The sequence below is a fragment of the Pseudomonas sp. LM13 genome, from assembly GCF_041381355.1.
Classification (GTDB): domain Bacteria; phylum Pseudomonadota; class Gammaproteobacteria; order Pseudomonadales; family Pseudomonadaceae; genus Stutzerimonas; species Stutzerimonas frequens.
The window spans coordinates 1-88,014 of the sequence record NZ_JACBXH010000017.1; the positions used below are offsets into that span (position 1 = coordinate 1).

80 protein-coding genes and 2 pseudogenes are annotated in these 88,014 nt (G+C 64.2%); 35 read left to right on the top strand and 47 right to left on the bottom strand.

Features of this window, described 5'->3' with window-relative positions; all coding sequences use genetic code 11:
• From HZR81_RS12345 to HZR81_RS12430, 18 genes are all read left to right on the top strand, one after another.
• Nucleotides 1-439, top strand: a 439-nt coding sequence (locus tag HZR81_RS12345) for a transposase (protein ID WP_500128244.1), incomplete at its 5' end; no start/stop codon positions are given.
• A 946-nt stretch (nucleotides 440-1,385) separates the two neighbouring features.
• Entirely contained in the window at nucleotides 1,386-2,159 is a 774-nt protein-coding gene (locus tag HZR81_RS12350; RefSeq protein WP_102841378.1) for a hypothetical protein, read from the top strand.
• Nucleotides 2,160-2,232: 73 nt separating this feature from the next.
• The gene (locus HZR81_RS12355; RefSeq protein ID WP_102841379.1) at nucleotides 2,233-3,411 is read left to right on the top strand and encodes a DegT/DnrJ/EryC1/StrS family aminotransferase; all 1,179 of its coding nucleotides are present in this window, start codon (nucleotides 2,233-2,235) and stop codon (nucleotides 3,409-3,411) included.
• A gap of 22 nt (nucleotides 3,412-3,433) precedes the next feature.
• A complete protein-coding gene (locus HZR81_RS12360; protein WP_500128246.1) occupies nucleotides 3,434-4,996 on the top strand; it encodes a lipopolysaccharide biosynthesis protein in 1,563 nt (520 codons plus the stop codon).
• Complete coding sequence (locus HZR81_RS12365; protein ID WP_500128247.1) at nucleotides 4,965-5,897, top strand: glycosyltransferase family 2 protein; 933 nt, start codon at nucleotides 4,965-4,967, stop codon at nucleotides 5,895-5,897. Before HZR81_RS12360 ends, HZR81_RS12365 begins: the two co-directional genes overlap by 32 nt.
• A gap of 50 nt (nucleotides 5,898-5,947) precedes the next feature.
• On the top strand, nucleotides 5,948-8,161 hold the full coding sequence (locus tag HZR81_RS12370; RefSeq protein ID WP_500128248.1) for a polysaccharide biosynthesis tyrosine autokinase: 2,214 nt from the start codon (nucleotides 5,948-5,950) through the stop codon (nucleotides 8,159-8,161).
• Nucleotides 8,162-8,182: 21 nt separating this feature from the next.
• Complete coding sequence (locus tag HZR81_RS12375; protein WP_102841382.1) at nucleotides 8,183-8,929, top strand: WbqC family protein; 747 nt, start codon at nucleotides 8,183-8,185, stop codon at nucleotides 8,927-8,929.
• Nucleotides 8,930-8,980: 51 nt separating this feature from the next.
• Nucleotides 8,981-9,490, top strand: a complete 510-nt coding sequence (rfaH, locus tag HZR81_RS12380; protein ID WP_063543562.1) for a transcription/translation regulatory transformer protein RfaH — start codon at nucleotides 8,981-8,983, stop codon at nucleotides 9,488-9,490.
• A gap of 60 nt (nucleotides 9,491-9,550) precedes the next feature.
• Nucleotides 9,551-10,861 carry a glycosyltransferase family 4 protein gene (locus HZR81_RS12385; protein ID WP_500128249.1) on the top strand — a complete coding sequence of 437 codons (1,311 nt, stop codon included), beginning with the start codon at nucleotides 9,551-9,553 and terminating at the stop codon, nucleotides 10,859-10,861.
• Complete coding sequence (locus HZR81_RS12390) at nucleotides 10,755-12,053, top strand: hypothetical protein (RefSeq protein ID WP_500128250.1); 1,299 nt, start codon at nucleotides 10,755-10,757, stop codon at nucleotides 12,051-12,053. The genes HZR81_RS12385 and HZR81_RS12390 overlap by 107 nt, the downstream gene beginning before the upstream one ends.
• A gap of 25 nt (nucleotides 12,054-12,078) precedes the next feature.
• Nucleotides 12,079-13,401: a hypothetical protein gene (locus HZR81_RS12395; RefSeq protein ID WP_500128251.1), complete on the top strand. Its 1,323-nt coding sequence runs from the start codon at nucleotides 12,079-12,081 to the stop codon at nucleotides 13,399-13,401.
• Between the two features lie 137 nt (nucleotides 13,402-13,538).
• Nucleotides 13,539-14,651 (top strand): glycosyltransferase family 4 protein, encoded by a 1,113-nt coding sequence (locus HZR81_RS12400; RefSeq protein ID WP_500128252.1) that lies wholly within the window; start codon nucleotides 13,539-13,541, stop codon nucleotides 14,649-14,651.
• A gap of 45 nt (nucleotides 14,652-14,696) precedes the next feature.
• Complete coding sequence (locus HZR81_RS12405; protein ID WP_500128253.1) at nucleotides 14,697-15,731, top strand: acyltransferase; 1,035 nt, start codon at nucleotides 14,697-14,699, stop codon at nucleotides 15,729-15,731.
• A 65-nt stretch (nucleotides 15,732-15,796) separates the two neighbouring features.
• On the top strand, nucleotides 15,797-17,002 hold the full coding sequence (locus tag HZR81_RS12410; protein ID WP_500128254.1) for a glycosyltransferase family 4 protein: 1,206 nt from the start codon (nucleotides 15,797-15,799) through the stop codon (nucleotides 17,000-17,002).
• 37 nt (nucleotides 17,003-17,039) lie between these two features.
• A complete protein-coding gene (locus tag HZR81_RS12415; protein ID WP_500128255.1) occupies nucleotides 17,040-17,381 on the top strand; it encodes a hypothetical protein in 342 nt (113 codons plus the stop codon).
• A gap of 37 nt (nucleotides 17,382-17,418) precedes the next feature.
• On the top strand, nucleotides 17,419-17,628 hold the full coding sequence (locus HZR81_RS12420) for a hypothetical protein (RefSeq protein ID WP_063543578.1): 210 nt from the start codon (nucleotides 17,419-17,421) through the stop codon (nucleotides 17,626-17,628).
• A 12-nt stretch (nucleotides 17,629-17,640) separates the two neighbouring features.
• Nucleotides 17,641-18,708 carry a glycosyltransferase gene (locus HZR81_RS12425; RefSeq protein ID WP_500128256.1) on the top strand — a complete coding sequence of 356 codons (1,068 nt, stop codon included), beginning with the start codon at nucleotides 17,641-17,643 and terminating at the stop codon, nucleotides 18,706-18,708.
• A 20-nt stretch (nucleotides 18,709-18,728) separates the two neighbouring features.
• Complete coding sequence (locus tag HZR81_RS12430; protein WP_500128257.1) at nucleotides 18,729-19,826, top strand: acyltransferase family protein; 1,098 nt, start codon at nucleotides 18,729-18,731, stop codon at nucleotides 19,824-19,826.
• Here the strand turns inward: HZR81_RS12430 and HZR81_RS12435 are convergent.
• The 14 genes and pseudogenes from HZR81_RS12435 to HZR81_RS12500 form a co-directional block, all read right to left on the bottom strand.
• Entirely contained in the window at nucleotides 19,804-20,838 is a 1,035-nt protein-coding gene (locus tag HZR81_RS12435) for a tetratricopeptide repeat protein (protein ID WP_500128258.1), read from the bottom strand. The genes HZR81_RS12430 and HZR81_RS12435 overlap by 23 nt on opposite strands.
• A 1-nt stretch (nucleotide 20,839) precedes the next feature.
• A complete protein-coding gene (locus HZR81_RS12440) occupies nucleotides 20,840-21,811 on the bottom strand; it encodes a type II secretion system F family protein (protein WP_063543586.1) in 972 nt (323 codons plus the stop codon).
• A 14-nt stretch (nucleotides 21,812-21,825) separates the two neighbouring features.
• Nucleotides 21,826-22,812 carry a type II secretion system F family protein gene (locus HZR81_RS12445; RefSeq protein WP_063543588.1) on the bottom strand — a complete coding sequence of 329 codons (987 nt, stop codon included), beginning with the start codon at nucleotides 22,810-22,812 and terminating at the stop codon, nucleotides 21,826-21,828.
• Complete coding sequence (locus HZR81_RS12450) at nucleotides 22,809-24,242, bottom strand: TadA family conjugal transfer-associated ATPase (protein WP_063543691.1); 1,434 nt, start codon at nucleotides 24,240-24,242, stop codon at nucleotides 22,809-22,811. The genes HZR81_RS12445 and HZR81_RS12450 overlap by 4 nt, the downstream gene beginning before the upstream one ends.
• A 2-nt stretch (nucleotides 24,243-24,244) precedes the next feature.
• On the bottom strand, nucleotides 24,245-25,462 hold the full coding sequence (locus tag HZR81_RS12455; RefSeq protein ID WP_500128259.1) for an AAA family ATPase: 1,218 nt from the start codon (nucleotides 25,460-25,462) through the stop codon (nucleotides 24,245-24,247).
• The gene (locus tag HZR81_RS12460; protein WP_063543591.1) at nucleotides 25,456-25,956 is read right to left on the bottom strand and encodes a TadE/TadG family type IV pilus assembly protein; all 501 of its coding nucleotides are present in this window, start codon (nucleotides 25,954-25,956) and stop codon (nucleotides 25,456-25,458) included. The genes HZR81_RS12455 and HZR81_RS12460 overlap by 7 nt, the downstream gene beginning before the upstream one ends.
• On the bottom strand, nucleotides 25,956-26,426 hold the full coding sequence (locus tag HZR81_RS12465; protein WP_500128260.1) for a TadE/TadG family type IV pilus assembly protein: 471 nt from the start codon (nucleotides 26,424-26,426) through the stop codon (nucleotides 25,956-25,958). The genes HZR81_RS12460 and HZR81_RS12465 overlap by 1 nt, the downstream gene beginning before the upstream one ends.
• Nucleotides 26,427-26,435: 9 nt before the next feature.
• Nucleotides 26,436-27,764: a TadE/TadG family type IV pilus assembly protein gene (locus HZR81_RS12470; RefSeq protein WP_500128261.1), complete on the bottom strand. Its 1,329-nt coding sequence runs from the start codon at nucleotides 27,762-27,764 to the stop codon at nucleotides 26,436-26,438.
• Nucleotides 27,765-27,774: 10 nt separating this feature from the next.
• The gene (locus HZR81_RS12475) at nucleotides 27,775-28,044 is read right to left on the bottom strand and encodes a hypothetical protein (RefSeq protein WP_500128262.1); all 270 of its coding nucleotides are present in this window, start codon (nucleotides 28,042-28,044) and stop codon (nucleotides 27,775-27,777) included.
• Between the two features lie 14 nt (nucleotides 28,045-28,058).
• A complete protein-coding gene (locus tag HZR81_RS12480) occupies nucleotides 28,059-29,561 on the bottom strand; it encodes a type II and III secretion system protein family protein (protein ID WP_156246076.1) in 1,503 nt (500 codons plus the stop codon).
• Nucleotides 29,562-29,617: 56 nt separating this feature from the next.
• Entirely contained in the window at nucleotides 29,618-30,409 is a 792-nt protein-coding gene (gene cpaB / locus HZR81_RS12485) for a Flp pilus assembly protein CpaB (RefSeq protein WP_110777445.1), read from the bottom strand.
• A gap of 12 nt (nucleotides 30,410-30,421) precedes the next feature.
• A complete protein-coding gene (locus tag HZR81_RS12490) occupies nucleotides 30,422-31,744 on the bottom strand; it encodes a DUF8689 domain-containing protein (RefSeq protein WP_063543603.1) in 1,323 nt (440 codons plus the stop codon).
• 14 nt (nucleotides 31,745-31,758) lie between these two features.
• Complete coding sequence (locus HZR81_RS12495) at nucleotides 31,759-32,274, bottom strand: A24 family peptidase (RefSeq protein ID WP_500128263.1); 516 nt, start codon at nucleotides 32,272-32,274, stop codon at nucleotides 31,759-31,761.
• Nucleotides 32,275-32,287: 13 nt separating this feature from the next.
• Nucleotides 32,288-32,481: pseudogene (locus HZR81_RS12500) on the bottom strand (Flp family type IVb pilin).
• 338 nt (nucleotides 32,482-32,819) lie between these two features.
• Between HZR81_RS12500 and HZR81_RS12505 the strand changes: the two are divergent.
• Nucleotides 32,820-33,695, top strand: a complete 876-nt coding sequence (locus HZR81_RS12505; protein WP_500128264.1) for a helix-turn-helix domain-containing protein — start codon at nucleotides 32,820-32,822, stop codon at nucleotides 33,693-33,695.
• Between the two features lie 148 nt (nucleotides 33,696-33,843).
• A complete protein-coding gene (rimO, locus tag HZR81_RS12510; RefSeq protein WP_125869536.1) occupies nucleotides 33,844-35,166 on the top strand; it encodes a 30S ribosomal protein S12 methylthiotransferase RimO in 1,323 nt (440 codons plus the stop codon).
• A gap of 115 nt (nucleotides 35,167-35,281) precedes the next feature.
• Here the strand turns inward: rimO and betA are convergent, their stop codons facing one another.
• The 3 genes from betA to HZR81_RS12525 all read right to left on the bottom strand — a co-directional run bounded on the left by betA (nucleotide 35,282) and on the right by HZR81_RS12525 (nucleotide 40,602).
• Entirely contained in the window at nucleotides 35,282-36,955 is a 1,674-nt protein-coding gene (gene betA, locus HZR81_RS12515; RefSeq protein ID WP_500128265.1) for a choline dehydrogenase, read from the bottom strand.
• 14 nt (nucleotides 36,956-36,969) lie between these two features.
• Complete coding sequence (gene betB / locus HZR81_RS12520) at nucleotides 36,970-38,442, bottom strand: betaine-aldehyde dehydrogenase (protein ID WP_500128266.1); 1,473 nt, start codon at nucleotides 38,440-38,442, stop codon at nucleotides 36,970-36,972.
• A gap of 93 nt (nucleotides 38,443-38,535) precedes the next feature.
• The gene (locus HZR81_RS12525) at nucleotides 38,536-40,602 is read right to left on the bottom strand and encodes a choline transporter (protein WP_500128267.1); all 2,067 of its coding nucleotides are present in this window, start codon (nucleotides 40,600-40,602) and stop codon (nucleotides 38,536-38,538) included.
• 434 nt (nucleotides 40,603-41,036) lie between these two features.
• On the opposite strand from HZR81_RS12525, the gene trpB reads away from it, so the two are divergent.
• Complete coding sequence (trpB, locus tag HZR81_RS12530; RefSeq protein WP_500128268.1) at nucleotides 41,037-42,245, top strand: tryptophan synthase subunit beta; 1,209 nt, start codon at nucleotides 41,037-41,039, stop codon at nucleotides 42,243-42,245.
• A 109-nt stretch (nucleotides 42,246-42,354) separates the two neighbouring features.
• Entirely contained in the window at nucleotides 42,355-43,062 is a 708-nt protein-coding gene (gene tsaA, locus HZR81_RS12535) for a tRNA (N6-threonylcarbamoyladenosine(37)-N6)-methyltransferase TrmO (RefSeq protein ID WP_500128269.1), read from the top strand.
• Nucleotides 43,063-43,081: 19 nt separating this feature from the next.
• On the opposite strand, the gene HZR81_RS12540 is transcribed toward tsaA, so the two are convergent.
• From HZR81_RS12540 to HZR81_RS12575, 8 genes are all read right to left on the bottom strand, one after another.
• Nucleotides 43,082-45,619 (bottom strand): penicillin acylase family protein, encoded by a 2,538-nt coding sequence (locus HZR81_RS12540; protein ID WP_500128270.1) that lies wholly within the window; start codon nucleotides 45,617-45,619, stop codon nucleotides 43,082-43,084.
• Nucleotides 45,620-45,695: 76 nt separating this feature from the next.
• Nucleotides 45,696-46,157 (bottom strand): DUF2489 domain-containing protein, encoded by a 462-nt coding sequence (locus tag HZR81_RS12545; RefSeq protein WP_125869542.1) that lies wholly within the window; start codon nucleotides 46,155-46,157, stop codon nucleotides 45,696-45,698.
• A gap of 7 nt (nucleotides 46,158-46,164) precedes the next feature.
• Entirely contained in the window at nucleotides 46,165-46,353 is a 189-nt protein-coding gene (locus HZR81_RS12550; protein WP_125940385.1) for an SEC-C metal-binding domain-containing protein, read from the bottom strand.
• A 7-nt stretch (nucleotides 46,354-46,360) separates the two neighbouring features.
• Entirely contained in the window at nucleotides 46,361-46,858 is a 498-nt protein-coding gene (locus HZR81_RS12555) for an LEA/WHy family protein (RefSeq protein WP_174214568.1), read from the bottom strand.
• 147 nt (nucleotides 46,859-47,005) lie between these two features.
• Nucleotides 47,006-47,743 carry an S-methyl-5'-thioinosine phosphorylase gene (locus HZR81_RS12560; protein ID WP_500128271.1) on the bottom strand — a complete coding sequence of 246 codons (738 nt, stop codon included), beginning with the start codon at nucleotides 47,741-47,743 and terminating at the stop codon, nucleotides 47,006-47,008.
• A 25-nt stretch (nucleotides 47,744-47,768) separates the two neighbouring features.
• Nucleotides 47,769-48,767, bottom strand: coding sequence for a beta-N-acetylhexosaminidase (gene nagZ / locus HZR81_RS12565; RefSeq protein WP_125869545.1), 999 nt, complete (start codon nucleotides 48,765-48,767; stop codon nucleotides 47,769-47,771).
• A gap of 14 nt (nucleotides 48,768-48,781) precedes the next feature.
• Nucleotides 48,782-49,306: a L,D-transpeptidase family protein gene (locus tag HZR81_RS12570; protein ID WP_500128272.1), complete on the bottom strand. Its 525-nt coding sequence runs from the start codon at nucleotides 49,304-49,306 to the stop codon at nucleotides 48,782-48,784.
• Between the two features lie 39 nt (nucleotides 49,307-49,345).
• The gene (locus HZR81_RS12575; protein ID WP_063543634.1) at nucleotides 49,346-50,053 is read right to left on the bottom strand and encodes a TetR/AcrR family transcriptional regulator; all 708 of its coding nucleotides are present in this window, start codon (nucleotides 50,051-50,053) and stop codon (nucleotides 49,346-49,348) included.
• Between the two features lie 200 nt (nucleotides 50,054-50,253).
• Between HZR81_RS12575 and lexA the strand changes: the two genes are divergently transcribed.
• Both lexA and sulA read left to right on the top strand, forming a co-directional pair.
• On the top strand, nucleotides 50,254-50,862 hold the full coding sequence (gene lexA / locus HZR81_RS12580; RefSeq protein WP_063543635.1) for a transcriptional repressor LexA: 609 nt from the start codon (nucleotides 50,254-50,256) through the stop codon (nucleotides 50,860-50,862).
• 10 nt (nucleotides 50,863-50,872) lie between these two features.
• Complete coding sequence (gene sulA, locus HZR81_RS12585; RefSeq protein ID WP_063543637.1) at nucleotides 50,873-51,352, top strand: SOS-induced cell division inhibitor SulA; 480 nt, start codon at nucleotides 50,873-50,875, stop codon at nucleotides 51,350-51,352.
• Nucleotides 51,353-51,421: 69 nt separating this feature from the next.
• Here sulA and HZR81_RS12590 read toward each other — a convergent pair whose 3' ends face one another.
• Nucleotides 51,422-51,658: a hypothetical protein gene (locus tag HZR81_RS12590; RefSeq protein ID WP_063543639.1), complete on the bottom strand. Its 237-nt coding sequence runs from the start codon at nucleotides 51,656-51,658 to the stop codon at nucleotides 51,422-51,424.
• A 207-nt stretch (nucleotides 51,659-51,865) separates the two neighbouring features.
• On the opposite strand from HZR81_RS12590, the gene HZR81_RS12595 reads away from it, so the two are divergent.
• The gene (locus HZR81_RS12595) at nucleotides 51,866-52,705 is read left to right on the top strand and encodes a DMT family transporter (RefSeq protein ID WP_063543642.1); all 840 of its coding nucleotides are present in this window, start codon (nucleotides 51,866-51,868) and stop codon (nucleotides 52,703-52,705) included.
• A gap of 15 nt (nucleotides 52,706-52,720) precedes the next feature.
• On the opposite strand, the gene HZR81_RS12600 is transcribed toward HZR81_RS12595, so the two are convergent.
• From HZR81_RS12600 to fadB, 5 genes are all read right to left on the bottom strand, one after another.
• On the bottom strand, nucleotides 52,721-53,239 hold the full coding sequence (locus HZR81_RS12600; RefSeq protein WP_063543644.1) for a DUF6586 family protein: 519 nt from the start codon (nucleotides 53,237-53,239) through the stop codon (nucleotides 52,721-52,723).
• Between the two features lie 135 nt (nucleotides 53,240-53,374).
• Nucleotides 53,375-55,978, bottom strand: a complete 2,604-nt coding sequence (gene topA, locus HZR81_RS12605; protein WP_500128273.1) for a type I DNA topoisomerase — start codon at nucleotides 55,976-55,978, stop codon at nucleotides 53,375-53,377.
• A 285-nt stretch (nucleotides 55,979-56,263) separates the two neighbouring features.
• Entirely contained in the window at nucleotides 56,264-56,497 is a 234-nt protein-coding gene (locus tag HZR81_RS12610; protein ID WP_152481131.1) for a DUF1653 domain-containing protein, read from the bottom strand.
• 132 nt (nucleotides 56,498-56,629) lie between these two features.
• A complete protein-coding gene (gene fadA, locus HZR81_RS12615) occupies nucleotides 56,630-57,805 on the bottom strand; it encodes an acetyl-CoA C-acyltransferase FadA (RefSeq protein ID WP_063543649.1) in 1,176 nt (391 codons plus the stop codon).
• Nucleotides 57,806-57,823: 18 nt separating this feature from the next.
• The gene (fadB, locus tag HZR81_RS12620; RefSeq protein WP_500128275.1) at nucleotides 57,824-59,971 is read right to left on the bottom strand and encodes a fatty acid oxidation complex subunit alpha FadB; all 2,148 of its coding nucleotides are present in this window, start codon (nucleotides 59,969-59,971) and stop codon (nucleotides 57,824-57,826) included.
• 434 nt (nucleotides 59,972-60,405) lie between these two features.
• Here fadB and HZR81_RS12625 point away from each other — a divergent pair, with 434 nt between their 5' ends.
• Nucleotides 60,406-62,439: a S9 family peptidase gene (locus HZR81_RS12625; protein ID WP_500128276.1), complete on the top strand. Its 2,034-nt coding sequence runs from the start codon at nucleotides 60,406-60,408 to the stop codon at nucleotides 62,437-62,439.
• Nucleotides 62,440-62,707: 268 nt separating this feature from the next.
• Complete coding sequence (locus HZR81_RS12630; protein WP_013982476.1) at nucleotides 62,708-63,067, top strand: YgaP-like transmembrane domain; 360 nt, start codon at nucleotides 62,708-62,710, stop codon at nucleotides 63,065-63,067.
• 169 nt (nucleotides 63,068-63,236) lie between these two features.
• Here the strand turns inward: HZR81_RS12630 and acs are convergent, their stop codons facing one another.
• Entirely contained in the window at nucleotides 63,237-65,192 is a 1,956-nt protein-coding gene (gene acs, locus HZR81_RS12635; protein WP_500128277.1) for an acetate--CoA ligase, read from the bottom strand.
• A 250-nt stretch (nucleotides 65,193-65,442) separates the two neighbouring features.
• On the opposite strand from acs, the gene HZR81_RS12640 reads away from it, so the two are divergent.
• Both HZR81_RS12640 and HZR81_RS12645 read left to right on the top strand, forming a co-directional pair.
• The gene (locus HZR81_RS12640) at nucleotides 65,443-66,474 is read left to right on the top strand and encodes a DUF2254 domain-containing protein (RefSeq protein ID WP_500128278.1); all 1,032 of its coding nucleotides are present in this window, start codon (nucleotides 65,443-65,445) and stop codon (nucleotides 66,472-66,474) included.
• Nucleotides 66,426-66,767, top strand: coding sequence for a hypothetical protein (locus HZR81_RS12645; protein ID WP_500128279.1), 342 nt, complete (start codon nucleotides 66,426-66,428; stop codon nucleotides 66,765-66,767). The genes HZR81_RS12640 and HZR81_RS12645 overlap by 49 nt, the downstream gene beginning before the upstream one ends.
• Before the next feature lie 72 nt (nucleotides 66,768-66,839).
• Here HZR81_RS12645 and HZR81_RS12650 read toward each other — a convergent pair whose 3' ends face one another.
• From HZR81_RS12650 to HZR81_RS12680, 7 genes are all read right to left on the bottom strand, one after another.
• A complete protein-coding gene (locus HZR81_RS12650; RefSeq protein WP_500128280.1) occupies nucleotides 66,840-67,829 on the bottom strand; it encodes a TRAP transporter substrate-binding protein in 990 nt (329 codons plus the stop codon).
• Nucleotides 67,830-67,883: 54 nt separating this feature from the next.
• The gene (locus tag HZR81_RS12655) at nucleotides 67,884-68,711 is read right to left on the bottom strand and encodes an HpcH/HpaI aldolase/citrate lyase family protein (protein ID WP_234302506.1); all 828 of its coding nucleotides are present in this window, start codon (nucleotides 68,709-68,711) and stop codon (nucleotides 67,884-67,886) included.
• A gap of 20 nt (nucleotides 68,712-68,731) precedes the next feature.
• Nucleotides 68,732-69,937, bottom strand: a complete 1,206-nt coding sequence (locus HZR81_RS12660; protein ID WP_500128281.1) for a CaiB/BaiF CoA transferase family protein — start codon at nucleotides 69,935-69,937, stop codon at nucleotides 68,732-68,734.
• 198 nt (nucleotides 69,938-70,135) lie between these two features.
• Nucleotides 70,136-71,488: an MmgE/PrpD family protein gene (locus HZR81_RS12665; RefSeq protein WP_500128282.1), complete on the bottom strand. Its 1,353-nt coding sequence runs from the start codon at nucleotides 71,486-71,488 to the stop codon at nucleotides 70,136-70,138.
• On the bottom strand, nucleotides 71,485-71,889 hold the full coding sequence (locus HZR81_RS12670; protein ID WP_500128283.1) for a VOC family protein: 405 nt from the start codon (nucleotides 71,887-71,889) through the stop codon (nucleotides 71,485-71,487). The genes HZR81_RS12665 and HZR81_RS12670 overlap by 4 nt, the downstream gene beginning before the upstream one ends.
• A 115-nt stretch (nucleotides 71,890-72,004) precedes the next feature.
• Nucleotides 72,005-73,186, bottom strand: coding sequence for an acyl-CoA dehydrogenase family protein (locus HZR81_RS12675; protein ID WP_500128284.1), 1,182 nt, complete (start codon nucleotides 73,184-73,186; stop codon nucleotides 72,005-72,007).
• A 205-nt stretch (nucleotides 73,187-73,391) separates the two neighbouring features.
• Nucleotides 73,392-74,213: an HTD2 family dehydratase gene (locus tag HZR81_RS12680; protein ID WP_230724843.1), complete on the bottom strand. Its 822-nt coding sequence runs from the start codon at nucleotides 74,211-74,213 to the stop codon at nucleotides 73,392-73,394.
• Nucleotides 74,214-74,336: 123 nt separating this feature from the next.
• On the opposite strand from HZR81_RS12680, the gene HZR81_RS12685 reads away from it, so the two are divergent.
• The 3 genes from HZR81_RS12685 to HZR81_RS12695 all read left to right on the top strand — a co-directional run bounded on the left by HZR81_RS12685 (nucleotide 74,337) and on the right by HZR81_RS12695 (nucleotide 78,097).
• The gene (locus tag HZR81_RS12685; RefSeq protein WP_500128285.1) at nucleotides 74,337-75,230 is read left to right on the top strand and encodes a LysR family transcriptional regulator; all 894 of its coding nucleotides are present in this window, start codon (nucleotides 74,337-74,339) and stop codon (nucleotides 75,228-75,230) included.
• A 72-nt stretch (nucleotides 75,231-75,302) separates the two neighbouring features.
• Nucleotides 75,303-76,628, top strand: coding sequence for a DUF2254 domain-containing protein (locus HZR81_RS12690; RefSeq protein ID WP_500128286.1), 1,326 nt, complete (start codon nucleotides 75,303-75,305; stop codon nucleotides 76,626-76,628).
• A gap of 161 nt (nucleotides 76,629-76,789) precedes the next feature.
• A complete protein-coding gene (locus HZR81_RS12695) occupies nucleotides 76,790-78,097 on the top strand; it encodes an MFS transporter (protein ID WP_125886418.1) in 1,308 nt (435 codons plus the stop codon).
• 4 nt (nucleotides 78,098-78,101) lie between these two features.
• Here the strand turns inward: HZR81_RS12695 and arfB are convergent, their stop codons facing one another.
• Nucleotides 78,102-78,515 carry an alternative ribosome rescue aminoacyl-tRNA hydrolase ArfB gene (arfB, locus tag HZR81_RS12700; protein WP_500128287.1) on the bottom strand — a complete coding sequence of 138 codons (414 nt, stop codon included), beginning with the start codon at nucleotides 78,513-78,515 and terminating at the stop codon, nucleotides 78,102-78,104.
• Between the two features lie 135 nt (nucleotides 78,516-78,650).
• Here arfB and HZR81_RS12705 point away from each other — a divergent pair, with 135 nt between their 5' ends.
• Nucleotides 78,651-79,694: a metal-dependent hydrolase gene (locus HZR81_RS12705; protein WP_500128288.1), complete on the top strand. Its 1,044-nt coding sequence runs from the start codon at nucleotides 78,651-78,653 to the stop codon at nucleotides 79,692-79,694.
• Nucleotides 79,695-79,719: 25 nt separating this feature from the next.
• Here HZR81_RS12705 and HZR81_RS12710 read toward each other — a convergent pair whose 3' ends face one another.
• The 7 genes and pseudogenes from HZR81_RS12710 to HZR81_RS12740 all read right to left on the bottom strand — a co-directional run bounded on the left by HZR81_RS12710 (nucleotide 79,720) and on the right by HZR81_RS12740 (nucleotide 86,154).
• Nucleotides 79,720-80,592, bottom strand: a complete 873-nt coding sequence (locus HZR81_RS12710; RefSeq protein ID WP_500128295.1) for a methyl-accepting chemotaxis protein — start codon at nucleotides 80,590-80,592, stop codon at nucleotides 79,720-79,722.
• Nucleotides 80,578-81,672 (bottom strand): annotated as a pseudogene (locus HZR81_RS12715) (HAMP domain-containing protein); the annotation flags it as partial. The gene HZR81_RS12710 and the pseudogene HZR81_RS12715, both read right to left, overlap by 15 nt.
• A gap of 158 nt (nucleotides 81,673-81,830) precedes the next feature.
• The gene (locus HZR81_RS12720; RefSeq protein WP_500128289.1) at nucleotides 81,831-83,609 is read right to left on the bottom strand and encodes an ABC transporter ATP-binding protein; all 1,779 of its coding nucleotides are present in this window, start codon (nucleotides 83,607-83,609) and stop codon (nucleotides 81,831-81,833) included.
• On the bottom strand, nucleotides 83,602-84,231 hold the full coding sequence (locus HZR81_RS12725; RefSeq protein WP_500128290.1) for a DsbA family protein: 630 nt from the start codon (nucleotides 84,229-84,231) through the stop codon (nucleotides 83,602-83,604). Before HZR81_RS12725 ends, HZR81_RS12720 begins: the two co-directional genes overlap by 8 nt.
• 46 nt (nucleotides 84,232-84,277) lie before the next feature.
• Nucleotides 84,278-85,213, bottom strand: a complete 936-nt coding sequence (gene trhO, locus HZR81_RS12730) for an oxygen-dependent tRNA uridine(34) hydroxylase TrhO (RefSeq protein WP_500128291.1) — start codon at nucleotides 85,211-85,213, stop codon at nucleotides 84,278-84,280.
• A 126-nt stretch (nucleotides 85,214-85,339) separates the two neighbouring features.
• Nucleotides 85,340-85,636, bottom strand: a complete 297-nt coding sequence (locus HZR81_RS12735) for a BolA family protein (RefSeq protein WP_013982451.1) — start codon at nucleotides 85,634-85,636, stop codon at nucleotides 85,340-85,342.
• A gap of 11 nt (nucleotides 85,637-85,647) precedes the next feature.
• Nucleotides 85,648-86,154 (bottom strand): DUF2059 domain-containing protein, encoded by a 507-nt coding sequence (locus tag HZR81_RS12740; protein ID WP_500128292.1) that lies wholly within the window; start codon nucleotides 86,152-86,154, stop codon nucleotides 85,648-85,650.
• A gap of 147 nt (nucleotides 86,155-86,301) precedes the next feature.
• On the opposite strand from HZR81_RS12740, the gene HZR81_RS12745 reads away from it, so the two are divergent.
• Together HZR81_RS12745 and HZR81_RS12750 are read left to right on the top strand one after the other, a co-directional pair.
• Nucleotides 86,302-87,696: a class II fumarate hydratase gene (locus HZR81_RS12745; protein ID WP_500128293.1), complete on the top strand. Its 1,395-nt coding sequence runs from the start codon at nucleotides 86,302-86,304 to the stop codon at nucleotides 87,694-87,696.
• Nucleotides 87,697-87,819: 123 nt separating this feature from the next.
• Nucleotides 87,820-88,014: hypothetical protein (locus HZR81_RS12750; RefSeq protein WP_500128294.1), on the top strand; the 195-nt coding region annotated here is incomplete at its 3' end.

Genomic DNA, 88,014 nt, shown 5'->3' on the forward strand with positions numbered 1-88,014 from the left:
AGATGGCGAGTCGGGCCTGGTGCACAGCGTAGTGGGCACGGCGGCCAACGTGGCGGATGTCACGCAGGTCGACAAGCTGCTGCATGGCGATGAAAACGTGGTCTGCGCCGATGCCGGTTACACCGGCGTCGAGAAGCGCCCTGAGCATGAAGGACGTGAGGTCATCTGGCAGGTGGCGTCACGTCGCAGCACCTACAAGAAACTGGATAAGCGCAGCGTGCTGTACAAAGCCAAGCGCAAAATCGAGAAGGCCAAGGCCCAGGTGCGCGCCAAGGTCGAGCACCCGTTCAGGGTAATCAAGCGCCAGTTTGGCTACGTGAAGACGCGCTTCCGTGGTTTAGCCAAGAACACCGCGCAATTGGTGACGCTGTTCGCCCTGTCGAATCTGTGGATGGCGCGCCGACATTTACTGACGAATGCAGGAGAGGTGCGCCTGTAATGCGAAAAATGGCCGCCCGAGTGAGATCTCGGTGGCGAGAAACGCATGAAATACCCGCCGAATTGATTGATTTTTGATCATCTGGCGAATTAAAAATCGCATTCGCGAAATGGCTGCGAAAATGCCGGGCTACTTCAGACCATCCATAGGGGCAGCACCGTACCGGAAAGGTCAGGTGTTGCACTCAGTTTTTGCCGCCGCCGATTTAATTCTTCTCCCTCAAATATCACGCCCAGTAATAAATCGAGACTCTATAAGCGCGAAAGCGCGCAGTCAGTAATCCTGCCTGTCGACTTATTCAGGCAAGGGATAATTAGCGGCGGATTTATAGCCACGCATGATGGCACCGGAAGCCAGCGAACTAAACCGCCTCTGCTGGTAAATCAATTAGTTAGCTACGCTGCCATGAAGCGCCGTCCATCCAGACCATTTTTTTGGCTCCCTAACTTGACTTCGATCACATTATGGCGGATATCTATTCGCGACAGGGAGTAACACGCCGCACAGCAGTTAAAGACCAACCGGACAGGTCAACTTTTGCGACAAAAGATTTAAACCCCCTGCCTGTTTAGTAGCGCTTCTATTCTTTAGAAGTGCGAGGGTTTTTCTGGCCTTTCGAATTTGTTGTAGTCACTGGAAAGTGTTCCGGTGCGCGGTAGCTTTGCCCGATAGCGCCGAGTACCGCCCCATCCAGGTTGCGGCCAGCCCTGCCACAGGCAATCGACAAATAATTAAATCGCTGAACGCGACTATTGATGTCGATGGCGGTAGCTTTGTCTTTCGATTATTTGAAAGTGATTTAAATCAAATCTGTTGTTCGTAAGTACGTCGTTCCGCTACAGCATCTTTGCAGTAACTGCCCAATACTCGAACCGGTGCCGCATCTGCATTTCACCAGCCTTCCCAGCACCGCCTCACCTAGCCAAATCGCGCAGGGAGAACGACCGTGTCATCCATTCTCTATAACTTTGAAGATCAGGATCAGGCTCACATTGTTTCGCAGATAAACCAGAACGGATTTGCCTGTCTGCACAACTTTCTGGACAAGTTCCAATTGCATCAACTGCGCGAGCAGGTGTATGAGCAGGCCCGCCGTCATCATGGTGAATACTTCGCTCACCACGATAGCGAGCCTGTCGCGGACTCGCTGGTCGCAGAACTGGGCAACGCGCCGGAGTTCCAGAAGTTGCTCGCCGATACCTACCGCGCCGGTGCCGGTCAGGCCGCCTATAGCGATCGCATCTACATGGTGATGCGCTGCGTGCAGGGACGGACCGGGCGCAAGGAGTCGAACTGCTTTCACTTCGATGCCTCGCTGGTGACCGCACTGTTGCCCGTAGAGATTCCGCAGGACGGCGAGGAACGTGGCGATCTGCTGCTGTTTCCCAATCTCCGGACGATCCGCCGGTTGACGCTGTTCAACGTGGTGGAGAAAGCGCTACTGCAGAACCGCTTGAGTCGCCGGCTCATCACCCGGGCGATCACCATCGGCCTGCTCAAGCCCCAGCGCCTGCAACTGGTGCCGGGCAATCTGTATCTGTTCTGGGGCTACCGATCCCTGCACGCCAATGAACCCTGCGATCCGGCGAAGCTGCGTGCGACCGCCATCTTCCACTACGGCGATCCGCATGCAGGGAGCCTGCTGACCCGCATGATCCTCAAGCGAACCCAGCGCCGGGCTGCACGCGCCAGCGTGATCGGTGAACACCAGGCCGCCTGAGCCAGCCCATCCGTCCGCTTGCCCTCCTCCGCCTGCGGTCCCGGCAAGCGAACCACTCGATAAGGAAATCACCATGATCAACGTGACCAAGTCCTACCTGGGCAGCAAGAACAAGTTCAAGGCGTATGTGGACAGGATCTACAACACCGGCTGGCTCACCAACCACGGGCCGTTGGTGACAGCGCTCGAGCAGCGGCTCAAGGACTACCTCGGCGTCCGGAACATCATCCTGACCAACAATGGCACCATCGCCCTGCAGATCGCCTACCGCGCGCTCGCCATCACCGGCAGCGCAATCACAACGCCGTTCAGCTTCGTCGCCACCACCAGCTCGCTGCAATGGGAAGGTATACGGCCGATCTTCGCCGATATCGATCCGGCGACCTGGAACCTCGACCCGGCGCAGATCGAACGGCATATCGAGGCCGATACATCGGCCATCGTCGCTACCCATGTATTCGGCAACCCCTGCGATGTAGAACGCATCGAGCAGATCGCACGCAGACACGGCCTCAAGGTGATCTACGATGGTGCCCATGCCTTCGGCGTCCGGCACCAGGGTCGCTCGGTTTACGAATGGGGCGACATCAGCACCCTGAGTTTCCACGCGACCAAGCTGTTCCACACCATCGAGGGTGGCGCGATCGTCACCAACGATGACGACCTGGCCGAGCGCATCCGCCTGCTCTGCAACTTCGGCATCGTCGATACCGACCAGATCGACGGTATCGGCATCAATGCCAAGCTGAACGAATTTTCCGCGGCGATGGGCATGTGCGTACTCGACGATATCGAGCTGATTCTCGAGTGCCGCGCGGAGATCGGCCATCGCTACGAGCGACGCCTCGGCGGCCACTTCGACCTGCAGAGGGCGCAGGCCGACTCCCAATGCAACTACAGCTACTTTCCCGTTGCGCTGGCCAACGAAGGCCAACTGCTGAGCTGCCGGACTCAGTTGAACGAAAACGGCATCAATCCGCGTCGCTACTTCTATCCCTCGCTGGACACGCTCGAGCACTTGCAGCCCCAGGAGCCGCAGCCGAACTCCCGCTCGCTGAGTCGTCGGGTGCTGTGCCTGCCGATCTATCCCGGCCTGCCGCGCAAGGTGCAGGACAAGGTCATACAGACGCTGATCCAGGAGTCGATCCATAGCACGGAGTCGAGCCGGACGCTGTTCCAGCCATTCGTGGATGCCTTCGGGATGCTCGGCATCGAACGCATGCCTGCGCCCGATTACAAGCACATCTCCTGAGTGATGAGGGCGACCACGACTCATGTCAGATCCCAAGCGGCTATCGGTTATCCGCAACACCGGCCTGAATTACCTCGGCCAGGCTTACGCCCTGCTGATCGGCATCCTGATCCTGCCGTTCTACCTGGGCCACCTGGGCGCGGAGGCGTACGGGCTGATCGGCTTCTTCGCCGTGCTGCAGGCCTGGCTGCAGCTGCTCGATGCGGGGATGTCGCCGGCACTGGTGCGGCAGGTGGCGCACTATCGCGGCCAGGGTGATCTGCCCGCGGGTCCCGGGCCGGCCGGGCGCCTGCTGCGCTCGTTCGAGCTGATGCTGCTACCGATTGCAGTGGCGACCTGCGTGGCGATCTATCTGAGCAGCGGCTGGATCGCCGATACCTGGTTGCAAGCACGCGAACTCAGCACCGGGACCATCGGAAACTGCATAAGCCTGATGGGCCTGATGGTCGGCTTGCGTCTGTATGCAACGCTGTACAAGAGCGGCCTGCAAGGGGTCGAGCTGCATGGCTGGCTGAATGCGGCGAACATGCTGATCGCCACGCTGCGCTACTTCGGCGGGCTGGTTCTGGTTGCCTTCGTCTCGCAGGATCCGCTGGACTTCTTCTTGTTTCAGGCTGCCGTTGCGCTGGTGGAGACGCTCGCCTTCGCCAGCAAGGCCTACGTTCAGCTGACCGCTCCGCGGCTGCTGACGGGCATCGATTGGCAGGTCGTCCGGCCGGTGCTGCCGTTCGCCGGCGGCATGTTCTTCACCTCGCTGCTCTGGATCGCTCTGACCCAGCTGGACAAAGTGCTGCTGTCCAAGGTGCTGCTGCTCAAGGAGTACGGCTATTTCTCGCTGGTGGCGCTGATCACCACCGGCATCATGACGCTGACCAACCCGCTGGTGCAGACCCTGCTGCCGCGCATGACCATGCTCGTGGCCGAGGGACGGATCGCCGACATGGAGCGGCTCTACCTGAATGCCAGTCGCTTCGTCTGCAGCGTGCTGTTTCCGCTGGCCGCGGTGATCGCCTGGCACGGGCAGGCGCTGATATTCGCCTGGACCGGCGACCAGGCTGCGGCCCAGTGGAGCGAGCGCATGCTGTTCTGGTATGTGCCGGGCAGCGCGCTGATGGCGGTGGGCGCGTTCCAGTTCTACCTGCAGTACGCCTATGGCCAGCTACGGCTGCACATCTGGTACAGCGTCATTTCGACAGCCATCAGCATGCCGATCGTGGTCTACGCAGCCCTGATGCACGGCGCCTATGGCGCGGCGCTGGCGTGGTTCTTTTTGCGGCTGGCGACCTTCCTGATCTGGCCGCCGGTTGTGCATCGACGCTTCGCACCCAGGCTGCACGGCATCTGGATCGGCGAAATGCTGCGCATCAGCGCCATGACCGCACTCGGTCTGGCCCTGGGCGAGCCCCTGTTCGCAGCGCTCGTCAGCGACAACCGCTTCGACATTCTGCTGGCACTGGCCACAAGCGGGGCAGTCTGCCTGTTGCTGGTCCTCGTCAGCTCGAAGTCCTTGCTACTCAAGCTTCATCTACTCATCACCAAGCGAGCATCCAAAAATGGAATTGAAGAGCGAGCAAGCCTTGATTGAACGCTGGGGCGGCCGGACCGAGCCGCTGCTGAGCATCGTCTGCCTGGCGTACAACCACGCATCCTTTATCAGGAAGACGCTGGAAAGCTTCCTCCAGCAGGAAACGGACTTCCCTTTCGAGGTGATCGTCCATGACGACGCCTCGACCGACACCACGGCCGCGATCATTGCCGACTACGTGGCGCGCTATCCGGCCATCATCAAGCCGATCTACCAGACCCAGAACCAGTTCAGTCTGGGCGTGCCGTTCAGTACCCGTCTGTTCGCTCGCGCAGCCGGCAAGTACATCGCTTACTGCGAAGGCGACGACTACTGGACCGACCCGAGCAAGCTGCAGCAGCAGGTGGATTTTCTCGAACAGCACCGCGACTACGTCATCACCTTCCACGATGCGTTCATGTTCAACAGCAAGGGCATCATCCAGAGCCCGCAGCTCACCGGAAAGCTGCGCCGGGACGCCAGTGCCCTCGAGTTGATGCGGGGCCGCCCGCTCTCGACGTTGACGGTGTGTTTTCGCAACCTGATTCAGGAACTGCCGCCGGAGCTGCTCGGCGTGGAGGTGCTGGATATCTGCTGGTGGTCGCTGCTCGGCGCCTACGGCAAGGGCAAGTTCATGGACGGCATCAGCCCAGCTGCCTATCGCGTGCACGAAGGCGGAATCTTCTCCATGCGGCCAAGCAAGCAGCGCATCCAGATGGCCATGCACGCGCACTATTCCCTGGCGCGCTACTACAACCGCATCGGCAATCGCGAGCTGTACGAGTACTTCCTGATCCAGGTGTTCGGTGAGTGTCTCGCGCTGGTCTCGCCGTTCAGCAAGCTCCAGGCGCTCTCGACCATCGCACAGAACATCAGCCTCAATCTGCTGCGCCGATTGAGCCCCCGCCTGGCCAGAAGCTGATACCCAGCCCCGCAACTCTCGAAACAACGCACCATGAGGAAGGACTCCCAATGACTGCCTTGACCCGATCTTCGCTGGAATATGATGCCGACAACCGCATCGACCTGGCCGGCATCATGCGCACCGCCTACGACCACAAGGCGCTGATCATCGCCATCACCGGGCTGTTCACCGCCTTGGGTATCGTCTACGCCCTCATCGCCACGCCGATCTACCAGGCCACCGCGATGATCCAGATCGAGCCGAAGAAGGCCGCCATCACCGGCGTACCGGAGGTCGTGCCGCGCCCCGACTCGGTTTCCCAGGCGGTCACCGAGATCTCGTTGCTCAAATCCCGCGCCGTGCTGGGCAGAGCGGTCGAGGAACTGAAGCTGTACATCGTCGCCAGGCCCCGCCATTTCCCGCTGATTGGCGCCTTCATGGCGCGCCGGCATGACCCGGCAACCGATGGTGCACTGGCCGCACCGCTGTTCGGTCTGACCGGCTATGCCTGGGGTGGCGAGAAGCTCGATGTGTTCCAGCTCGACGTTCCGGAAGACTACCTGGGCATGGAGCTGACGCTGGTGGCCGGGACCATCGGCAACTTCGGTCTGTATGACGACGAGCAGCAACTGATCCTGCGTGGCCAGGTCAACCAGGCCATCGAAAGCCAGGGTTTCAAGGTGCAGATCGCCGAACTGCAGGCACGCCCGGGCACCGAATTCGTCCTGCTCAGGAATCGCCCGCAGACCACCGCTCTGGATTACCAGGATCGCCTGAAGGTCGGCGAGGCCGGCAAGGACTCCGGCATCATCTACATGTCGCTGGAAGATCCGGACCCGCAGCTGGCCAGCCGTGTGCTGGACGAGATCAGCCGTCTGTACGTCCAGCAGAACATCCAGCGCAGCTCCGCCGAGGCGGCCCAGCGGTTGGACTTCCTGCGCTCGCAGCTGCCCCAGGTGCGCAAGGAGCTGGAAAAGGCCGAAGCCGCATTGCACGACTACCAGACCAGCTCCAAGTCGGTGGACATCAGCATCGAGACCAAGGGCGTGCTGGACCAGATCGTCGCGCTGGAGACCCAGCTGTCGGAGCTGACGCTCAAGCGGGTCGACTACGACCGTCTCTATACCCGCGAGCACCCGACCTACCGCACGCTGATGACCCAGATGAACGAGCTGCAGGCACAGAAGGCGCAGCTGTTGAAGAAGGTCGACGCCTTGCCCATGACGCAGCAGGAGTTGCTGCGCCTCAAACGTGACATGGAAGTCACGACCCAGACCTATACGCTGCTGATGAACCAGGCGCAGGAGCAGGACATCCTCCGCGCCGGCACCATTGGCAACGTACGTATCATCGACAACGCCTACTCGATGATCGAGAAGCCGTCCAAGCCGGTTCGCCCGCTGGTGGTGGCGCTCGCCCTCTTCGTCGGCCTGCTGGTCTCGGCGGCGGTGATCCTGCTGCGCCAGGCGTTCTACCGTGGCGTGGAAAGCCCGGACGTGATCGAGAAGCTCGGCGTACCGGTGTACGCCGGCCTGCCCTACAGCGCCTCGCAGGAGCAGCTGAACCGGCGGCGCAAGACACGCGATGGCAAGACCCGCCTGCTCAGCATCAGCGAGCCGACCGACCTGGCCGTCGAATCGCTGCGCAGCCTGCGCACCAGCCTCAAGTTCGCCATGCTCGAGGCACGCAACAAGGTGCTGATGATCACCAGCCCGACGCCCTCGGTGGGCAAGTCGTTCGTCTCCAGCAACCTCGCCGCGGTCATCGCCCAGACCGGCCAGCGCGTGCTGCTGATCGATGGCGACATGCGCCGCGGCTACCTGCACACGCTGTTCGGCATGACGCCGCGCAACGGCCTGTCGGATGCATTGGCAGGCGGCCTCGACCTGGCGGCGATCATCAACCGTACCGAGCTGAAGAACCTGCATTTCATCTCTGCCGGATTCTCCGCGCCGAACCCGTCCGAACTGCTCATGCACGAGAACTTCTCGCGGCTGCTCAAGGAGGCGGAAAAGCTCTACGACTTCATCATCATCGACACGCCGCCGGTGCTGGCTGTCACCGATGCGGTACTGGTGGCGCAGCAGGCCGGCACCAATCTGCTGGTGGCCCGCTTCGGTCTCAGCACCGGCTCGCAGATCGATGCCTCCAAGCGCCGTCTGGCGCAGAACGGCGTGCTGCTCAAGGGCGTGATCCTCAACGCGGTGAAACGCAAGGCCTCCACTTCGCCGTACGACAGCGGCGCCTATGGCTATTACACCTACACCACCCAGAAAGCCTGAATGCAGACACGGAGGTGCGCCATGCTCAGAACCGTCTCGATGATGCAGCCCTACCTTTTTCCCTATCTGGGCTATTTTCAGTTGATCGCCCTCAGCGACGTATTCGTGCTGGGCGACGACCTGCAATACGTGAAGGGCTCATGGATGAACCGCAACCGGATACTGGTCAACGGTCAGCCCAAGCTGATCACCTTCCCGCTACGCAAGGGCCATCAGACCGAGCGCATCAACCAACGCTGGCTGTGCGATGACTTCGACAAGGAAGCCGCGGCTCTGATGAAGACGCTCGAGCGCAGCTATGCCAGGGCGCCGCAGCGCGACACGGTGCTGCCGCTGATCCAGAGCATCCTCGAATGCCCCGAGCGCAACCTGGCGACGTTTACCGAGCATTCGCTGCGCCGGCTGTGTGCCTATCTGGATATCCGCACACCGATCTACCGCGGCTCCAGCCTCGATCTGCCGGCAAGGATGGACATGCAGGAGCGCGTCATCCAGATCACCCATCGCATGGATGGCGAGCTCTACCTCAACCCCATCGGCGGCATGGAGCTGTACTGCCCCGCCCGCTTTCGCGCCGAGGGGCTGCTGCTGCGCTTCCTGCGCATGGACGATGACGTCGTCTACCCCCAGCTCAAGCATGCATTCGTGCCGTCGCTGTCGATCATCGACGTGATGATGTTCAACAGCCGCGAACAACTGAAGGGCCTGCTGCTGCGTTTCAGCGTGGTGGAAGGCCACGAGAAACGAGCAACGCTGATGCCGGCATGACCGCTATTGGCCGTAGGAATACGGAAACGTCGACAAGGGAAGGACACCTTCATGACCACCGCCACAACCGCACGCTGGTACCTGATCCAGACCAAGCCGCGACAGGAGGCTCGCGCCGAGGAACACCTGCTGCGCCAGCACTTCGAGTGCTATCGGCCGCTCAAGGCGCCCTCGACCAGCCGTGGCTCGGCGCCCGGCCGAAACGGCGAGGCGCTGTTTCCGGGTTACCTGTTCATCCGCCTCGATTGCACACATGACAACTGGTACCCGATCCGCTCGACGCGTGGCGTGAGCCGCGTAGTGACCTTCGGCGGCCAGCCGACGCCGGTACGCGACGAGCTGATCGAGCAGTTGCGACAACGCCTGGCCCGGGACGAACGCCCGACGAACCTGACCTTCAAGCCGGGCGAGCGGGTCCAGGTCTGCGGTGGCAGCTTCGCTGATATCGAAGCCATCTTCGTCGCCAGCGACGGCGAGGAGCGCTCGATCATCCTGCTCAACCTGCTGCAGCGAGAACAGAAGGTACGGGTGCCCAACCGCTACCTCCAGTGCCATGCCTGAGATCAGGCGGGTTCTCGCTGAACCCGCACGGCCTTACAGGCCCAGACAGCGAGCCAAACCATGAAGATCCTATTGCTCAACGCGTTCTACCCGCCGCATGTAGGCGGTGGCGCTGAAGTCATGCTGCGCCACCTCGCCGAAGGCTTGCAGCGGCGTGGCTGTGAGGTGGTCGTACTGGCGACCGGCCCGGATGCCGGCCTGCATTCGCAAACCCAGAACCAGGTGCGCGTCTATCGTGCCGGGCTGGCCAATTTCTACTGGCACTACACCCAGCAACGCCCGAGCCGCCTGGCCCGACTCGGCTGGCACTACCGCGACCGCTACAACGGCGAGATGCGCCGCCACGTGCGCGATGTGATCGAGCGCGAGCAGCCGGACATCGTCGTCAGCAACAACCTCACCGGTTGGTCGATTTCCGCCTGGGACGAGATCAGCGCCGCGGGCCTGCCCATCGTCCAGGTGCTGCACGACCTGTATCTGCTCTGCCCCAAGGACACCATGTTCAACCACGGCAGGAGCTGCCAGCGCCAGTGTGGCCTGTGCTCGACGTTCCGCCTCGGCCACGCCCGCGCTTCGACGCAGGTCTCGGCCGTGATCGGTGTAAGCCGCTTCATTCTCGAACGCATCACCGCCCAGGGTTACTTCAGCCGCGCTCGCCAGCATGTGGTGCACAACTGCACACCGGCCGAGACCGGCATGGGCAGCCGACTCAAATCACGCAGCGGACATCCGCTGCGCTTCGGCTACATCGGCACGCTTTCGGAGAACAAGGGTGTTGGCTGGCTGATCACGCAGTTCCAGCGCCTGGGAATCGATGCACGGCTGGATATCGCCGGGCGCGGCAAGCTGGACTACGAGGCCCGCCTCAAGGCCATGGCCGACCCGGCCAAGGTGAGCTTTCTCGGCTACTGCGACCGCGACGAGTTCATGCAGAGCATCGACGTGCTGGTGGTGCCTTCGTTGTGGGCCGAGCCATTCGGCCTGGTGGCCGTCGAGGGCTGCGCCAATCAGCTGCCGGTGATCGCCAGCGACATGGGCGGGCTGCCCGAGATCATCCGCGACGGACACAACGGCCTGCTCTGCTCGCCCGACGATCCGGATTCGCTCGGGATCGCCATGCTCTGGCTGTACATCGACGGCACCCTACGCCACCGCCTTGCCAGCCAGGCCCGCGCCAGCGTGCTGCCACTGCTGGATATGGAACGCATGCTGGACCGCTATCAATCGATCCTGCACGAGACGCTTCAGGGAACGAGAAACCACCATGAACCAGAGCCTGCTGATCACCCCGCGACCACGCGACTCGAATCCGTTGGCCTTCGACAAGCCGACCCTGTTGACGCTGGTCGTCGCCTCGCTGCTGCTGACTGAAACCTTCTCCGGCGCCCTGCGCTACTACTTCGACATGGCCGGGATCTCCTGGCTGCTGTACCTGCCCAAGATTGCCTGTCTGGCGGCGCTGAGCCTGGAACTGCTGCGCTATCGCGGCTGGCCACTGTTCTGGCTGGTGCTGCTCGGCCTGGTGACGTCCAGCCAGCTGGCGCTGATGCATGGGGCGGAGCTGCACAACATCGGCTTCAGCCTGTTCATCTACATCCCCCTGCTGTTCGGCCTGATCTGCGGCCGGCACCTTGAGCTGCGGCTCGGGCTGCTGCGACGAATCATCGGCTTCTGCCTGATCGCCTCGTTCGTCGGTATCGCCCTGGACCTGCTCACCAGCGTGCCGTGGAAGGGCTACAGCTACATGGTCGGCGAGGTGGAACTGAGCGCCAACCGCTCCTGGGCGTTCGACGACATCGACCGCATCGGCGGTTTCGCCCGCATGTCCACGGCGCTGTCGGTGATGATCGCGATCTACAGCCTGTTCATCGCCGCGTTCACCCACTCGCGGCTGCTGCGGCTGATGCTGTATGTCGCCGCGCTGATCGGCATCGTGCTGACCACCAACAAGTCCACCGCGGCGGCCTATGTGCTGACCCTGCTGATGCTGGTCGTCACCGCATATCGTTTTGCCAGCGCCACGGCTTTTCTCGTCGCAGTGCTGGTCGGCCTGATGCTGCCGATGGCCAGCCTGGTGCTGAGCCTGGACCCCAATGCGGCCAATAATGGCACCTTGCTCGCCTCGTTCGCCGACCGGCTGATCAACAGCTGGCCGAACTTCATCGGCGTCATCACCCGTGAAGGCTGGGGCTGGTGGGGCGCCGGCTTCGGCACGGTGGGCAGCGCCGGGCAGGTCTATCCGCTACCGGGGCTGGAGCTGCTGAGCATCGCCGACAACACCGCGCTGTATCTGTGGGGGATGCTCGGGATCTTCGGCGTGCTGCTCTACCTGCTGGCCTTCCCGCTCATGCTGCGCCTGCACGAGCGCGGATCGCGGTGGCGCAACGCGCTGCTACCGATCGTGTTCTGCCTGTGTCTGGTGGCCTGGGCCACCGATGTGCTGGAGGTGACCACGGCCACCCTGTTCCTCGGCCTGGCGATCTCCCATGTGCTGACCCCGGCCCGGTCGCCGGCCGACGGCCTCGCCGCCCAGCGACTGCCCGAACTGCAACGCCTGATCTGAGCCTCAACCCTCACGGATGATCCACATGACGATGCGCTCTACCCTGCTCAACGCCGTACTGTACGGCGGTCTGCTCGGCTGTTCGTTCCCGATTACGGCGCAAACCGTTGACGAACCCTTCGTCGTCGGTGTCTGTGCCCATGAGCTGCACAAGGGCGACCCCAGCGGTCGCGCCTACGCCATGATGCGCGACGCCGGCATCACCTCGGTGCGCACCGATGCCCACTGGGCCTATGTCGAGCGCCAGCCGAACCAGCTGAAGATCGAACCGTCCTGGCAGCGCTACCTGAAGGAAACCGCCCAACATGGCCTCAGCACCCAGTTCATTCTCGGTTATGGAAACCAGCATCACGGGGATGGCGAGAAGCCCAGAAGCGAGCCGGTGCGGGCCGCGTACAACCGCTATGTCGACTTCGTTACCGAGAGCCTCAAGGGCCAGGTGGCCTATTACGAGATCTGGAACGAGTGGGACGTGGAAGACCCCCGCGACCCGGCGTTCACCCAGGACTACGCCCGGCTCATCGCCGACGCGGCAGGGATCATCCGCCAGCGTGACCCGGCTGCTACCGTGCTGGCCGGCGCCGTGACCAGCCAGGGCATCGAGTCTGGCTTCGCTCTGCGCCTGCTGGAGAACGGCCTGATGCAGTCGGTGGACGGCCTCTCGCTGCACCCCTACGTGCATTGCCGCGGTTGGCGGCGCAATACACCGGAAGCCTGGATCGACTGGATGGCCGAGGTAGACAAGGAACTGACCCGCGCCGCCGGTCGTCCGGTGCCGCTCTACCTGACCGAGATGGCCTGGCCCTCGCACCAGGGCGCGTGCGGCATCGAAGAAACCCTGCAGGCCGCCTACCTGGCGCGGGCATTCTTCCTTGCCCGAACGCTGCCGAACATCAAGGGCATGTGGTGGTACGACTTCCGCAACGACGGCACCGACAAGACCGAGCGCGAGCACAACTTTGGCCTGGTGCGTCAGGATTTCACGCCCAAACCGGCCTACCCGGTGCTCGCCGCGATCAGCGAGATCGTCAGCCGATATGCCTACCTCGGCCGCCTGGAAAACACCGCGAACGATGTGGTGATGTTGCGCTTCGCCCGGGGCGAGGACGAACTGCTGGTGGCCTGGAGCACCGGTAAGCCCAGGACCGTCGAGCTGCGCGGCAACGAGAACAACGAGGGCATCACCGGACGCGTGGCGATGATCGATACCGCGCAACCCCGCCACGGACGGGTGACCACAGGCAACGAATGGCGCTGCCCGGCCAGTGACGACGCCTGCAGCACCACGGTGAAGCTCGACGGCTTTCCCAAGATCATCAGCCTGCGCGCCGTCGCCACCGAGGGCTGAGCACACGCGGCAGCCCGCGGATCGAGGCGCCCGTGCGAATCGCCTGCCGGTGACATTGCCGGTCGCAGGGATGCCCATCGCCCGCGCTGGTTGACCTTCCCAACCGAATACCTGGTACCCCCGCAAGGAGAACCCAGATGATCTTCATCAACGCACGATTCCTCACCCAGGAGACCCGCGGCGTACAACGCTTCGCCGAACAGGTCTGCCTGGAGCTGGGCGCGACGCGCAACGACCTGACCTTCGTCGCCCCGCACGACATTCGCATGCACGACAGCGCCAAGCGCCTGCAGGTGCGCTGCATCGGTCGCCACAGCGGCCATCTATGGGAACAGTTGGATTTGCCGCTGTGGCTGGCGCGCAACGGCTCGCCGCCGCTGGTCTCGCTGTGCAACACCGCGCCGCTGATCTACCGCAACCAGGTCGCGACCCATCACGACATTACCTATGTCCGCCACCCGGAGAGCTACTCACGCGCCTTCCGCGGTTTCTACAAGGGGCTGACGCCATTGCTGCTCAGACGCATCAAGGCGCTGATCACGGTCAGCGACTTTTCCCGCCGGGAAATCGCCGGTTACTACGGTTACCCGAGCGAGAAGATCTGCGTGGTGCCCAACGCCGTCGCCCGGACGTTCCGTCCGCCCGATCCGCAGGCGCCCAATGAGCGGGACAAGCCCTACCTGCTGGCGGTTTCCTCGCCCAATGCGCACAAGAACTTCGCCCGCATGGTCGCGGCATTCCTCAGCCTGGAGGGCTTCGACGACGTCGAGCTGCACATCGTCGGCGATTCGCATTCGGTGTTCTCCGGCACCGATTGCAGCGTAAGCGATGACGGCCGGGTGCGCCTGCTCGGGCGCATCGACGATGCGCAGCTGGTGCGTGAGTACCAGGGTGCCCGGGCTTTCGTCTTCCCGTCGCTGTACGAAGGCTTCGGCATCCCACCGCTGGAGGCTCAGGCCTGCGGCTGTCCGGTGATCGCGGCGCGGGCGGCATCGATACCGGAGGTGCTGGGCGAAAGCGTGCTGTACTTCGACCCGCTCGACATCGAGGACATCGCCCGCTGCATGGGCCATGTGCTGCGCGATGCGCAGCTGCGCGACGACCTGCGCACCCTGGGCGAAGGCAATGTGCTGCGCTACTCCTGGAAGCGCTCGGCACAGATCGTCTCGCAACTCATCGACCAGACCCTGACCGGCAAGCGCAGCCCGCCTCCGATGGTTGCCTGGTCATCCGAGCGGCGCCTGCCCTGAGCGCCCTCCCCGGTTCGTTCGTTCAATCATCAAGCGAGGCAGACCATGGAACGGTTGGCACATGTCGATGCGCTGCGCGGCGGCGCAGCACTCCTGCTGCTCATGCACGCCCTGCCGCTAGCACCCGCTGACGGCGCTACGGCGGGCCTGGGCGTAGACCTCTGGCTGCTGGCGACGCTCTGGTTTTTGCTCGGCTGCGGCTTCGTGGTGCCGGCCAGCCTGCATGTCAGCAGCGACGGCGGACGCGGCTTCGTGGTGCGCCGTCTGCTGCGCCTGGTGCCGCTTTACCTGCTGGCCGCGCTGCTGACGGCGCTGCTGCTGCCGGAGGCGTCGGCCTGGCTGCCCGGGGTGACAGCAGCCAAGCAAGCCATCCCGTTCGAGGTCGCCAGCGCCTACGGCGCGATGCCGCCGATCCTGTTGTTCTATCTGCTGTGCCTGTTGATGCATCAGCTCGGCCTGCTGCACAGCGTCAGTCTGCGCGCCGGTGCCGCTCTGCTGCTGTTGGCCTGCTCGCTCCTGCTGGCGCTGGCCCGGCAGCTGCTGGATGGCGCATTGCCGGTCACGCTGCCGCTGCTGGTGTCGCTGATGCTGTTCGCCTCCCTGCGGCACGAGGCGCAGCATGCCGACAGTAGCTATGCCCGCCGCCGCGCCCGGGAATACGCACGCTACACGCGACGAGCCTACGTGCTGGTGCTGCCGGTCATCTTTCTCGCTGGCTGGTCGCAGGGCGAAGCGGCCTGGGCACGGCAGCTGCTGACCTACGCCGTGGCGCTGGCCGGCTTCGTGCTGCTCACCGGTCGCCTGACGATGAGCACGCCGCTGCTGGTCTGGCTGGGCCAGCTCGGTTATGGGCTCTATCTGCTGTTGCCAGCGATGCAGCGACTGGCCGCGCTGTTGATGCAAAACCTCGCAATCAGCGGGCCGGGCGCGGTAATGGGCACCGCACTGCTGGGTCTGCTGCTGGCACTGGGCAGCGCCATGCTCTGTCGCTGGCTGCTAGAGCAACCGCTGGCACACGCCGGCAAGCGCCTCACCGGGCAAAGCGGCCTGCTGCCGCTGGCACGCCTGCACACGCGCTGACCATCCCCGTTTCATGCCTGCAAGGCGGCCCCGCCGCCGATCCTCTAGACCAAGGAAGTCAATCCATGAAAGTTGCCATCGTTCACGACTGGCTGGTGACCTACGCTGGCGCCGAGCGCGTGCTCGCCGGGCTGTGCGCCGTGTGGCCGGACGCCGACCTGTTCGCCGTCATCGATTTCCTCTCCGATGAAGACCGCGCCCACCTCGGCGGCAAGCGCGCCACCACGACCTTTATCCAGCAGTTGCCCAAGGCCCGCACGCACTATCAGAAGTATCTGCCGCTGATGCCGCTGGCCATCGAGCAGCTGGACATGTCGGCCTACGATCTGGTCATTTCCAGCAGCCATGCGGTGGCCAAGGGCGTGCTGACCGGCCCCAACCAGCTGCACATCAGCTACGTGCATTCGCCCATTCGCTACGCTTGGGACCTGCAGCACCAGTACCTGCACGAAGCCAGCCTGGAGCGCGGCGTCAAGGCCAAGCTGGCGCGCATGCTGCTGCACTACATGCGCATGTGGGATCAGCGCACCGCCAGTGGCGTCGACGAGTTCATCGCCAATTCGCATTTCATCGGCCGGCGCATCAACAAGAGCTACCGGCGCCAGTCCACGGTGATCTACCCGCCCGTGGATACCCGCCAGTTCACCCTGCACGAGGCCAAGGAAGACTTCTACCTGACCGCCTCTCGCATGGTGCCGTACAAGAAGATTCCGTTGATCGTCGAGGCCTTCGCGGCGATGCCGGACAAGCGCCTGATCGTGATCGGCAGCGGCCCGGAGATGGACAAGGCCCGCGAAGTCGCCGGGCCCAATGTGTCCCTGCTCGGTTACCAGAGCTTCGAGGTGCTGCTGCGCCACATGCAGCGTGCCAGGGCGTTCGTCTTCGCCGCAGAAGAGGATTTCGGCATCGCGCCGATCGAGGCCCAGGCCTGCGGCACCCCGGTGATCGCCTACGGTCGCGGCGGCGTGCTGGAAACCGTGCGGGGGCTCGAGCATGCCGAGCCCACCGGGGTGTTCTACCCCGAGCAGACAACCGCTTCGATCATCGCGGCCATCGACGAGTTCGAACGCCAGCGCGCGCGCATCAGCGCGGCAAGCTGCCGGCGCAACGCCGAACGTTTCTCAGGTGAGCGATTCGAGCTGGAGATCCGCGCCTTCGTCGAGGCGCGACTGCGCGAAGCCAGGCTCGGCGACGGCCTGACCCTGGCGCCCAGTTCCCAACCGAGCACGCCTCTCTATCCGGCCGCGGTGGTTCCGATAAAGCACGCCTGACCACACCCTTCCCCATCACATTTACGAGGTTTCAAGGATGAACACAGTAAAGCAATGGCTGCGGGCGACCCGCGCGCTCGGCTTTGCCCTTGTGCTGATGAGCGGATCGAGCGGTGCCATGAGCATGAGCGAACCGCTTTCGACCGCCCCGGCACAGCCGTCACCCGGCGCCACCGACGACAACGCATGCGACCCCGCCAACGGCCCCAGCGTCATCGCCTACCGACCCGCCCCGGCCACTGTCGCACCGCACTGCGGCGCATCCGGCGGTGGCCAGAACGCCAGCCCGCTGCCGGGCGCTCGACAGCATCGTTTCGCTGAACCCGCCTCGGACTCGCTTCCTACCCGGCCGGTGGACAACAGACGTTATTCATTCTGATCAGGGCCCGCAGCCCCGCTTCTTCAGGAGCTACAGCATGAGCACAGACGCACCATCCAGGACCTCGCTGGTTCTGGCGGACGGCTACTCCTATACCGAACTCATTCCCGCTCCGGGCGCCAGCGGCGCCCCGGGGGAAACCTTCATTCGGGTATTCCACGCCTTTTTCAGCCCCGACGACGATGACCGGCTAGCCCCCGCGGCGCCCACCGGCGATATCCCAGTCACCACCTCCGAACAAGGCTGAGGAATGCCCGCCATGTCGAACCTTGCATGCCCCGAAGCCCTGCGTCCGTGCGTGAAAGCCGCCGAGCTGCCCGACGAGGCGGCCCTTAAGCAAACCACCATCGTCACGGTGACTTATGGCGAGCGCCTGCCATTCCTCCAGCGCCTGATCGAGCAGGCCTTCCGCTTCGAGCAGATCACCCGCGTGCTGGTGGTCAGCAATGCGTCACGCGCGCCGCTGGAGCAGCTCTGCAGCCGCTGGCCCGGCCAGGTACGCATCATTTCGCTGGAACACAACACCGGCTCGGCCAACGGTTACGCGGTCGGGCTGCAGGCGGCGCTCGCCGAGGGCGCGCATTACATCTGGATGATGGATGACGACAATGCACCCACCGCGGCCGCCGTACGCCTGCTGCACGAGGAGCTGGCCCGCCTCGGTCAGGAGGTCGGCCTGGATCGCGCCGCGGTACTGGGCTTTCGTGCCAGTCAGCAGGAGGATATCGCCCGCGGCGTACCGGGCCGCTTCGCCATCCAGCCGCGCTCCAGCTACTTCGGATTTCACGTCGCGCAGCTGCCCTACAAGATCTGGCGCCGCCTGCCCTGGGGGCGCCCGCAAGGCATCCCGCCGCGTACGCTGGATCTGCCGTTCGCACCCTATGGCGGCATGCTCGCCCACCGCAGCCTGTACCAGACCATCGGCGTGCCACTGCTCGAGCTGGTGCTCTACGCCGACGATACCGAGTACACCCGCCGCATCACTGCCGGTGGCGGCCGGCTGCGCCTGGTCACCGACGCCGTGATCGACGAGCTGGAGCTGTCGTGGAACATCAAGGCACGCAGCCGCAACATCTATGAAGCCTTCCTGCTCGGCGACTCGGATTTTCGCGCCTACTACACCGCACGCAACCAGGCCTGGTTCGACACCCACATCTGGGCGGCCTCGCCCTGGCTGTACCGCCTGAACCGGCGGATCTTCCTTGCGCTGCTGCGCTACATCGCCCGGCGGCATCAGACTCCGCAGCGGCTGCGGTTGATCGAGCAGGCCATCCGTGACGGCGAGAGCCGCACGCTGGGAATGAACCAGACCTTTCCGCTGCGCTGACCACACCCAAGGGGGAACCGATGCACGCGCCAACCACCGCGCCAAGAGACAACAACTTCGATTTTCTGCGGTTCTTCGCCGCCTCGATGGTGGTGTTCGGCCATAGCTATGGGTTGTCCGGGCAGGCTGACCGGGAGCCCCTGCGCCTGTTCAGCGGCAGCTACGACTCGGCGGACATCGCCGTGCACATCTTCTTCGTCATGAGCGGCTTTCTCATCGCCGGCTCATGGCTGAACAGTCGCAGCGTGCTGGATTTCGCCGCCAAGCGGGCCTTGCGCATCCTTCCGGCGTTGATCGTATCGGTGCTGTTGGCGGTCCTGCTGGTCGGCCCGCTGGCGACGGCGCTGCCGCTGGGCGACTATTTCGCAGCACCCGGCACACTCGCCTACCTGAGCAATGCCGCGCTGATCACCGAGTTCCGCCTGCCCGGGACCTTTGCCACCAATCCGTTTCCACATACGGTCAACGGCTCGCTGTGGACGCTGCCCTACGAGGTGCTGATGTATGCCTCGGTCCTCACCCTGGGGTTGCTCAAGTGCTTCGGTCGCAACAGCGCGCTGATCGGCCTGTTTCTGCTGGTGGGCGTGCACTTTCATCTGATGCCGCTGCTCGAGCTGCAGAGCGACCTGCTACGCAAGGCCTCGCGGCTGGGGATGTTCTTCTATGCCGGAGTAATGCTGTATCTGTACCGCTTGCGCATTCACTGGCACTGGACGCTCGCCTGGCTACTGCTCGCGGCCAATCTCGTCAGCGCCCGCAGCGACCACTGGGAACTGGTACACCTGCTCACCCTGCCGTACCTGACGCTCTACCTGGCACACTTGCGCGTGCCGCGCCTGGCCGGTTTCGGCAAGGCCGGCGACTTCTCCTACGGCCTGTACATCTTCAGTTTTCCACTTCAGCAACTGCTGATGCACTGGACCGATGGGCAGCTATCCCTGGTTTCGTTCATGCTGCTGAGCTTCGCCGGCAGCCTGCTGCTGGCCGTGCTGTCCTGGCATCTGATCGAGGCGCCAGCCCTGCGCCTCAAGCGCTACCTGCCGCGCGCCCCGCGCAGCGACCAGGCCGCCGCTGCGGCGGCCATCGTCCCGCCGGTCAGGGTACGGCGAATACCCTGACGTCGGCGGCAGTCGAGGCGACCGCATCGGGTTGCACCTGGCCAAGACCGAGCTGGCGCACCTTGCGCAGCTGGCGAACGCGCTCCAGGTTGTCCCAGGCGGTGGCGTAGTGCGACGGCGACTGCTCCAGCGCGCTGCGGAAGAACTGCTCGGCCACGTCCAACTTGCCCTCCACCAGGCAGATGTAGCCCACATCGTTGCTCGCCTGCGCGCGCGACCCGATCTGCTCGAAAGCCGACAGCGCCTCCTCGTAGCGTTCCGTGCGCGCCATCAGCAGTCCGTAGTTGCGCCACAGCGGCGCATAGGCGGTGTTGCGATCCAGCGCGCGGCGGAACACGCGCTCGGCTTCCTGCCAGTGCCCGGCCATGTAGTAGGAATAGCCGAGGCTGTTCTGCACCAGCACCGAACGCGGCTCGATCTGCAAGGCCAACCGGTAATAGCGCTCGGCCTGGGCGAAGTCGTTGTTCAGGTCGGCGAGCACCCCCAGTGCGTTGTACAGCCGTACCGGCGACTGACGATCGACCTTGAGCGCATCTGCCGCCGCAGCGGCATCACCGCCCGCCTGACGCTGCTGGTCCAGCGACACGGCGCGGTCGAGCAGTTCCCTTGCGCGCTCCTGATCGCGCTTGGCCAGCTGCAGCATGCCCATCTCGGCCAGCGCATCGAGATTGTCCGGCGCCTTGCGCAGTACCTCGTCGAAGGCCAGCTCGGCCAGCTGGATGTTGCCGCGCTCACGATGGATCCGCCCTACCCATACCAGCGCTGAGTACTGTGTGGGCTGCAGCTCCAGGGCGCGCAGGTACTGGAACAGTGCCTGGTCCAGATCGCCCGCCTGATAGGCCATGTCGGCCAGTTGCAGCGCCTGTTCCAGCGAGCCGGCCTGTTGCCGCGCCCGGTACAGTACCGAGTGCTGGCCCGAGTAGATGGAGCGCCCTTCGCCCGGCTCGGGCCCCATGGTCTGACATCCGGCGAGTACGACCGGCAGCGCCAGCAGCAATGCGATTCTTCTCATCTCAGAGTCTCCCGAATGCTTTGAGTACGCCGATCATGGCGGGACCGATGGCGACCAGGAAAAAGCTCGGCCACAGGCAGAAAATCAGCGGAAACACCAGCTTGGTACCGATCTTGGCCGCCTGTTCCTCGGCCGCCTGGGTACGCCGGTCACGGAATTCGTCGGCATAGATGCGCAGGGTGTCGGCGACACTGGTGCCGAAGCGGATGCTCTGCGCCAGCAGGCTGACCAGCCCGCGGATATCCTCCAGGCCAGTCCGTTCCGCCAGATGCGCCAGCGCGGCCGAACTGGATATGCCGGCGCGAATCTCGGCGTTGACCATCGCCAGCTCCTCGGCGAGCTCGCCGTGACTGACCGCCAGCTCCTCGGCGACCCGCTCGATCGCCTGGGGCAACGCCAGGCCCGACTCGACACAAACCACCATCAAGTCCAGCGCATCGGGAAACGCGGTGCGCAAACGGAGCTGCCGGGCGTTCCTGCGTCGTTCCACGAACATCGCCGGCGCCAGCCAACCCAGGCCGACCGCGATCCCGGCGGCCATCAGGCCGGTCGTCAGCGACGGCAACGTCACCAGCGGCAGCGCCAGCACGGTCGCAACCAGCAACAGCAATGGCAACAGAAGGCGGATCGCCCAGTACATCTGCAGCGCCGATGCCGAGCGATAGCCGGCGTGCTGCAGCAATGCCCGGGTGCCGGACAGGTGCGCGCCGTCCTTGCTGACGAAGCGCTCGCCGACCTGCTGCAGCAGCAACTGCACGCCGCCAAGGGGCGGCTCGTTGAAGCCGTGCTCGCGCTGGCCGCCGCGTTTGATCAGCGCCAGGCGCCGGCGCATCGGGTCTTGCAGGCCCATCAGCAACACCGCGGTGGTGCCCACCGCGAGCATCACGCTCAGCACGACCGCCGCCAGAAAGATCAGGCGCACCAGCATCTCGTCGGCGACCACGCTTCGAACCAGACCGTACAGATAGTCCATGACTGCGTCCTCGCTCAGACCTGGATACGGATGATCCGGCGGATCCAGAAGATACCCACCAGCATGGCGCCGAACGCCGCCAGGCTGAGCTTCTGTCCGATCGGTTCGTTGATCAGCAGCGGCAGGTACTCCGGCGTAGTCAGCATGATCACCGCGGCCAGAACGAACGGCACGGAGATCAGGACCCAGGCAGACATGCGCCCCTCGGCCGAAAGCGTCTTGACCTTGCGCTGGAAGCGGAAGCGACCGCGAATCAACCGGCTCAGCCGCTCCAGCACCTCGGTCAGATTGCCGCCGGTTTCACGGTGGATGAGGATGCTGGTCACCAGCATCATCACGGTCATGCTGGGCACGCGCTCGAGCAGGCCGAGCATGGCCCGGCGGACGTCGTTGCCGTAGTTCAGATCGGCGAAGGTCAGGCCGAACTCGTGCGCCACGGCGCCCTTCTGCTCTTCGGCCACCAGCCGCAACGTCTCGCCGAACGGATGCCCGGCGCGCAGCGCGCGGCACATGGAATCCAGCGCATCGGCCAGCCCCTCTTCGAACTCGGCGAACCGCTTGCTGCGGTCACCGCTGATCTTCAGGATCGGCAGCCAGAACGCCAGGAAGCCCAGCAGCGGCGCCAGCCACCACAGGCGCAGCAGCATCCAGGTGGCGACCGCCACCAGCACGGCCAGCACCGCGCCCAGCAGGACCACCCGGTAGGCGCGGTAGTCGTGACCGCTCTGCTCGATCATCTGCGCCAGCCGGTCCATCAGCGGCAACTGTTCCAGCGCAGCCTCCAGCGGTGACAGCCGGGTCAGATACTTCTGGCGCAACAGGGTCTGCATGTTCGGCAGGTCGTTGGCCTGTTCCAGCAGGTGCAAGCGCATGCGGATGCGCTTGCGCACCCGTCCGGCCTCGCCGAACACCGGCACCGTCAGCCCCTGGCTGAGCAGGAACACCGCGACGAAGACCATGCCGAGGAAGATCAGGATGAACTCGGTGGGAAGCTGGCTCATGGCTGCGTGCCCTCCATCCAGTCCGGCCGGAACAGCTCCAGCGGCAGCTCGATGCCGCGCTTGGCCAGCACATCACGGAAGCTCGGCACCATCCCGGTGGCCCGGTAGTCGCCGAGCACCTCGCCATGCTCGCCGATGCCACGGCGCTCGAAGGCGAAGATCTCGGTCATGGTGATGATCTCGCCTTCCATGCCGTTGATCTCCTGCACGCTGACCAGCCGACGCTTGCCGTCTTCCTGCCGTTCGAGCTGGATGACCACGTCGATGGCCGAGGCGATCTGCTGGCGCAGGGCCTTGATCGGGAAGGTCGCACCGCTCATCGACACCATGTTCTCGATGCGGCTCAGGGCGTCGCGCGGGCTATTGGCGTGGATGGTGGTAATCGAGCCGTCGTGCCCGGTATTCATGGCTGCCAGCATGTCCAGCGCCTCCGGCCCGCGCACCTCGCCGATGACGATGCGGTCCGGGCGCATGCGCAGGCTGTTGCGCACCAGCTCGCGCTGGTTCACCTCGCCACGCCCCTCGATGTTCGCCGGCCGGGTTTCCAGACGCACCACATGGGGCTGCTGCAGCTGCAGTTCGGCAGAGTCCTCGATGGTGACGATGCGCTCGTCGTGCGGAATGAAGCTCGACAGCACGTTGAGCATGGTGGTCTTGCCGGTGCCGGTGCCGCCGGACACCAGCACGTTCAGCCGGCCCCGCACGATGGCCTTGAGCACCAGGGCGATGGCCGGCGTCAGCGTGCCCATCTGGATCAGGCTCTCGGCGTTCAGCAGATCGACCGCGAAGCGGCGGATCGACAGACTCGGCCCGTCGATGGCCAGCGGCGGGATGATCGCATTGACCCGCGAGCCATCCTTCAGCCGCGCGTCCACCAGCGGCGAGGATTCGTCGATGCGTCGGCCAAGGCTCGAGACGATGCGGTCGATGATGTTCAGCAGATGCCGATCGTCGCGAAAGCGCACATCGGTGCGCTGCAGCTTGCCGTGACGCTCGACATAGACCGAGGCGTGGCCGTTGACCAGGATATCCGACACCGTGCCGTCGGCCAGCAGGGGTTCCAGCGGACCCAGGCCGAGCACCTCGTCGGTGATCTGCTTGATGATCTGCTGGCGCGCCGCCGCGCTGACCGGTGCGGCATGCTCGTCGAGCAGGCGCTGGCAGATCTCGCGGATCTGCCACACCGCATCCGCCGGCTCCAGCGAATCGAGCAGCGACAGGTCCATGACCTTGAGCAGCTGCTGGTAGATCTTTTCCCGCCATTCAGCGTCGGTCGCGCTGAGCTGGCTGCGGGTCTCGTAGAGGCTCTCGACTACCGGCGTTTCCCACGCCATGCCGGTTTCCAGCCGTTCCGGGCCGGGGTTTGGAACCGGCTGCTTGGCCGGGGCTCGCTTGCCTGCCTGCAGGCGGGTACGCAGTTCGCTGAGCATGGTCATCCCCCGAATAGGCGGCCAAAGGTGCGCTTGAGCAGGCCCTGCTCGGCGGTGTCGTTACCGAGCAGGTCCTGGGCCATCTGCCGGATGCCCTGGGTCAGCGGCGCCCGCGGCGCGTGCAGGCCCAGCGGTACGCCGGTGTTCTGACTTTCGTTGATCACCGCGTAGTCGTTCGGCAGCCGCTGCGGCACGCCGCAATGCAGCGCTTCGGCGATGTCCTTGAGGCTGACCGGCGCAGTCTTGTCGTAGCGGTTGACCACCAGCTGCAGGCGGTCGCCGCGAATGCCGAGGTCCTCGCGCATGATGCGTACCAGGCGAACGGCATCCTTGAGGTGACTGAGCGACTGTTGCAGCACCACGTAGACCTGATCGGCCTGCTCCAGCGTGATGCCGGTGAGGTGGTCGATCTGCCGCGGCAGATCGACCACCACCCACTCATAGCTCGAGCGCGCCAGCCGCAGCAGCGCCTCGACCTGCTCCAGCTGGATGTCCTGGGTCAGGCACAGTTCGCTGGCGCGGCCGCCGAGCACATCGAGCGTCGGGCTGAAATGACTGCAGAAGCCGTGCAGCGCAACGCTGTCCAGCTCATCGATCCGCTGCAGCACTTCCATGTGGCTGTGGCTCGGACGCACGTCCAGGCAATGGGCGACCGTGCCGAACTGCAGATCGAGGTCAAGCAGCAGGGTGCGGCGACCATAGGCGCTGAGGCTGTGGGCCAGGTTGCAGGCCAGCATGGTTGCGCCCGAACCGCCCTTGGCATTCATGATCGCGATGACCTTGCCACCGCTCCCGTGCCCGTCACGAGTTTCCAGCGCGATCCGACTGATGGCGGCCAACAGCTCCTGCTCCACCAGCGGCTCCGGCAGGAAGTCGCGGGCACTGGCCTGCATCGCCATACGCATGCAGTCGCGGTCGTCCTGAGGGCCGCAGACCAGCAGCGGCGGCCGCTGCTGGAGCGGGTGCTGCTGCAGCGCAGCGGGTTCCTCGCGCCACAGGTGGCTGACGTGTAGCAGGAGCAGATCGGGCATCTGCTCCAGCCCGTACAGCGGGTCGGTGTGTCCATTGCTCACCAGCCGGGTGCTGGCCTGCAGGCCGGGCAGTTGCTGCGCCAGCGTCTTCAGCCGGGTCAGGGCACCTGCATCGCGGCTGCTGACGAGCAACCGCAGGCCCGGGCCTCCCACCGTGACGCTACTGGGTTTTTCAAGGGTATTCAGCATGGGGTGATCTCCGGAACGGCATCGGGCTCGGCATGACGCCCAAGGCTTTCGCGCGGCAAGGTCGAGGAAAACGGCGGCAGGGTGATCACACCGCTCAACCCGGGTATCAGCAGGTCGAAGGTGAAGTTCTCCACGCGCAGCTGGACGTAGCGGATCGCATTGAAGCCGGTGGCGCTGGCTTGCGCCGGGTTGGCGATCGCCGCACCGTTCTCGTCCAGGTAAACCAGGGTCAGGTCTGCGGTCTCGAGGTTGGCGATCAGGCTGCTGGCACCGCTGTCCTCGGCGGCATTGAAGATCGCCCGGCGCAGGATGCGCGGCTCGTGGATCTCGCACACCGCGGCCAGGCGCGCGCCCCGACGCACCGTTTCGTTGAGCGCGTTGACGGTGAAGAACAGCCGCCCCATCTCCAGCACACCGAACAGCACGATGAACAGCAGCAACCCGACGATGGCGAACTCCACCACGTACACGCCGCGCATGCGTCTGGCGTTCATCACAGCGCCCTCATCACGGTGGTGGCGACCAGCGGAAAACCAAGCGTGGCCCCGCCCGAACCGAAGTTCGGCAAACCGCTGCCGATCAGTGGCTGAAACGTATAGCTGATGCTGACCTGCACGTGGTTGCTGCCCATGGCGCTGACGCTTACCTGAGACGTGCTCAGCCCGCTGACCAGCGGCTCGCTGCCCGCCTGCAGGACCGGGGCGCCGTACACCGCCAGGGTGCGCGCCTGATCGATCATCCCGGCGCTCAGCTCGATCTGACCGAGGGTGCGATTCCACGCCTGCCCGGCGACGAAGCGGCTGGCGTCGCGACTGGCCTGCAGCAGGCTGTTGTACTGAAACAGCATCCGGCCGATCTCGCCCAGCGCCAGCAGCAGCAACAGCAGCAGCGGCAAGGCGATGGCCAGTTCCACCATCGCGAGCCCGCGCTGTCTTGCCCTGGCCGATATTCCCTGGCTGCTCATGGCCGCCTCCTACGAGTCGTTGCTCGGCGTGCGGTTGTTGTCGATGTAGGTCTTGTAGAGCTGGATGATCTGCGGGCCGCTGTCATTCACCGGGTTGCTGTCGGGCACGTTGTCGCCCTCACATTCGCTGACGAACTGGCCGAAGACCTGCGCCTTGTTGCCCGAGCCGGTCGGCAGTGGCTGGACCAGAAAGAAGCAGCCGAAGCCCAGCACCGGCACCGAGGTCTGGCCGCCGGAACTGCCGGTGCAGTTGCCCAGCACAATGCGCAGGATGCGTCGCTCGGAGACGCCGTCAGCGCGGCAGCCGTTGGGGCAGTTGGCCACGCGCTGGCGCCAGTCGTTGTAGTCGAGCAGCGCGGTGCTGGCAGTCGAGAGATCGCCGCCACTGGCGCTGACCACCTCGCCCTGATATTCGGCCTGACCGGTGCTGTCGTTGTAGCTCATGCGCGGCGAGCTGTAGTCGGTGACAAGATCCGGCGGATACTGGTCCGCGCTGCCGGACAGCGCACCGCTGTACTGGCCGAAGCGGGTATTGAAGCCCTGCGACACCGGGCCAATGGTGTTGCCCGGCTCGGTCTCCACCGACTCGCCAACGCTGTTGCATTGCTCGGTGCCGCCGGCCAGCGCCTGACGTACATCCGCAGCGCCACTGCTGTCGCCGAGGCGAATCAGCTGGAAGTTGCCAGGGCCGATGACCGGGTCGTTTCCGGCTGCGCCCTTGAGCACTTCCAGATCGCCGAAGCGATAACCCCAGACCAGCCCGTTGGCTGGATCATGCTGGTTGGGATCGCCGCAGACCATCAGCGGGGCGATGTCGCACGGGCTGGTTGGGCTCGGACCAGCCGTGGCGATTGCCGCGATTTCCTTCTCCGCGTCGTCGCCCAGGGCCTGCAGCATGCCCCAGAAGAAACCCTGCAGCGGCAGCTCGGCAACGGTCACGCGCACGTATCGGGCATCAATCGGCCCCGGAAAGGAGAACGGTCCGTAGACACTGGCCGCCAGATCGACCTGCACGATGGCGCCCGGGTTGTCGCCCAGCGCAGCGGCCAGCTCGTCGTTGCCGGCCGCCTGGGCGTTGAGCTGGAACGTCGCGCGCGCAGCGTCCTGCGTCAGGCTGCCGGCGTTGCCCGACCCCCGCACCTGTTGCAGGGTCTTGGCACCGCTGAGCGCCGCGGCATCCACGGCGTTCTGCAGGCGTGTCTTGTTGAGCAGCATGTGGCTGCCGTCCAGCGCAAGGGTAGCCATGAGCATCATCGCCGCCAGCGCCACCACGACCAACACCATGGCCGACCCACGCTGACGCTGCGGAAATGGACGAACCATGCAGGAGGCGTTCATGACGCGAACCTCAGTTGCCCACGTTGATCTGGATCGGCTGCGCGACCTGCTGGGCATCGCCGGTGGCGCCCCGGTAGCTCTCCATGACCTGCTCGGTCAACGGGCCATCGGTGCCGACCGGCGACAGCGCCGTGCCCGGGTTGGCGGCGACGTTCTTGTCGGCGATCTGCTGGTACAGGGTCGCGTTGACCGTGCTGCTCAGCGAGCCGACACGACCTTCCTGGTAGGGAACGCAGCCGGCCAGCAGGGTGAACAGGCAGGCGTAGGGCAGAACTTTCATGATGGCGACTCCGCTTACTTGAGGTCGTGGCCGAAGCGGCCTTCGCTGATGCCGAGGCTGGCCGGCACTGCCCGGCCGGGCGCGCTGCCCTTGGTCTTGCCCAGCAGGTAGAACTCCGCGTCGCTGGGCTCGACGAAATTCTCGGTCGGCAGGCGCACCGTCCTGGCATCCACCGGTTGTGCCAGGTAAGGCGTCACCAGGATCACCAGTTCGGTCTCGCCGTGGATGAACTGCTGGCTACGGAACAGCTGGCCCAGCACCGGCACGTCACCCAGACCGGGGAAGCGGCTGACGAAGTCGCGGGTGTTCTCGCTGATCAGGCCGGCGATGGCGATCGTCTGGCCGTTGCCGAGCTCGACGGTGGACTGCGCGCTGCGCTTGGTCAGCGACGGGATGACCTGGTTGACGCCGTTGCCGAGGATGCTTTCCAGGCCGGTGTCCAGCACCAGCGAGTTGGCATTGGAGAGCTCACTGACCGAGACATTGAGGTTCAGGTTGATGCGGCCGGAATCGAGCACTACCGGCAGGAACTTGACCCCGACGCCGAATTCCTTGAATTCGATGGTGATGCCGTCGTCCTCGGTGATCGGCACCGGAAACTCGCCACCGGAGATGAACTCCGCCTGCTGCCCGGTCAGGGTGGTCAGCGTCGGCTCGGCGAGCACCTTGGCCGAGCCGTTGTCCTTGGCCGCTTCCAGCACCACGTTGAAGAGGAAGTTGTCGGAGAGGAACTGGCCGAAGATGCCTTTGCCATCGCCGAACAGCGTGGTCGGGTTAACGAATCCGTCCTCGTCGAAGCCTAGCCCCTGGCCATTGTTGAACCCGCCACCCGACCAGCGTCCGGACGAACCGAAGTCCAGCGCGTTGAAGCGCACGTTGAGGTTCTTGAACAGGTTGCGCTGCATCTCGGCGACCTTCACCTCGAGCATCACCTGCTGGCTGCCACCAACGCTGAGCAGGTTGATCAGCTGCAATGGCTCCTGCGGCTGTGCAGCGGCACCGGCACCCTGGCGCTTGGCATCGCCGGCGGCCTGCTCGGCGTAACTGCGCGCCAGCTTGACGGCGTTGTCCATCGCCGCGGCGCTGCTGACCTGCCCACGCAGCACCAGGGCGCCCTGGGCGCTGAAGACCTCGATCGGTTCATTGGGCATGACCTGGTGCAGCTTGCTCTTGAGGCCGCTGAGATCGTGCACCACTTCCAGATCGAGGCTGTCGATCAGGCGATTGCTGCCATCCCAGAGCAGCACGTTGGTGCTGCCCAGCGAACGGCCGAGCAGGTAGAGCTGGGTCGGGCTGGTGATCAGAATGTCGGCAATCTCGGGATTGCCCACCGAGATGCGTTTGACCGCGGTTCGCGTGGTGAGCACGCGCGACTTGTAGATCGGTACCTGGACGTCACTGACGTTCGCCGCCGGGGTGGCAAGGACCACAGGTTTCGTCTCGGCTGCCATCACCAGCCCGGACAGCATCGTGCCCAGCGCCAGCACCAGGGCCCCCACTCTGTGCATGTTGTTCATATCGATCTCCTTGCGTGTCAGCCGTCGTGGCCACGCGCCGTCAGCTGGTCATCGCCTTACAGGCCGACATTGGTCACGTTCACCTGGGTGCCGCGAATGATCGTCACCCCGGGATTGGCCGGTGCGCGGCGCACCACCGGCTTCGGCGCAGCGACTACCGGAGCCACCGGCGGCGGCGCTGCCACGGGCTTTTTCTGGTTATCCAGGGGATTACGCAGCGCCAGTTGCAGACGCCCTTCGGTCATGGCCTTGACCAGCTCTTCGGCTTCCTCGGAACTCATTTCCAGGGTCACGGCGCGCACCACTACCGGCTGGGTCTTGTCGGTACTGGCGGTCTGGTCGACGGCCAGCACGCGCAGGTCTTCGAGAATGGTCTTGGCCTCGGCTTCCTCACCATTGCCCTTGCGCCGGGTGGCCAGTACGTCGACCCGGTTGCCCGGCAGCAGGAAGCCGCCCACGCCCACCACATCGTCGACCCGCACCGACACCGCGCGCTTGTCGGTGGCGATCAGCGACGCCAGCGTGCTGCCACCCAGGTGCTCGGCCAGCCGCGCGCCGCGCAGCACGTCGCCACGCAGCATGCCGAAGGTGGCGATCTTGCCGATCACCTCTTCGGTGCTGGCGAACGAATCGTCCGGCACCGTGCCCTTGGGCATGCGCACCAAGGTCACATGCTGCGCCTCGACCATCTGCCCGAAGGGGATCTCCGTGGTGGCGACCACCACGTTCTGCGACTTGTCGTCCGGCCCGGCATCGAGCCGCGCGCTAAGCCAGCTGTTGGCCATCCAGGCCGCTCCCAGCCCCAGCAGCAGGGACAGCGCGATCAACGTGAAGGTACGTGAGCTCATGTCGGTATCTCCTTATCCAAGGAACTCGAGCTGGACGAAGTAATTGCGCCAGGCCCATTGCAGGTCATCGGGCGTCAACGGACCGCTGCGTTCGGTGTAGCGCTGGCGGTCCAGCGCCATGCCCAGCAGATCTCGCGGATGGCACGGCACCAGCGGCATGCCTTCCGCTTCGTAGAGTTCGCGCAGCACATAGCGCAGCAATTGCGGATCGAAGGCGATGCCCAGGCGCTCGCCTTCCTGTCGCCAGATGCGTTCGTATTCCTGCGGTTTGAGGTAGTTGAAGCGCAGCTTGTAGCCAATCCGACGGAGGAAGGCTTCGTCGGCCAACTCCAGCGGATTCAGGTTGGTGGCGAAGACCAGGACCATGTCGAACGGCAGCACGCACTGCTGCCCGCCGCCGAGATTGAGGAAGTCGCGCTTTTCCTCCATCGGCACGATCCAGCGGTTGAACAGCTCGGCCGGCGGCATGCGCTGCCGACCGAGATCGTCGATGATGTACAGGCCGTTGCTGGCCTTGAGCTGCAGCGGCGCCAGGTAACGGCGGTTGAACGGGTCGTAGCGGACGTCGAGCTGTTCCATGCTCAGCTCGCCGCCCGACACCACCAGCGGGCGCATGCAGCACAGCAGGCGACGGTCGATGCCTTCGCTCAGCAGCAGACTGTTGTACTGATCGCGATCGTCCAGGCGCTGATGGATCTGCGGATCGTAGACCTCCACCACCGCATCGTTGATGGCGATGGCGTAAGGCACCCAGATCGCTTCGCCGAACAGGCGGATCAGACGTCCGCTGATGTAGGTCTTACCGGTGCCGGCCGGCCCGTAGATCATGATGGCGCGGCCAGAGTTCATCGCCACGCCAAGCTGATCGAGCAAATCATCGGCGAGCACCACACCGCTGAATACCGCACGCATCTTCTCGGCATTCACCCGTGCATGGTGGATCGTCTGTACCTTGACCAGTGAACGGTAGGTGCTCACCGGAAACGGCGCCGCACCGATATAGCCGCTGCGCTCCAGCGCATCGCGCGCGGCGTTGCGCCCCCGCTCGGTCAGCCCATAGCGCAGGGCCTGGCCGTTGTGCTGGCCGAGCACCTCGATGCGGCCATCCTTGCGCAGCAGGGCGAGCACCTCTTCCAGCACGGCGCCGGGCAATGCCAGCCGCTCGACCAGACGCGCCATGTCCAGCGCACCGCCTTCGTGCAGATGCTTGCACAGCAGATCGGCGAGCAGCTGATCGCTCAGCCCGGTCTCGGCGATGGTGCGCGGCTGCGGCGCCAGGCGCTGCACCGCTTCGCGCTCGCTCGGGTAGCCATCGCTATCGCTGACTGCGTACATGGCGGCCTCCCGCGCTAGTCGAAGTGAAACCACAAGCTGCTGGCGAACGTGCCCAGCAGGATCGCGATGGCGTAGGGGAACGGCCTGCCGGCGACCTCCCCGGCTGCCGGTGCGAGGTAGCTCTGGCTGCGCAGCATCAGCGCATAGCGTCCGAGCGTCTGCCGCAGCTGGCCGTGCCAGATCACCAAGGCCAGCCCGCAGAGTCCGCCGACCATCAGGCTGGCCGCCGCGGCAGCCAGCGCCTGCTGCGGTGTGAGAAAGGCGCCAACCATGGCCATCAACTTCACGTCACCGGCGGCCATACCACCTGCCGCATACAGCATCAGGAACAGGCCAAAGCCGATCAGCGCCCCCAGCATTCCCAGCCCCAGCCCGCCCAGACCGCCCGCGAAGGCCTGTCCGGCCAATCCCAGTGCCAGCCCGGTCAGGACCAGCCGGTTGGGAATACGGTGGTGTCGTACATCGCTGACCACCGCGTAACCCAACAGCGAGAGCAGCAACAGCTCGCTGGCCCAGCCTTGAATGTCCATAGGAGCTCAGCGCTTAGGCTGCGGGCGTCCCGCCGAGCGCTGTGATGATCTGGTTGATCTTGGCGAGAACTGCCGCGCCCAGATTGGTGAAGGCCAGCGCGACGGCTGCGGTAATCAGCCCCCAGCCACCGCATACTCGACGATGGTCAGCCCGTCTTCGTCCTTCGCGAACTTCAGCACCGCGGTCTTGATCGTTTGAATGGTCATTTCGCTCACCTCACTGAGGAGTGGTTCATCCATCGGTTGGCAGCGCTCCATGCACCGCTGCTGAGGTGAACACTAGTCAGGCAAACGCAGTGGACGTTAGGACTCTTTTGCGCGTTGCTAGCACTCAATTTCCTGAGTCAGCAAAGCTCTGCAATACGCGGTTACAACGACTTGAGGCTCGTCGCATTGGCAACAAACCTCACTGAATCAGCTCGGTATTAACCCTAATAACGGCGATGTGCCATCAGAGGTACGCCTTAGCAGAAACTGTTCTTATCCATAGTGGCCGTTTGCCAATACTGTTTGTAAGGGAAAGTAAAAGGGCAGAGCTAGTAAAGATGTCTAACTCTCCGCAGGGGCCACTGCTTCTTTGGGTGGACCTGACCCACGACCGCAGCACCGAAGCGTTGATGCGCCAGTTCACGGTCTTCAGCGAATGCCGTCTGGTGCAGGCGCACAGCCTGGCGGACAGCGGCCAGAGCCGGCGCGTCGACATGATCTGCATGCACTACGACCGCCCCGATGCCCTGGGCCTGAACCAGCTGCATCAGGTCAAACGGGCCGCGCCGTCCATTCCCATCACCATGTTCACCGTCCAGCATTGCGAAGATCTGGCGATATGGGCGATGCGCTCCGGGGTATGGGAATACGTCACGCTGCCGCTGACCGCTGCCGAGCTACGCCGCTACCGTCTGGCCCTGGATCAGCTGCTGAAGCTGCGCCAGAACGCCCATGCCACACGGCAGCGCGTGGTCGGCGAGCATTATCCGGACCTGCCGCCGAGCATCCGCCTCACGGCCGATCATCAGAGACACCAGCTGCTGGCGCCCGCGCTTTACTACATCGACCTGCACTTTCGCGAGAACCTCGACCAGAAGGAACTGGCGCGGCTGTGCGGCCTGACGCCCTCGCGCTTCAGCCGCCTGTTCAAGGAACTGCATGGCGTCTGCTATCTGGAGTACACGCTGGGCAAGCGTCTGGAGTTCGCCAAGGACCGACTGGGCAACACGCAGATGCCGATCACTACCATCGGCTATGAAGCCGGCTTTCGCGATCTGTCCTATTTCGCGCGCGCGTTCAAGCAGTTCGTTGGCTGTACGCCGAGCGAGTACCGTAACGGCGCCCCTTCCTCCGCAACGATGCTGGCCGAGCAGAACCTGCAGGATGCGACTCGGCCCAGTAGCGACTTGCTGGGCCTGAACATCGGCGCCTGACCGATCATCCCGGTCCTGGCGTCGCGCTTCTGCCAGCGATGTTGATCAACGGACAGACATACGGCTCCTGTCGCAATCTGGCTAAAAAATATCCACATCGGTATACTCGCGCGCCTTTTTAATGCGCGGTTTTCGAGGTTCAAAGTCGATGAGCAAAACGCCAACAGTCGGGTTCGTCAGCCTGGGGTGCCCAAAGGCAACCGTCGACTCCGAACGCATCCTCACCCAGCTGCGCATGGAGGGTTACCAGATCGTGCCGTCCTACGAGGATGCCGATGTGGTGGTGGTCAATACCTGCGGCTTCATCGACAGTGCAAAGGCCGAATCGCTGGACGCCATCGGCGAGGCGATCGCCGAGAACGGCAAGGTGATCGTCACCGGTTGCATGGGCGTGGACGAGAACAACATCCGTGGCGTGCACCCCAGCGTGCTGGCGGTTACCGGCCCGCAGCAGTACGAGCAGGTGGTCAATGCGGTGCACGAAGTGGTGCCGCCGAGCATCGAGCACGATCCCTTCGTCGACCTGGTGCCGCCGCAGGGCATCAAGCTCACCCCGCGCCACTATGCCTATCTGAAGATTTCCGAAGGCTGCAACCATACCTGCAGCTTCTGCATCATCCCCTCCATGCGCGGCAAGCTGGTCAGCCGCCCGGTGGGCGATGTGCTCAGCGAGGCCGAGCGCCTGGTCAAGGCCGGCGTGAAGGAAGTCCTGGTGATCAGCCAGGACACTAGCGCCTATGGCGTGGACCTCAAGTACAAGCTGGATTTCTGGAACGGCCAGCCGGTCAAGACGCGCATGCTCGAGCTGTGCGAGGAGCTCGGCAAGATGGGCGTCTGGGTGCGCCTGCACTACGTCTACCCCTACCCCAACGTCGACGACGTGATCCCGCTGATGGCCGCCGGCAAGATCCTGCCGTACCTGGACATCCCCTTCCAGCACGCCAGCCCGAAGGTGCTCAAGGCCATGAAGCGCCCCGCCTTCGAAGACAAGACCCTGGCGCGCATCAAGCAGTGGCGCGAGATCTGCCCCGAGCTGACCATCCGCTCGACCTTTATCGTCGGCTTCCCCGGCGAGACCGAGGAAGACTTCCAGTACCTGCTCGACTGGCTGACCGAAGCCCAGCTCGACCGCGTCGGCTGCTTCCAGTATTCGCCGGTCGAAGGCGCACCGGCCGAGACCATGGGCCTGGAACCGGTACCGGATGAGATCAAGCAGGATCGCTGGGACCGCTTCATGGCGCACCAGCAGGCCATCAGTGCCGCGCGCCTGCAGCTGAAGGTCGGCAAGGAACTGGATGTGCTGATCGATGAAGTGGACGAGGACGGCGCCATCGGCCGTTCCTGGGCCGATGCCCCGGAGATCGACGGCATGGTCTACGTTGACAGCGAACAGCCGCTGCAGCCGGGCGACAAGGTCCGCGTACGCGTCACCAACGCCGACGAGTACGACCTCTGGGCCGAAGTGATCTGATCCGCTCCGCCTAACGAAAACGCCCCGCTACTGCGGGGCGTATTCGTTTCTGCGCTACAAGTTCTCGTAGGGTGGAAAACGGCGAAGCCTTCTCCACCGCCTGACGGCGCACGCGTCAACGCTGCGGTGGTTGCCGCACCGGTGCGCCGTTGGCCACGTAGTACTTCGCCGTGCTGCGCGGCAGCGGCTCATGACCGCGAATCCGATCGGCGATCTTCTCGGCGATCATGATGGTGGTCGCGTTGAGGTTGCCGGTGATGATCTGCGGCATGATCGAGGCATCCACCACGCGCAACCCGTCCACTCCATGCACACGGCCCTGCCCGTCGACCACGGCCATGTCGTCGGTGCCCATCTTGCAGGAGCAGGACGGGTGATAGGCCGTCTCCGCGTGCTCGCGGACGAAGGCGTCCAGCTCGGCGTCGCTCTGCGCCTCCACGCCCGGATTCAACTCGCGACCACGGTAGGGATCGAGCGCGGGCTGCGCGATGATCTCGCGGGTGATGCGAATGGCATCGCGAAACTCGCGCCAGTCCTGCTCGTGGGCCATGTAGTTGAACAGGATGCTGGGGTCGACCCGCGGATCGGTGGAGCGAATCTCGATGCGACCGCGACTGGGTGAACGCATCGAGCCGACGTGGGCCTGGAAGCTGTGGCCGTCATGGGCGTTGCTGCCGTTGTAGCTGACCGCCACCGGCAGGAAGTGGAACTGGATGTTCGGCCATTCGAACTCGTCGCTGCTGCGGATGAAGCCGCCGGCCTCGAACTGGTTGCTGGCACCGATGCCGCTGCCGAGGAACAACCATTCGGCGCCGATGGCCGGCTGGTTCCACCATTTCAGCGCCGGATACAGCGAAACCGGCTTCAGGCACTCGAACTGCAGGTACATCTCCAGATGGTCCTGCAGGTTCTGGCCAACGCCGGGCAGCTCGTGGACAAGTTTCACGCCGACCCGGCGCAGCAGCTCGCCCGGCCCGACGCCGGAGCGCTGCAGGATCTGCGGCGAGGCGATCGCTCCGCCGCACAGCAGCACCTCGTGACGCGCACGCACGATGTACGGGTCCTTGCGATCGCGCAGGTAGCGCACGCCCACCGCGCGCTTGCCTTCGAAAAGGACGCGATCGGTCACCGCGTGCGTTTCGATGGTCAGGTTCGGCCGCTCCCTGGCCTGATCCAGATAGCCGCGCGCCGTGCTGGCGCGCCGGCCCTGGGGTGTCACGGTACGGTCCATCGGGCCGAAGCCTTCCTGCTGATAGCCGTTGAGGTCGTCGGTACGCGGATAGCCGGCCTGCACACCGGCTTCGACCATGGCGTGGAACAGCTCGTTGCTGTCGGCCTTCGGCGTGGTCACGCTGACCGGGCCGACAGCGCCGTGGTAATCGTTGGGGCCGATGTCACGCGACTCGGCCTTGCGGAAATACGGCAGGCAGTCGAGGTAGGTCCAGTCTTCTAGTCCCGGTGCCTTGGCCCAGTTGTCGTAGTCCAGCGCGTTGCCACGGATGTAGCACATGCCGTTGATCAGCGATGAGCCGCCAAGGCCCTTGCCGCGACCGCAGTCCATGCGGCGGTTGTTCATGTGCGGCTCGGGGTCGGTCTTGTAGGCCCAGTTGTAGCGCGTGCCCTGCAGCGGATAGGCCAGCGCGGCGGGCATCTGGGTCCGGAAGTCCAGCCGGTAGTCCGGGCCGCCGGCTTCCAGCAGCAGCACGCTGACGTCGGCATCCTCGGTCAGGCGCGCGGCGAGCACGTTACCCGCCGAGCCGGCGCCGATGATGATGTAGTCATATTCCATGGTTCAAACCTCCCTCAGAACACCGAGGCGAACTCGCCCAGCTCCACCTGTACCGATTTGACCCGCGTGTAGTGCGCCAGCGAAGCGATGCCGTTTTCGCGACCGATGCCAGACTGCTTGTAGCCACCGACCGGCATCTGCGCCGGCGATTCGCCCCAGGTGTTGATCCAGCAGATGCCGGCCTCGAGGCGATGGATGATGCGGTGCGCCCGCGCCAGATCGGCCGTGACCACGCCGGCGGCGAGGCCATATTCGGTGTCGTTGGCGCGACGGATGACTTCGTCTTCGTCCTGATATTCGAGCAGGCTCAGCACCGGGCCGAAGATCTCTTCGCACACGATGCTCATGTCGTCGCTGCAGTCGCTAAAGACGGTGGGTGCGACGAAGGCGCCCCTGGCGCACTCGCCCTCGGTCACCCGCTCACCGCCACAGAGCAGCCGCGCGCCGGCGGCCTTGCCCTGAGCGATGTAGTCGAGCACCTTGTTCATCTGCGCGAAGCTGACCAGTGGGCCGAAGTTGGTCTCATCCTGCTGCGGATCACCCAGGCGGATGCGCTGCACGCGCTCCAGCAGCTTGGCCTCGAAGGCCGCTTTCAGGCCTGCGGGAACGAACACTCGGGTGCCGTTGGTGCACACCTGGCCGGAGCTGAAGAAGTTGGCCATGACCGCGATATCGGCCGCGCGATCCAGATCGGCGTCCTCACAGACGATCAGTGGCGACTTGCCGCCCAGTTCCATGGTCACGTCCTTCAGCGAAGAGCCTGCCGCGCTGGCCATGACCTTCTTGCCGGTGGCCACACCGCCGGTGAAGGACACCTTGGCGATACGTGGATGCTCGGTGATCAGCGCCCCGACGCCGGCGCCACTGCCGGTCAGCACGTTGAACACGCCATCGGGCAGCCCGGCCTCGCTGAAGATTTCTGCCAGCTTGAGCGCGCTCAGGGGCGTGACCTCACTGGGCTTGAAGATCATCGCGTTGCCCGCGGCCAGCGCCGGAGCGGCCTTCCACAGGGCGATCTGGATCGGATAGTTCCAGGCACCGATGCCGGCCACCACGCCCAGCGGTTCGCGCCGGGTGTAGACGAAGCTGCTGTCGCGCAGCGGAATCTGCTCGCCCTCGATGGCCGGAGCCAGGCCCGCGTAGTACTCCAGCACGTCGGCACCGGTGACGATGTCAACGCTGCGGGTCTCGCTCAGCGGCTTGCCGGTGTCCAGGGTTTCCAGCAGCGCCAGCTCGTCGTTGCGCTCGCGCAAGAGATCGACCGCGCGCCGCATGATTCGCGCCCGCTCGATACCGGTCAGCGCCGCCCAGATGCGCTGGCCCTGCTCGGCGCTTTCAACCGCGCGTTCCAGATCGGCCGCACCGGCCTCCGCCACTTCGGCCAGGACTTCGCCGTTGGCCGGGTTGATGCTCTCGAAGGTCTGGTTGCTGCTGGCGTCGACATAACCGCCATGGATATAGAGTTGCTGCCGTGGGAAACGGGCCATGTTCTACCTCGTTGGTACTGTCTGTGGCGGCAGCGGATCGACGCTGCCGCGACATGGATGGAACGCCTCGGGGATCGCCCGAGGCGTGCAGGGTCAGGGTGTCGGCGCCGCGCCCGGATTGGGCATGCCGCTTTCACCACCGCCGTTCTCGCGTTGCAGATGTAGGAAGTGCATGTGGTGCTCGTAGTGGTCGAGGATGTCCTCGATCAGCTGGCGCCGGGAGTAGCCCATCAGGTCGTAGCCCAGGCTGCCCTGGCGCAGATGCACCTCGAGCCGGTAGTAGTGGGCGTTGCTGCTCTGCGTGCGCAGGGCGAAGGACGGCATGGTGCCGCGCACCGGCCAGATCTGGTAGGTAAAGTCCTGCTCGCTGCCCAGATTGACGTGCAGCGCCAGGTGCTCGTTGCCCGGTTCGCCTTCGACGATCTCCACCGGCACGCCCTTCTCGCCCAGCGCCTTCTGGATCTCCTCCATCGCCGGTTTGCACACGTCCTTCAGGTAGCGACGGATCTGCGATCGGCTGGGGAAACTCATCGCCCGCGACAGGCGCTGACTCCAGTTCATCTGCGTGTGTTCCAGCGTGGCGCGCCCGGACAGGTAGCCGGCGAGGCTCTTCTGGTAGCTGTCGGCCATGACGCCTTCGACGTGCAGTGCCTTGAACAGTCCGTACATCATGAACAGCAGAACGATGGAGAACGGCAGCCCCATGATCACCACGGTGCCCTGCAGCGCGGTCAGCCCGCCGGCAATCAGCAGTGCCAGAGTGAGAATGCCGATGATCGCCGCCCAGAGGATGCGCATCCACACCGGTGCATCGCTGTTCACATCCTTGAGGATGGAAGTGAAGTTCGAAAGCACCAGCGAGCCGGAGTCGCCGGAGGTAACGAAGAACACTATTGCGAGGATGGTCACCACGATGGTGGTGAGACCGGCCCAGGGCAGGCTCTGCAGGAACAGATAGATCGACGAGCCAGGGTTGCTCACCGCCTGCTGGCCGAATTCGAGGGCACCGCCCATGACCATCTCGATGGCGCTGTTACCCATGATCGACATCCAGGCCATCATGAAGGCCAGCGGCAACAGCAGCGTGCCGATGACGAACTCGCGGATGGTGCGACCACGGGAAATGCGTGCCAGGAACAGACCCACGAACGGCCCCCAGGCAATCCACCAGGCCCAGAAGAACACCGTCCAGGCATTCAGCCAGTCGGTCGGCCGGCGGTAGGCGTAGGTGTCCAGCGACAGGCTGATGAAGTTGGAGAAGTAGTCGCCGACGTTCATCACCAGCGCATTGAGTAGGAACACCGTATCGCCGACTACCAGCACGAACAGCAGCAGCAATACCGCCAGCAGCATGTTGAATTCGGAAAGTCGGCGAATGCCGCGCTCGACACCGGTCGCCGCCGAGATCGCCGAGAACACCACGATCAGCACCACCAGCACGGCCTGGGTGAAGGTGCCTTCCGGTACGCCGAAGATGTAGTTGAGGCCGAAGTTCAGCTGGATGATGCCGATGCCGAGACTGGTGGCTATGCCGAACACCGTGCCGAGCACCGCGGCGGTATCGACGGTATGCCCAATGGGGCCGTAGATGCGCTTGCCGAAGATCGGATACAGCGCCGAACGGATCGACAGCGGCAGGCCCTGGCGGAAGCTGAAATACGCCAGCGACATGCCGACCAGGGTATAGACACCCCAGCCCGAAAGCCCCCAGTGCAGAAAGGTCAGTTCCATCGCGTGGCGTGCGGCCTGGGTGGTCCCGCCCTCGCCTACCGGCGGTTCGAGGAACTGGGTGATGGGCTCGGCGATACAGAAGAACAGCAGGTCGATACCGATACCGGCGGAAAACAGCATCGCCGCCCAGGTGACCACATTGAATTCAGGCTTGGAATGATCTGGCCCGAGGCGGATCTTGCCGTAGCGGCTGGTGGCGACGATCACCACGAAGAGCAGGTAGACCAGCACGGCGAGAAAGTAGAACCAGCCGAAGCTGTCGGATATCCAGCCAAGCACCGTATTGATGACCGCTTGGGAGCGATCAGTGAAGAACATCGTCCATATGGCAAACGCCACGATGGCGATTGCGGAACCGTAGAACACTACGGGATTGATCCGGTCAGCCGGCGCTTCGGAATCATTGGGCGAGAGCTCAGCCTCGTTCATCAGTTCGATCTCCTGAACTTGTTCTGGCTTTACGACATCGCAGTGCGACGTATTGCGGCAGGCGGCGTGCAAATTTGCCAAGGGTTACGCGGCCTGATGGCGGGGCGGGCATGCAAGACATGCTGTGCTGATGACAGCCATACCCATCGGCACGCGGGCATGCCGACCAAACAAAAAGCGTTGATTTGCTCCGATAAGATGAAATAACCGGCGCATCCTACACGATAAATCAAAATCCTGCGAACCGAGACTGGCACCCTTCGCCATGACTGACCACCACCAGCCCTTCGCCGAGCCTATTCGGAGCGCCGCAACGCCACGAAAAAACGAGGAGTCACTGCGCGGTTGCCGCTACGTTTTCAGCGGCCCAGGCGCTGGCTTATGATCGCCCCGCGTAAGCACCTCCCGCCTTTTTCACCAGCAGAGATGAACCCATGTCGTCCGATCCTCGTTTCACTGCCATGCCCGACGCCAACGGATACTTCGGCCCCTACGGCGGCCAGCTGGTGCCGCCGCACCTCAAGCAGGCGATGGACGACATCAACCTGGCCTACGAAGAGATCCGCCAGCGCGAGGACTTCCAGCAGGAACTGGCCGCACTGTTCGCCGACTACGTGGGCCGCCCAAGCCCGATCTTCCATGCGCGACGGCTGTCCAAGCAGCTCGGTGGTGCGCAGATTCACCTGAAGCGCGAAGACCTGAACCACACCGGCGCGCACAAGATCAATCACTGCCTGGGCGAGGCACTGCTGGCCAAGTTCATGGGCAAGAAGAAGGTGATCGCGGAAACCGGTGCCGGCCAGCATGGGGTCGCGCTGGCCACCGCCTGCGCACTGGTAGGTATTCCCTGCGAGATTCACATGGGCCAGGTGGATATCGAGAAGGAGCACCCGAACGTCACCAAGATGAAGATCCTCGGTTGCAAGCTGGTAGCCGTCACCCGCGGCGCGGCGACGCTCAAGGAAGCAGTGGACAGCGCCTTCGAGGAATACCTGAAGGACCCGCACAACTACATCTACGCGATCGGATCGGTGGTCGGCCCGCACCCGTTTCCGAAGATGGTCCGCGATTTCCAGTCGATCATCGGTAACGAGGCCCGCGAGCAGTTTCTCTCCAGACACGGTCGTCTGCCGGATCATGTGGTCGCCTGCGTCGGCGGCGGCTCCAATGCTATGGGCATGTTCACCGCCTTTCTGGAGGATGCCGCGGTCGAGCTGGTCGGTATCGAGCCGGCGGGCGAAAGCCTGGACAAGCCCGGCCGCCATTCGGCCACGCTGTCCAAGGGCAAGCCCGGCGAACTGCATGGCATGGCCTGCTATGTGCTGGAAGATGCCGAGGGCAATCCGTCCGCGGTGCACTCCATCGCCTCCGGCCTGGATTACCCCGGTGTCGGTCCGCAGCACAGTTATCTCAAGGACATCGGCCGGGTGAACTACCAGGCCGCGACCGACCAGGAATGCCTGGACGCCTTTATGACCCTGTCGCGTGTCGAAGGCATCATCCCCGCCCTGGAAAGCGCTCACGCCGTGGCCTGGGCGATTCGCAGCGCGCCAACGCTGAGCAAGGACAGCCACATCCTGGTCAACCTTTCCGGCCGCGGCGACAAGGATGCCGACTACGTCGCCAATCTGCTCGGTCTGTAAGGTCTTGGCATCGGGCCGCCGCTTCAACGAGCGCGCGGCCCGACGTCGCGCAACGAGGCGCCATAGCGGGTAAGATGCGCAGCCGCCCGCCCGTATCCAGGCCTGCCCCATGCAACACAGCGTCTCGCCTATCGGCTACGTTCGCTCCTGTTTCAAGGAGAAGTTCGCCATCCCCCGCCAGCCCAGCCTGGCGCCAGCCGCACGTGGAGTGGTGGAACTGCTGCCGCCGTTCGACAACGGGGAAGCGGTAGCCGGGCTCGAGCAGGTCAGCCATGTATGGCTGCTGTTTCTTTTCCACCAGGCACTGGAAAGCAAACCCCGCCTCAAGGTCCGCCCGCCACGTCTGGGCGGCAATCGCATGGTCGGTGTGTTCGCCACCCGCGCGACCCACAGGCCCAACGGTATCGGTCAATCGGTGGTCAGGCTGGATCGGGTCGAAGCGGATCGGCTGTTCATCTCCGGCATCGACCTGCTGGACGGCACCCCGGTGCTGGACATCAAGCCCTACGTGCCCTACGCCGATGCGCTGCCGGATGCGCGCAACGACATGGCCGCCGACGCACCAGAGATGATCGAGGTGCGGTGGTCGGAAACTGGACTATCGCAGGCCCGCTGCGAAGCATTACGCCTCGGCGAGCCGCTGGTGGAACTCATCGAGCAGTGCCTGGCGCAGGACCCGCGCCCGGCCTATCAGAAACCCGAACCGGAACGGCGCTACGGCGCGCAGTTCTGGGATGTGGACGTGCGCTGGCACTATCCGACGCCAGACGTGATCCGCGTTCTCGAAGTCGCGCCAGCAGCGCCGCAACCGGCTTGACGCCAGAGCGGCGCTCTCCTCACTTGCCGGCTGGCGTCAGCAACAGGCGTTGGTTGCCATAGACCTTGTCGAGATTCTCCGCCTTGAACGGGAAACTCATGTAGTTCGCCTTCATCCATGCGTCGATGCCGTCGGCGTAATGCGGGCTGGCCGGATTGCCCGACTGGCCTGAACTGTTGAGGCCGATCATCGGCTCGTCACGGCCAAAGTCGACGATGATGCGCATCGCAGGAATCAGCCAGGTATCGAAATCCGAACCCAGGTGATAGGCCGAGGCGTTCAGCGTGCTGTGGTCGCCGCCCATGGCATAGGGACCGCGGTCCAGGTAGTCGCCGATGGCGTTGATCTTGCTCCGCTGGCCCGCCGGCATATGCGGCGCCAGCTGCGTCGCGCCGGAGGTCCAGCGAGCCGTATGCAGCTTGCCCCACTGCCACGCACTGCGATCGTTGCCCAGGCGGCTTTCCAGCAAGGTCACCGCTGCAGCCAAACTGCGCGCGAGGATCGCCGGTTTGTCTTCGGTTTGCGCGGTGCGCTGGTCGTTCCAGAACGGGCTGTCCTCGCGCCCGAGCAGGTGGTCGGCCTGGGCCGAATAGGAGGTGTTGGCCGTCTGTACCAGCGCACGCCAGGCCGGCGAGTCCTCAGGCCCCAGTTCGTCGAAGAAGATGTGCCGCGCGCTTTCGTGCAGGAAAGCGCCATACAGTGCAGCATCCGCCGAATCCGCAGTGAGCTTGCCGTCGAACGCCATCAGCCGATCCAGCGCTTCTCGCGCCTTGTTGCGCTCGGTGGCCGGCAGTGCATCGATTGCCTGGCGCAACGGCTCGGCCATGCCCGGCGCCTCGAACATGGTCCTGAGCTTGGCGGCGAAGGGCGTCACCTGGTCGTACTGCATGGCGATGGTGCTGCGGGTGTCATGCTTGCCCCGGCCGGCCAGTTCCGCCAGGCGCTCGTAACGCTCCGGACCATACCAGGAGCTGGACAGCTGCATTCCGTAACCGCGCGGCACGCTGCGATGATTGGCGGTGCCGAGCCAGCCCTGGATCGGATCCTGGTCGTAGGGATGCAGCATCGGATCGGCGAAACCATCCCACTCATATCGATTGTCCCAACCGGGCGACGGCACCAGCCCCAGCCCCTCGCGACGGTTGGGGAAACGTCCGGTGACCTGCCAGCCGATTCCCTGCTGGTCAGCAAAGACCAGATTCAGCGCGGTTGCACGAATTTCGCGGGTCGCCTCGAAGGCCTGGTCCACCGACTGCGCGCGGGACAGGTCGAAGAAAGCGTCCAGCGTGCGATCGGCCTCCAGTTGCGTGGTCTTCAGTGCCAGACCGTAGCCGCTGGCGAGCTGCAGCGGCTGCAAGGGGTGCTTGCGCTCGCCCAGCGCCGTGTTCAGCAGCGGGCCGTTGCGGGTTTCGTAAATGGTCTCGCGAATCGGTCGCTCGCCTTTGACGAAGTAGGTCTCATGCCGCTCGCGGGCCGGCAGCCATTTGCCGTCGGCCAGGTACATCAGCCGCGAGCCTTCGCGGCGCAGCTGCTCGAGATAGAGGTCCTGATTGTCGCCCATGACCATGGTCATGCCCCAACCGAGCTTGCCGTTGAAGCCGGCGACCACTGCGGGCACCCCGGCGATGGTGACGCCCGCGGCCTGGAACTTCGGTGCGCGGATCTGCATGAAATTCCAGTACGAGGGCATCGACAGCGGCAGGTGCGTGTCATTGGCCAGGATCGGCTTTCCGCTGCGCGTATTGCTGCCGGCGATGGCCCAGTTGTTGGAAGCCGCCATGCCGGCCGGCGTCAGAGCCGCCAGAGGCTGTGTGGCACGTTCGAGTGCCGCCAGCCCGGGCACATTGCCACCCAGGTTCAAGCCCTTGAGCTTGTCCACCTCGTCGAACGGCAACACCTCGTCCGGGTAGATGGGCAACAGCCAGGCCAGCTTGTCGCTGCCCACCTTCTGCGCCATCAGCAACGCGGCGACCTCTTCCTGCAGGTTCTGCGACAGGCCGAAATTGAGCAGGCAGAACACCAGTACCGAGTCCTCCGGCTTCCAGTACTCAGGCTTGTAGCCGGACTCGGCAAGGTCCATCGGCAGTTTGTCGCGATGACGATACAGGTAGGCGTTCACGCCACGGGCGTAGACCTCGAAGAACTTTTTCATCCTCGGCGAGGATTCGCGATAGAGCAGCTCGGCGCTCTGGCGCAGATTCACCGCACGCATGAAGCGGTCGGTCTCCAGCACGCCCGGGCCTACCATTTCCGCCAGGCGACCCTGGGCCATCAGCCGCAGGCTGACCATCTGGCTCAGCCGGTCGGTGGCGTGGACGTAACCCATGGCGAACAGCGCATCGTGAAACGACGAGGTCTCGATCAGTGGCATGCCCAGCGAATTGCGCCGGATGCTCGCACTGCCTGCCAGTCCGGTTAGCGGCTGGATGCCCTGCGCTGGCGGCAGACTGGCGCTGTAGCGGTTATCGAGATAGGCCTGACAACCGCCGAGGCCGGCCAGGCCGAGCGCGGCCCCCAACGTCAGACGAACCAGGGCGTACGGCAGACGCAGAGACATCGAAGACTCCTGTGCGGGCTTGGCGAGGGATGGGTGCTAACAGATTAGAGGGCGTACGGCGAAGAAGATCAGTCGATCAGGCCGCGTCGCGGGATTTTGGCAGAGCTTCGTCGAGCAGCCAACGGGCCGAACGGCGCGCTTCGGCCTTGTGTTGCAACTCGAGCGCGCTGAACTGCGCCTCGTGGCGCCGACGTTCGCTCTTGTCCAGCGCCTTCCAGGCTGCATGGGTCGGCACTTGCTCTGTGGCGTCGAACAACTGCTGGAACACCTGGCAACGGGGATGCTGCCCGAGGGTGACGTCGTAGTTGTCGAGCAGCACCTTGATGCGGATGGCGCCCTCGATCAGCGGCAGCTGCTCGTCCAACAGACAGCTGGCGAGGATTCGCAGATCCTCGGCCAACGCCGTCTGCTGTTGTGCGCGTGCCTCGGCCTGCAAACGCTCGTTGCGCCACACGCGACGCCACAGGTACAGCGCATAGCCGGCCAGTGCTGCAACCAGCAGCACGGCGAGGACGAGCAGACCGAGGAAAAGACTCATGGAAGCATCAGGCCCCGTGGCACTTCTTGTATTTCTTCTGGCTGCCGCAGGGGCACGGATCGTTGCGACCGACATCCTTCAGCGGATTGCGCGCCGGCTCGTGTCCATGATTGCAGTGCGGACCGTGAACGTGGTGATGGTCATGGTCGTGATCGTGGTTGCAGTCGGGACCATGCACATGGGGTTCGTGACTCATCTGGGTACTACTCCGGAATAAAGTTGCCCGGGATTATCTCGCCGTTGTTGGAAATGTGCACGCGTCGCCCAGCCATCAGCCCGGTCTTGAGCTCGCCAGCCAGTCGGTAGTTGATCGGGCGATCCGGTTTTTCCAAGAGCCGCACGATGTACTTCATGTGCCGCCACAGATTGGTGTGCACCGGCACCTCGTAGTACTCGAAGCTGTTGGCAGGAACGGTCAGCCAGCCACTGGACTCGCCGCTGGCCAGTTCCACGTCGTTGAGATGGACCGTGTAGATGAGGCCTCGCACCGGCAGGCTGTGATCGTTGGGGTTGTCGATGCGGAAGCGCAGCATGAACTGCTGTTCCAGCAGCCGCGCCTTGATGATATCGACCTTGGTGAGTGCGACTTTCGGGTCCTTGAAATTACCCGAGAACCAGGTCGAACAACCGGCCATACCGCCAAGCAGCGTCAGCAACACGACCGTTCTTAGAATTCTTATTGTGTGTGCCTGGCAAGACATTCCGGTACTCCAAAGGACGGCCAAGTGTAGCAAGCGGCATGTTCACCGCAATGGGGTGGCGCCGCAAAATTACCAGTCTCAGGCCGCAATATGACACTGTCGTTGCAGGCATGCACAGCGGCATTCAGGCCACCGGCCAATGCACGATCAACCGGCCAGCAGGCGAGCCAGGACCAGTCGCGCCTTGCCGATGCCAGCGGCGAGCGCCGCCTCGATCTGTGCCATGGTGATCACCCCATCCGCCTTGCCAGCTGCTGGATTGACCACCAATGCGAGGCAGGCGTACGGCAGTTCCAGCTCACGGGCCAGGGCCGCCTCGGGCATGCCGGTCATGCCGACGATGTCGCAACCGTCGCGCTCCATACGGACGATCTCCGCAGCCGTTTCAAGACGCGGCCCTTGAGTGCAACCGTACACGCCATGACCACTGAAGGCGAAACCCTCGGCGGCGAGCGCCCCGATCAGGCGTTCGCGCAATGCTTCGTCGTAGGGGTAGCTGAAATCGATGTGGGTCACGTGGTCGATGTCGCCTTCGAAGAACGTCTGTTCCCGGCCATAGGTGTAATCGATGATCTGATGCGGTACGCAGAAATGACCGGCCCCCATCGCCGAGTGAATGCCGCCCACCGCGTTGACCGCGACCACCGCTTCGGCGCCGGCCTGCTTCAGTGCCCAGAGATTGGCGCGATAGTTCACCTGGTGCGGCGGAACACGATGCGGATGGCCGTGCCGGGCCAGGAACAGCACCTCACGACCACCATACTCGCCCCGCAGGACTTCGGCGGAGGGCCGCCCATAGGGCGTATCGATCAGCTGCGCACGATGCAGCTGGAAGCCGGTCAGCTGGGTCAGACCGGTACCGCCGATGATGGCATGGACAGTCATGGAGTATTCCTTGAGATGTGAGCAATCAGTCGATCAGATCGGCAGCTTTCAGCGTGCCAATGGCATCCAGCCAACGAGGGGTCTGCTTGTAGTCCGTCGCATTACCCGCCCGGCTACGCATGCGCGACAGTGCAGCCGACGGCGTGACCTTCAAGCGCTGCAGCGCGGCCAGCGCCAGTTCGGCCGCCGCACGGTCGTTGCAGACGAGTCCCATGTCGCAGCCAGCGCCGAGGGCGGCTTCGATCCGGCCTGCTGCGTCGCCGGCGACATGCGCACCCGCCATCGAAAGATCGTCGCTGAAGATCACACCCTTGAAGCCCAGCTCGCCACGCAGGATGTCCTGCAGCCAGCGCCGGGAAAAGCCCGCAGGCTGCTCGTCGATCTGCGGATAGATGACATGCGCCGGCATGATCGCATCGAGCGTGCCGCTCAATGCCTGGAAGGGAATCAGATCACATCGGCGCAGCTCGTCGAGGCTGCGCTCATCGACCGGGATCGCAACATGGGAATCGGCCTCGGCCCAGCCATGCCCCGGGAAATGCTTGCCGGTGGCGGCCATGCCGGCGGCATGCATGCCGCGAATGAAGGCATCGATCAGCTTCACCGCGATCTGCGGGTCACCCTCGAAGGCGCGCGCGCCGACCACCGCGCTACGCTGATGATCCAGATCGAGAACCGGGGCGAAACTGAAATCCAGGCCCACGGCGAGCACCTCGCTGGCCATGACCCAGCCGCAGGCTTCGGCCAGCCTGGGAGCGTCGGCGCAACGTGCCAACTCGCGCATCGCAGGAAGCCGCACGAAACCCTGGCGCAGCCGCTGCACGCGGCCGCCCTCCTGATCCACCGCCAGAAGCAGGTCGGGGCGCACGGCGCGAATCGCGCGGCACAGCTCGTCCACCTGGCGCGGGCATTCGATGTTGCGAGCGAACAGGATGAGCCCGCCCACCTCGGGTTGGCGCAGCAGCTGCCGATCCTCGGCAGTCAGCCAGGTGCCGGCGATATCCAGCATCAGTGAACCGTGCATACAGACGCAGATCCTTATTCGAGTTCAGCGGCAGCCCAGTCTGGGCAAGGTGCCTCGGTGATGCGCACCGGACAGTGCGGCGGCACCCTGGGAAAAAGTTGCAGCAGATCGGCATTGCGCATACGCACGCAGCCGTGGGAAAGCGGCACACCCATCGGTTCGCAATCGGGCGTGCCGTGGATGTAGATGTAACGGCGGAAGGTATCGACCCTCCCCATCCGGTTGACGCCCGGCTCGCAACCGCTGAGCCAGAGGATGCGAGTGAGTATCCAGTCGCGCCCGGGGAAATTTGCGTGCAGCTCCTGCGACCAGATTTCGCGGGTCCAGCGCCGCCCGCGCAGCACTGCCCCCTTGGGTAGGCCGTCGCCAATGCGCGCACGCACCTGATGCAGGCCGCGCGGCGTACAGCCGGAACCATTCTGTTCGCCGACGCCGTTACGCGCGGTGGACACCGGAAAGCGCAGACGCAGCTGCCCATCGGCAAAGCCGTAGAGCTGCTGGTCAGCGATGGAAATATGCAGAAGATCGAGAAAGGCCATGGGCGGCTAGCTTAGCCGATCCCCCGGTAGCCTTGTAGCTCAAGCCTTGGCCGGAATGGCCGCTGCGTTGCGCCGCGCGACGGGTTGCGCCGCCGCCAGGGTACTGTCATCGATGCCGCTGTCGGCCCGCATGCCGGCGGCCAGGAATGGCACCATCATGCGCATCACCTGTTCGATCGATGTGCGGACGCCGAAGTCGTTCTCGGAGATCGCACGTAGCGCCTTGATACCGGACATGCTGAATGCCGCGGCCCCCAGCATGAAATGCACACGCCAGAACAGCTCGATCGGCGGAATGGCCGGCGCTGCGTCATGGACCTTGAGCATGTAGCGGCGAAACACCTTGCCGTACATGTCTTCAAGGTAGCGCCGCAGGTGCCCCTGGCTCTGACTGAAGGACAAGCCAAGCAGCCGCATGAAGATCGACAGGTCATCGCCGCTGCGCGGCTTGACCGCCAGTGCCTGCTCGACGAGGATTTCCAGCAGCTCCTCCAGCGTGTCCTTCTTGTCGGTGAGCGCCTCGCGGCGATCCAGCTCACGTTCCAGGCTGGCACAGAACGGCCCGAGGAAGCGCGAGAACACTGCCTGGATGAGTGCCTTCTTCGAACCGAAGTGGTAATTCACCGCCGCCAGGTTGACCCCAGCCTTGCTGGTGATCAGACGAAGCGAGGTTTCGGCGAAGCCTTTTTCCGCGAACAGCTGTTCCGCTGCATCAAGAATGCGCTCAACTGTTTCCGACTGCGCCATGCCCCCTCCGAAAGACAAACAACTGTTTGAAACTTACGTTTCACCGACCGGCAAGTCAACCACGAAACGCCTTGCGGCACTAGCGTCATTGTCGCAGACGCGCTGCGTCGCACACCGGCTACGCCACCGAGAAACATTCATTGCCAAGGCCGAAGCACTGTATATAATCCCAGGCACTGTATAAAAGAACAGAGACCGACATGATCAAGCTGACGCCTCGCCAGACGGAAATCCTCGCCTTCATCAAGCGCTGCCTGGAAGACAACGGTTATCCGCCAACCCGCGCGGAGATCGCTCAGGAGCTCGGCTTCAAGTCGCCCAATGCCGCCGAAGAGCACCTCAAGGCGCTTGCCCGCAAAGGCGCTATCGAGATGACGCCCGGCGCATCACGCGGGATACGTATTCCCGACTTCGAACCCACGCCCGCCGAAACCGGCTTGCCGATCATAGGCCGCGTCGCCGCCGGCGCCCCGATACTGGCTCAGCAACATGTCGAGGAATCCTGCCAGATCAGCCCCGCCTTTTTCCATCCACGCGCCGATTATCTGCTGCGTGTGCACGGCATGAGCATGAAGGACATCGGCATCTACGACGGCGACCTGCTGGCCGTGCATACCACCCGTGAGGCCCGCAACGGCCAGATCGTGGTGGCGCGGGTCGGCGATGAGGTGACCGTCAAGCGTTTCAAGCGCGACGGCAAGAAGGTCTGGCTGCTGGCGGAGAACCCGGAGTTCGCCCCCATCGAAGTCGACCTCGAACATCAGGAATTGGTCATCGAAGGCTTGAGTGTCGGCGTTATACGCCGCTGAGGAGAAGGTTATGCAGTACCAGACCAGCACTTCCCGGCCCCAGCTATCGCTGTTCGACGGTGTCATCGCACAAAGCCTGGCCCCCTTCGGCAGCCTCGCACCGCGCAGCAAACCCGAGCAGGAGAAAAAGGATCACCTGAGCGAGTTGAGCCTCAGCGGCAGCAGCCAGCACTGCCATCTGCTGCTCACGCCGATCCTGCGCGAACTCGGCGATGCGACGGACAGCCGCTGGCTGACACTGATCGCGCCGCCCGCCTTCCTTTCACAGAACTTCCTGCGCAAGTGCGGCCTGAATCGCGAGCGCATCATCCTCCTGCAACCGCGCAATGCCGAAGGTGCGCTGGAACTGGCGTGCAAGGCACTGGCGTCCGGCTGCAGCCATACCGTCATCAGCTGGCTCGGCCACCTCGACGACGCGACACGCAGCAAGCTGCGCAACGCCGCCAGTCTGGGCGAAGCGCAGAGCCTGAATATTCGTCTGGGTTGTTGAGTGGCAAGCACAGGGACGTGCTGCCTGGCATGAAGCGATGGTGGAACCGCCGCGGCGACGCAGCTGCGCTCAGTGCAGAACGCGTGGCTCGTCGTCATCGTGATCGAAATCGCCTTCCGTCATCCGACCCGCCATCTGAACACCCACATTGAACATCGCCTTGGCGATTTCCACGTGCTGCCCCTGCAGGAACAGCTTGGCATCGTCAGAAAAGTCCAGAGTGACCAACACCTCTTCGCCCTCGGCACGACGAAGCACGATGCGCCCGTCCGGTAGCTCGACGATTTCAAGAAAAGATGTAGGCATGGATCAGCTCCGCGTGAAAGGCGGCCATTGTAACAGCCGACCGGGATCGGGGCAGCCTTTGGCTTTCCAGAGCCCCCACGAGGGAGCGCTGCGGGACACATGTATCGAGCAGTCCGTCGAAGAAAATGACGTGCCCCGGGTGGATCGGCAACGTAGCATGCGCTGAAAAAAGCGCGCGCATCTCTGCGCCGGGACAAGGAATCGTGCATGACCACCCGCACCTTGCTACTGACCGCACTGGCCATGCTGGCGTTCGCCGGCAACTCGATCCTCTGCCGGATCGCGCTACGGGACACCGCCATCGATCCGGCCAGCTTCACCGGCCTGCGGATGGTCGCCGGGGCGCTCACCCTCTGGCTGCTGTTGCGCTTCGACAGGACCGACCAACCACTAGGTGGTGACTGGATCAGCGCCGCGGCGCTGTTCATCTACGCGGCCTGTTTTTCCTTCGCCTATATCGACCTCGACGCCGGCGCCGGCGCTCTGCTGCTGTTCGGTGCCGTGCAGCTAAGCATGCTTGCCTGGGGGTTGCTGAGAGGCGAGCGCTTCAGTGCCGGGCAGCTTGTCGGCTTGCTGCTGGCGGTGACCGGACTGGTGATCCTGCTGCTGCCGGGGAGCAGCACCCCACCCTTGGATGGCGCTTTGCTGATGATCCTGTCCGGCGTCGCCTGGGGCGTCTATTCGCTTCGCGGGCGAGGGACCGCCACACCGCTTGCAGCCACGGCGGGCAATTTTCTACGGGCGGTTCCGTTGGCGGCCCTGCTTTGCCTGCTCTTGCTGGGCCAGCAGACATGGGACTTGCCCGGCGTGGTCTACGCGCTGCTGTCCGGGGTACTGACGTCCGGGGTCGGTTACGCCATCTGGTACGCCGCCCTGCCTGGTCTGGCGGCAATCCAGGCGGCCAGCGTGCAGCTCAGCGTTCCGCTACTGGCGGCTGTTGCCGGCGCCGTGCTGCTGGGCGAGGCGGTGACCACAACGCTACTGCTGGCCGGCACCGCGATTCTGGGTGGCATCGCCCTGGTGCTAAGTATCAGGCATCGCCGCTAGCACCGCGTTACCAGATCACCACTCGGTCAGCGACTCGCGAAAGCGCAGCGCCAGCCCCTTGAGGTTCTGCCGCCAGGCTTCCAGCTCGGCGCGGGTCAGCGGCGGAGTCTCGTCCTCGACGGTGACCGCCTCGATCAATGGCTGCCGCGGATCGGTCTTGGCCTTGGCCGGGGCCCGTGGCGGCTGGAATAGCTGACGGTAGGCGGCCAGCAACTGCCCAAGCCAGGTGCTCGGCTGCTCCGACAGTTCCAGCAGCTCGGCGAGTTCAGGACTCGGCGCCGCCTCTAGAACGCTGCGCGTCAGGAACGCCTCCACCACCGGCGCATCGGCGCCCGGCGAGCGATAGTAACCGGCGATCTCGTGGCACAGGCCGAGCAGCGCACCGTACAGGTGAAACAGGCACGCCTCGCGCTCGGCCTGAGTCAGCCCTTGGGAGTTCATCGAGGCAGTCTCTTCGGCCTTGCGCCAGCTTTCCAGCGAGAGGCCGGCAAAGAAGATCTTCTGGTTGGTACGGGTGTAGAGCTCGTGAGCCATGGCATGCTCTCCGGAAGAGAATGTGCAGAGAATGGACCTTCGACGAACGCTGCACCAGCGCGAACGACGAACAGACGGCGTGGCCGTGAGGCAATCAATCCGACCGACTCGCCTGGCGAGTCGGTCGAGTCGGGTTCAGCGCTTGTCTTCGACCTGCCACTTGCCGCCGTCGTAGAACGCCTTCCAGCCGGTGGGCTTGCCGTCGACTTCGCTCTGCACGTACTGCTCCTTGGTCTTGCGGCTGAAGCGGATCACCGCCGGGCGGCCGTCCGGGTCCTGCTGCGGTGCCTGGAGCAGGAAGTGGTACTTGGGATCGATCTCGTCCTTGTGGGGAATCAGCTCTCGCACCAGCGGCGCACGGGTCTCGCGATTCTTCGGGAACTGGCTGGCAGCCAGGAACAACCCGGAAGCGCCATCGCGCAGCACGTAGGTGTCATCGACCTTCTCGCACTTGAGCTCCGGCATCTTCACCGCATCCATCTTCGGCGGCGCCGGCTCGCCATTCTTCAGCAGCTTGCGGGTGTTCTTGCATTCGGCGTTGGTGCAGCCGAAGAACTTTCCGAAACGACCGGTCTTGAGCTGCATCTCGCTGCCGCACTTGTCGCATTCCAGGCTGGGCCCCTCGTACCCCTTGATGCGGTACTGCCCTTCCTCGATCTCGTAGCCGGAGCAGTCCGGGTTGTTGCCGCAAATGTGCAGCTTGTGCGTCTCGTCGAGCAGGTAGGCATCCATCGCGGTGCTGCAGATCGGGCAGCGATGCTTGCCCAGCAGCACGCGGGATTCGGACTCGCCCTCGTCATCCGCGGCGATCTCGTCACCCGGAATGAGGTTCACGGTGGACTTGCAGCGCTCCTTCGGCGGTAGGCTGTAGCCGGAACAACCGAGGAACACGCCGGTGGACGCGGTGCGGATCATCATCGGCCGGCCGCAGACCTTGCACGGGATGTCCGTCAGCGTCGGCTGGTTGGCACGCATGCCATTCTCGCCGGACTCGGCAACCTCGAGCTTCTTGCGGAAATCACCGTAGAACTCGTCCAGTACATGCTTCCAGTCACGCTCGCCCTGGGCGACGTCGTCCAGATGCTCTTCCATGCCGGCGGTGAAGCCGTAGTCCATCAGGTTGTTGAAGCTCTCGGAGAGGCGCTCGGTGACGATGTCGCCCATCTTCTCCGAGTAGAAACGGCGATTGTGCAGCGAGACATAGCCACGATCCTGGATGGTGGAGATGATCGCGGCATAGGTGGACGGCCGGCCGATGCCGCGCTTCTCCATCTCCTTGACCAGGCTGGCTTCGGAATAGCGCGCCGGCGGCTTGGTGAAGTGCTGGCTCGGGTCGAGCTTGAGCAGCTTCATGGCGTCGCCCTTGTTCATCTCCGGCAACACGTCATCCTCACCAGCCTTGCTCTGCTGCGGCATGACCTTGGTGTAGCCGTCGAACTTCAGAATGCGGCCCTTGGCGCGCAGCTCGAAATCACCGGCAGCCACCGTAACGCTGGTGGACAGGTACTGCGCCGGCGGCATCTGGCAGGCCACGAACTGGCGCCAGATCAGCTCGTACAGACGCTCGGCATCGCGCTCCATGCCGGACAGCTGGTTCGGCCGCAGATTGACATCAGACGGGCGGATCGCCTCGTGCGCTTCCTGCGCGCCTTCCTTGCTCGAATACAGATTCGGCTTCTCGGGCAGGTACTTGTCGCCGAACTCGCCTTCGATGAAACCGCGCACCATGCTGATGGCATCAGCCGATAGATTGGTCGAGTCGGTACGCATGTAGGTGATGTAACCGGCTTCGTACAAGCGCTGGGCCATCATCATGGTCTTCTTCACGCCGAAGCCGAGGCGATTGCTCGCCGCCTGCTGCAGGGTCGAAGTGATGAAGGGCGCCGAAGGCTTGCTGCTGGTCGGCTTGTCCTCGCGCTTGGCTACGCTGTAGCTGGCGCCCTTGAGCTTCTCCAGCGCAGCATTGGCCTGCGCCTCGTTCAGCGGCTTGAACGCCTCGCCCCTCTCGCGGGCGACCTCGAAGCGTACCTTGGCCTGCTGGGCAGTCGCCAGATCGGCATGCACTTCCCAGTATTCTTCCGGAACGAACGCGCGGATCTCGCGCTCGCGCTCGACCACCAGCTTCACTGCCACCGACTGCACGCGACCGGCAGAGAGGCCGCGGGCGATCTTCGCCCAGAGCAGCGGCGAAACCATGTAGCCGACCACGCGATCGAGAAAGCGGCGCGCCTGCTGCGCGTTGACGCGATTCAGATCGAGCTCGCCCGGTTGGGAAAAGGCCTCCTGAATCGCCTTCTTGGTGATCTCGTTGAACACCACGCGCTTGTAACGGCTGTCATCGCCACCGATGGATTCGCGCAGGTGCCAGGCGATGGCCTCCCCTTCTCTATCCAAGTCGGTCGCGAGATAGATGGTGTCGGCTTCCTTGGCCAGGCGGCGCAGCTCCTCGATAACCTTTTCCTTGCCGGGCAGGATCTCGTACTTGGCCTTCCAGCCATGTTCCGGATCGACGCCCATGCGCGCGATCAGTTGACGCTTGGCCTTCTCCTTGGGCGACAGCGCGGGCGCTTCGGCCGCCGCAGCCTTGCCGCGCTTGACCGGCTCCTTGTTGGCCGAGCCGCTGGTGGGAAGGTCGCGGATGTGGCCGATACTCGACTTCACCACGTACTGGTTGCCCAAATACTTGTTGATTGTCTTGGCCTTGGCCGGTGATTCCACGATGACCAGCGATTTACCCATGGAGAGGAGAGTTCCTGAATCTAGAGGTGAACAGAGGCGGCGCCTCCGGCAGTTTGAATACCCGTGCCGTCGGTAATCGGCAAGGCATCAGCGAACGTTCGTGCGCGTTTTGCGAACGGGGCGGCTCTGCAGGATATTCCTGCTCGGCTCGGCCTGGCGCGGACCAGAGCGACGATTCGAGGCCATGAACCGGACGCCTGGGTTAGCGCTCTGTCTAAAAAGCACCGCTATATATAGTGGCGATGGAGCTGAGGTCAAGCGTGGACCTGGTGGCCGCTAGCCAGCTCAACCGCCGAAAACACTCGTTTCGGCTTCGATCAATGCGAAACGCGGAACCGTTTCGCCGTTCACTTCGACGCTCTCGGTGAACATCGAAAGCGGGCGTACCCAGAGTCCGCGCTCCCCATAAAGTGCCTGATAGAACACCACCGGCTCCTCCGTCTCGGAGTGCCGCGCAACAGCGAATACGCGATATTCCGGCCCCTTGTAATGGCGATAACGCCCCGGCTGCAACTGCATGCCTACCTCCACACAAACACAAAAAAGAAAAACCGGGGCACCAGGCCCCGGCTTCCATGCACCGGCTGACAATTCCTCCCGCCCAGTCGCGAGAATGGCTGTCAGCCTAGCGCAGTCATTTGCATCTGTCTGTTAGACGCGTTCGAAGACCGTACTGATCCCCTGGCCCAGACCGATACACATGGTAGCGATACCCAGCGTACCGTTGTTCTGCTTCATCACGTTCAGCAGGGTGCCGGAGATACGCGCACCGGAGCAGCCGAACGGGTGACCCAGGGCAATCGCGCCGCCGTGCAGGTTGACCTTCTCTTCCATCTTGTCGAGCAGCTTGAGGTCCTTGAGCACCGGCAGCGCCTGTGCGGCGAAGGCTTCGTTCAGCTCGACGTGGCTGATGTCGTCCATGGTCAGACCGGCGCGCTTGAGCGCCTTCTGGGTGGACGGCACCGGGCCGTAGCCCATGATCGCCGGATCAACGCCAGCCAGCGCCATGGCGCGAACCACAGCCATCGGCTGGATGCCGAGATCCTTGGCGCGCTGGGCGGACATGACGATCATGCAGGACGCACCGTCAGTGATCTGCGAGGACGTACCGGCGGTCACGGTGCCGCCCTTCGGGTTGAAGGCAGGCTTCAGCGCGGCCAGGCTTTCCAGGGTAGTATCCGGACGGATCGTCTCGTCGTAGTCGAAGACCTTGAGGAAGCCGTTCTCGTCGTGACCTTCCATCGGGATGATCTCGTCCTTGAACTTGCCCTCGACGGTAGCCTTGTGCGCCAGGCGGTGCGAGCGTTCACCGAACTGATCCTGGGCTTCACGGCTGATGCCGTGCATCTTGCCGAGCATCTCGGCGGTCAGGCCCATCATGCCCGAGGCCTTGGCCGCATGCAGCGACAGCTGCGGGTTCGGGTCGACGCCGTGCATCATGCTGACGTGGCCCATGTGCTCCACACCACCGATAACGAACACGTCGCCGTTGTTGGTCTGGATGGCCTGCACAGCAGTATGCAGGGCGCTCATGGACGAACCGCACAGGCGGCTCACGGTCTGGCCGGCGCTGGTGTGCGGAATGCGGGTCAGCAGCGAGGCCATGCGGGCGATGTTCCAGCCCTGCTCGAGGGTCTGGTTGACGCAGCCCCAGATCACGTCCTCGACCTCGGCCGGGTCGATCTTCGGATTGCGCGCCAGCAGGCCGTCGATCAGCAGTGCGGACATGGTCTCGGCGCGGGTATTACGGTGCATGCCGCCCTTGGAGCGCCCCATCGGGGTGCGACCGAAGTCGACGATGACTGCATCTCTTGGATTCAGGCTCATGAATTCTCTCTCCCTCGATTAACCGTAGAAGCGCTGGCCGTTGGCGGCCATCTCACGCAGCTTCGCGGTCGGGTGGTACAGCGGGCCCAGGTCGGCGTACTTGTCGGCCATCGCGACGAACTCGGCGACGCCGATCGAATCGATGTAGCGCAGCGCACCACCACGGAAGGGTGGGAAGCCAATGCCGTAGATCAGGCCCATGTCGGCTTCGGCAGCGGTCTCGACGATGCCGTCTTCCAGGCAACGCACGGTTTCCAGGCACAGCGGGATCATCATGTAGTTGATGATGTCCTCGTCGGACAGCTCGCGCGTCTCGGCAACGACCGGCTTGAGCAGCTCGTAAGCCTCAGGGTCGACCACCTTCTTCGGCTTGCCCTTCTTGTCCATCTCGTAGGCGTAGAAGCCCTTGCCATTCTTCTGGCCGAGGCGATTGGCGTCATACATGACATCGACGGCGGTACGGGTGTCGTCCTTCATGCGATCCGGGAAGCCTTCGGCCATCACGTCGCGGCCGTGGTGGCCGGTGTCCATGCCGACCACGTCCATCAGGTAGGCCGGGCCCATGGGCCAGCCGAACTTCTCCATCACCTTGTCGGCGCGGGCGAAATCGACACCGTGGGCGATGGCGCGGGCGAAGCCGCCGAAGTACGGGAACAGCACGCGGTTGACCAGGAAGCCCGGGCAATCGTTGACCACGACCGGGCTCTTGCCCATTTTCTTGGCGTAGGCGACGGTGGTGGCGATAGCGGTTTCGCTGGTCTTCTCGCCGCGGATCACCTCAACCAGCGGCATCATGTGCACCGGGTTGAAGAAGTGCATGCCGCAGAAGTTTTCCGGACGCTTGAGCGCCTGGGCCAGGTAGCTGATGGAGATGGTGGAGGTGTTGGAAGCGATGATCGCGTCTTCGCGAACGTGACCTTCCACCTCGGCCAGCACGGCGTGCTTGACCTTCGGGTTCTCGACCACGGCTTCCACGACGATGTCGACATTGCCGAAGTCGCCGTAGGACATGGTCGGACGAATCGCGTTGAGCGCCTGCGCCATCTTCTCCGGCGTCAGACGGCCCTTCTCGACACGCTTGCCGAGCAGCTTGGAGGCTTCGTCCAGGCCCATCTGGATACCCTCTTCGCGGATATCCTTCATCAGGATCGGCGTGCCCTTGACGGCCGACTGGTAGGCGATGCCGCCACCCATGATGCCGGCGCCAAGTACGGCAGCGAGCTTCACGTCGCGGGCCTGCTTGTCGTAGGCCTTGGCCTTCTTCTTCAGTTCCTGATCGCTGAGGAACAGGCCGACCAGGCTTTCGGCAACCGAGGTCTTGGCCAGCTTGACGAAGCCGGCGGCCTCGACTTCGATGGCTTTGTCACGGCCGAAGTTGGCGGCTTTCTGAATGGTCTTGATGGCTTCGACCGGGGCCGGGTAGTTCGGGCCGGCCTGGCCAGCCACGAAGGCCTTGCTGGTTTCGAAGGCCATCATCTGCTCGATGGCGTTGAGCTTGAGCTTGTCCAGCTTCGGCTGACGCTTGGCCTTGTAGTCCAGCTCGCCGGAGATGGCGCGCTTGACCAGGTCCAGGGCAGCTTCCTGCAGTTTCTCCGGAGCGACGACGGCATCGACCGCGTGCACCTTGAGGGCGTCTTCGGCACGGTTTTCCTTGCCGGAGGCGATCCACTCGACGGCGTTGTCCACACCGATCAGGCGCGGCAGACGCACAGTACCGCCGAAGCCCGGGTAGATGCCCAGCTTCACTTCCGGCAGGCCGACCTTGGCGGCTGTGGACATGACGCGATAGTCGGCAGCCATGCACATCTCGAAACCGCCACCCAGGGCAATGCCGTTGATGGCGACCACGGTGGGTACGCCCAGGTCTTCGAAATCGCTGAAGATCTTGTTCGCTTCGAGGTTGCCGGCAACCAGCTCTTCATCGGGCAACTTGAAGTTGTCGACGAACTCGGTGATGTCGGCACCGACGATGAACACATCCTTGCCGCTGGTGACGATCACGCCCTTGACCGAAGCGTCGGCCTTGATGGCATCGACAGCCTGGCGCAGATCGTTGAGAGTGAGGCGATTGAATTTATTGACGGACTCACCCTTGAGGTCGAAATTCAATTCGACGATGCCGCTCTCAAGAGCCTTAACCGTGATGGCTTTACCTTCGTAAATCATCAACTGATCTCCAGGTATGGAAGCTGAACGTTACGTGTCTCACGTCTTCGGCCCTACTCGGCCGCGCCTTGCGGCGAACGACACCCACCGACACGATAATCCGGGTGACCGGCATCTGCTCTGGCAAACGCTCGATTCATACGCCCGTTTGATTTGGGTCGGCACACCTTCGGGGAAAAGCTCAGCATTGTCAATCAGCTGGTTTGCCTAACCGAAAGCCACCTGCAAGCGGACATTTCGCGACTACCCGGTCATCATCGACAGCGCCGATCCGCCTGCATTCACCCTATCCATGGCCGCGTTGCTCGGCGGTCGGCCCGGCTGAAACCGGGCCGTACCAACCAGGTCAATCCTAGACGCAGTCGAGCAGGTACACTGCCGCATTTCGTTGCACGCCATGTGCGGCCAACGCACCACCGAATCCGGAGTACTGCATGTCCCAAGCCCCCATCGCCCGCGCCGACACCGGCACCGACCCTTACCGCTGGCTGGAGAATCGCGACGCCGAGGACGTGCTGGCCTATCTCAAGGCGGAGAATGCCTATCTCGAGGAGCAGCTCGCCGATCAGGCCGAACTGCGTGAAGCCCTGTTTCAGGAGATCAAGAGCCGCATCCGCGAAACCGATCTGTCACTGCCCTCCCCCTGGGGGCCGTGGCTGTACTACCAGCGCACCACCGCAGGCGACGAGTATCCGCGGCACTACCGCTGCCCGCGCCCGCTGGATGGTTCGCTGACCGTCGATGAAAGCGCCGAACAGCTGCTGCTCGACCCCAACGAGCTGGCCGGCGGCGGCTTTCTTTCGCTGGGTGCCTTCAGCATCAGCCAGGACCACAGCAAGCTCGCCTACAGCCTCGACCGCGAAGGCGACGAGATCTACCGGCTGTTCGTCAAGGACCTCGCCAGCGGTGACGTGACCGCCCTGCCCTTCGACGATTGCGACGGCAGCATGACCTGGGCCAACGACAGCCAGACCCTGTTCTACGGCGAGCTGGACGACACCCACCGCCCGCACAAGATTTACCGCCACTGCCTTGGCGATACGGACAGCAGCGAGGTTTATCACGACCCGGACGGGCGCTTCTTCGTGCATTGCTACCGCGCCAGCTCCGACCGCCAGCTGGTCATCCTTTCCCACAGCAAGACCACCAGCGAAGCCTGGGTGTTGTCGGCGGACCAGCCGGAGGGCAGCTGGACCTGTCTGGCGCCGCGCCAGGAGGATCACGAGTACTTCCCCGATCATGGCCTGTACGAAGGCCAGTGGCGCTGGCTGATCCGCAGCAACCAGGCGGGCATCAACTTCGCCCTCTATTACGCCAGCGAGACCGAGCCGGGCCGCGAGCACTGGCAGGAGCTGGTCCCGCATGACGACGCGGTGATGCTTGAGGACGTCAGCCTGAACGCCGAGGCGATCACCCTGACCCTGCGCGAAAGCGGCCTGCCGGTGATCGAGGTGCGGCCGCAGGGCGTCCAGCCCTATCGCCTGCAGTTGCCCGATGCGGCCTACAGCCTGCACGTGCAGAACTCGCTGGAATTCACCAGCACGGTGATCCGCCTGCGCTACGAGGCGCTGAATCGCCCGGCGCAGATCCGCCAGCTGACCCTGGCCGACGGCACGCAGGAGGTGCTCAAGGAAACCCCGGTGGAAGGCCCCTTCGATGCGGACGCCTATGAAAGTCGGCGCATCTGGGCCACCGCTCAGGACGGCACGCAGATTCCCATCAGCCTGGTCGGCCGCCGCGACAGCTTCGGCAAGCCCGCACCGCTCTATCTCTACGGCTACGGCGCCTACGGTCACAGTCTCGACCCCTGGTTCTCCCACGCGCGGCTGTCGCTGCTCGACCGCGGCTTCATCTTCGCCATCGCCCATGTGCGTGGCGGCGGTGATCTGGGCGAGGCCTGGTACCGCGCCGGCAAGCTGGAGCACAAGCCGAACACCTTCAACGACTTCATCGCCTGCGCCGAGCAGCTGTTGGCCGACGGTTACACCACATCGCCACGCCTGGCCATCAGCGGCGGCAGTGCCGGCGGCCTGCTGATCGGTGCCGTGCTCAACCTGCGTCCGGAGCTGTTCGGTGCGGCGATCGCCGAGGTGCCCTTCGTCGACGTGCTCAACACCATGCTAAATGCCGACCTGCCGCTGACCGTGACCGAGTACGACGAATGGGGCGACCCGAATCAGCCCGAGGTACACGAACGCATCCGCGCCTATGCGCCCTATGAGAACGCCCGGGCCCAGGCCTATCCGCCACTGCTCGCCGTGGCCGGCTACAACGACAGCCGCGTGCAGTACTGGGAGGCGGCCAAGTGGGTCGCCAAGCTGCGTGCCACCCGCACCGACGACAACCTGCTGCTGCTCAAGACCGAGTTCGGCGCAGGTCACGGTGGCATGAGCGGACGCTACCAGGCGCTCAAGGACGTGGCGCTGGAGTACGCCTTTGTACTCAAGGTGTTCGGCATGGCCGGCTGATACGGCCGCGCAAGGGTCGTCCGGGCGCACGCGCCACGCCGGCCCTTAGTGGACGTTGAACAGCACCGCGTTGGCGGTCAAAACGCGCCCACACGCACTTGGGCCACGGCGAGCACGAGCGATCCTACGCCTCACTTGTTGGCGGCTCTCCGTCCGGTCGGGTCTTGAGCGGTTTGCGGAGCCTCGCCGCAAATGGCCGACCTGCGGTGGCGAACAGGCGGCTCCGGCAAGAGTCATTCATTGAGAATGTCTTCGTCGGAGCCCCCCCATGAACAACTCTTCCAAGCACCTCGAACAGAACGTCCACGGCTGGGAGCGCGCAATGTCCCTGGCCGGCGGCCTGTACTTCCTCGCCAAGGGTCTGCGCCGCGGGGGCCTCGGCGGCCTGCTGCAACTGGGCATCGGCGGGATGGCCGTTGCCCGGGGCGTGACCGGCCACTGCGAGGCCAAGCGCGTGTTCAATGAAGTCAGCGAACAGGCGGGCATGGCCGAAGGGCGCTCGCACCATATGCCGTTCGAGCGTTATGACTCGAACAAGGAGCAACTGCAGGCCAACGCCGCAGCTGCCACCAACGGCACCACGGTCACCGGCAACGACGATCTGAAAAGCCCGCCCGCCGGCGTCTGAACATCGCCCTGCGGGCCTGTGGCAAGCGGACCTGTCCGCGAACGAAGCTGCCAGGCGACATGAGCCCCGCGAGTCGACCGGCGCGCGAGCAAGCTCGCACGCAGCGGTCACGGGGAGCCGTAACGGCATTCCGGCCGCCTCGTAGACCGCTCGCAGGACGCCCGCGAGTTCAGCGCCGCTTCACCGCTTCATGGGCCTCAATCAGCTGATTCACCACACCCGGATCGGCCAGCGTCGAAGTATCGCCCAGGGTGTCGTAGTCGTCCGTGGCGATCTTGCGCAGCAGGCGGCGCATGATCTTGCCAGACCGCGTCTTCGGCAGCCCCGGCGCCCATTGGATGGTATCCGGCACCGCGATCGGACCGATCTCGTGCCGGACCCACTGCTGCAGCTCCTGGCGCAGCGTGTCGCTGGGTTCGGTACCAGCAACCAGAGTCACGTAAACATAGATGGCCTGGCCCTTGAGCGGATGCGGCACGCCAACGGCCGCGGCTTCGGCCACCTTGGCATGCGCCACCAGGGCGCTCTCGATTTCGGCGGTGCCCATGCGGTGTCCGGAGACGTTGAGCACATCGTCGACGCGCCCGGTGATCCAGTAGTAACCGTCCTCGTCGCGGCGCGCGCCGTCGCCGGTGAAGTACATGCCGCGGAAGGTCTTGAAGTAGGTATCGACGAAACGGTCGTGGTCACCGTAAATGGTGCGCATCTGCCCTGGCCAGGAGTCGAGAATCACCAGATTGCCCTCCGCCGGGCCTTCCAGCAGATTGCCGAGATTGTCCACCAGCCCCGGCACTACGCCGAACAGTGGCCGCGTCGCCGAGCCGGGCTTGAGCGCCGTGGCACCGGGTAGCGGGCTGATGAGGATGCCGCCGGTCTCGGTCTGCCACCAGGTATCGACGATCGGGCAGCGCGACCGACCGACCGTCTCGTAGTACCAGTGCCAGGCTTCCGGATTGATCGGTTCACCCACTGTGCCGAGCAGGCGCAGGCTCGAACCGTCGGCACCCTCCATCGCCGCCGGCCCCTCGGCCATCATCGCGCGGATTGCCGTCGGCGCGGTGTAGAGGATGTTGACCCGGTGCTTGTCGATGATCCTGGCGATGCGGGTGACGTCCGGATAGTTCGGCACGCCTTCGTACATCAGGGTCGTCGCACCGTTGGCCAGTGGGCCGTAGATCAGATAGCTATGACCGGTAATCCAGCCGATGTCGGCGGTGCACCAGTAGATATCGCCAGGGCGGTAGTCGAAGACCCGTTCGTGGGTCAGCGCGGCGTACAGCAGGTAGCCGCCGCAGGTGTGCAGCACGCCCTTGGGTTTCCCGGTGGAGCCCGAGGTGTAGAGAATGAACAGCGGCTCCTCGGCGCCCATTTCCTTCGGCGCGCAGACCTCGCCAGCCACACGCATCAGGTCGTCGTAGGAGACGTCCCGGTGCAGGTGCCAGCGAATGTTCGCTCCGGTGCGGCGCACCACGATGATCTTCTGCACGCAACGGGTCTGCGGGTTCGTCAGCGCCTCGTCGACGTTCTCCTTCAGGGCGATGGTCTTGCCGCCGCGTATGCCCTGATCGGCAGTGATCACCACCTTCGAGCTGCCATCGATGATGCGCCCGGCCAATGCCTCCGGCGAGAAGCCGCCGAACACCACCGAGTGGATCGCACCGATGCGCGCGCAGGCCAGCATTGCCACCGCGGCCTCGGGAATCATCGGCATGTAGATGGTCACCACGTCACCGCGGTGCACATCCTGGCCACGCAGGGCGTTGGCGAACTTGCAGGCCTCCTGGTAGAGCTCGCGGTAGGTGATCTCGCGGTGCTCCGAGGGGTCGTCCCCCTCCCAGATGATCGCCACCTGATCGCCGCGCTCGGCCAGGTGCCGGTCCAGGCAATTGGCCGACACGTTCAGCGTGCCGTCGGCAAACCACTTGATATCGACGTGATGGTCGTCGAAGGAGGTGCGCTTGACCTCGCTGAAGGGCCGAATCCAGTCCAGCCGTGCCGCCTGTTCACGCCAGAATCCTTCAGGGTTGATCACCGACTGCTGATACATGGCCCGATAAGCGGCCTCGTCGGTCAGGGAGTGCTTTGCAGCCTCAGGGGACACGGGATACACGGACGCAGCACACATGGCAGTCACCTCGGGTTATCTGGTTATTTTCCGGTCGCAGCCTTGTCTCGCAGGCGAACCCTCACCACCCGATCGATCCACGCTTCCCGTGCGGATCGCCAACCACGCGCCTGTCAGACGTCTGCTTCAGCCGATGCCGAATACCGCAGCGGCCGCGACTAGCGGCCACTCTCCAAGCATAGACACTGTTTCGCGGCCATTTGCCGAGGGCTGCTGTCTCAATTCGTAACAGCCATCGCCGGGAGCCACCATGTCAGCACCAAGCAATGCCCTGTTTCGTCAGCTGCAGCGGATCCCCCAGAGCATCGTCTTCTACCCCACCGTGATTCCGGCCGGCTACTTCATGCTGGGCGGTCTCGTCCTGCTCTTCGAAACGACCGACCTGGCTCACGCCTGGCGAAACATGCTGCCGTCCGGCCTGGCAGAGGCGGACAACGCCCGGGAAATCCTCGGCACGCTCATCACCAGCATCATTTCGCTGACCGTGTTCAGCTTTTCCATGGTCATGGTCGTGCTCAATGGGGCCGCCTCGCGACTGCCCCCGCGCGTGCTGCCCGGACTGATCAGCGATCGGCGCAACCAGCTGATCCTCGGCAACTACCTGGGCTGCATCCTGTTCTTCCTGCTGATGATCGCCTTCATCAACAAGAACGAACCCGATAGCCTGCCTGCGCTCGGCGTGCTGCTCGCCGTACTGATGGGCCTGGGCTGTATGGCCCTGTTCGTCGTATTCATCCGTTCCATCTCGCAGTCCATCCAGGTGGACTGGATCGTCGGCCAGCTCTACCGCAGCGCCTGCCATAACCTGGCGCAGCGTTGCGAGCGCCTGGGGTCGATCACCGCGGCGCCGGATGACCGCGACTGGTACTGCATCGAAGCGGTCACGCCCGGCTATCTGCGCGAGGTCAACGAGCAACGCCTGCGGGAGCTCTTGGGGCCGGACGATCTGCAGGCGGTGCTACAGGTGGAGCCCGGCTTCTTTCTGGTCGAAGGGCATCCGTTGCTCAAGGTCAGCACCGAACTGGATGCCCGGCGAACCCGACAGGTACTCGACTGCTTCGATTTCCACGATGAAGAGTTCGCCGGCGCCAACGTTTTCTATGGCATGCGGCAGATGACCGAAATCGCGGTAAAGGCCATCAGCCCGTCGATCAACGACCCGGGCACGGCAATACGCGTCCTCAATCTGCACGGTGTGTTGCTCGGTCGCCTGGGGGCGTCCCGCCGCTGGACGTGGGCTGCATCGACAATGGCAAGCCCAGGCTGTTCTATCCACAGCTGAGCCCGCAACGACGGCTGACGCTTATCCTCGACCCGATCCGAACCTATGGCAGCAATGACCCGGCGATCGTCATGGCGCTGATGCAGTGCCTGAAGACTGCCTTGCACGGGCAGGCCTCCAGCGACCAGCTGGAGGCCTACGTGGATGAATTGGCGGCACTGCGCGACGCAGCGGATACGGACCTGCAGAACGACCGTGACCGCCGTGCGGTCAACGATCTGCTGGAGCGCATCAACCGCCTGCATGACGAACTGGCGCCGCTGGCATTACTGCCGATTCCGGCGAAAAGCTGAAGGCAAAAAAAAAACGGGCCGGTCACATCGGACAGGCCCGTTCGTTCTCCGCCGCTTGGTGCCTCTGGAGGCTCAGGAGCGGTTGGCCGCCTGCGCCGCTTCGATCAGCTCGCCGCCGATGTCGCTCTCGAACTTCTTCCACACCGGTTTCATCGCCTCGCGCCACTGGGCGCGTTGCTCGGGGGTCAGTTCGATGATTTCGGTCTTGCCGGAGGCGGCGATGGCTTGGCGCGCCTGCTGGTTGAGGTCGTCGGCCTGGCGGTTCACCTCAGCGGTGACCTCTTCCATGATCGTTTCCAGCTCGCCGCGCACGTCTTCCGGCAGGCCGTTCCAGAACTTGGTGTTGGTAATCACCATGTAGTCGATCAGGCCGTGGTCGGAGGCGGTCATGTAAGGCTGGACCTCGTGCACCTTCTGTCTTTCATAGTTCGACCAGGTGTTCTCGGTGCCATTGACCACGCCGGTCTGCAAGCCCTGGTAGACCTCGGCGAAGCTCATCTTGCGGGGGTTTGCGCGCACCGCCTTGAACTGCTCGTCGAGCACTGCCGAGGCCTGTACGCGGAACTTCAGCCCGCGGGCATCCTTCGGCTCGCGCAGCGGCTTGTTCGCCGAGAGCTGCTTCATTCCGTTGTGCCAGTAGGCCAGACCGGTGATGTTCTTGTCCTCCATCGCGCGCAGCAGCGCCTTGCCCTGCGGGCCGCTCTGGAAACGATCGGCTGCCGCCAGGTCGTCGAACAGGAACGGCAGGTCATAGATCTGGATGGCCTTGGCGTAATGCTCGAACTTGGCCAGCGACGGCGCCAGCATGTGCACGTCACCGAGCAGCAGGGCCTCCATTTCCTTGCCGTCGCCGAACAGCGACGAGTTCGGGTAGACCTCGACCTTCACCTTGCCCGGCAGGCGCTCCTCGGCGAGTTTCTTGAACAACAGGGCGCCCTGCCCCTTCGGTGTGTTGTCCGCTACTACGTGGGCGAATTTGATGGTCACGGGATCTGCATGCACCAGCCCGGCGACGGTGAAAGAAAGCGCGCAGGCGAGTGCCTTGAGCTTGTTACTCAGCATGGAAGTACCCTCTTGTTTTTGTCGGTTGGTACGTTTCGCGGGCAAGCGTTGCGGTCAGGGCACCGCTTGCCCGGCACGTTGCAGCAAGCGACGGGCGCGGCCGATGACGGGGGCATCGACCATCTGTCCGTCTACTACGAAGACCCCGTCGCCACTGGCGCCGGCGGCGAGGATGCGGTGTGCCCAGTCGAGTTCGGCGGCGCTGGGCATCAGCGTTTCATGCACCACGGCGATTTGGCCGGGATGGATGCACAGCAGCCCGCCGAAGCCCATGTCGCGGGCATCGGCTACTGCCTGGGCGAGGCCGTGCAGGTTCTTGATGTCGGGGAAGACACTGTCCAGCGGTGCGGCCAGCCCGGCCAGACGCGACTGCAGCAGCAGCGCGTAACGTGCCTGATCGAGAATCCGCTCGGCCGCTGCGCTGCCGCTGGCCAGGCCGAGGTCCAGCCCCAGGTCCAGTGAGCCGAACGACAGCCGCTCGACGCCGTGGGCGTGGGCGATTTCCGCCAGATGCGCCAGCCCGCGCGCGCTCTCGATGATCGGCCACACCGGCTTGCCGCAGCCGGTCGCCAACGCCACCTGCACCGCGCTTTCCACTTTCGGCAGCAGCACGCCAGCGACGCCGGGATAGTGTGCGCAGAGCGCCAGGTCGGCGGCCTGCTCGGGATGCGTCGGCGCATTGATGCGCACCAGCACGCGTGCGTCCGGAGTGGCGGCGAGAAAGGCTTCGAGGTTGCCACGTGCCTCGGCCTTGAGGCTTTCTGCCACGGCGTCTTCAAGGTCGACGATGACCGCGTCGGCGCCGCTCGCCAGCGCCTTGGAAATGCGCTCCGGGCGGGTCGCCGGGACGAACAGCGCGCTACGGATGATCGATGAGTTCATGGGCTGGCTCCTGGGCACGCTCATACCGCGCCCTGCTCGTGCAGGCGCTGGATATCGCCCGGCGCGTAGCCGAGTTCGCTCAGCAGCGCGTCGGTGTGCTGGCCCAGCGCGGGGATGGGGTCCATGCGCGGGGCGAAGGCGCTGTTGCGCCCCGGCGGCAGCAGCGCAGGCAGGCGACCGGCCGGACTGTCCACCTCGCTCCAGCGCTGGCGGGCCTTGAGCTGCGGATGCGCCCAGACACCGGCCATGTCATTGACATGCGCATTGGCGATGGACGCGGCATCCAGCCGGGCGATCACCTCCTCGGCGCTCAGGTGGCTGAACGCCTCGACGATAAGTGCACGCAATTCGGTGCGATGCTCGGAACGCCGGGCGTTGCTCGAGAAGCGCTCGTCCTGCGCCAGTTCCGGCTGCAGCAGCACCTTGTCGCAGAACGCCAGCCACTCACGCTCGTTCTGCAGACCGAGCATCACCGTGCCGCCGTCGCCGGTGGGGAACGGGCCGTAGGGGTAGATGGTGGCGTGGGCGGCGCCGGCACGCGGCGGCGGCGTCGCGCCCTTGTAGGCGTAATACAACGGGTAGCCCATCCACTCCACCAGGCTTTCGAGCATGGAAACGTCGACGCGGCTGCCCTCGCCCGTCTTGTCGCGCAGCATCAGCGCCGAAAGCACGCCGGTGTAGGCGTACATGCCGGCGGCGATATCGGCAATGGAGCAGCCGGCCTTGGCCATCTCGGTCTCACCCGGCCCGCCGGTGACGGAGAGAAAGCCGCCCTCGCTCTGGATCAGCAGGTCGTAGGCCTTCTTCTGCTCGTAGGGGCCACCCTCGCCGTAGCCGGAAATGTCGCAGACGATCAGCCGCGGAAAGCGCTCATGCAGCGCCTCGAAGGAGAGCGCCATGCGCGCCGCGGCACCGGGCGCCAGGTTCTGCACCAGCACGTCGGCCTTGGCCAGGAGCTGGTCGAGCACCTGGGCAGCAGCGTCCTGTTTTACGTCCAGGCTCAGGCTTTCCTTCGAGCGGTTGGTCCAGACGAAATGCGAGGCCAGCCCATCGACCCGCTCGTCGTAGCCGCGGGCGAAGTCGCCGGCACCGGGCCGCTCGATCTTGATCACCCGTGCGCCGAGGTCGGCCAGCTGGCGCGTGCAGAACGGCGCGGCGATGGCGTGCTCGAGGCTGACCACGGTGATGCCATCGAGTGGGCGGGGTTTGACTTGAGTGTCGTTCATGTTCGGTTCCTGCAAATTCGGCGTAGGGTGGAAAACGGCGAAGCCTTTTCCACGCGTCTGTTCAAGCCCCTGGGCACTCTGGCGCCACTTTGGTGGATGAGGCTTCGCCGTCATCCACCCTACGATTGCGCTTCTAGTAGGGTGGGCTTCAGTCCACCGGAGCGTGTTACCTGTGGTGGGCTGAAGCCCACCCTACGGTCACCTCAACATGTCTAAATTCCCGCTCTCGCGCAGGCGCCAGACCGTATCGATCAGCACGCCCGCCTGGTCATCGCTGCGCGCCGCGGAGAACTGCACCAGGCGGCGGAACTTGTCCTCCAGCTCGGCGCGGCTCAGCGTGTTGCCCGGGTCTCCCTTCGGCTCGTCGATGGCGCCGTGCAGCGTGCGGCCATCGGCGGTGGTCACTTCGACGCGACCGAGCCAGCGTGCTGGGTAGGCGCCGTCCACCTCGGGATCGAGCGTCATCGAGACCTTCTCGCGGAACTCGCCGACGCGCGGGTCGCTGAGCGCATGGCTGTGGAATTCGGTCAGGCCGGCCTTGCCGTACAGGGCGATCAGCCCCAGCACGGTGCCCATGGAGAATTTGGCCTGATGCACTGTCAGCGGCACCGTCACGCGGCCGAGCACGTCGATCGCGCCCTGGTGCACGCGGGTGGTGACCGACGCGATGTCATCGGCCCCGAGCCCTTCGCGCTGCATCAGCGCCAGCAGCGCATCGGCCGCCGGGTGGGTATGGCGGCAGGAGGCGTGGAACTTGAACGAGGTTTCCGCCAGCGCCCAGCGGCTGCCGAGCCGGTCGGACAGCTTGCTCGGCTCGGCATCGCGGGACATGCCCGCCGCCATGCCCTGCTCGCCTTCGAGGATGTCTTGCGCGCCGGTCAGGCCATCGGCGGTCAGGTAGGCGGCGAGCAGGCCATCGGCAGCCGCCTTGGCGGTGTGCAGCTGCTTGGAGTCCGCCGCGTCACGGAGAAACTCCCACAGCCCCGCCGCTTGCGTACCGGCGCTGCCGAGCAGATGGGTGAACTGCTGCTGGTCGAAATCCATCAGCTTGCCAACGGCCACCGCCGCGGCCAGGGTGCCGACCGTCGCGGTGGTGTGGAAGATGCGGTAATGCGAGCGGCCGAGGAACTCGCCGATGCGGATGCCCGCCTCGTAGCCTGCCACCGAGGCCACCAGCAGCTCGCGGCCGGACTTGCCGAGATCCTGCGCCGCCGCCAGCGCAGCAGGAAACACCACGGTGGCCGGGTGCAGCACGGAGCTGTTGTGCAGGTCGTCCTGCTCCACCAGATGCGAGCTGGTGGCATTCACCAGCGCGGCGAAATAGGCCGAGCTGCTCTGGCCGTTGACCAGAATGCGCGCCGGGCCTTCGGCCGGACCCATCTTCTGCGCGTAACGCTCGAACAGCGGAATCGGATGCGAGCCGGCGCTGGCCAGGGCCGAGCCGAGCCAATCGAGAAAGAGGTCTTCGGTGCGGGCAAGCACCGGTTCGGGGATCTGCTCATAGGCGAGCCCGGCGAGGAATTCGGTCAGGGCACGGGTGTGCTGGCTCATGCGTTGGGCTCCAGCGGATTCTCTAACGGATTGGATAGTTCGATGAGGTTCTGGTCGGGGTCGCGCAGGTACACCGAGCGGATCGGTCCGGCCGCGCCGGTGCGCTGCACCGGACCTTCGACGATGGCGACCTGCTGCGCCTGGAGGTGTGCGATCACCTCGGCCAGCGGTGTGGCAACGATGAAGCAGAGGTCCGCCGAACCCGGCGTCGGCCGCTCGGCCTTGGGCTCGAATTCGCGCCCGGCCTGGTGCAGGTTGATCTTCTGGCTGCCGAAGGCCAGCGCCTTGCGCCCTGCGCCGAAGGTCACCGCCTGCATGCCGAGCACGCGGGTGTAGAAGTCCACCGCGGCCTCGATATCGGCAACGGTCAGCACCAAGTAGTCGAGATGGCTGATATTCATGACGCACTTCCCTCTTTCGTAGGGGTGGAAATCGCGAAGCATTTCCACCACCTGTGTCGCCTGTTCGATACGCGTAGAAAAGGCTTCGCCGTTTTCCACCCTACGTCTGGCTCCGTTAGAACGAACGCGGCAGCTCGAGCAAGTGCTCGGCTACGTATGACAGGATCAGGTTGGTGGAGATCGGCGCCACCTGGTACAGCCGAGTCTCGCGGAACTTGCGCTCGACGTCGTACTCGTTGGCGAAGCCGAAGCCGCCGTGGGTCTGCAAGCAGGCATTGGCCGCCTCCCAGCTGGCCTTCGCTGCCAGGTACTTGGCCATGTTGGCCGCCGCCCCAGCGTTGCGACCGGCGTCGTATTCCTCGCAGGCGCGCCAGCGCATCAGGTCGGCGGCCTCGATCTCGATATGCGCTTCGGCGATGGGGAACTGCACGCCCTGGTTCTGCCCGATGGGCCGGCCGAATACCACACGGTCGCGGGCGTACTGCGCGGACTTCTCGACGAACCAGCGGCCATCGCCGATGCACTCGGCGGCGATCAGCGTGCGCTCGGCATTCAGACCGTCGAGGATGTAGCGAAAGCCCTTGCCCTCCTCGCCGATCAGGCTGCTGGCGGGAATCTCCAGGTTGTCGAAGAACAGCTCGTTGGTCTCGTGGTTGACCATGTTGGCGATCGGCTGCACGGTCAGGCCGTTGCCGATGGCCTCGCGCAGGTCGACGAGGAAGATCGACATGCCTTCGGACTTGCGCTGCACCTCGGCCAGCGGCGTGGTACGCGCCAGCAGGATCATCAGGTCGGAATGCTGGATGCGCGAGATCCACACCTTCTGCCCGTTGATCACGTACTTGTCGCCCTGGCGCACGGCGGTGGTCTTGATCTTGGTGGTGTCGGTGCCGGTGGTCGGCTCGGTGACGCCCATGGACTGCAGGCGCAGCTCGCCGCTCGCCAGCTTCGGCAAGTAGTAGCGCTTCTGCTCCTCGCTGCCGTTTCTGAGCAGGGTGAACATGTTGTACATCTGCCCGTGGATGGTCCCGGAGTTGCCACCGCAACGGTTGACCTCCTCGAGGATCACCGAGGCCTCGGCCAGGCCCAGGCCGGAGCCGCCGTATTGTTCCGGGATCATCGCCGAGAGCCAGCCGGCCTCGGTCATGGCGGTGACGAAGGCTTCCGGGAAGCCCTTTTCCTCATCGATCCTGCGCCAGTACTCGGCGGGAAATTCGGCACAGAGGGCACGCACGCCTTCGCGGATGAAATTGAGTTCTTCGTGCCTGGCGTCTTGGTAGTTGTGCTTCGTCGTCATCTCGATACGTTCTCGTTGTTAGAGAGGTCGCCCCTCACCCCAGCCCTCTCCCCAGAGGGGCGAGGGGGCTATCCGGTGTACGGTCGGAGGTTATGCCTTGGCAGATGGCATCGCGTGTACACCAATCTAAAGCCGGACACCGACCAGTCCCCTCGCCCCCTTGGGGAGAGGGTTAGGGTGAGGGGGCGGAGTGCCGCCATACACCTCAGTCGAATTCCACTTCGGCTTTCTGCGCCAGGCCGTTGTGATCGCCGGCCCAGAGTTCGGCCTTGCCCGGCGCGACAATGCGCCCGCCGACCTCGAACGGCTGCGGTGCGATCAGCGGGCGCAGGCCGCGGTAGGCGAAGCGGCGCAGGCGGGCGTCGGGATTGGCGCGGCAGAAGGCGCGCAGGTTCAAGGTGGCGATCAGCGGGCCGTGAACGACCAGGCCGGCATAGCCTTCGGTCTCGGTGACGTAGGGCCAGTCGTAATGGATGCGATGGCCGTTGAAGGTGACCGCCGAATAACGGAACAGCAGCGTCGGCGTCGGCGTGACCGCTTCGCGCCAGCCACCGGCGACCATGGGTTCGCCGCTGCTGGTTTTCGGCGGGGTGGGCTCACGGTAGACGATGTCCTGTTCCTCGCGGATCGCCAGCCGGCTGTCCTGCAGATAGTCGTGCTGCACGGTGACGAACAGCAGCGCGCCGGTGCGGCCCTGTTTCTCCTCGATGTGCTTGATGGTAGACACGCGTCGCGCCTCGCCGCCGGCTTCCAGCGGACGCAGGAATTCGACCCGGCCGCCGGCCCACATGCGGTTGCGGTTGTCCGCCGGCGGCAGGAAGCCACCGCGCGCCGGGTGGCCATCCTCGCCGAGGCCGCTTTCGGCAACCGGCTCTTGGAAGAAGCACCATTGCCACAGCGGTGGCAACGCTTCGCCATGGGCGGGAGTGCTTTCGCCGAAGGTCGCGGCGATGCGCATCAGCAGGTTGCGGCTGAGCTGGTCGTGGACTTCTTCACTGCGGCCAATCCAGGCAGAGGTATCGGTCATCGTCGGGTTTCCGCTGTTGTCTTGTTTCGCTGGAGGATGCTACGAAGCCGGCGTTCCGAGAATTTGTATTTACCGACACCAGCGTTCGGCTAAGCTGAACACCTAGCCCAAACCGAGGCGTCTATGCACTTCGATCTGGCCGACCTGCGCCTGTTCATCCACATTGCCGAGTCCCCCAGCCTGACCCAGGGCGCACGACGCGCACACCTCTCGCCGGCAGCCGCCAGTGCGCGCATCAAGGCGCTGGAAGGCCAGCTCGACAGCCGCCTGCTTTACCGCGACAGCCGCGGTGTCGAGCTGACGCCGGCCGGCCACAAGTTGCTGCAGCATGCGCGGCTGATCATGCGCCAGGTGGACTACCTGAAAAGCGAGTTCACCGAATACGGCACCGACTCGGCCGGTCACATCCGCATCTTCGCCAACACCACGGCCGTAACCGAATTCCTGCCGGAGGTGCTGGCCGGATTTCTCGCCGAGCGCCCCGGCGTAAGCGTTGACCTGCAGGAGCGTCTGAGCCGCGACATCGTCCGCGGTGTGCTCGACGGCAGCACCGACATGGGCATCATCGCCGGGCCGGTACGCGCAGAGGGGCTTCAGGTGCTGCACTTCAGCACCGACCGCCTGTTGTTGGCAGTGCCGATCGGCCATCCGCTGGCAGGCGAGCGACAGGTTACGCTGCGTCAGACGCTGACCTACCAGCACATCGGCCTGCACGAGGGCAGCACCCTGCTGACCTTTCTGCGCGACCAAGTGGAAAAACTGGGTGGCCAGCTTTCCCTGCGCATCCAGGTCTCCAGCTTCGAGGCGGTTTGTCGGATGATCGAGGCCGGTGTGGGCATCGGCATCATTCCCGAGTCGGCAGCGCGCCGGCACAGCCGCACCATGCAGCTCGCGCTGGTGACGCTGGACGAACCCTGGGCGGTGCGCGAGCGCAGCATTCTGGTTCGCGAACTGGACGCGCTGCCCGGCAGCGTGCGTGCGCTGATCGCGACCCTCGTGGCCGACGGCCCGGCCTGAAGCGAACGATAGTCGCCGCTTGCTGCCGAACGGCGGTAGACACGTATCGCCGGATCACCGCAGGGAGCTGCCATGCCATCACTGACCAACAGGCTGTTTCGCCTGTATCACCGCGTCACCGGCAGCATCGCCTTCTACCCGACCCTGATCGCGGTGGGCCTGGCAGTTCTCTGCGTCGTGACGATCCTGCTGGAGATGACCTGGCTGCAGCCGTACAAGGAAGATCTGGACCTCGGCCTGGTGAAGAACGCCGAGAATGCCCGACTGATCCTCGGCACCCTGGTCGGCGGAATCATTTCGCTGATGGTGTTCAGCTTCTCGATGGTGATGGTGGTGCTCAACTCGGCCGCCTCCTCGCTGTCGCCGCGGGTCATTCCCGGCCTGATCAGCAGCCGCAGTCATCAGGTGGTGCTCGGCGTCTATCTCGGCACGATCATCGATTCGCTGATGCTGATCTCGACCATTCAGGAAGGCGACGACATCAACGTACCGAGCCTGGGCATCTTCCTGGCGCTGGGGCTCGCGGTGATCTGCCTGTGTCTGTTCGTGTACTTCATCCGTTCCATTTCGCTGTCGATCCAGGTGGATTTCATCCTCAACCGCGTCTACAAACAGACCCTCGGCCAGCTGCGCGCACGCCGCCGTCAGCTACAAGACAGCCATGCGCCGGCCTGGCCGGACGACGCGCAATGGACAGTCGTGCGTGCGCGGCGCTCGGGCTACTTCAAGGCGCTGAACGTCGCCGCCGCCCAGGACCTCCTCGAAGAGCAGGACGCGCGCATGACCGTGCAGGTGCACTACGGCTTCTTCGTCATGCCCGGACATCCATTGATACGCATCGACCGTGAACTCGACGAGAACTGCACGAACCGTCTGCTCGACTGTTTCGACTTCTATGTCGAGGAGTACGCGCAGCGGCACTTCTTCTTTGGCTTCAAGCAGATCGTCGAAATCGCCGTGCGCGCCCTGAGCCCGGGGATCAACGACCCGGGAACGGCGATCAAGGCGATCGACATGCTGGGCGTACTGCTGGCCGAGCGCATGCAGATGCCCGACCACGAGGTCGCCCGCGCCGAGGATCGACCGCGGATTTTGATCCGCGAGCTGAATCTGCATCAGCTGCTGCAGATGACCTTCGGCCCGCAGCGCCGCTATGGCGCTGACGACCTACAGGTTCTGCAAGCACTGCTGCAGGCCTGCAAGAACCTGCTCTACGCCGCCGAGGATGCCGATACCGAACGGGTGCTGCTGCGCCATGCCCAGGCGGTGGTCGACCAGGCGGCGATCAGCCTGACCGGCGTGCTCGACCGCGAGGCGATGGTCGAAGCCGTGCAGTCGCTGAACCAGGCCGTGCGCCATGCCAAGCCATTGCAGTGCGCGACGCTGCGGGAATCCTGAATGGCCCCGGCTGCCAAATGCACAACGCAGGGAGCGTCGGCCCTACCAGCCGCCGCTTCCCACGACCTTGTTATGAAAATTAGTAAGTTAGGTCACATCATCGGCCAGCGTCCGACGCACCTGGACTTGCCTTCACCGGCTTCGCTGCCTAGGGTTACCGCATGACGTCCTTGATCGCTCCCATCAGTTCACTGCTCGCCGGTGTGGCTCTGCTGCTGCTCGGCCACGGGCTACTCAACACACTCCTGACCCTGCGCGGCGTGGCCGAAGGCTATTCGACAGGGATGGTTGGCCTGCTGATGTCCGGCTATTTCGCCGGTTTTCTCGTCGGCACCTGGCTGGCGCCTTCGCTGATCCGGCGGGTTGGGCACATCCGCACCTTTTCCTTCTACGCCTCGCTGGCGGCCACCGCCGTGCTGCTGCACGTGATGATCGTCAATCCGTGGGTATGGCTGGTGTTGCGGGTGGTCTACGGCATCGCGCTGGTGACGCTGTACATGGTCATCGAGAGCTGGCTCAACGCCCAGGTCAGCGGCGAGAAGCGCGGCCAGGTATTTGCCGTATACATGGCGGTCAATCTGGGTGCCCTGGCGGCTGCGCAGCAGTTGCTGGGGCTCGACAGCCCGATGGAATTCACCCTGTTTGCCCTGGCGACCATCCTCATCGGCGGCGCGATGATGCCCATCACCCTGACCCGCCAGCCGCAGCCGACCCTGCCCGACATTCCCCCGACCGACCTGCTGCAACTGGCGCGCATCGCCCCGCTGCCGCTGATGGCGGCCGGGGTATCCGGCTTCGTCCTCGGCGGGTTCTGGGGCCTGGCGCCGGTGTACGCCAGCGAGATCGGCTTCGATGCGGCCGGTGTGGGCCTGCTGATGAGCATCACCATCCTCGGCGGCGCCGTGCTGCAGTGGCCGATCGGGCTGTTTTCCGACAAACATGAGCGGCGCACCGTGCTGCTCTGGGTGGTGGCGCTGGCCGCCATTCTCGCGCTCGCCGTAGCACCGCTGATGGCCAGCCCGTTGCTGCTGGGGCTGATGTTCGTCTGGGGCGGGCTGGCCTTTTCCATCTACTCCATCGCCGTCGCGCAGATGGTCGATCAGCTCAATCCCGACGAGATTCTGTCCGGCTCCAGCGGCCTGCTATTGGCCAACGGCTTCGGCGCCGCGCTGGGCCCGGTGGCGGCCGGCGGCCTGATGCATCTGGCCGGCCCCATCGCCCTGCCGCTGTTCTTCGCGGTAGGCCTCGGCGTGCTGGCATTCTATGCGTTCTACCGGCCGCGCAAGGTGTTCGACTTGGTCACCGAACCGCACGGCCACTTCACGCCGATCCTGCGCACCAGTCCCACGGTCATGGAGCTGATGCCCGACACCCCGGAAGACGCTGCCAGCCACGAACCGGCCAACGAAAGCGAGCTGGACGACATGCCTCCCGCCGAGGCAACAGACGAGGTGCGCACCGGCACCTGAGGGCTTAGTAGTCCACCCGCCCGCGCCCGGCCTTGATCGCACCGCGTTTGCTCTTGCCCTCCAGACGGCGCCTCTTCGAGCCCAGGGTCGGCTTGGTCGGGCGCCGGGCTTTCTCCACTTTGCCGACGCTGCGAATCAGCTCCGCCAGCCGCTCGAGCGCATCGAGACGATTCTGCTCCTGGGTGCGGTAGCGCTGCGCCTTGATGATGACTACACCCTCCGCGGTGATGCGACTGTCGCGCAGCGCCAGCAAACGTTCTTTGTAGAACGCCGGCAGTGACGAGCCCCGGATGTCGAAACGCAGGTGCAACGCGCTGGACACCTTGTTGACGTTCTGCCCGCCGGCACCCTGGGCGCGTATCGCGGTCAATTCGATCTCGGCATCCGGCAGCTGCACGGTATTGGAAATTTCCAGCATGGAGTGCGCCATGGACGATTGAGCTGGCGATTGTCCTACGCCGTGCCGAACCACGACATACTTTTTCGAAATTTGCCGATCAGGTGCCGCCGGCGCTTCGGCTAAGGTAATTTCCCCGCCCCCAGGGATCTGCATATGGACTCGATCACCCAGGCCTTACTTGGCGCCAGCGTACAGGGCGCGATGCTCGGACGCTGGCAAGGCCGCAAGGCGCTCGCCTACGGCTCCGTGCTCGGCACCCTGCCCGACCTCGACGTGGTCATCGACTACGGCGATGCAGTCGCCAACATGACCTATCACCGCGGCTTCAGCCATTCGCTGTTCGTCCTCAGCCTGCTCGCCGTGTTGCTGACCTGGCTGATCCGGCGATTCCGCCCCGACGAGCGATACTCCGGCACCCGACTATTCCTCACCATCTGGCTGGTGCTGATCACCCATGTGCTGCTGGACGCCTTCACCAGCTATGGCACGCAGCTGCTATGGCCGCTGACCACCCCACCGATCGCCTGGTCCAGCATCTTCATCATCGACCCGCTCTACAGCGTGCCGCTGCTGATCGCGGTGCTGGCCGGCGCGCTGTTCGGCCTGCATGGCCGCACCGCCCGATGGCCGGCGTACGCGCTGTTGCTGACCAGCTGCTACCTGGGCTTCACTCTTGCCGGCAAACAGATGGCCGAGCAGCGCGTGCAAGCGAGCATCAGCCGCCAGGGCATCGAGGTCGAGCGGATGTTCAGCACGCCGACGCCGTTCAACAGCCTGCTCTGGCGGGTGATTCTGGTGGACGGCGAGCACTACTACGAAACGCTGGTCAGCTGGCTGGACGCTGCGCCGCCGAGCCTGGTGCGTCTCCCGCGCAACGAGCACCTTGCCGACGCGCTGCAGGAATCGCCGCAGCACCAACGCCTGCGATGGTTCACCGGCGATGTACTGCGCTACGACAAGGATGGCGATCAGTTACTGGTCACCGATTTGAGGCTCGGCATGACCGGCTTCCATCCCTTCCGTTTCCCGCTGGCCAAACGTAGCAACGAAGATTGGCGGCTCATCCGTGCCCCCGAGCGCTTGCCGGCCAACCGGGACGACATGAGTCGGCTGCTCAGCATCTGGGAGCGTATCTGGCACCAGGAGCCGGCATTGCCGCTGGCAGCCTGGGCCGCCGAATTGAATGGCCGCCGCTGATGACAGGAAGCACCAGCGGCCGCGCTCAGGTGCGGAACTGACGAACCAGTTCCTGCAACTCCAGCCCCAGGCGTGCCAGCTCGGCGCTGGCCCCGGCAGTCTGCTCCGTGGCACTGGCGCTCTGGTCGCCGATATCACGCACGCGCGTCACGCTTTCGGAAATGCTCTCGGCTACCGCGCTCTGCTGCTCGGCCGCCGCGGCGATCTGCTGGTTCATCTGCTCGATGGTGGAGACCGACTCGGTGATCCGCCCCAACGCAACACCCGCTTCGTTAGCCAACTCGACGGTGCGCTGGGTGAGCGAACGACTGCTCTGCATCTGTTCCACCGCCTGCTGCGCAACGCGCTGCAGATTGCCGATCAGGCCTTCGATCTCTTCGGTGGAGTCGTGGGTGCGCCGCGCCAGGGCGCGCACTTCGTCCGCAACAACAGCGAAGCCGCGGCCCTGCTCGCCAGCGCGAGCCGCCTCGATGGCCGCGTTCAGTGCCAATAGATTGGTCTGCTCGGCGACCGCACGAATGACTTCGAGCACGCTGCCGATCCGCCCGCTTTCGGCGTGCAGCGCTTCGATGGCGTGTGCCGACTGGTCCACCTCTCCGGCCAGACTGCCGACCTGCCCGACTGCATCGCGCACCACCCGATCACCCTGGCGAGCCTGCTGGTCAGCCTGCCGCGCCGCGGTAGAAGCCTGTTCAGCGTTGCGCGCGACCTCCTGCACCGTCGCCGCCATCTCGTGCATCGCAGTCGCCACCTGCTCGGTCTCGACACGCTGGGTCTGCACACCAGTGCTGGTCTGCGCGGTCACTGCCGAAAGCTGGTCAGCCGCCGCGGCGATCTGGCTAACGCCGCCACCGATGCGCCCGATCAGGTTACGCAGGCTGTTGGTCATGTCGTGCATGGCGTTCTGCAGCTGGCCGACCTCATCGCGACGCGCGCTCGCCTGGGAATGGGTCAGGTCGCCAGCAGCAACGCGCTGAGCTTGCTGGACGGTGCTGCGAAGCGGGCCGACGATCATTCGCGAAATGACCGTGGCGGCCAGCAGGCCGACGAGAATGGCCAGCGCGCCAATCACGCCGAGCAACATGTAGCTGCTGCTTTTCTGTTGCTGCATAGCGCTGCTGGCATTAGCCAAAGCCTCGTCGGCAGCTGCGATTACCACTTCGGACTGCTGAGCCATCGACTGTTCGAGCGCGAGGCGTTCGCTACGATTCTGACGAAACTCGTCGAACGCCAGCTTGTACTGGTCCAGCTCGGCCAAGGCCTTGTCCATGGAAGCCTTCTGGTCATCGTTCAGCCAGATCTTCAGATTGCTGCCGATGGTGGTCACGTTCCCGTGCAAGTCGCTCCAGCTCTTTGCCGCTTCATCCGAGCTGTTGGCAACGTAGACATTCTCCAGGGTACGCATGTCCAGAATCTGCTTGGTCAGCCCCGAGGTCGCCTCGGCCACCGTCAGCGGATCGCTGCCCTTGAGGCGATCACCTTCCAGGCGCAGCACGCGCACGGCGTCGTACATGTCCAGCTCGATGAATTCGAACTCTTCACGGCTGACCTGAGCAGTCTCCTGCATGCGCGTGCGCAGCTTCACGCCACGCTCGATCAGCGCCATGTAACGGTCGAATTGCCGGCTGTACTCTTCTGCAGCCTGCTGAATACGTGTCAGGTAGGCCCGCTCCTGCGTACTTGAAGTACTCGCCAAGCCTGCCAGCTCGGTACCGAGTTGCTGCAATGATGCGTGCAGCGCATCGGCCGAGGATTGCTGACGCGTCAGAGCGTAGTCACGCTCGGCGCCGCGCGCCGACAGGATCGACGCGTTGACGCTGGACAGCTGCTCGATCTGTAGCGCCCGGCCAAGGATCTCCTCGACTGCAACAAAGCCGGTGGCGGCCACGCCTGCAGTAAGCAGGAGCACGACGCCAAATCCGGCGATGAGCTTCTTGCCGACCGAGAGATTGGTAAATAGGTTCTGCACTGGTTCCATCAGAGAAATCCCACGAAAAAGCACAATCGGGAAGTCGGCCGAGATTACTAATAGTTGAGCGTTTCGTCTGGTTTTTTTGGGCGCCTTAAGACTGACGGTAGCCGAGCGAAATCGGCCGATGCCGGTTGGCCGACCGCAATGACCGCATCGGGCTCGGACTAATGCTGTAGATGCCCGTAAAGACGCGCGTAGAGACCACCCTCGGCGATCAACTGCAGATGATCACCCTCCTCGGCGATCCGTCCGCCATCGAAGACGAGCACCCTGTCCGCCTGCTTCACGGCCGACAGGCGGTGCGCGATGATCAGCGTCGTACGCCCCTGCAGAAAGCGGTTGAGTCCCTGGTGCAGGGCATATTCGGTGGCAGCGTCGAGCGCCGAGGTGGCTTCGTCGAGGATCACCACCTTCGGTTCGGCCAGCACCATCCGCGCCACGGCCAACCGCTGGCGCTGACCGCCGGACAGACGAACGCCGGAGCGACCCACTATGCTGTCGAGCCCATCCGGTAACTGGCGAACGGTCTCGGCAAGTTGAGCGATCTCCAGCGCGCGCCAGCACTGATGGTCGTCGCGTTCCCGGCCCATGGTCAGGTTGGCCCGCACCGTATCGTTGAACAGCGCCGGGTGCTGCAGCACAACGGCGACGTTGTCGCGCACAACGCCCAGGCTGATCTCTTCCAGCGGTACGCCGCCGAAGCGAATCTCGCCGGACTGAGGTTGATACAGCCCCAGCAATAGTTGCACCAGCGTGCTCTTGCCGCCACCGCTGGCGCCTACGACCGCCACCTTCTCGCCAGCGGCAACGCTGAGGTCCAGACCCTCCAGTACCGGTTCATCCTGATAGGCGAACGTCAAACCCCGCACATCGATCGCAACCGTTGCTTGATTAGCGAAAGGATCCCGCCCACCCGGATACTGCGGCTCGTCCGCGCGGGCCAGCAGCTGATTAATCCGCCCCAAAGCGCCGCCGGCGGCATAGAAGGCGTATTGCAGGCTCAGCAATTGCTCCACCGGTCCGATCATGAACCAGAGGTAGCTGAATACGGCGAGCATCTGGCCAATCGACAGATCGGAGAACAGTACGGTCAGCATCGCCGCGGCACGGAACACGTCGATGCCGAACTGGAACAGCAGGCCGCTGGCGCGATTGGAGGCGTCGGTCTTCCACTGCGAAGCGACGGCGTAGTCGCGGACCTCCCGCGCCCGGAGCCCCAGTCGACCAAGGAAGAATCCCTGGCGGTTGCCCGCACGGACTTCCTGTATCGCATCGAGGGTTTCGGTAAGCGCCTGGGTGAAGCGCGAGGTGCTGTCGTTCTCCAGCTTCTTCAGGTGCTTCACCCGCTTGCCCAGCTGCACGGTGGCGTAGATCACCAGCGGGTTGAAAAGCAGGATCAGCAGCGCCAGCTGCCAGTGCATCCATATCAGAATGGCCGCTGTGCCGATGATCGATAGCACTGCCACTAGCAGACGACTGAGGGTGTCACCGATGAACTTGTCGATGGTCTCCAGATCGGTGACCAGATGAGTCGCAACCGTACCACCGCCGAGGCTCTCGTACTCACCGAGGGCGATGCGTTTGAGACGCTCGATCAGCCGCACGCGTATGCGATAGACGATGTCCTTCGACAGCCGGGCGAACAGCCGCGCCTGCAAGACGTTGAAGACCAGGGCCGAGGCCCGCAGCAGCAGGGTTATACCGAGCATCAGGCCGATGTAGCCGGCCGCCGTTTCCCAGCTGGGGGGCAGGAAGCGATCCATCACGCGCAGTGCCGCATCGCCGGTGCCGAGCAGCACTTCGTCTACCAGCAACGGCAATAGCAAGGGGATCGGCACGCTGCAGAGCGTGGCCAGAACCGCGACCAGGTTGGCCAGAATCAAGGCCTTGCGGTGGCGCAGCGCAAGGCGGCGAATCTCCGCCCAACTGAGCTGGTCAGGCATGCGCGTTGTGCTCCAGCCAGCGGCCAAGTAATGGGGCCAGTACTGTCAGCGGCTGATAGCCGTTGGTGAGCAGTGCCAGTTGGCCCTGGTGCTCGGCGAGCAGCGTCGGGAACCCGGCGATACCAAGATTCTCGGCCCAGCTGAAATCCGCTGACGTTTCGGCCTTGGTGGCCGGGTCGTCATAGCGCTCGGCGAAGCGCTCGCGGGAGAACCCAGCCGCCTCGGCCAGCTCCACCAGCAGCGCGGCTTGCGTGACATCACGCCCCTGCTGGTAGAAGGCCTGCTGGATCAGCAGCGACAGCGGCCAGACCCGGCTTTCATCGAGCCCGCGCGCGGCGACCAGGGCTCGGCATGCAGGCTCGGTGTTGTAGATCAATCCCGCCGGAAAACCGCCCTCGAAATCGAATGGCTGTCCAGTGGCGTTATGCACAGCTTGCCAGTAGGACAGCGTGCGCGAGCGCCCGGCCTCATCCATCGCGACATGTTCCCGGCGCAGGCCGCCGACCTTCAGCACGAGCGGCACACCGTGCTCCGCGGCCTGCTCGACAAGGCCCTGCAGCACGGGAGCGAAGCCCCAGCACCACGAACACATCGGATCCATCACATAGATCAGTCGGGCCACTTCGTTACTCCCCTTACTGCTTGGCGTGCTCGCGGGCTGGTGTGAATCAGCGTTCCTGCTCCCGCGGATCACGGCCGATGGGGTGAGGCTGGTTGCGCTGGCGGGCCAGCTCGATCTGCTTCTGCCGTTCGCGCGCACCGGCTCGCGTCTTCTCGCTCAGAGTGTCCCAGCAATGCGGACAGCTGATACCGGCAGCGTAGTGCTCCGATTGCCGGTCTTCCACGGACAGCGGGGCGCGGCAGGCATGACACAGGTCGAACTCACCGGCACTCAGGTCATGGCGAACGGTGACCCGGTTGTCGAACACGAAGCAGTCGCCCTTCCAGCGCGACTCGGCCTCGGGTACCTCTTCCAGGTATTTGAGAATGCCGCCCTTGAGGTGATAAACCTCTTCGAACCCTTCGCCAAGCATGTAGCTCGAGGCCTTCTCGCAGCGAATGCCGCCGGTACAGAACATCGCGACCTTCTTGTGCTTCGCCGGGTCGTAATGCGCCTTGATGTAATCGGGGAATTCGCGGAACGACTTGGTCTGCGGATCGATCGCGCCCTCGAAGGTACCGATCGCCACTTCGTAGTCGTTGCGGGTGTCGATCAGCAGAACCTCGGGATCGTCGATCAGCGCGTTCCAATCCCGCGGCTCGACGTAGGTACCGACCCGCTGATTGGGATCGACACCGGGTACGCCCAGCGTGACGATCTCCTTCTTCAACTTCACCTTGGTGCGATAGAACGGCTGTTCGTCGCAGTAGGATTCCTTGTGGTCGATGTCAGCCAGGCGAGGGTCGCGGCGAAACCAGTCGAGCAGCGCATCGATCGCCTCGCGGGTTCCGGATACCGTGCCATTGATGCCCTCCTCCGCCAGCAGCAGGGTGCCCTTGATGCCGTTCTCGGTAAGCGTCGCGAAGAGAGGGTCACGCAAGGCGACGTAGTCCGGCAGCGATACGAACTTGTAAAGCGCTGCCACAACGATTTTTCGTGTCATGGGGTTTTCCACCAGTGGTCACCCGCGTAAAGGGTGGACCGGATACAAACGAAAGCGCCGGCGTGGGCCGGCGCGAGCGCGATTCTAGCAAAGAACATCCGGGATGTTTCCCGTCCGTTGTCGCCTCTATTTATGCCCACCGGCGCAAACCGGTGATGCCGGAGCCACACGCTGCTGGGCCCATTCTTCCGGCGTGTAGGTGTGCAGGGCGAGTGCATGGATCTGCTGCATCAGCGGGCCCATGGCGGCGTAGGCTTTCTGGTGCCGCTTGACTGAATTCAGACCCGCGAACTGCTCGCTGACGATGACCGCCTTGTAGTGCGTCTCCAGGCCGCGGCTGTGAGTGTGGCTTTCATCGAGCACTTCCAGATGCTCGGGCTGCAGAACCTGCAGGGCGTTTTGGATCAGATCGAGTTTGCGCATTGCCTGCTCTCTCAAGGCTTCTGTTTTTCGAGTTCGGCCGTCATGTCGGCCAACAGCTTGTTCACTTCCGGCACCGCGCTTTCGAGTTTGGCCTGGGTTAGCTGGGCAGACCGTGCATTGAGCTCCGGCAGCTTGGCGAGCATCTTCTTGCCCAGTGGCGACTGATAGAAATCGATCAGCTGATTCAACTCGGTTTCGGAAAACTGGCTGGTATACAGGGACACCAGATCGGGCTTCAGCTTGTCCCAGCCTATGGCCTTGTCCAGCGCGGTGTTGGCCTGGGCTTGATAGCGCTCGAGCATCGCCTTCTTGCTCTCGGGCGCCTGAGCCTCGGCGAAACGCTGCGCGAACATCTGCTGTACTTGTGCATAGACAGGCACCGCAAGCCGATCGGCGTTCGCCAGGTTGAGGAAACGCTCCGCGCTGCTGGCGTGGCTGGCGGTGTCGGCCAATGCCGAAGAGCTGATGCAGACAAACAGAATTGCACAGCGCAACGCCTGGGTACGTAAGGTTGGCATTGGAAATCCCTTGGGAAGGCGATAGGTAGCCCTCAATGGACACATTCTGCGCCGAGAGTTCCAATGCCTCAAGCAACGACCGGCGGGCTATGGAACCGCCGGCATCGCAAGGCGGCCTAAACCAGCAATATCGAGCAGGAGCATGGCATGACGCGTATAGAAACCGACAGCCTGGGGCAGGTCGACGTACCGGAGCAGGCTTACTGGGGTGCCCAGACGCAACGTTCGCTGAGCAATTTCGCAATCGGTGCCGAGCGCATGCCGATCGAGGTGCTACATGCGCTGGCGCTGATCAAGAAGGCGGCAGCCAGGGTCAACAACCGCATCGGCGACCTGCCGCCCGACGTCGCGCGACTGATCGAACAGGCCGCCGACGAGATCCTGCATGCCCAGCACGACGACCAGTTTCCGCTGGTGGTCTGGCAGACCGGTAGCGGCACGCAGAGCAACATGAACGTCAACGAGGTCATCGCCGGTCGCGCCAACGAGCTGGCCGGTGGCAAGCGTGGCGGCAAGTCTCCCGTGCATCCCAACGACCACGTCAATCGCGCGCAAAGCTCCAACGACTGCTTCCCCACAGCGATGCACATCGCCGCCGCCAAGGCGGTCCACGGTGAGCTGCTTCCGGCTTTGGCCGAGCTGTCCGGCGGGCTGGCCGAACTGGCCGCGCGGCACAACAAGCTGATCAAGACCGGGCGCACCCATATGATGGACGCCACGCCGATCACCTTCGGCCAAGAGATGTCGGCATTCGTCGCTCAGCTCGACATCGCCGAGCGGACGATTCGCCAGTGCCTTCCGGCTGTTTATGAACTGGCGCAAGGCGGCACCGCAGTAGGTACCGGTTTGAACTCGCCACATGGCTTCGCCGAAGCGATCGCAGCCGAGCTGGCCGCCCTGTCCGGGCTGCCGTTCGTCTCGGCACCGAACAAGTTCGCCGCCTTGGCCGGCCACGAGCCACTGGTCGCGCTCTCCGGCGCGCTGAAGACGCTGGCGGTCGCCTTGATGAAACTCGCCAATGACCTTCGTCTGCTCGGCTCAGGACCTCGCGGAGGCTTCGCCGAAGTGCGATTGCCAGCCAACGAGCCTGGCAGCTCGATCATGCCAGGCAAGGTCAACCCGACCCAGTGCGAAGCGCTGTCCATGCTCGCCTGCCAGGTGATGGGCAACGACATGACCATCAGCTTCGCAGCGAGCCAGGGTCATCTGCAACTCAACGTGTTCAAGCCGGTGATCATCCATAACCTGCTCCAGTCGATACGGCTTCTGTCCGATGGCTGTCGTAACTTCAATACCCACTGCATCGCCGGTCTCGAGCCCGACCCGGCACGCATCGCAGAACATCTTGAGCGCGGTCTCATGCTGGTCACTGCGCTGAATCCGCATATCGGCTACGACCGAGCGGCAGAGATCGCGAAGAAGGCTTATGCCGAAGGCGCCACCTTGAGAGAGGCAGCGCTGGAGCTTGGCTATTTGACTAGTGATGAGTTCGACGATTGGGTACGTCCAGAGACCATGCTGGGTTCGGGCAACAGCGATTAGCGAACGGCGGGCGGCTTGGAATCGAGGTTTGAGCAGTGAGGTCTCGGTCAGTCGCTGGCACGCTCCTGGCAGTTGCTGCGCTAACAGCTATAAGGTCCTATCCGCCCTGCTATGAACTAGGCATTGACCGAAGCAGCCCAGGTCATGCACTCGCAATCTGGTCATGGCGAAGCGTGCAATTTCGTGATCCATGCACAGCAGCTATTGCGCTGGGCCTCCGCCAAAGGAGTAGCTGCGGTGACTTATCGGCCTTCACAAACCAGTGGCCGTCCAAGCATTTTCTCGGCGCAAAAGCAAACCCCCGGCCCGCGTATGCGG

Coding starts and splice junctions, on each gene's coding strand:
- HZR81_RS12705 (WP_500128288.1), top strand. CDS start 78,651: ATGGACTCGATCACCCAGGCCTTACTTGGCGCCAGCGTACAGGGCGCG.
- HZR81_RS12385 (WP_500128249.1), top strand. CDS start 9,551: ATGAAGATCCTATTGCTCAACGCGTTCTACCCGCCGCATGTAGGCGGT.
- HZR81_RS12505 (WP_500128264.1), top strand. CDS start 32,820: ATGTCTAACTCTCCGCAGGGGCCACTGCTTCTTTGGGTGGACCTGACC.
- HZR81_RS12595 (WP_063543642.1), top strand. CDS start 51,866: ATGACCACCCGCACCTTGCTACTGACCGCACTGGCCATGCTGGCGTTC.
- HZR81_RS12680 (WP_230724843.1), bottom strand. CDS start 74,213: ATGACCGATACCTCTGCCTGGATTGGCCGCAGTGAAGAAGTCCACGAC.
- HZR81_RS12640 (WP_500128278.1), top strand. CDS start 65,443: ATGTCAGCACCAAGCAATGCCCTGTTTCGTCAGCTGCAGCGGATCCCC.
- rfaH (WP_063543562.1), top strand. CDS start 8,981: ATGACCACCGCCACAACCGCACGCTGGTACCTGATCCAGACCAAGCCG.
- HZR81_RS12570 (WP_500128272.1), bottom strand. CDS start 49,306: ATGGCCTTTCTCGATCTTCTGCATATTTCCATCGCTGACCAGCAGCTC.
- lexA (WP_063543635.1), top strand. CDS start 50,254: ATGATCAAGCTGACGCCTCGCCAGACGGAAATCCTCGCCTTCATCAAG.
- HZR81_RS12455 (WP_500128259.1), bottom strand. CDS start 25,462: ATGCTGAATACCCTTGAAAAACCCAGTAGCGTCACGGTGGGAGGCCCG.
- HZR81_RS12720 (WP_500128289.1), bottom strand. CDS start 83,609: ATGCCTGACCAGCTCAGTTGGGCGGAGATTCGCCGCCTTGCGCTGCGC.
- acs (WP_500128277.1), bottom strand. CDS start 65,192: ATGTGTGCTGCGTCCGTGTATCCCGTGTCCCCTGAGGCTGCAAAGCAC.
- HZR81_RS12470 (WP_500128261.1), bottom strand. CDS start 27,764: ATGAACGCCTCCTGCATGGTTCGTCCATTTCCGCAGCGTCAGCGTGGG.
- HZR81_RS12365 (WP_500128247.1), top strand. CDS start 4,965: ATGGAATTGAAGAGCGAGCAAGCCTTGATTGAACGCTGGGGCGGCCGG.
- HZR81_RS12420 (WP_063543578.1), top strand. CDS start 17,419: ATGAGCACAGACGCACCATCCAGGACCTCGCTGGTTCTGGCGGACGGC.
- topA (WP_500128273.1), bottom strand. CDS start 55,978: ATGGGTAAATCGCTGGTCATCGTGGAATCACCGGCCAAGGCCAAGACA.
- HZR81_RS12690 (WP_500128286.1), top strand. CDS start 75,303: ATGCCATCACTGACCAACAGGCTGTTTCGCCTGTATCACCGCGTCACC.
- HZR81_RS12355 (WP_102841379.1), top strand. CDS start 2,233: ATGATCAACGTGACCAAGTCCTACCTGGGCAGCAAGAACAAGTTCAAG.
- HZR81_RS12475 (WP_500128262.1), bottom strand. CDS start 28,044: ATGAAAGTTCTGCCCTACGCCTGCCTGTTCACCCTGCTGGCCGGCTGC.
- HZR81_RS12560 (WP_500128271.1), bottom strand. CDS start 47,743: ATGACTGTCCATGCCATCATCGGCGGTACCGGTCTGACCCAGCTGACC.
- HZR81_RS12390 (WP_500128250.1), top strand. CDS start 10,755: ATGAACCAGAGCCTGCTGATCACCCCGCGACCACGCGACTCGAATCCG.
- HZR81_RS12400 (WP_500128252.1), top strand. CDS start 13,539: ATGATCTTCATCAACGCACGATTCCTCACCCAGGAGACCCGCGGCGTA.
- HZR81_RS12665 (WP_500128282.1), bottom strand. CDS start 71,488: ATGAGCCAGCACACCCGTGCCCTGACCGAATTCCTCGCCGGGCTCGCC.
- HZR81_RS12430 (WP_500128257.1), top strand. CDS start 18,729: ATGCACGCGCCAACCACCGCGCCAAGAGACAACAACTTCGATTTTCTG.
- HZR81_RS12525 (WP_500128267.1), bottom strand. CDS start 40,602: ATGAACGAGGCTGAGCTCTCGCCCAATGATTCCGAAGCGCCGGCTGAC.
- HZR81_RS12590 (WP_063543639.1), bottom strand. CDS start 51,658: ATGCCTACATCTTTTCTTGAAATCGTCGAGCTACCGGACGGGCGCATC.
- HZR81_RS12625 (WP_500128276.1), top strand. CDS start 60,406: ATGTCCCAAGCCCCCATCGCCCGCGCCGACACCGGCACCGACCCTTAC.
- HZR81_RS12465 (WP_500128260.1), bottom strand. CDS start 26,426: ATGAGCAGCCAGGGAATATCGGCCAGGGCAAGACAGCGCGGGCTCGCG.
- HZR81_RS12425 (WP_500128256.1), top strand. CDS start 17,641: ATGTCGAACCTTGCATGCCCCGAAGCCCTGCGTCCGTGCGTGAAAGCC.
- HZR81_RS12575 (WP_063543634.1), bottom strand. CDS start 50,053: ATGGCGCAGTCGGAAACAGTTGAGCGCATTCTTGATGCAGCGGAACAG.
- fadA (WP_063543649.1), bottom strand. CDS start 57,805: ATGAGCCTGAATCCAAGAGATGCAGTCATCGTCGACTTCGGTCGCACC.
- HZR81_RS12630 (WP_013982476.1), top strand. CDS start 62,708: ATGAACAACTCTTCCAAGCACCTCGAACAGAACGTCCACGGCTGGGAG.
- nagZ (WP_125869545.1), bottom strand. CDS start 48,767: ATGCACGGTTCACTGATGCTGGATATCGCCGGCACCTGGCTGACTGCC.
- HZR81_RS12495 (WP_500128263.1), bottom strand. CDS start 32,274: ATGGACATTCAAGGCTGGGCCAGCGAGCTGTTGCTGCTCTCGCTGTTG.
- HZR81_RS12555 (WP_174214568.1), bottom strand. CDS start 46,858: ATGTCTTGCCAGGCACACACAATAAGAATTCTAAGAACGGTCGTGTTG.
- HZR81_RS12670 (WP_500128283.1), bottom strand. CDS start 71,889: ATGAATATCAGCCATCTCGACTACTTGGTGCTGACCGTTGCCGATATC.
- HZR81_RS12600 (WP_063543644.1), bottom strand. CDS start 53,239: ATGGCTCACGAGCTCTACACCCGTACCAACCAGAAGATCTTCTTTGCC.
- HZR81_RS12650 (WP_500128280.1), bottom strand. CDS start 67,829: ATGCTGAGTAACAAGCTCAAGGCACTCGCCTGCGCGCTTTCTTTCACC.
- HZR81_RS12740 (WP_500128292.1), bottom strand. CDS start 86,154: ATGCCAACCTTACGTACCCAGGCGTTGCGCTGTGCAATTCTGTTTGTC.
- betA (WP_500128265.1), bottom strand. CDS start 36,955: ATGGAATATGACTACATCATCATCGGCGCCGGCTCGGCGGGTAACGTG.
- HZR81_RS12480 (WP_156246076.1), bottom strand. CDS start 29,561: ATGAACAACATGCACAGAGTGGGGGCCCTGGTGCTGGCGCTGGGCACG.
- HZR81_RS12360 (WP_500128246.1), top strand. CDS start 3,434: ATGTCAGATCCCAAGCGGCTATCGGTTATCCGCAACACCGGCCTGAAT.
- HZR81_RS12685 (WP_500128285.1), top strand. CDS start 74,337: ATGCACTTCGATCTGGCCGACCTGCGCCTGTTCATCCACATTGCCGAG.
- HZR81_RS12405 (WP_500128253.1), top strand. CDS start 14,697: ATGGAACGGTTGGCACATGTCGATGCGCTGCGCGGCGGCGCAGCACTC.
- fadB (WP_500128275.1), bottom strand. CDS start 59,971: ATGATTTACGAAGGTAAAGCCATCACGGTTAAGGCTCTTGAGAGCGGC.
- HZR81_RS12745 (WP_500128293.1), top strand. CDS start 86,302: ATGACGCGTATAGAAACCGACAGCCTGGGGCAGGTCGACGTACCGGAG.
- HZR81_RS12435 (WP_500128258.1), bottom strand. CDS start 20,838: ATGAGAAGAATCGCATTGCTGCTGGCGCTGCCGGTCGTACTCGCCGGA.
- arfB (WP_500128287.1), bottom strand. CDS start 78,515: ATGCTGGAAATTTCCAATACCGTGCAGCTGCCGGATGCCGAGATCGAA.
- HZR81_RS12445 (WP_063543588.1), bottom strand. CDS start 22,812: ATGAGCCAGCTTCCCACCGAGTTCATCCTGATCTTCCTCGGCATGGTC.
- HZR81_RS12460 (WP_063543591.1), bottom strand. CDS start 25,956: ATGAACGCCAGACGCATGCGCGGCGTGTACGTGGTGGAGTTCGCCATC.
- HZR81_RS12710 (WP_500128295.1), bottom strand. CDS start 80,592: ATGCACGACATGACCAACAGCCTGCGTAACCTGATCGGGCGCATCGGT.
- HZR81_RS12610 (WP_152481131.1), bottom strand. CDS start 56,497: ATGCAGTTGCAGCCGGGGCGTTATCGCCATTACAAGGGGCCGGAATAT.
- trhO (WP_500128291.1), bottom strand. CDS start 85,213: ATGACACGAAAAATCGTTGTGGCAGCGCTTTACAAGTTCGTATCGCTG.
- HZR81_RS12415 (WP_500128255.1), top strand. CDS start 17,040: ATGAACACAGTAAAGCAATGGCTGCGGGCGACCCGCGCGCTCGGCTTT.
- HZR81_RS12735 (WP_013982451.1), bottom strand. CDS start 85,636: ATGCGCAAACTCGATCTGATCCAAAACGCCCTGCAGGTTCTGCAGCCC.
- HZR81_RS12375 (WP_102841382.1), top strand. CDS start 8,183: ATGCTCAGAACCGTCTCGATGATGCAGCCCTACCTTTTTCCCTATCTG.
- trpB (WP_500128268.1), top strand. CDS start 41,037: ATGTCGTCCGATCCTCGTTTCACTGCCATGCCCGACGCCAACGGATAC.
- tsaA (WP_500128269.1), top strand. CDS start 42,355: ATGCAACACAGCGTCTCGCCTATCGGCTACGTTCGCTCCTGTTTCAAG.
- HZR81_RS12370 (WP_500128248.1), top strand. CDS start 5,948: ATGACTGCCTTGACCCGATCTTCGCTGGAATATGATGCCGACAACCGC.
- HZR81_RS12540 (WP_500128270.1), bottom strand. CDS start 45,619: ATGTCTCTGCGTCTGCCGTACGCCCTGGTTCGTCTGACGTTGGGGGCC.
- sulA (WP_063543637.1), top strand. CDS start 50,873: ATGCAGTACCAGACCAGCACTTCCCGGCCCCAGCTATCGCTGTTCGAC.
- HZR81_RS12450 (WP_063543691.1), bottom strand. CDS start 24,242: ATGCTCAGCGAACTGCGTACCCGCCTGCAGGCAGGCAAGCGAGCCCCG.
- betB (WP_500128266.1), bottom strand. CDS start 38,442: ATGGCCCGTTTCCCACGGCAGCAACTCTATATCCATGGCGGTTATGTC.
- cpaB (WP_110777445.1), bottom strand. CDS start 30,409: ATGAGCTCACGTACCTTCACGTTGATCGCGCTGTCCCTGCTGCTGGGG.
- HZR81_RS12545 (WP_125869542.1), bottom strand. CDS start 46,157: ATGAGTCTTTTCCTCGGTCTGCTCGTCCTCGCCGTGCTGCTGGTTGCA.
- rimO (WP_125869536.1), top strand. CDS start 33,844: ATGAGCAAAACGCCAACAGTCGGGTTCGTCAGCCTGGGGTGCCCAAAG.
- HZR81_RS12490 (WP_063543603.1), bottom strand. CDS start 31,744: ATGTACGCAGTCAGCGATAGCGATGGCTACCCGAGCGAGCGCGAAGCG.
- HZR81_RS12660 (WP_500128281.1), bottom strand. CDS start 69,937: ATGAACGACACTCAAGTCAAACCCCGCCCACTCGATGGCATCACCGTG.
- HZR81_RS12695 (WP_125886418.1), top strand. CDS start 76,790: ATGACGTCCTTGATCGCTCCCATCAGTTCACTGCTCGCCGGTGTGGCT.
- HZR81_RS12655 (WP_234302506.1), bottom strand. CDS start 68,711: ATGAACTCATCGATCATCCGTAGCGCGCTGTTCGTCCCGGCGACCCGC.
- HZR81_RS12675 (WP_500128284.1), bottom strand. CDS start 73,186: ATGACGACGAAGCACAACTACCAAGACGCCAGGCACGAAGAACTCAAT.
- HZR81_RS12395 (WP_500128251.1), top strand. CDS start 12,079: ATGACGATGCGCTCTACCCTGCTCAACGCCGTACTGTACGGCGGTCTG.
- HZR81_RS12410 (WP_500128254.1), top strand. CDS start 15,797: ATGAAAGTTGCCATCGTTCACGACTGGCTGGTGACCTACGCTGGCGCC.
- HZR81_RS12440 (WP_063543586.1), bottom strand. CDS start 21,811: ATGGACTATCTGTACGGTCTGGTTCGAAGCGTGGTCGCCGACGAGATG.
- HZR81_RS12550 (WP_125940385.1), bottom strand. CDS start 46,353: ATGAGTCACGAACCCCATGTGCATGGTCCCGACTGCAACCACGATCAC.